Raw genomic sequence first — 84478 nt, 5'->3', positions numbered from 1 at the left:
GGCGATGTTCCCGCAACGGGCGTGAAGTGCGCCGACGGCGTGTGGCAGAGACCCGTCTTACAGGTTGTGGACGGCGTTGTGCTGAGGTGTTCCGACAAGAGCGCGGCGAGCGTGGAAATCCCTGCGGGCGTTACGAAAATCGGCGACCAGGCGTTCAGCGGCTGCAAGGCACTTGCGTCCGTGGTCATTCCCGACAGCGTTACGAAAATCGGCTGGTATGCGTTCCGTGACTGCACGTCGCTTGCGTCCGTGGTCATTCCCGACAGCGTTACGGAAATCGGCGGCTGGGCGTTCAGCGGCTGCAAGGCACTTGCGTCCGTGGTCATTCCCGACAGCGTTACGAAAATCGGCGAGGCGGCGTTCAGCGGCTGCGAGTCGCTTGCTTCAATCAAAATCGGTACGGGTGTTACGAAAATCGGCGAGGCGGCGTTCCAAGGCTGCACGGTGCTTGCCTCCATGGTCATTGGCGCGGGCGTTACGGAAATCGACGTCGGGGAGTTCAGTGGCTGCAAGGTGCTTGCGTCCGTGGAGTTCGGCGGCACTGTGGCGCAGTGGGAAGCCGTGAAGAAATGGGTCGACTGGCACGGGGACGTTCCCGCAAAAAGCGTGAAGTGTTCTGACGGCGAGGCGGAGCTGTAGGGGCGGCGCTGCAGAAGGCGCACTGGAAAAAGGCAAAGGCAGGGCGTATGCCCGGCATATAAATAAAACGACGTGCAGGTTTGCACGAAGGAGATTCAAATGGAAAAAATCGAAATCAACGGAAAACCGTTCGAGCTTTATGCGAAGGGTGAGCTCGGCAAGGACTCGAACCCGATTCTTGCGGTCGGCAATCAGAAGGACTTGCTGCGCGACTATTTCAACGAGCAGGGCAAGCCCTTCGACAATGACTGGACGACGCACCAGTTCATCGCCCACGCCATAAAGGTGGCTCGCGGCGAGGAATAGGGAACGCGGACAGCACGGCGTACTGGCGGAAGCTGGTGCGCTTTTCTTGTGGGTAAAGGGCTTTTCCGAATGTACGGTACAGTGCCTTATGAACGAAGGACTTGCGGGCGGCAACACGCTCCGCATTTTTGAGATTGAAAAATAGCGCGGGAAAACCGCGCAAGGAGTTTTATATGGGATTTAGATGTGCACGGTGCGGCACCTATGTGGGTGACAACGAGCGGTATTGGTACGGAGAAACATTATGAAAATCAGACGATTATGTATCGCGCTTTTGCTTGTCGCGGCGGTGGCGGACAACGCGATTGCCGTTACTGCGCCGAAAGCGGTGAACATCGGCTCGGACGGCGAGAGGCAGAAGCCCGTGGTGCTGGTGGAGGACGGCGTTGCGGTGGGATGCCGCGACAAGAGCGTTACCAGCGTGGAAATCCCTGCTGGCGTTACGAAAATCGGCAATGGGGCGTTCTATGGCTGCAAGGCACTTGCGTCGGTGGTCATTCCCGAGAGCGTTACGGAAATCGACTGGTATGCGTTCTATGGCTGCAAGGCGCTTGCGTCGGTGGTCATTCCCGCAGGCGTTACGGAAATCGGCGAGAGTGCGTTCTTGGAATGCTGGGCGCTTACGTCGGTGGAGTTCGGCGGCACTGTGGCGCAGTGGGAAGCGGTTAAGGGCAAAGACAATCTCTTTAACGTCTATGTTCACGCAACGAGCGTGAAGTGCGCCGACGGCGTGTGGCAGAAGCCCGTGGTGCTGGTGGAGGGCGGCGTTGCGGTGAAGTGCCTCGACAAGAGCGCGGCGAGCGTGGAAATCCCTGCTGGCGTTACGGAAATCGACGGGACGTTCGATGGCTGCACGTCGCTTGCGTCCGTCGTCATTCCAGACAGCGTTACGAGAATCGGCGGCTGGACGTTCAAGGACTGCACGGCGCTTGCGTCGGTGGTCATTCCCGACAGCGTTACGAAAATCGGCTGGGAGGCGTTCAAAAACTGCAAGGCGCTTGCGTCGGTGGCGTTCGGCGGGACTGTGGCGCAGTGGAAAGCCGTGGAGAAGGAGCCCAGCTGGCACAAGGGCGTTCCCGCAAAGAGCGTGAAGTGCGCGGACGGCGAGGCGCGGCTGTAGGGGAAAATGATAATGAACCTTCCGTCCGTGCTTACTGCATGGGCGGGGGAAAGGAGGTAGCGGAATGGGAGAATGGAGCAGGGAGCTTACGGAGCGCAATGAAATCAAGGCTGTTGTTACTGCGATAAAAAATGCCGAGAAGGAGGCTCAAAATGGCAAAAAATAAAGCATTCACGAGCATCATGGCAGGTCTCAACGAGAGTCTCTCCTATGCGAAAGGCGACGAATCCTCTGCGAGGAAAGTGTCTGTCACTGTTTCGGAACTTCCTTCCTATAAGGATGTGGAGATAAAGGAAATCAGGGAAGAGCTGAATCTCACTCAGAAAAATTTCGCATTTGTGCTGGGAGTCTCTCCAAAAACTGTTGAGGCGTGGGAATCGGGACGAAATGTTCCGCAGGGGATAGCGCAGAGGTTTTTGCAGATGCTCCGCATTGGCGGAAAGAAGATGTTGCAGGATTTCAATGTCATTTCTGTCGCGTACTAGATTTTGACAACCTTCCTTCGATTAAAAAAAACGCCCTCTGAGAAAATCTTCAAGGGGCGTTCGCGCGCTTCTATGTGCGCCGCTTATTAAGCGAGTTTTTCATTCTGCGGATTCAACTTTTTCTACAACACCGTCTTTTATGTAGGCAACAAGTGAAACACCCTTGTCTTTTCTGCGGCTTTCAAATCCTTTCGCATTATAAGATTTTTCATTTGTAAAAGCATCAGACTCGTCTATAGAATTGCCTTTTTCATCTGTATATTTGTTCTCACGGTCGTTATAAATATATGCGATGTGAGTTTCAGTAGATGATTTTGAATCCTCATAGACGGAGACAGATTGAAGCGAATATTCATATTCAACAGCACCACTCACAGCATTATCTGAATATTGGAATCGATTAGTTTGAATATCATATATGTAATAAACCTCATTTATATTTGTTCTTTCAAACATCGCACTGTCATTTGATTTTTTAACAGCTCTGTATTGTTGAACAGCGTAATTAAATGAGTTTATAGTTGAGCTAATCTCACTATTATTATTTCTATGAGTCCTTGTACCAAGCTCCATTATACCTTGAGCACGTCCCTGAGATTTTGAGACATCTTGATTGACAGTTCTATAGAGTTTTCCACCGTCTAGAACATCTTGAATATGAATTGTTTCTGGATAAACATAGCAACCATCATCTAATTTATAGAAACTAAAACTGGAAACAGTAGAATATCGTCTATTCTTGAATTTTTTAGTTGTAGTTTTATCTACATACACAGTTGTCACGAGATTTGAAAAGCGAAGAACTTTATCATAATCGCCAGTTGCCTTGACTGGCTCACCGTCATACTTAAAATACTTCACCAAGTCAGTTTCTTTCTTGCCATTAAAATATTTTGCTCCGCTTGTTGCTACTCCTAAACTTGAGCAGCCTAAAAGGGCGTTAGGCAATAAAACTGAACAAAAAACAATGGCAAAAAAATTTATTTTCTTTTTCATTGTTTTGCCTCCGTTTGGTTGTCAGCTTTTTCTTCAGATTTTCCACATCCGTTTCCAATACACGGCAAATCTTTATCGTTAGATTTATTAATTCGTTTTAGCTCTTTATTAGTGCAGATTTCATGTTTAATTCCATCTACAACTTCATTTTTTGAAAACTTGCAATTATTCATAAAAAATATTCCTCCAAATTTCTCCATCATTCGTTATTGCCGCAAAACGAGCGAAGCGATGTTTTGCGGCAATGGAATCTGTCAATTCCATTGCCATGGTATACCATGGCAGCCCGCTTGCGCGGGCTATTGTTTGTTGGAAAAAAACTGGAGATGATTGTGAGAACCAAGTAGAGCTAGCGGTCGTGTGTATTGATTTCGTTTACATGAATTTTTGCATTTTTTTAAGGACAGTTTGCTTTGCTTGTTCTTTTTCTACATAAAATACTCCACAGATTTTTTTCTGTGCTCTTGTATTTTTGCGTGTACTGAAGAAACTCCAAGAGTGCTATACTATGGCTATGACAAAGGAAGGAAAATGTAGAGCACAGACAAAATCGCTGTCAAAAATCGACCCGAAAATGATGGAGAGGATACAGTCGCTTCGTCTTATGGACGATGACTTTATGACAATCGTGTTTTCTGGCGACAACAAGCTTACGGAATTCCTTTTGCGGATACTGCTTGATAGGACTGATTTGACCGTGAAAAGTTGTCTGACGCAGAAATAAGCACAACATTTTCTGTCGCGCATTAGCCTTTGCGAAATTCACTGAATCAACAAAAACGCCCCCGCAAGGGAAAACCCTTCGCGGGGGCGTGTTGCTTTTATGCACGCGTCCTGTGCGCGGTCTATTTTACAAATTCTTTCTTCAAGAACTCGAGGTCAAGCTCTGGGTACAGGACGAATTTTGAGAGGAGAGCCTGCACTCTCTTTGAGGCGGCTTCCTTCACTGACTCGTCGAGGACAATCTTGAGCTTCGCCGGTTTTCCGTCCTTTGTGACGCCAGGTTTCGTTCCCTTGAGCACCATGTCGATGATTGCGGCGACTTCCTTCATCTCCTCTTCCTTCATGCCGAGCGTGGTGAGGGCTGGGGTTCCGAGGCGGAGTCCTGAAGTGTACCATGCGCCGTTCTTGTCGTACGGCAGCGCGTTTGCGTTCACGGTCACGCCGGCTTGGAACAACGCCGCCTCAGCCTGCTTTCCGGTGAGTCCGTAGGCTTCGAAGACGTTCGCGAGCATGAGGTGGTTGTCGGTTCCGTTCGTCTGGAGAGGGACGTTCAGGTCGGCGAGGTTCTTCGCCAAAGCCTGCGCGTTCTTGACGACCTGGTGCGCGTAGTCCTGGTACTCCTTCGTGTTGGCTTCCTTGAACGCCAAAGCCTTCGCGGCCATGACGTGCGGGAGCGGTCCGCCCAAGACCATCGGGCAGCCCTTGTTCACGTAGTCGGCGAATTCTTTCTTGCAGAGAATCATTGCGCCGCGTGGACCGCGCAAAGTCTTGTGCGTCGTCGTCGTTACGATGTCCGCCCATTTGACCGGGTCCTCGTCGCCCGTGAAGACTTTTCCTGCGACGAGTCCTGCGAAGTGCGACATATCCACCATCAACACGGCTCCGCACTTGTCCGCGATTTCCCTGAATCTCTTGAAGTTGATTGCGCGCGGGTATGCTGAATATCCTGTGAGGAGAATGAGCGGCTTCACTTCCATCGCCTGCTTTTCGATTGCGTCGTAGTCCAAGAGGCCTGTCTTCTCGTCGACGCCGTACGGATGCGACTCGAACATGCGGGCGGAGACGTTCATCTTGTAGCCGTGTGTGAGGTGGCCGCCGCAAGAGTAGTCGAGGCCCATGAGCTTCTGGTTTCCGAATCTCTTCCGGAGTTCGGCGAACTGCTCGTCCGTGAGGTCGTTCAATGATTTCACGCCGAGTTCCTCAAGCGTCGGTGTCTCCACCTTTGCCGAAAGAATTGCCCAATAGGCGACGAGGTTCGTGTCCGCGCCGGAATGCGGCTGCACGTATGCGTAGTCCGCCCCGAAAAGTGCCTCCGCCTCGCGCGCCGCAGTCGATTCGACGGCATCTACGTTCACACAGCCGCCGTAGTAGCGGTGCTCGGGATATCCTTCTGCGTACTTGTCGGTGAGAAGGTTTCCCATCGCCGCCTGAACAGCCAGAGAGCAGTAGTTCTCCGATGCGATGAGCTTGAGGTGGCTCCTCTGGTTCTCGATTTCGTTCACCACGTCAGCGGCAATCGATGGGTTCACAGTTGCGACCTGCTGGAGGTTCGCGACATACGCGCACATCGCGGCAGTCGGTTTTCCGCCGCAAGAAGAAAGATAGTTTTCCAAGGGTGTTGGCATCTTTTACTCCATTTTTTTGAGATTGTGGAACAGTTTACAGAAAACGGCGCTTGCTGTCCATTTTCCCGTTCTTAGATTGGCTTTCTCGGAGCAAGCGCACGCAGCACGTGCGAGGCACGTGTGCGCCCGGGTGGGGTTGTGCGCGTGTGTGGGAATTTTGTCGTTCTCAGTTTGGTTTGTGGCGTTTCTGCGTTCTCAGTTTGGTTTGCGACATTCCCTCGTTCTAAGTTCGGCTTGGTTGGAGCAAGCGCACGCAGCACGTGCTGGGGGCACGTGTGCGCCTTGGTGGGGGTGTGCGCGTGTGTGGGGATTTTTGCATTCTGAGATTTTGTTTGCGTGGATTTTCCCGTTCTTTTGCTTGCTGTCCATTTTCCCCGTTCTAAGTTCGGCTTTGGTTGGAGCAAGCGCACGCAGCACGTGCCGGGGGCACGTGTGCGCCCGGGTGGGGTTGCGCGTGTGTGGGAATTTTGTCGTTCTCAGTTTGGTTTGCGACATTCCCTCGTTCTAAGTTCGGCTTGGTTGGAGCAAGCGCACGCAGCACGTGCCGGGGGGCACGTGTGCGCCCGGATGGAATTGGCGTGCGTGGATGCGTTTTTTTTCGTTCCAAGTTCGGCTTGCGGAGTATTTTCGTTCCAAGTTCGGCTTGCTGTCCATTTTCCCGTTCTGAGTTCGGCTTGGTTGGAGCAAGCGCGCGCAGCACGTGCCGGGGGCACGTGTGCGCCCAGATGGGGATTGCGCGTGTGGGGGGATTTTTGCGTTCTGAGATTTTGTTTGCGTGGATTTTCCCGTTCTGAGTTCGGCTTGCGGGGTATTCCCGCTCTAATGGGAACGTCGTTCCTGCTCTAATGGAAGTGGCATTCCTGCTCTAATGGGAACGATGTTCCTGCTCTAATGGGAACGATGTTCCTGCTCTAATGGGAGCGTCGTTCCTGCTCTAATGGGAGTGGCATTCCTGCTCTAATGGGAACGATGTTCCTGCTCTAATGGGAACGGCATTCCAGTTCTAATGGAAGTGGCGTTCCCGAAGTCGTTTTTTCATTACTTCGACTATGGAAATTGTATAATGCGGTTGCACTAGGGATGATATGGACAGGTGCTTGGGAAGGTGTGGTAAAATGAGAATGTTCTTAAAATTGTGGGCGAAGGGTGTAGCGGAGTGTTTTTATGGAAAGAAGATGCGGGATTTTTTTTGCGGTTGTGCTCGCGGTTGCGGTTTGTTTTGCGCCTTCGTCGTGCGCGCTTTTTGGGGATGATGAAAGCGTTGAGAAATCGGCGGGGGCGCTGACGGCATCCGTTCGGGGGAGCGTGGCGGTTTCGGGTGCGGCGCCGGGCGTTTTCCGGAAAAGCAGCGCGCGGACTGCGCTTCCGTCGCTGGGCGAGGAACTCTCGTATTCCGTGGAGGCCTCGGACGGGGGGAGAAAGTACACCGCCGATGTCGATGCGGAAAATCTCTCGTTCTCGTTCGGCGACCTTGCGGTTGTTGAGGGCGGGACTGAGTACACGATTACGGCGACGGGGAAAATCGGGGATGAGACAGTGCTTTTCGGAGAGGTGAAAAAAACGCTGAAGCCCGGCGACGCGTTTTTCTGCGAGGTTCCCGTAAAGCCCTATATGGAAAGCGGGAAAGGTACCGTCAGCCTCGAAATAGACGTCAGCGAAACTGAAATAAAGTCGTGCGCGGTAAATATTCCGGGTGAAGATTCGGTCATACCCCCCCCGTATGTTCCGGCGGGAAAATAACATGGAGCGCGGAACTCGATTCGGGGTGCTACGGGGCGGTGTTCAGCTTCTACAACACGGAAAGCGCGTCCGACGGAAACAGGATTCTCCTCTACGAATTCCGCGAGTCAGTCCACGTCTGCAAATCGCTTGTGACCGATTCGTGGTTCGGCTCGTCGGCGTACATCACGGACGGGAAATGCGTCGTCACGGATGACCTCGTCAAGAAATTCGCGCTTTCGAGGATTTATGTGTCGTCGAGGAAAGAGGACAGCAGGGAGACGGGGACGCGCGCGGAGCCGTACAAATCGATTGCGAGGGCGATGGGCGCGCTCATGGATTCCGAGACCGATTACACAATACTCGTCGACGGGGAGCTTGCGGGCGCGCAGGAAATCCCCGCGTCGCTCAAAAAGGACGGGAGCGGAGCGTATAAGGCGAAAAAGCTTTCGATAAAAGGCGCGGGCGCGGGCGCGAAAATCGACGGGAACAAAGAAGGGACGGCGCTCACGATTGAGACGGATGTTCCCGTCACCATCGAGAACATCACAATCACCGGCGGAGAAACGGCCGGAAACGGAGGCGGAATCTATCTTGCAAGCGCCTCTTCCGTCACCATCTCAGAAAATACCGAAATCATTTCCAATGATGCGAAAGACGGCGGCGGCATTTTTAATGCTGGAACGCTGTATCTTTGCGGCGGCGTGATTTCAAAAAACACTGCCTCGAATTGTGGCGGCGGCGTGTACAGCACGGGCACGATGTTCATGTACGGCTCTGCCGTCATCGGCGACTCGTCAAAAACTACAGCCGCAACAAAAGATGAATCATGTTACTCAAACAAGGCAACAGTTAAAGGCGGCGGTATTTGTTCTACAGGAAATCTTTATTTAGGATTTTCTTCAGCGGATACAGAAGCAGTTCTTACAGGCGGTGTTTATTATAATTACGCAAAGAATTCTGGTGGCATTCATCAACAAGATACTTCTCATTCTAATAAAGTGTTTAAGTTTAGTTCCGGCTCTGTCTCGTATAACGCTGAACGGGGAATGTATGTCGGCTATGGCAAATTTACAATGACCGGCGGAACTGTCAGCGGAAATACAGCTTTGCAGCCGGAGGAAGAGAATGAAGATTCATTTAGAGGGGGCGGTATTTATGTAGGAGCTGACTGTACTGCTTTAATCAGCGGGGGCAAAATTACTTCTAATGAGGCTGCTGTAAAAGGTGGCGGCATTTTTATTGCACAATCAAGCAGTATAGTTACCATAGAAGGCGGAACAATCAGCGGAAATACTGCAGGCAGTTACGGAAGCGGAATTTCAATGGACAATGGTTCATTGAAAATGCAGGGCGGTGCAAAAATCGATTCAAGCAACGACGTCTACCTTCCAAGCGGGAAAGTTATCACAATCACGGGCGAACTGACCGGAGAAGCCCCAATCGCGACGATAACGCCGGCAGCGTGGAAGCGGGGAACGACAATAGTTCAGGTGGACGGCGAGACCGTTACTGACGCGACAGATTTCGCGGGCTGTTTTGCCATTACTCAGGACGGATGGGATAAATGTATTTCCGGGGACAAGAAAAGCATTTACATAACTGCGCCGATTTACGTCGCGCCGAACGGTGACGACGGGGAAAGCACGCCCGGAACGAGGGCGAATCCGTTCAAGACTATAAAGCGGGGCGTAAAAGAGCTTTTGAATGCTGTCGGCGGTGAGTACACGATTCTTGTTGACGGAAAACTTGTCGAAGTTCAGGAAATTCCGTCTGACTTAACAAAATCGATGGCAGATTCCCTTACAATCAAGGGAACGAGCGGCACGTCGATGATTGATGCGAACAATAACGGTTCGGCTCTTACCATAAGTACGGAAGTTCCGGTAAAGATTGTCAATTTCACGATTAAAAACGGAAAAACCGATTCTAAGGGCGGCGGAATCTATATTGATGAGAAAAAAGCTGACGTCACGCTCGGAGACGGAACGGTTTCCGGCGGTGTCCTGATTACGGCAAACGAGGCTCAGGAAGGCGGCGGAATCTACAACAAAGGAAAGTTGACCATAAAATACGGTGTAAATATTACAAGCAACTCAGCGAAGGACGGTTCGCACTCACAGGGAGGAGGAGTCTGCAATGAGGGAACTTTTGTCATGGAAGACGGCGCGATTTCCTCTAACAGCACGGAAGTAACTACTGACGGCTACGGCGGAGGCGGAATTGCAAATATCAGCGCGGCATCTTCGGTCTATATTTTGGGTGGTGCGATTGCAAGAAACTCCACGACAAAATACGGCGGAGGACTTCTCAATTATCAGGGAAAAATATTTGTCTCAGGAAACGCTACAATTGGCGGAAGCGGAACTGACAAAAATACGGCGGACGACCGTGGCGGCGGTATCTATTCGGAGGGAGGCTACTGTTATCTGGGGTATGATGGGGCAAATTCCGAAAAAGAATGGACGGGAAAAATAGCCGGAAATACGGCGGTAAAAGGCGGCGGCATTTATAGTTCATCCGCAGTTATTACAATGAACAGTGGCTCCATCGAATCAAACACGGCTGATGAAAAAGGCGGGGCTGTTTATGGCGGTGATGCAACCAATCTTAAAATGAGTGGAAGTGCAGTGATTCTTCCAGACAACGAACAAAAGAACGACGTGTATCTTGAGCATGAAAAGACAATCACCGTTTCTGGTTCACTAGAAAGCGAGAATCTTGCCGCACTGATTACAATTCCAGAAGCTGATTATACAGCCGGAACGCAAGTTCTGGATGGCGATGCCATAGCAGATGAATGTTACAAATTCCGCGTAAGAAAGCCTGATTCCAAGCCGGAAATGCTTTTCGTCGGAAGTGATGGAAAACTTGTTCCTATCATAGGATTTTCGAACGGAGCAAACTACGGCACTGTGACAAACACGGGCACTGAGGAAAATCCTGGAGACGGGCTTGAGTACGATGTTTATAAATACAGCTATATTGATTATCGCAATATCAAGATGAGCATCGTAAATCCGTATGAAAATGTCGGATATTCAATGGAAGTAACGATTGATGACGAAACTCCTTCTCTAAACACGAACATCAACGACGAAGTTTTGGAAGACGGCTTCCACACGATTCAAGTAAAACTTGAAAAAAGCGGTGCAGAAACGATGGAAATAACAAAGCGGGTTTATGCGGGAATAAGGAAAGTCAAAATAACTTTGTACGATGCCGAGATAAAAAACTTCTCAAAAGATTATTTTAAAGGCGGTGTTTATATTAATGGCCGCGAGGTCAGAAGGTGGAACGACTGGTCGGACTTTAGCGACACTCATTTTAACACATATAGTTTTTCTGAAACTTTGGATAAAAAAGACTCTGATTTTATTTGTAGTACCGCTGACGCATATATGGCAAGCAGTAGTGGAGGTAGAAGTTCTACTCCTCTCCGCGATGCTTACAGAGAGTATAAATTATCTGATTTAATTGGAATAGGTTATATTGAAATGAACAGCGGCACTTACAACAACGGTGGTCACGCAAGTGATACTCTTACTTTGGCAATGTGGTACACAAAGGCTAACGCTGAGTAATCGACTGCGCTTAGGAGCGGGATTAGTCCATGGAGGACGTTTTTTCCGCTCCTCAGCCGCGTATCCGCCTTTATGGTATAATGCCCGCATGGGAAACAGATATCTGCCGATTGGCATTCAGGATTTTGAGGATTTACGCAGGCGCGGTTTTATTTACGTGGACAAGACGGCTTTTATTGACAAACTTGTGCGCGAGGGAAAACCGTATTTTTTGAGCAGGCCGCGGCGATTCGGAAAGAGCCTGCTACTTTCCACGATGGAATACTATTTTCTTGGCAAGAAGGAGCTTTTTGACGGTCTTTACATTTCCAAAACTGAAAAAGAATGGACCCAATATCCGGTCATAAAAATCAGCTTCGGGGCGGACAACTACCCGGATTTGGATTGTCTGAAGTCCCAGATGAACTCAATCCTTTCTGAATATGAAGAAAAATACAACATAGAAGTTTCTGACGAGCGTTTTGCGCCTCGGTTAAAAAATATCATCCGACACACTTCTGAAAAGACCGGAAAGCAGGTCGTAATATTAATCGACGAGTACGACAAGCCGATTCTTGATGCGCTCTACACTGAATACGAGGAACAGAACCGGCAGGAACTCAGGAGTTTTTACAGCCCTCTTAAGGACTGCGACAAGTACATCCGTTTTCTGTTCATCACAGGAATCACGAAAGTGAGCCACGTAAACATCTTCAGCGGATTGAACCAGCTTGACGACATCAGTCTTTACGAAGATTTTTCTTCGATTTGCGGTATTTCTGAATCTGAACTTACGGAATATTTTACGCCGGAAATCGAAGCACTTGCAAAAAGCCAGGAACTGACTGTTGAGGAAACAAAGGCAAAACTTGCCGAAATGTATGACGGCTACCATTTTACGCATGATGTCGAAGGCGTTTACAATCCGTTCTGTCTTTTAAAATGCCTAAAGCAAAAGGATTTCGGCTCGTATTGGTTTGAGAGCGGAACGCCGTCATTTTTGGTAAAAACGCTTCAGAACCAGCCGTTGATTCTTGAGCATCTCGTAAACGGGCGGCAGGCAAAAGAGGATCACTTCAAGAACTATGACCCGGACAGCAAAAACATGCTCCCCGTCGTTTATCAGAGCGGCTACCTTACGATAAAAGGTTTTGAAAAAGAAGAAAGGCTTTTTACGCTGGACTTTCCGAACCGCGAGGTTGAGGAAGGTTTTTTGACTATCCTTCTTGATAAATTTGTAACGGTCCCTTACGACGATTTGGGGCTTGAAATAACTAACCTTCGAAAGGCGTTGCGCGCGCACAACATCGACAAAGCCCTTTCCATCATAAAATCGGCGATAGCGGACTTGCCTACAATCGTAAAAAAGGACATGTGCGAGAACTATTACGAGTCCGTAGTGCATCTCATGTTCCGTCTTACCGGAATGCGCGTCGTGTCGGAGCTTCAGAGCGTTGCCGGACGGAGCGACGTTGTTGCGGCAACAAAAGATGCCGTATTCATTTTTGAGCTTAAGATGGACAGGGGGCAGGATTTTGAATCCGTTGCGGACGCCGCCCTGAACCAGATTGACGAAAACGGCTACGCGGACCGCTTCGCCGTGAACGGAAAGACGATGTTCAAAATAGGCATGGTATTTTCAAGCGAAGGCAAGGGACTCGTCGGCTGGAAAACCCGCTAAAAAATTCGGAACGCGCCTGTTGCAAGCGGCTGGAATTCCCGCTATCTTCCTTTTCCCAAGGAGTTTTTTATGCAATTGTGTGGCGTTGATATGGAATGCGCGATTTTCGACATGGACGGGACGATTCTCGATTCGATGGGCTACTGGCACACCGTGTCGAATCATTATCTTGCCGCGCACGGGAAGAAGCCGTCAGAAACGCTGTGGGACGACGTGAAACGGCTCACGCTTGAGGAGACCGCCGTTTTCATCGCGAAGACGTTCGGAATCGGGGATGCAATCGAGGACATCTGCGCCGAATTCCGCAAGATGATTTTCGAGGCGTACTCGAAATCGCTTGAACTCAAGGAGGGCGCGCGCGAATTCCTCGAAAATCTGAAGGCCCGCGGGATTCCCTGCGTGCTCGCCACCGCCACCGACAGGACGTGCGTCGATGCCTGCCTGAGCCGACTCGGAATCATGAACCTTTTTTCCGGAATATTCACCTGCGCCGAGCTCGGGACGAACAAGCGCGTCCCCCTTATTTTCGAGCGTGCCGCCCAAAGCGTCGGCGCGGATATTTCCCGCTCCGTCGTCTTCGAGGACGCGCTCCACTGCATCCGCTCCGCAAAAAATGGCGGATTCCGCGTCTGCGCCATCCACGACGACAGCTCCGACGAAATCACCGAGCCGCCTGAATCCGACTGGGCGCGCATCATCCGCCTTGCCGACAAAACGATACTCGCCTGGAACGAGCTCCTGTAGCCCATAATTCCGCACCGCACCCATTTTTCATCCCGAACCCGATTCGGAATCTCGGAATGGCGCCCGGCATATTTGAATCACTCGCCGCGGGAAGAAAAATACGCGGCGGCAAAACCGGCGACGAGCGTCGCGGCAGAAACTAGGATGACGGGGAACGGCGCGAAGCCCGGATAGATTAAGACGACGGAACCCGCGACGAGGCCGAGAATCGCCGCATAGGTGTGCGCCGGGGCTTTTTTCATGAGGAACCTGACGAGCGCGGCTCCGAACACGAGGCCTACGAGCACGCCGAGCGCGAACGGGATGAGAAAAATCACGTCGAGCCTTGAGATGGCCGCCATGACCGTCCCGTACATTCCGAGCGCGAGCAGGAGGAACGAGCCTGAAATGCCCGGGATTATCATCGCGACTGCCGCCGCCGCTCCCGAGATGAAGATGAGCGCAGCCTTTCCTGCCGTCATCGTCTGCTCCGAGTCAATTGCCGCCGCCTTTGCGGCTTCCTTCGCGCCGTCAACGTCGCCCGAGCCGAGGATAATCATCGAAAGAACGAGCGCAAGCCCGAAAAGAAAGCTCAGCACCAGAAGCAGGTCGGGCTTTTTCTTTCCCGATGAGGTGAGCTTCCTGATTATGAGCGGGATGCTTCCGATAATCAGCCCGATGAAGAAATACGTCGTCGGGATTGGGAAGCGCGAGAGAAGCTCCGTTATTATTTTCGAGAACGCGAGGATTCCCGCCGCCATGCCGATTCCGAGCGGAAGCCAGAATTTCCACGCGGCAAGTATTTTCCGCACGTCCGGCGTTATCAGCTCGATTATTTTGTCGTAGACGTTGAACACAACCGCCATCGTTCCGCCGGAAACGCCGGGAATGACGTTCGCGATTCCGAGGACGATGCCTTTCAAGACAAGTTTCACAATTTGTTTCAAATTTTCCATGCGGCGAGTATAATAGATTGCATGGATTTAAAAAATATCTGCGAGCGTATCCGCGAAATTTCCGAGAAGGCTGCCGGCGGCGCAAGCGCTCCTGTCGCGTACATAAACGTCCGCGTCGGCAGAAAGTTCGCTTTCTCGGAGGCGGAATTTTCCGAGGCGTTCAGGCGCGCGAAATGGGACACGGCGATATCGTCCGCCGACATCGTCATTTCCCGCGACGATTCCTTGGACTGCCTTGTGAGAATCGACGAGATAACTGATTTTTTTGACGAGGACGGAAACTGCGACACGTTCGTCGTTCCCGAGTCCGAGGCGACAATCGGCTGATGGATTTCCCCGCGGCTTTTCGGCGCGAAAGCCGGACCCCGTGAAGGTTCGGGAAGAGCGTGATATATTAGTGGTATGAAAAGCCGCTTCCGTAAACCGCGATTTTCTCTTCCCGTGTTTTCCGCATTCCGAGCATCTGCCGCCGGGCGGAATGCTTTTTTCCTTTCATTTGTTTTCCTTCTCAATGTGGCGGGCATCCTCCACGCCGCAACGTTCTACTGGGTCGGAGGCGACAGCGGCGCGTGGCGTAATTCCGCCAGCTGGACGGACGAGAACGGGAACACAGTTTCTTCTTTTCCTAAGCGATATGACACGGCGATTTTTTCTTCCATAGATTCCGTGACGATTACGGATGCAATTACGGCTTCCGATGTCGGTGACATTCAGGCGGAAAATACCGATTTGACGTTCAAGGAGAATGTTTATTTTCGCGGAACAACCGTCGCCGCCAAGTCACTGACGATGGAAAAAGAGGCGCAGTTCCTTGGTTCGTTGGAATCAATCACGACCACGGGTGAGCAGGTTTACGCCGGAAACTGCGTTACAAACAGGGATGTTGTCCTGACAGGAACGAAAGTTTCTTTTGAAGGCCCTATAAACAGCTGGAGTGCCGATTCAAGAAAAATCGAAATTGTTGGGGATGCAAGTCTTGGGGGCGCTGTCGGAGGCACGCAAAAACTTTCTTCCTTTAAAGTTTCCGGTGCGCTCACTCTTGCGGGAGACGTTTCGATTACTGCCGACAGCGTTTCTTTTGGAAGCACCGTGGACAGCGACAGCGACACGACGGCAAGGTCACTTGCAATAACCGGAAATGCTGAATTTTCCGGCGCGGTTGGCGGAACGAATCTTCTTTCTTCACTTTCGGTGACAGGCACGACGACGACATCCACTGATGTTTCTTTTAATGCTGGTAGCGGAACTCTCACTTTTACAGGGGCTTTTTCGGGAAGCGCAACGATAAATTCTCCGGCTGTGTTCAGCGCGGGAAATACCTTTACAAACTTGACTGTCGGTAGCGGAACGCAGACTTTCGACATAACAATTACCTTTGCCGGCGGAACGACGCAGACGGTAAGCGGCACGCTTTCCTGCAATGGAACTTCCGCACATTACGTGACGCTCACTTCGGGCGGAACGTGGACGTATTCAGGAGCGGCGAGCGCGGGCAATTTTGACTACACATATATAGAAAAATCCGCCGCTTCCACGGCTTTGAGCATTACGCCGTCAACAAAACATCTTTCAGAAAAAACGGCTGATTCCACAACGAACTGGTTCGCTTTCAAATATTATTGGATTGGTGCGGCAAGCACTTCCTGGAGCGAGCCGACGAACTGGGCGATTGACGAAGACGGGACGATTCCTTTGGAGAGCGACGAGAACGCCCCGAGCAGCACCGACGGAACGAGCGAGATTACGATTCTAAAAGGCGGCTCGAAAACGGCAATCCCGTACATGCTGACTTTTTCGGCGGACGCGAGCATAAAATCCCTTACCGTGAACGAGAATGCGACCGTTGATTTTGCGGACAACGATTTTACCTGCAGCGATGATTTTAAGAACGCGGGAACAGTCCGCATCGGGGATTCGATATCATTGTCCTTCGGCACCGTTATTCCGGCGTCTGGCTCGACTGTCGAATACTACGGCGATTTTTCCGCTTCGTTCGCACCTCTGAGCGGGGTGGACGGATATGACAATTTGATAATTGACGGCACGGAAATAACAGCCTCCGCGATTGATATTACGGTGCGGAATTCCCTCGTCATCCGGAACGGCGGAAAACTCGTCTGCAAGTCGCTGGCCGTGGCTGAGGAAACGTCGCTTTCCGACAACTCGAAAATAACGAGCACGGGAAATTTCAGCTCGGACGGAGACTTGACTATTGCCGACGGCGGCGAGATTTCCTGCGCGTATCTGAACGCAAAATCAGGGGCGGCGATTTCTGGGACGGCGGTTGCAAAACTGAGCGGAACGTACGGTCAGGAATACGGAGATGCGTTTGTGTTTGATTCCGGAACCGTAACGCTTTCCACCGGCGACGGCTCGGGCACGGTGCAGCCCGTAAAATTCGGCGGCGACGTTTCCGGCGCGGGCGAGCTGCATATAAAAGGCGCTGTCGGGCCTGTTGCGGGCGGTGCCGCGCTCTCGTTCTCGACATCATCGTCTGCTTCTTCGGCGGCGGAGGTCGATTTTGAGCAGGGCTTTGCGAGCGGCGTGGACGTGGCGCTTGAATGCTCGGCGACAATAAAATCCTCAAACACGTTCGCTTCGCTTTCGGTGGGAGACGGAAGCCAGAATTTTCCGATAGAAGTCCAGTTCGAGGCGGGCAAGACGCAGACGATTGGCACGATTTCCTCAAGAGGAGCCAGCTCGACGAACACCGTTCAGCTCAAATCCACTACGGACGGCTCTGAATGGAACGCCTGCTTTTCTTCGATTCCGTCTGATTCTGATTTTTCATACACGATTGTGCGCGACTCCCATTCCGTCGATTCAAGCGGCTCTGACAATGATTTGAATCTGATTCCCTCGGCGGCGACCGTGCTCGACTGGCAGCCGAGCAATTTGACGTGCGCATGCTGGTTCACGTACACATATTATTGGACCGGCGCGGAGGACTCGAACTGGAAGAACGCGAAAAACTGGTCCTGCAGCCCGGCTGACGGAGCCGCGGCGGCTCCGGGCTATCCTGCGTTCACCGGCGGAACGAGCGAGATTACGGTTCTGAAGGGCAGCTCAACGACGGCAAGCCCGTACATCCTTACGCTTACGGACAATGTGAACATAAAATCTTTTACGGTGAACGAGAATGCGACCGTGGATTTTGCGACCTATGATTTTACGGCGACTTCCACGGACCCGGCACTTGCACCGTTGACGAATAACGGACTTGTCCGTATCGGCGGTAATGTGACCGTAACTGCGGCTTCCGTAGAAAACGGGGATGATTCTGCGGTCGAATATTACGGCTCTTCCTTGACGCAGCTTGGCTGGGGAAGTTCTTACCGGAATCTTGAATTTAGCGACGGCGCGAGTTGCGCTTCTTCTGCGGCAATGACAGTTTCCGGCACGCTGAAAATTTATAACGGCGACGGAAACGAGATTTCCCTTACCGGCGCGAACGTCTTTTCGAATCCTGTGGAGATTGGCTCTTCGGTAGATTCGCTCGTACAAGCCGGAAACGTCACTTTGAACGCGGCTTCGGGCTTGGAAATCGCTTCCGGGGCAAATTGCACTTCGCTTGACGTAAAATGCGGCGCCGTTCTGAAAGGCGCCGTCACTACGGAAGGCGCGCAGGAATACGAGGGCGACGCCTCGTTCTCCGGGAACGTCATCGCGGCGTCGGTCGATGTCGGCGGCGATTGCGTTTTCGGCGCGGGCGGGACGGACATCATGATTTCGACGGGCGGAACGCAGCGGTACGGCGGAAAAACGACGCTTTCCTCAAAGACGACGGTGAACGCGGGAAGCGCGGCGGTGTCGTTCGTCGGCGATGTTGACGGCGCATATCCGCTTGAAATCGGGAACGGCACCGATTCGACTTCATCCGTTTTCTCCGGCAATGTCGGCTCGGCGTCTCCTCTCGAATCGCTCGTCGCGTACGGGGACGCGGAATTTGCGAGGACGGCCTCGACGACGGGATGCCAGACTTACAACGGGTCTCTTTCGTTTTCGGCTTCTTCCGGCTGTTCGGCGGTTGCGGGCGGCGAGATTTTCATTCGCGGCGATGTCGTCGCGGCGGGAAGCGCGGCAATCGGCTCGTCGAAGGCTGTCGTCGCGGACGGAAGCGCTGACCGGACTTGGTCGGGAACGCTCTCGTTCTGCCCGTCGGGAAGCGGCGCGTTCATCGACGTTTCGGGCGGGGGAAGCCTTTCCGTGACGGGAAGCGTCTCGTTCGGCGGGGGGCTGTACGTCTACGCGGGGGACGTTGCGCTCTCGTCCGCTTCTGTCGCGGGCGATTTCGCCGTGTTCGGGAATTCGTATTCTGCTGACGACCCGCGCTATTCCGGGGCGGACACGCGCTTCTCGTTCTTCGGAATAGGCTCGCTCGAATACCAGCCGTCGTCGTTCTCGGCTTCTCTTTCGTTCGCCTCTTCCGCGTCGTTGTCTGTCGGCGGGAACATGTACGTGAACGGCGCGGACATTTCCGGCGTCTCTGTTTCTGTCCCGGACAATTCGTCTTCCCATCCGGTTTTCAATTCCGGGGATTCCGCGACCCAAAACCAGTGGGGAATTCCCTATGCCGTTTTCCTCAATTCGGCAGTTTCCGGCGTGGCGGTTTCCGGCGGATGGATTTCGGCCTCGGCCGGCGCGCAGGGATGCTCGGACGGCGGCGGGAATTCGAATGTTGCGTTCACGACGCCGTACATCGAGCGCGCGTATTCCGTCTACGACGACGTGCTCTGCATCGAATTCTCCGAGGACATCGAGAATTCGCACGGGGAGATTCGCGCGTTGGTCGAGTCGTCCCCGTCGTCGCTTTCGGGCGGGGGCATCTGGTACGACGGCGGCGCGATTGCCTTCTCGGGCGCCTTTTCCGATTCCGACTGCGCCACTCCGCTTCCGTCGGGCGATGTCAGGCGGATTTTCCTCAAGACGACCGGCGAAAAATGGAACACCGACGCCGACGGCCTGCATTCGCAGTCGCTTTCCGCTTCCGAGAATTCCACCGACAGGAGCGGGACGCACCGCGAGACAAAAATCGACATTTCGATGGTCGAGGGAGTCGTCTACGGCGCGAATGGCCACGTTATGGGGACGAATTACGGCGCGCATCTTGAGGGCGGAAGTTCCGCACCGTCATTTACCGCGACGGAGGACTGCGCGTCCCCTGTGCTCGTCGCCGTCAGCACGGGGCAGGAGAACCACGTCGGCGCGTCTGACGGGCAGAAAATGTACGACGCTCACAATTTCATCGAATTCCGCTATTCGGAGCCTGTCGATATCGGAACAATGCTGCATTCTTCCTCCTGGGTGAACGTCCCCGCGACGGTGCTGTCGTCTTCCGTCTCCTCGTCATTCGGCGGCGCGATTTCGGAAAACGCGTCGGGCGGAATCAGCATTTCCGGGTTCGCGGACATCGCGGAGGGAAGCGTCGTGGCGGGCGTGAAGTCGTATTCCGGCGGCGGGTGGAGCGGGACGGTGGACAGCGCGCTTCCGCATTCGCTCTACCGCTCGTTTGCGACCTCATCGTCCGGCGCGGAGGAAAATCATACGCACCGGTTCAGGATTTGCGTCGCGGGAATCGTCGACGAGGCGAATCCGGTCGTTGTCGGCGGCACGGAATTCTTCAATTATCTCGGGTACATCGAGTCCGCGGAAACGCCGTCGGGTTCCGTGACGCCCCGTTCTAACGCCTATGTCGTCGATTCGTCGCCCAACAAAAACGAAATCGACCCGTCGGGAAGCGCGAACCATCCGCTTCCTTCCATAACGGTGAACGGTTCGTCCTCGCTCGACAGCTCCCTGTACGGTTCGTGGGACGTCTCGCACCCGACGTTCGCGCCTTACAGCACGACTGTTTCGGGCGGCTCGGCAAGCTGGGACGCCGGGGATTCTTCGGAACGGAAGTACGAGCTCATCGGCTCCGTGAATTCGAGCACGAACCCGTATCTTGAGAACATCGAAATCCATCTTTTCGACGACACGCACGACTATTCGGGCGCGTCGGCCTACAAATGGCTTTCGAGGACGGGCTGGGTTACGGGAAGCGACCGCTCAAGCGTCGAATTCAAGGCGCCGGACGAGACGGGCGGCTCTCGCGCGTTCACGCCGTCGGGAAAGGGCGGCATCAGGCGGTCGAGCCTCCACGGCGCGGAAAGCGCGTTCACCTACGCCGTTTTCGGGACTGGCGCGCAGAAGGAGTTCGGAAGCGGGATAAAGCAGGTGGTCAAGAGCAGCCTTTTCTCGTACGTCGATACGGAGGATTTCTCGAACAACATCGCGGCGGAAACGTCCGACGACGGGCTGTACATCAGCATTCCGCTCAATCCGTCGGACACCGAGCTTCCTCGCCGGACGACGTTTGTCGTGACGTACACGCCCGGAACGATGTCGTCGCCGAATTCGTTCATAACCGACCTCGCGGGAAACAGGCTTGTGCAGACGGACGGCGGCGGAACGAAGACGCTCTGCTCCGTCGATGTGACGCCGCCTGATTTCTCGCTTTCCCTCGCGCCGATAGGGACGGACAAGCTGTGCGTTTTCTTCACGAAGCCGCTTGCCTACAATTCCGTCCGGTTCTCGCTCCTTCCCGAATCGGTGCGGCGCGACTGCCTTGCCGGAATCGCGCGGAATTTCGAGATTGCCGATTCGGGGACGGGGGCGACCGAGGATGATTCGCCGTTCACCTCCGCGGAAATCGCGCTCGATACGGAGGGCTGCACCGCAATCGTCCTGACGTTTGCCGAACGGATGACGGCGCTTTCCGATGTCGAGCGGCTGTGGATTCGCGTGAACGACGTCGTGAGCGACGTCATCGACTGGAGCGGCGGGGCTTCCGCGTTCATACAGGACGAGAGCGGCAACGGAATCGTCGCGGGCTCCTGCCATGCCATAAGCGATTTCGCCGTGAATGCCGTCAACGTCCTCTACGCGCACACGGAAAAAAGCGACGACGACGACGGATGGCGCGACCGCGGAATTTACGGTGTGACCGCGGATTCCACTACCGACTACACGGCGCACGATTTCAGCGCGGATGCCGGAAATTACGGCACGGTCCTCGCGCACCGGGACGTCACGATGCAGGTTCAGCTCGTCGGCGGAAAAAGCGACGGCGTGTTCTTCGCGCCCGAGAACGGGGAGTCTCCGTGTCTTGTCCCGGATGTGGCGCGGGAGATAAAGAGCGAATGGGTCTGCGACAAGTTGAACAAGCTTTCCGGGGCAGACTGGCGGGTCTGGCTTCCGTTTCCCCTCGATTCGGTGGCGTCATCGTACAACAGCTCGCCGCTTCCGTCCCCGTCATGCACTGCGGCGGGGGATTCGGCGGGGCTTTTGTGGAATTTCGTCTTCCCCGATTCCGATTATTCGTTCTCGTCCGGCGACGCGTGCCAGTTCGTTTTCAAAATACAGAAGGGCGGCTCCGACGTGACGATTGACCACGACGGCGACCCGACTACGGATGAGATTCCGCTGTGCGCGCTGTGGATGCCGGAAGACAGGATTTCCGCGGGTGAATTCACGTTCCTCGATTTGTGGTCGTTTTCGTTGAAGGACATAAAGAAGCAGCGCGGCGGAGTCACCATCCTCAACAACGCGATAAACGCATCGAATGGGGAGAACACCGTCATCGAGGTCGATGTCCCGGAGGAGGGAAACCTCAACGTCTACGTCCTGACGCTCGACGGGAACGTCGTCCGCCGGCTATCGAAAGGACGCGCCCAGCCGGGAACTCGCTTCTTCCAGTGGGACGGAAAAAATTCCTCGGGAAAGGAAGTCGCCCGCGGCATGTATTTCGTCCGCGTCACCGGATGCGGAATCGACGAGACGCGCAAAGTCCTCGTCGTCAAATAGCCCGTGCGGAAGGCGCGTTTTCCTTACGCGGGGGAAACTGTGTCTTTCCGTGCGGTTTGTTTTGCTCTATAATCGGTTTCATATGGACGAGTTGAGAAAAGACATCCGGTTCGCCGATTTCGGGCGCGTCGACTGCCCTGCGCTGAGTCCGATTCCTGGCGTGCTCAGCGACGTAAGCGAAGGCGGGCTGAAGGCGACGTTTCCTGTTCCCGTCGAAATCGACATGAGCGACATGAAAAAGGACGAATTCGAGCTTTCCGTGCGGCTTTCGAGTTTCGGCAGCGTTTCGCTCGATTTGCTCGCGATTCCGGTATGGGTGTTCAACAACAACTCCGGCGGGAATTCGTCGACGCAGATAGGGTTCTCGCTGCTTCCCGCAAAAGATTTCGGGACGTATTCCGAATACATAAAAAAAATGGACGAATCGGCCGCAATCGACGACGAGCAGGCGCAGCGCCTCCTTAATGACGTCGTGAACGAGATTCTTCCCGAAGAGACATCATGCCAGATACTTTGAAAATTCCCGGCCGCGCGTTCCTCGCTTTTCCGGATATGCGCGGCCTGCTCGTCTCAGAGCTTGTGGGCCGGTTCGGATACGGCTCTTTTTCCGATTCCGCGACAATTGAAGGGCGGACGTTCGTGAAGGAAGGCGCCGTGTGGTACGGCGATTTGCTCTACTGCCCCGATTTCGACGATGCCGTCGATGAAAGCCTCCGCGACGAGAATCCGTATTTTTCACGCGCGACGATGCTTGAGCCGTGCGAGATTTCGTTCGGCTCGATAGGCGAGGGTGCCGCTTCTCTCCGCGCAATTCAGCGGAACTGGGCGCCATACCAGTACCAGCTTTTCCGCCGCGCCTCCCTTCTGCAGGACAAGCTTCCGCACATAAACCTCAAGGTCAGGAAATTCCCGTGCGAGATTCCCTCGTCGCAGATGGGGCTTTACACGCTGATTGGCGAGGGGCGGATGATTGCCTCCGCGAAGACGACGAGCTTCCTTCCCGCGGGGAGAATCGAATTCGAGGAGGACCATGAGAACCCGCCGAGCCGCGCGTACCTGAAAATCCAGGAATCGCTCACGCTGTTCCGGACGATTTTCGGGCGTTTTCCCGCACCGGGGGAGAAATGCTTCGAGGCGGGTGCCTGCCCCGGCGGGTGGACGTACGTCCTGCGCCTTCTCGACACCGATGTTTTTGCCGTTGACCGCGCGCCTCTCGCCGAAAAGCTCATGAACGACAGCCACGTGAAATTCCTCGCGCACGACGCCTTCACGCTCACGCCCGAGTACATCGAGGAAAATTTCGGCAGGCTCGACTGGCTTTTCTCCGACGTAATCTGCTACCCTGAGCGCCTTCTAGAATGGATAAAGATGTGGGTCGCTTCCGGCAAGGTGCGGAACATCATCTGCACGATAAAGATGCAGGGCGAAATCGACTGGACGCTGATGAAGGAATTCCGCGCGCTCCCGTCGTCGAAAATCGTCCACCTGAACTACAACAAGCACGAGCTTACCGTAATGCTCGCGCTCTAGTTCTTCCGCGCGATTCCGAAAACAGAATGTATTTACAGAAAAAAAGTCTTCAAATATGCAGCTATAAATAGACCTGTTCAGAAACTGAAGTTTCCGAACAGGCTTAATGAACTTAAGCTTGGAATAATCGAAAATTGCCCGCCTTCGTGCGGGACGGGGCGGGCATTTGTTTTTCAGGCTCAGCCTTTTGTCGTGTAGTCGTACGGTGTTTCCTGATAGACGTAGTAGTTCAGCCAGTTCGAGAAGAAGAGGTGGGCGGTGCTCCGCCACGTGTTCTTCGGGGCGGACGAGCTGTCGTCGCCCGGGAAATAGTTGAGCGGGATGTCTATCGGCAGGTTCTTCGATTTGTCGCGCCAGTATTCGTTCGCGAGCGTTTCCGTGTCGTACTCGAGGTGCCCCGTCATGAAAATCGAGCGGTTGTCGAGCGACTTGCATATCGTCGGGTCGCCGAATTCGTTTTCCGCGAGGATTTTGAGGTCGGCGATTTTCCGTATCGACGCCGACGAGACGGTCGTGTGCCGCGACGTGGGGACGGGGAACGTATCGTCGAATCCGCGAAGCAGCGGGTCGTTCATCTCCGTGGCGCGCGTCCGGTAAATGCCGAACATCTTTTTGTCGAGCGGGATTTTCTTTATGCCGTAGTTGTGGTACAGCCCCGCCTGCGCGCCCCAGCATATGAACAGCGTGGAGAACACGTTCCCGCGCGCGTAGTCCATTATGTCGCACAGCTCGTTCCAGTAATCGACGTCCTCGAACGGCATCTGCTCCACGGGCGCGCCCGTTATTATCATCCCGTCGTATTTGTTGTTGAAAAGCTCGCTCGACGGGATGTAGAATTTTTCGAGATGCTCGCCGCTCGTGTGCGTCGACTCATGGTTCTCCATGCGGACGAGCGATATGTTTATCTGCAGCGGGGTGTTCCCCAACAGGCGCAGGAGCTGCGTCTCCGTTGTTTCCTTCGTCGGCATGAGGTTGACGATGGCGATTTTGAGCGGGCGGATATCCTGCGTCGACGCGCGCTTTTCCGTCATAACGAAAATATTTTCTTTTTCGAGAATGCTTCTCGCCGGCAAATCTGACTGAATTCTTATAGGCATATGACATAAATATAGTAAATGGGGACGAATTTTGCTATATTTAGCCGTTATGAGCTTACAGAAAGAAAGACAAAACGCTATAAAACGGCTCAGGACATTTCTTTTCACATCAAAGACCGACATCCAGCAGTACAGGAGAAGAATAGACGAGGCTTTTTCGGAAACGTTCCTGCCGAACCGCGTGGAGCTTGAGGAGCGGACGTTCGACGGCGTTGCATGCGACGTGATACGGCCGGAGATGTATTCGACAGACAGGCTGATGATTTACGTTCACGGCGGCTCGTTCATTGCCGGCTCGCGCCTTGCGTACCGTTCGTTCGTGTCGTCGCTCGCGAACGCGTGCTCCTGCGTCGCAATCGTCCCGGAATTCCGCCTTGCCCCGGCGTTCCCGTTCCCGTTCTCCGTGAACGACATTCAGTCGGTTTTCCGGTGCGTGTACACCGAGCGGATGCAGAAGGCGTTTGCCGTGGAGGAGGAAGGCGGGGATGCTCGTATGCCAGAGATACTGATTGCGGCGGACACGAGCGGTGCGTCGATAGCGCTGGGGTTCCTGCTCAACCTGAAGGCGAAATTCAGGAAGGCGATAAAGCGCGTCATACTGTTCAGTCCGTGGCTCGACATTTCGGAGGACAACTCGAAGATAATGACAAGGAGGGGCGGAGACGATGTTTTCACGTCGGAGTCCGTCAGGCTGTGCGCGGAGAACTACGCTACCCCGGAAAAACGGAACACGCCGCTAGTCTCTCCGCTTCTTGCGACGGAGGAGCAGTTCGAGGCGTTCCCCGAAGTGTACATGCAGATGGGCGGGCGGGAGATGTTCCTCGACGAGGCGCGCGAATTCGAGGGAAAGCTTTCCTCGATGGGAATTGGCTGCACGCTCGACGTGTGGAAGGACATGATGCCGCTTTTCCAGATGGCGGACGACTCCCTCGCCGAATCGCATCTTGCCGTCGAGAAAATCGGGCGGATGGTCACTGCCCGTGACGACGAGTGATTTTCTGGTGCCGCGCGGCATCCGGTTTTTTACGTTTTTTAGGAGATGAATTGAATGGAATTGGTTTGCCCTGCAGGAAATGTTGACAAGCTCTCGTATGCTTACCAGTACGGAGCCGATACCGCATACATCGGATTGAAGCGTTTTTCGCTCAGGATAAAGGCGGACAATTTTTACGATGACGAATACGAGCGCGTCGCCGCGCTAAAAAAGCAGTTTCCCGGAAAAAGGCTCTTCTGCGCGCTGAACATCGCGTTCCACGAGGGCGACCTCGAGCAGCTCTACAAGAACATCGATTATTTCCACAAATACCCGATTGACGCGTTCATCGTGCAGGATTTGGGGCTTGTCCGCTTCCTCCAGCGCGAATTCCCCGGCGTCCACCTGCACCTTTCGACGCAGGCGTCGTGCATGAACGCAGAGGCGGTGAAGATGTACCGCGACCTCGGGTTCAGGCGCGTCGTGCTCGGGCGGGAAGTCACGCTCGACGAAATCAGGAAGATAAAGGACGCCGTGCCCGAGATGGAGCTTGAGTGCTTCGCGCACGGGGCAATGTGCATAGCGTATTCCGGGCGCTGCCTTATGAGCGCGTACCTCACGGGACGTTCGGCGCAGTCTGGGTTCTGCTCGCAGACGTGCCGCTGGGATTTCGACGTGTCGACGCTCCCGCTCGTGGACAAGCTCAACCGCGAGGGCGGGACTATTTCGGCGGAGGCCGCGAAGCAAATCGCGTCGTCGGGAATCCTTTCCGTTGAGGAACACCAGCGCCGTGGGGAGCATTTCCCCGTTTTTGAGGGCGACGATTTTACGGCAATCCTCTCGTCGAAGGATTTGTGCATGATAGACAACCTCAAGGACATGAAGGACGCCGGGGTCGATGCGATAAAAGTCGAGGGGCGCATGAAATCCGTCTACTACGTCGCGATGGTCGCCCGCGCATACCGGCACGCGCTCGACGCGCTCGACGGGAAAATCAGCGCGGCGGAGGCGGAGCCGTTCGTCCGCTCGCTTTCCGAGGTCGCGCACCGTGAAAGCACGACGGGCTTCTACTACAACAGGGGCGACGCGGACAAGACGACCGTCGGCGCGAGCGATTCCCCGTACGTGCTTGCCGCGACGATAGGCGAAAAGCTCGATGCGGAGGCGGTGATAGGCGAGGGCGAGCGGAGGTTCGCCGCGCGCGAGGCGGAGCTTTCCGCGATGCACCCCGCCGCACGGGACGCGATTGTGCGCGACGTTGAGCTGCACCCCGAGAAAGGAATACGCACCGTCGCGCGGAGGGAGGGCTGGAACATGTACCGGCTCGGCGCGCTCAACAAAATCGACGCGGGAACGGACATCGAGCTGATTTCCCCGACCGTCCTTTCGCGCACGATTCCGGGGACGCAGTACGAATTCGTCAATCCCGAGACGGGAACGAAGCTCGACTGGGTGAACGCCGACCACGACTGCGCGCTCTACACGCCGTTTGAAATCGAGGACGGCGCGCTGATACGGATGAAGGATGCCGGATTCGTTCCCGGGGTCATCCGGACGACGGGGCGCTGACGCTTTTTGTTCCGGCTCGGTTTCGGAACGCGCTTTTTCCGGTGGGTGTGATGAAAAGAATCCTTTCCGTTTTCGCGCTCGCAGCATTCGTCTCCGCCGCAGAAGGGGAGAGCTTCAAGAGCCGCTTTCTTCAGGCTGATTTCTCGTATGCGACGGAGCGTGGCATCGAGCGCAGCTCTCCCGCGTTCTCGGCAGAATTCGGGATGGCGCTCGGGAAAGGCGAATTCGCGCTCGGCTCGCAGTTCTCGCAGGATTTCCTCGACTTTACAGCGCGCGGCTTCTATTTTCCGCGGATGAAAGATTCGTTCGAGGGCGGATGGAAAAGCGCGTTCGGTTTCGGCGGGACGCTCCACCGGCAGATGCAGTTCGGGATTGCGCGCGAGGACGATTTCATCCTCGATTTTGTGTACCGCATCCAAAGCGAGCGCGGGTTCGTGCTGTCGCTCATGCTCGGCGGCGGGCTGAAAAGCGCGGACGTCTACGCCGTCTCGGACGACGTCGGGAACCTGCTCGACGGGTCGCTGGAGCTTGCGCTCGATGCGGGAAAAAAATTCGCCTGCGGCGCGGAGGCGTATTTTTCGTGGGGATGCCATTCGTTCTACCGGTACCGGCTGTTCTTCTCGCCGATATACGTTTTCGGAATCGGCTACAACTTTCCGGGGGCGCTCCGCGTTTCCTGGGAGACGGAAGTCCGCATCACAGACCAGATAATAACGGCGCCGTATGTCGGCTCCGTCATATTCCGCGCGGCTGCGAGGTATTCGTTTTGAAATTCCGCTTTTCCGCGATTTTCCGGCTCGTTTTCCTTTTTTTTCTCTTTCCGTCGTGCAATTTCGGGGCGTTCTGGCTTGAATTCGGCGAGGAATCCGTGGAAAGCCGCGCGCGCGTCCTCGTCGATTTGGGCGACCTGAAGCAGAACCCGTCCGTATCCGGCAGCGTTTTCAGCTTCGTCGCGTTCACCGACTGCCATTTCGGCTCGTCGCGTGTCGGGCGCCGCGACGATGAATTTCTGTCGGCGTTCGGGGAGCTTTTCTCTTGTGCCGACGAGTCAATGCGCCCGTCTTTTGCGGTCTGCCTCGGGGACATCGCGGACGGGGGGCGGCAGGGCGAGTACGACGACTACAATGCGTTCGCGGAAAAAATCAGCGCGGCGGGAAAAAAATCGCTCGGCACGGACGAATTCTTCGTCTACGGGATTCCGGGTAACCACGACACGTACCACGGCGGCATTTCCCGCTTCATGGATTCCGTCTTTCCGCACGCCACCTATTACCGTTTTTCTGCGGGCGGCGTCTCGTTCTACTGCCTCGACACCGCGAACGGGACTCTCGGATACAACCAGCTTTCGGATTTGACGCGGCAGATGGAGAATGACGGCAGGCAGAAAATCGTCATGACGCATTATCCGATATACGCCGGCGGGAATTTCCTCATGACGATGCAGGATTCGTCGGAGAGGAACCTGCTCGTGACGCTTTTCAGGAAGAATGGCGTCCGGCAGGTGTACGAGGGGCACGCGCACAGACCGTACGGCTTCGATTACAAATCGTTCCGCGAGGATGTCCTTTCCGCGTACCTGTACGACAGCGTCTTCTATCTCGTCACCGTCGACTGCCGTTCCGGCGGGCGCGCCTCGGTCACGACAAGGGCGGTCGAATTTTAGAAGGCGCGCTTGTTAGTTGAACAGCTTCTTGAGCGAGTCCGCCGTCTTTCCGGCAGCCTTCGACGCGCTTTCCTCTGCTTCCTTGGCGGCGTCCTTCGTCTTCTCCGTCGCGTCCTTCGCCTTCTCGGAGAGCGTGTCCAGCCCATCCTCTGCGGCGTCCTTCGTTTTCTCCGCCGTCTCCTTGACTTTCTCGGTTATGGAGCCGAGGTCTATTGAGAGCGGCTGCTTTGCCTTTTCGCTTTCCTTGTCGTTGCACGAGACGAGCGCGAACGCGAGCGCGAGCGCGATGATGGCGATTTTCTTCATTTTGATTCTCCTTATTTTCTTGTCCTGAAAAACGGCTGGTATTGTCTTTTGTCATGACGAATCAAGCTCGGAATGACAAAGTGCTTGTCGACACGATTTCAGGGCAGCGTTTTGTATTGTATCCCTCTCAGTTTTCAGGCAGCCGTATCGTCCCGCCCCACGGAATCGAGCAGCACCTGCAGAGCGCGCGGTATTCCTTCTCCTCTTCCTCCGTCGCGGCGGTGACGAAGAACGCGCAGTCGGACGGAAGGTGCTCCTCGTCGGAATCGCGTTCCGTTATGGTGAGCGCGCGGTTCGACACGCCGTTCCGCGAATCGACGATGCTGATTTCGTTTCCGGCGACGCGCCTGAACGTGTCCGCAAGGTGCGTGAAATGCGTGCAGCCGAGAATTATCGTGTCGCAGCCCTTCTCGCGGAAGAAATCGACCGATTTGCGCACGGCGTCTTCCCGCTCCTTTTCCGTCGCCGAGATGAGCCGGCGCTCGACAAAATGGACAAGCTCGGGGTCGGCGCGGAGGAAGACGTCGCAGTCCGCGGCGAATTCTTCGATGAGCTTTCTCGTGTATCCGTTGCTGACCGTCGCGCTCGTGGCGACAAGCCCGATTTTTCCGTTCCTCGTCACTTTTGCCCCGAGCTTTATCGCCGGAACCGTCCCGACGATTTTGAGCGCGGGAAAACGTTCCCGCAGGACGGGGAGCGCCTCGACGGAGATTGTGTTGCATGCGATGACGAGCGTGCGCGGGTTCCATTCCCGTATGATGAGCGAAATCGCGCCCGTAGCGCATTCGACGACCTCGCCCGGGCTTTTCTCGCCGTACGGAAAATGCGCCGTGTCCCCCAAATAGACGCACGTCGCGTCCGGCTGCTTTTCCTTGAGGTCGAGCATGTACGGGATTCCGCCCGTTCCTGAATCCAAAAATGCGAAATCTGTCTGTTCCATAAAACAAAAAATCCGTTCGACAACTATATCATTTATCATCTAAAATGGCTTCATGTATCTGATGAATATATGCAAGCGTCCGGAATGCAGGCGTTCTGTGCTTTCGGATTTTGACGATAACGGAAATATCAGGGAAAACGGCGACTTCTGCTTTATGCACCATCCCGACCAGGAGGGCATAACGAAAAAGCTCATCCGATATATCGAGTCGCACGACAAAATAGTGGGGCTCAACGCCAGCGGGGTGACGTTCTCCAACGTCGATTTCACGGACAAGAAATTCTACGGCTGCAACTTCTGCCGGTGCTTCTTCCTCGGCGTCAATGCCATGAACATGCGGAGCCGCATGAGCATATTCGATTACGCGGTTTTCACCGACTGCAATTTCCTCAGCAGCAACATAAAATTCACGAGCCTCGGCGCGGCGAAATTCATCCACGTGCTTTTTACGGGAAGCGACCTCGTCCAGGACAATTTTTCCGGAATATCGGCGTTCCAGTCCTCGTTCGACGACTCCGATTTGTACAACTCGCGTTTTATCCGCGCGAACCTCGCCGACACGTCGTTCAGGAACTGCAACCTCAAGAAGACGATTTTCTACGACGTCCAGCAGACGAACGTCTCGTTCAAGCAGTCGAACACGAAAGAGGCGTTCTTCGACCAGAAGGGAAGCGAGGCTTTCAAGGGAATAATCGAATTCGGCGGGGTGATTTGAATGAAAATCTATCTTCACATGAACCTGGAGTCGTTCTCGAACTGCTATTTCGTGGTGAACGAGCTTTCGAAGGAAGCCCTTATAATCGACCCGGGAAAGATAAACGGGCGCATGATAAACCAGCTTGAGGACGGCGGGCTGACGCTGCGGGCCGTGCTGATTACGCACCATCACAAAGGCCACACGATGGGGCTTTCGACGCTCGGCAAAATTTACAATGTGAATGTGTTCGCCGCCGACAGCGGTGTCGCGTCGTCTTCCGGCTGCGTCATAAAAGGCGACGGCACGCTCGCGCTCGCGGGCATGATTGTCTCGTACTATTCGATTCCCGGCCACAGCTCCGACTCGATGGTCTTCAAAATCGGAAACGTCATCTTCACCGGCGACACGCTCCAGGCGGGAATCATCGGCTCCACGAACAACATCTACGCCAAAAAGACCCTCCGCAACGGAATCCGCTCGAAGCTCCTCATAATGTCGAACGACACCGTAATAATGCCCGGACATGGACCGCTTTCCACAATAGGCGTGGAGAAAGTATTCAACCTGGATTTGAAGTAGGCGCTTGCGGCATTCCCGCGTTCTAAGTTCGGCTTGGTTGGAGCAAGCGCACGCAGCACGTGCGAAGCACGTGTGCGCCTTTGTGGGATTAGGGCGCGTGTGTGGGGATTTTGTCGTTCTAAGTTTGGTTTGCGGCGTTTCTGCGTTCTAAGTTTGGTTTGCGACATTCCCGCGTTCTAAGTTCGGCTTTGTTGGAGCAAGCGCGCTTGCAAAGTCTTTTTCTTGTTTTAAGATTGGCTTGGTTGTAGCAAGCGTACGCAACTCCCCGCGGAAGCGGGGAGTGCGCCTGTGTGAGGGGGCGCGCGTGGTTTTGGGAATGTGCGGTTGAAAATGGGGGTGTGTTACGAAAGGTATGCTCATAATGTGGCTGAGCGTAGCCGAAGCCCGTTCGTTGCCATGCAAAATTCGCTCAATGACCGTTTTATTTCAGCATATGTATCGTACCATCGTACTGTCTCCAAAAAAAATGCTTTCTAATAAAATTCGATATTGAGGCTGAAGAGATTCCGTCAGGAATCTCGAATTCGTGTGCCAATATCTAAAAATAACGCTAGAAATCATGTATCCACCGAAATAAATTTTTAGTGAAAGTGTATTGATTTGTTCATTTCGGCTCCGCTCAATGAACGGCATTCCAGTTCTAATGGGAGCGTCGTTCCTGCTCTAATGGGAGCGTCGTTCCCGCTCTAATGGAAGTGGCGTTCCTGCTCTAATGGAAACGGCATTCCCGCTCTAATGGGAGCGTCGTTCCCGCTCTAATTGGAGCGTCGTTCCTGCTCTAATGGGAGCGTCGTTCCTGCTCTAATGGGAACGGCATTCCCGCTCTAATGGGAACGGCATTCCTGCTTAATGAACGGCGTTCCCGCATAAAAAGGGATGCTGTTAGTGCATTAAACGGGACACTCTTAATGCATTAAGAGGGGCTGCGTGTTAGAATATGGCGGATTTTGTATTGGCTTCCATAAAAAACGGAGAATCGATTATGAAAACGTTCCGGAAATTTTTCGGCATTTTGGCTGCCGTCCTTTCATTTTTTGCGGTGTCGTGCTCGCTTTTTGGGGATGAGGAACCTTCTGAGGAGAGAAACTTCGTCGAGCCGGCGCTGACGGCATCCGTTCGGGGGAGCGTGGCGGTTTCGGGTGCGGCGCCGGGCGTTTTCCGGAAAAGCAGCGCGCGGACGGCGCTTCCATCTCTGAACGGCGTCTCGTATTCCGTGGAGGCCTCGGACGGCGGGAGGACGTACGTTGCGGAAGTCGATGCGGAAAATCTCTCGTTCTCGTTCGGAGAGCTTGCGGTTGTTGAGGGCGGGACTGAGTACACGATTAAGGCGACGGGGACGGTGTCTGGAATCGAGGTCGTTTCCGGGAGCTGTACCGTAACGCTTCGTCCGGGCGACGCGTTTTTCTGCGAGGTTCCCGTAAAGCCCGATATGAAAAGCGGGACGGGGAGCGTCAGCCTCGAAATAGACGTCGGCGGGACTGAAATAAAGTCGTGCGCGATAGAACTTGACGGCGGCTCCGTTTCATCTTGCCCCGTAGATTCCGGCGGGAAAATTCTTTTTGAGAAGACGCTTGATTCGGGATGCTACGATGCGGTTTTCAGCTTCTACAGCACGGCGGATTCATCATCCGCGGATGGTGTTCTCCTCTACGAATTCCGCGAGTCCGTCCACGTCTGCAAATCGCTTGTGACGGATTCGTGGTTCGGCTCTTCGGCGTACATTGCGGACGGAAAATGCGAGATAACAAAAGCTCTCGTCGATAAGTTCGCGCTTTCGAGGATTTACGTGTCGTCGAGGAAAGAGGACAGCAAGGAGACGGGGACGCGCGCGGAGCCGTACAAATCGGTTGCCCGTGCGATGAATGCGCTCCTGGATAAAGATACCGACTACACGATACTCGTTGACGGGGAGCTTGCTGGCGCGCAGGAAATCCCCTCGGCCATCACCACGGCAAAAGCGCGCTCGATTACGATTCAGGGCGCGAACGGGCTCGACGCGGGCGGAATGCCGAAGGACAGTTTGAACGGAAAAAATGAAGGAACAACCCTCAAAATTTCCTCGAGCGTTCCCGTGACAATCAAGAACCTCAAAATCACCGGCGGAAAAAACGCAAGCGGAACCGGCGGCGGAATCTACAATAACGGAACTTTAATTCTCAAAGGCAAGAACATCATTTACGATAATAAAGATTCAAATGGTAAGCAGAGCAATGTTTACCTTCCTTACGGAAAGAAAATTAAGATTGACGGTGATATTTCAGGAAGCAAGATTTGCGTTTCAATGGCATTTACAGATACAAATAAACCTACGGTAGCCGCTCCTGCCACATTCACAGAAGATTACGGATACGGCACGACGAATGCAAGCAGGCCAGGAGCTGTATTTATTTCTGATAATGAGTATGCAATAGGAACGACAGATTCCAATGAAGCGGCATTTATGATTTCGGGTGGTTCATTCTATACTCCGCGAGATTATGATTTCACGCTTTCCTGCACAGATTCGCTTGGAAACTCTGCGGCATGCTTATATACCGGCGTGGCAGCTACATTCACCGTTACGCCGACTGTCACAAGAAAGGAAACAAGCGGTACCCCGACGCCACTTTACTATAATCATGCAGATAAAAAGCTTTATACAAATACAGGTCTTACGCTTACGGATTGTGATGAGACCGTTTCTTGGGCTGCTTCTCTTTACTGTGCCGGAACAAAAGTTACGGACATTACGCCTTCAGATGTTACGGGCGGAATCGGCATAACAATTCCTGCCATAGCTTATGAGTACACATACACGCTTAAAGTAAATGCAAGCTATCTTGGAGAAACTTACGATGCGGAATGGGATTTGGTTTGTGCTAATATTATAGGAACTAAGCCAAAACCTACTGCAGTTGGTGATATTGTATTTACCGATGGCTCAGCAATGGCATATAGCGAAATTTCAACGATAACAAACGACCAGAAAGCTGCCGCAATTGCAGTTATTTTCTATGTGGGAACAGATTGCTCAAATGACGGTAGCAGCCAAACGCTTGGCGTAGGTCTTGTTCACAACAAAAGCGGACTTGCATGGTGTACAAGCAGTGCAAATGCACATTCCAAGGATATCACAACAATTCAGTGCACTCCAAGCGGTAGCACAGGACCATACACTTTTACCGGAGACAAAAACGGTAGCGACAATTTTGAGCAACTTGCAGCCTTTAGCGGAGTGAGCGACACCGCAACTGAATCAAAATATCCTGCCTTTTATTTTACAAAGAACTACAAAGACCAGACAGGCAGCAATGTAAGTGGAACAGATTATGAAAGCGACTGGTACCTTCCTACGATTTGTGAGCTTTTCTACATTTGGAAAAACAAATCTACTGTAGACGCAGTTAGCGAATTGTGCGGAGGCTCCAAATTTGGTAACAGCGGCTGGTACTGGTCATCGTCTCAGTTGGTATCCACTGCTAGTCACGCCTACTTATTCAATCTCTCTGGTTTCTGGCAATACGGTGACAAGACAACCACTAGTAACGCCCAAGGTATTATCAGTTCTGTTTGTGCAATTCGGGCTTTCGATTAGTCTGGAGCGCGACTTCAACAATTTGTAATAACGGAGGATAATTTATGAAAAAACTGAACTTTATTTTTTTGATTTCTGGATTTTTATTCTTTTCTTGTACAAATTTTTTGAGCGAAAACAGCGATTCTTCGGAAAGTTCGAATAATCTTTCTTCGTCAACCGTGGCTTTTAATGGAACGGTTTATTATAGCGGGGCTTTTCCTTATGAGCTTTTAGAAATCAATGATTCAGAATCTGCTTACCGCTCGGCTTCCTATAAGATTGACTCTGACTGGACATATTTTGCAACTGCCACATCTGGAAGCGACACTGTTTCAGGCACATTCGGAAGCGGAACGGAGGCAAGAACTTTTGAGATTCCTCTTGCAACAGGAAAAACATGGACAATTACCTGCGGAATAAAAGATGAAGAGTCTACCCTCCTTTCTGACACTTTTTCTGTTACAACCTCTGTTGATGAGCCTGCCATATCCCATACTTTTTTTGTAAAACCAGGAACGAGCGGAATCGGTGTAATTAGTCTTGCTATGAAAGTTCCTTCGACATTTAAGAGCATAAAAGCTAAATGTTCTGATTCTGCCTGGCCGTCCACGCTTGCTTCGGCTACACCTTCCGGAACAAGTGCAACATTTTCAGCCTCGAATGTAAAAAGCGGTACTTACGAAGTCACATTCAATTTTTATGATTCAAGCAATATCCTTCAGTACACAACAACACAATCAATAAATGTTTTTGACAATCTTACGACAAACAGATGGTATTCTACATCATCTGAAAATTCTCCAATAAAAAGCGACGGCACATTTGAAGTCACCACGGCTTTGATTAACGCGCAAAAAAGAACAGTTTTTTATGTCGGCAATATTACTGAAGGAACGGCAAGTGACACGACCGGAACGGGAAGCCCTTACGCACCGTTTGCAACGCTTGCAAAAGCCTGTTCCTTTATGACGGATTCAAGCACAAATTACAAAATCTTTATCTCTGGAACAATAACAGGAATACAAAATATTCCTGCAACGCTTAACGGCAAGGCTGCTTCTCTTACAATTCAGGGCTGCAAGGGGCTGGATGAAAACGGACTGCCCCAGGATGTCCTTGACGGAAACAATGCGGGAAGCGTGCTTACGATTGCTACAGCCGTGCCGGTTACGATTAAGAATCTGAAGATTACCAGGGGGAGCTCGACTAGCAGCGGTGGCGGCATCAAAATGGAAAACGGAAGCTCAGTAACGCTTGAAAGCGGGGCTCTGATTGGGGATGAAACACAGAGCCTTGCAACTTCTAGCAGCTACGGCAATAAAGCGAGAAGTGGCGGTGGCGGAATTTATAATGAGGGCGGTTCACTTGTATTAAAGGCTGGTTCCAAAATTTGTCATAATCATGAAGGCTCCAGCGATTATAATGGTGGACAAGGCGGCGGCGGAATAAAATGCTCCGGCGGAACTGTCATAATTTACGACGGTGCTGTTATTTCCTATAACAAAAGCAGAACGCGCGGAGGCGGAATCAATATTGCAAAAGGTTCATCTTCCGCTAGTCTTATTATGAACGGCGGCGAAATAAGTCATAACGACGCAACCGGTTGGGGTGGCGCTGTTATGCAGGCTTCGGACAATACCAGCTTTGAAATGAAAGGCGGAAAACTTAGTTATAACATTTGCTCAGGCACAGCGACTAACTGGGCGCCAAACGGCGGAGCGCTCTTTATGGATGGCGGAACCTTTACTATGAGTGGCAACGCCGAGATTTCTTATAATACAGCTAACCTTTATAATGGCGGTATAAAGTTTGTCGGTTCAACTTGCGAAGTACATTTGAATGGTGGCGTAATAAAAAATAATAAAGCCTTAGGAGGCGGCTCGGGGGCTGTCAGTATGGACGGGAATCCTACTGTATTTACAATGAGTGGTTCAATTTCAATTCCTTATGGTGTAGAAACCGATTCTGGCATAGAAAAAGGCAAAGGAAAAAATGATATTGAACTTCCAAGCGGAAAAGTTATCACCATAACAGGTTCTCTTACCGGCACTGTCCCCGTCGCGACGATAACGCCAAAAAGCTACGAAGTCGGAACTACCGTGCTTGCGGCTGAAACTGGGGTTACTCTTGCAGATGAAGTTGGAAAATTCACGCTGTCTAGTGCACAATGGGGCATAAATTCCAGCGGCTCTTTGTTTCAGTATGTGACCGCGGCAAATGTTGCGGCTTCTCTTGCAAGCCTTTCCGCTAATACGGTTGATACTCCGCATGAAATTGCGGTTTATGCATCTTCTGACGAGGACATAGCCACAATTAAAGCTGCTTTACAATCTAACAGCAGCAAGTATGTAAAAATTACGCTAAGCTGTTCGGGAATTACGACACTGCCTGAAAGTGCCTTCAGTGCTTGTACATCTATAGTCGGAATTACATTGCCCTATGGAATAACAGGGTATGGGGATTACGCCTTTGGAGGTTGTTCTAATCTTTCTGAATTGATATTTCCAGAAAGTCTTACATCTACTTCTTATAGGGCGTTAAATGGTTGTACTTCTTTAAAAAGCATTACATTGCCAGAATCTTTGGAAACGATTGGCCTCCAGTCCTTTTCTGAAACTGGACTTACCAGCATAACAATACCGAAAAATGTAAAGTCAATTCCAAATGACCCATTTACCGGTTCAACTTCTCTTGAAAGGGTAACTGTTGATCCTGACAATCAAAATTATAAAGACATTGACGGAGTCCTCTACAACAAGAGTGGAAGTCAACTTGTATATTATCCTGCCGTCAGAACAGGAAGTTATGATATTCCAAGTTCAGTTACTCAGATAGGCGGCTATGCCTTCTATAAATCAAAAATCAGCGGCGTGACAATTCCCAATACCGTAACAAGCATTGGACGCAGAGCCTTCGAGAACTGTGATGAACTTAGTGCTATTGACCTTCCAAGCAACTTGAGAACCATAGAAGATGAAGCATTTGCCCTCTGTGACAATCTCACTTCTGTTACTATACCAAAAAGCGTGACAAGCATAGGTAACAATCCGTTCTCTGGCTGTAGCAAAGTAACAGAAATAATAGTGGAGGATGGAAGTTCAAATTTTGTAGCTGTTGGTGGGGTTTTGTTTAATAAAGATAAAACCCTGTTAAAATGCTACCCGGCAGGTAAAAATGGAGCATCATATAGCATACCAGATACCGTTACAACCATAGGATCTTGGGTGTTCAGAGGGTGCAGTCTTACATCTATTACGATTCCGGATTCCGTTGATTTTATATACGACTATGCCTTCTATGATTGCAGTTCTCTTACTTCTCTTGTATTCACCGATACAAGTACTTGGTATCAAACGAGAAGTACTTCAAGAATAGGTGGTACAGAATTTGATGTTACAAACACTGTGACAAATGCCTCAAATTTTAAAAGCGGCGATAATTCTTATAAGTACTACTACAAGGAGTAAGAGAAATGTAGTAGATTTATAAGGCGGTGTAAATAGAAGGAGAGGAAGAAAAAGCCCGACCTGCCGCAAGGCAGGTCAAATGTATTTTTACTTCTGTCACCCCTCAATGGCGCGTTTTTATTGCGGGCGGTTTCCCGTGCGCTGCTCCCACTCGACTTCGACCTTGCGGTTCTCGATGTTCGGGATGCGGAGGAACGTCAGGCAGTCGGCGCGGTGAATCATGATTCCCTTGTTCTTGCTCGAATACCCGACAATCGCGTCGCCGACTTTCGGGCAGCAGCATCCGGCGAGCGTGTAGAGGACGTTTTTCGTGTTGTCGATTTTCACGTTTCCGGTGTACGCTTCGAGGAGCGCCTTTGACGCGTCCATTCCCGCGCCTTTCCGGTGCGAGCGCTTCTCCTCCTGGATTCTCCGCGACTTCCCGTTGTTCGCCGCAATCGCGGCTTCTCTCTGCGCCTCCGCCGCCTTGTCCACGAACGTCGGGTCGTTCGCCACGAGCCACGAATGGATTTTCTGCCGCGCCTTTCCGGTCTTCACGCTCTTGAGCTGGTTTTCCGTCGGGTGCGCCTGCGGGTTCGTGAGAATTTCGATTATCTGCGTGTTCTTGAGAGGCGTGTTTATCGGAATTATCTTTCCGTCCGCCTTCGCCCCCACGATTTTCTCGCCGACCGCGGAATGGACGTGGTACGCGAAGTCGATGGCGCAGCTTCCGGCGGGCAGCTGCACTACGTCGCCCTGCGGTGTGAAGACGAAAATCTCGTCGCCCAGAAGCTCTCCCTTGAGCCGCGTGAAGAACGACTCGTCCGTGAGGTTTTCCTCCTTGAGGTTCTGGAGCTGGTTGAAGATTCCGAGCGAATTCACGTCAACCTTGTCGTGGTTCATTCCCTTCTTGTAGAGCCAGTGCGAGGCGATTCCGTGCTCCGCCATGTTGTGCATGTCGGCGGTGCGGATTTGGATTTCGAGCGGCTTTCCCTCGCAGACTACGGTCGTGTGGAGCGACTGGTAGCCGTTCGATTTCGGCATCGCGATGTAATCCTTGAAGCGCCCGTCCATCGGTTTCCAAAGCCCGTGCACGATTCCGATGAGCGTGTAGCATTCCGTCGTCGTCGTGCAGATGATGCGGAGCGCGAGGAGGTCGTAAAGCTCGTCCGCGCCCTTGTTGCGCTTGCGCATTTTCTGGTAAATCGAATAGAAATGCTTTGCGCGGCTCGTAATCTGCACTTTTATGCCGATTTTCTCCGCCCGTTTGTAGATTTCGTTCACGGCCTTCTCCAGGTACGCGGCGCGCTCGTCCTTTTTCTGCGCGACAATCCGCTTTATCTGCTGGAAGACGTCCGGGTTCGCGTATTTGAGCGAAAGGTCCTCCATCTCGCTCTTCACGTTCTGCATTCCGAGCCTGTCGGCGAGCGGCGCCCAGATGTCGAGTACCTCCGCCGCGACGAGCCGCTGCTTTTTCGGCGCGATTGCCTTGAGGTTCCGCATCCTGTCGAGCCTGTCGGCGAGCTTGACGAGTATGACGCGCACGTCGTCAATCATCGCGAACAGCATTTTCCTGATTGAGTCCGCCTGCTGTATCGTCTTCGAATTTATTTTGAGCGATGTGATTTTTGACGTGTCGCGCACAATCGACGCGATTGTCTTGCCGAAACGCGACTCGACTTCATCGGTCGTTATCCCGTCAATCTCGAAAATCGAGTGGAGGAAGCCGCACGCGATGCACTGCGCGTCCATTCCCTTCTCCGCGAGCAGCGCGCCGACGCGCATCGGGTGGAGGATGTAGGGTTTGCCGCAGCTGCGCATGATGTTCCCCGTTTTCTCAACGAGGAATTTCCACGCGTCTGAAAGAAGCGTCTTTTCGTCCCCGCTGAAATTTCCGAACGTCCGGAAAAAAGCCTCCTCAAGTACGTCCGGGTCGAATTCCGTATTGTTTGTCCTGATATCGAAAGCCGTCGATTCCATTCAATCATCCCTCCGTGGGAAAAAACAAGAAAGAATCCCGTCTGCCCGGGCACTGCTGGGGAATTTCCCATTCTCAGGCAGAGCCGTTTTTCGGGATTCAAAACAAAAAACCGTCGTTGGCTGAAAGCTGCCGTTCTTCGGCGTATCATAGCAGAAAACTCGGGAATGTTCGCCCCAAATTCCGAAAATACGCGGCAGAAAAAAATGCCGCCCGCAAGAGCGGACGGCATTGCGCTCGGTGCGACGGCGCAACGCTAGACTTTGAATTTGTTGACTTCCTTCCCGAGGTCGTCGATTGATGCGGCATTTTGGTGCGTCAAATCGTTGCACGAATTCATCGACTCGTTGATGCTTTCGATTCCGAGCGCCATTTCCTGCATCGATGAGGTAATCTCGTCGGTCAGCCGGTTGAGGTTCGACATCTTCTCGTTCACGATGTCTGTCGCGCGCCTCATGCCGTCGCCGCCGCTCCTGACGTTCTCCGTTATCTCGTTAATCTGCTTCATCGCCTCAAGGACCTGCCCGCCGCCCTCGCTCTGCTCCTCCATCGCGCTCTTTATCGTAAGCTCCTGCCGCGAGACGTCCTGCGTGAGCGTGTAAATCTCGTTGAACTTGCTCTGAACCTGCGACGTTTCCTCCGCGACTGTCTTTATCGAATTCATGACGAGCTTGAGGTTGCTCGTTATCGCCTTGCCCTGCTTGTTCGAGTCCTCCGCGAGTTTCCTGATTTCGTCGGAGACGACGCTGAATCCCTTGCCGGCTTCTCCCGCGTGCGCCGCCTCGATTGCCGCGTTCATCGCAAGGAGGTTCGTCTGGCTCGCGATGTTCTGTATGACCTTGCTTGCCTCAAGGAGCGTCTTCGACTGCTCGAGTACGCCGTTCGTCGCCTCGACCGATTTCACGATTACTCTGTTTCCCTCGTCGGCGGCTTTTCCGAGGCGCTCAATCGACTCGTTGTTTTTCAGGAGGATGTTCGTCACGGAGCGGATGTTCGCGACCATCTCCTCGATTGCCGACGACGATTCGATGACGCTCGACGACTGCAGGTGGATGTCCTCGATGAGCGCGTCGACGGTCTTGTTAATTTCTTCGACCGATGACGACGACTCGCGCACGTTCTCCCCCTGCTGCTGGACCTGCCTGTTCACGGAGTCGATGTTCGCCGTAATCTCGTTCGCCGCCGCCGCCGTGTCGTTCATGTTGTTGGCGAGCGTCTCCCCGATTTGCGTCATCGTCTCGGAGCTTGATTTGACGTGCGAGATTGATGTCTGGATTTTTTCCATCGTCTTGTTGAAATAGTTGAACATCTGCCCGATTTCGTTCCCGCTTTTCGCCTCAAGGCGCACGGTCAAGTCCCCGTCGCCCTGCGCAATGTTCCTCATCGCCTCGACGCCCTTGTTGAGCTGCTTCGTTATCGACTTGACGACGACGATGATGAATCCGACGACGACTGCCGCGAGAATCGAGAAGATAATCGCAATCGCGTTCGTCAGGAATCTCTGGTCAGCCTGGATTTCCTTTATCGGAGCGTTTACGCCGAGGAACCAAATCTCGTCCGCGCCCTCGACTTTCAGCGGGACGTAATACGTCATCATCATCGCGCCGCCCTTCTTTTCCGTGACGGAGAACGGCTTCATGCTCGCGCGCGATGTCTTGAACAGTTCCGATTTTTTCGCGTCCTTGAAATCGTCGCTGATTTTTCCCGTCGCCGATTCGTCCTTGTCGCTCGCAATCGTTCCGTTCGCCGAAATGAGCGTCAGGTAGCCCGTTTCGTATACCTTTGCCCCGCTCAGTATGTCCATGATTTTCTGGAGCGACATGTCGATTCCGACCGTGCCGACGGCATCTCCCCGCTTGTCGTGTATGGGGAATGCGACGCCGCAGACGTAAATCATCTTGCCGCCGACTTCGTACGGGTTGGGGTCGATGAGGATTCCCTTGAGGCTTTTCTTCGGGTTCTCGTACCAGAACGAGCCGTCGTAGTCGGTAAGCTCCGTCACGCTGATGTTTCCGTTGTCGTTCGTCCAGTACGGGATGAAACGCCCGCTCGCGTCGTGGTGCGGTGCGTTCGCGTACTGCCGGTCAAGCCCGTCTAACGCGTCTGGCTCCCAGCACGTGTACGCGTCGACGAGGTTCGGGTTCGCTATGAGCGTTTTTTTCAGGAGGTCGTCGTAATACGCGCGCCTGTCTTCGTGCGGAAGCTCGTCGAAAAGCTCGAACGAGACTTTGAGCGACGTGCATGTCGCGAATTCGCTCGCGAGGATTTTTTCGGTGCTCGCCGCGTACTGCATCGCCACGGAGTGTATGTAGTTTTCGTTTACTTTCTGGAAGCCCTTGTCCAATTCTTTGTGCACGAAGAATTGCGCGGCTCCAAGCAGAATTACCGAAATAAGTCCGATGTTCCACGAAAGCTGCCTTGTCACCGTTCCGCGCAGAATATGCCTGATTTTCAGGCTCGTTTTGCTGCCCATTTTTATTGCTCCTGTTTTTGAAATATCCGGCACGGCGGAAAACTGCATCAACGAGACTACGCGGTCCCGTTTTTTCCGAAAAATGCCGATTCTGATAATTTCAATTTTAAGAGCGTAATCATTGAAAATCAAACTGAACGTAAAGAATTTTTTCGTTCAGCCTGATTTTAGTGGTGTATGCGAAAAGGACCTCGCCTGCGCGCCGCCGCTTTGTGGGCATACGTTTCGTTGCGTTGTGGAGGAATGTCAGCCCCGCGCGAATCGCTCGACTTCGGCGAGGGTGGGGAGCGCCGGTATCGCGCCGCGTTTTGTGACGCACAGTCCCGCGACCGTGTTCGCGAAGGCGAGGTCGGACTCGATTCCTTCTTTTGTGAGGAGGAGCGGCTCGGCCACGCGTGAAAGGCGGTACAAAAGCCCCCCGTTGAAGCTGTCTCCCGCGCCTGTGGTGTCAACGACGGACACTTTTTTTGCCGCGACTATTCCGCTGATGCGTTCCCCGTTTTTTGTTTTTCCGGCATAGAAAACGCCTTTCGAGCCGAGCGTCACGAGAACGAGGGTGCATCCCGACGAAAGAATGTGCGCCGCGCCGTCCTCATATGCCGTGTTCTTTCCATATAACAGGGCGAGTTCATCCTCCGAGACTTTGACGATGTCGGCTTTCGGAATCATGCTTTTTATCGTCTCGACGGCATCTGTTCTTTTTCCCCACAGCGTTTCCCTGTAGTTCGGGTCGTAGGAAATGAGTCCGCCCGCTTTTTTCACGATGGTGACCGCTTCTTCCGTTGCGGATTTTGCCGGTTCGTCCGTGAGCGAAAGCGAGCCGATGTGGAGGAATTTCGTGCTTTCAAGAATTTCCCTGTTCAAATCGGAGACGGAAAGCTGCGTGTCTGCGCCCGGATTCCTGCAGAATGAGAAATGCCGCTCTCCGCTCTCGTCGAGTGTGACGAACGCGAGCGTCGTGTGCTGTTTTTCAGTCGTGCACATTCCCTGCGTGCTGACGCCGAGCTCCTCAAGTACGTTCTTCAGGTCTTTCCCGAACGAGTCCTCGCCCGTCATCCCGATGAATGCCGATTTTCCGCCGAGCTTTGAGACGGCGCACGCGCAGTTTGCCGGCGCTCCGCCCGGATTTTCCTCAAAAATGTTTTTTCCTGCCTCGGATTTTCCTGCGAAGGTGAAATCAATCAGAATCTCGCCCAGCGCCACAACGTCGAATTTCTTTTCCATATTTTTCTTGTCCTGTCAGTTTTCTGTCGATTCGCGGTAAACGATGTTGCTTTCGATATAGATAGTGCGGAATGGCGCGGACGGATTTTTTATCCGTGAGAAAAGAAGGTCAATCGCCGCCCGCCCCATCGACTTTCCGTTGATGTGGATTGTCGTGAGGTTCGGGGTGATTATCCTCGATTCCGGCGAGTCGTCGAACCCGCATAGATAAATTCCGTTCGGAACGGAAATCCCCATTTTCTTGAGGACCTGAATCACATCCATCGCGACGAAATCATTCGCGCAGAGAATGACGGAGGGAAGGGTCTTGCAGCTGGTCATGTTCTCCTCCAGATAATTGAGGTAACTGTCATGCGGAGGATAATCAAGCCCGCGCGATGAGCCGGTGAGGCACCATTCCGGATTGAATTCCAGATTGAAGAGCCTGAGCGCGCCCATGTACGCTTCGTACCGCTCGTAGAATGACATGCAGTGCAGTTTCTCTCCGATGAAGCCGATTTCCGTTTTTCCGCGCGCGACCATTTCCTTTACGAGCGCGTATATCCCGCTTCTGTTTTCCATCAGAAGTACGTCTGCGGCGAGCGGTTTTTCCTCGAACATGACCGCCGTGTCGATGAAGACAATCGGAAGCCCCAGCGAGCAGAGCATGTGGCTGTATGCGGTGTCGAACATCTCCACGCAGAAAATTCCCGCCACTCGCTTCGTGTCGAAATTCGCGGGAAGCTTCAGCTCCTCCCTTTCTTTCGTCATGACGCGGTACATCGTAAAACCGTAGCCGAGGTGCGAGGCTTCGCCCTGCATCTCGTCGAGCATGCTTGCGGAAAAATGCGAGCCGCCCAAAGCAGAGCCGGTGATGATGACAAGCTCCTTTTTCTCCGGGTCGGAGTTTTCCGTTTCCGCCGCCTGCTGAATCGCAAAGAGCTTGTAGCCCATTTCCGCGGCTTTTTTGAGTATCGCGCTCCTCGTCGACTCGGCAATTATGCCCGTGCTGTTGATGGCTTTTGATACCGTGTTGCGCGAAAGCCCCATTTCATCTGCTATATCTTGAATCGTTACTCGTCTTGGCATATTGTCAAATGTAACATACATCAAAAAATGCGTCAAATGCACAATTTTTTGATGCACACAGGATTGCCCTCGGCGGGCAGTCCTGCGCTTTCTCTTTTTTTTTAGCGGGTTGTTTTTATGCTGATGTTCTCAAATGTCGCGTCTGCCTCCGTTGTGTACAGCGCCATGTGCGCTCCGTTCACAGAATTGTAGATTCTGCTGCTCAGAACTTTCGCGTCGTCGATGTACACGATGAAAATTTCGTTTTCCGCCACGACTGTGACGTGGTGCTTTTCGCCCGGTTTGAAGCTGAAGCGTGTCTGCGCGAGCGGATCGGACGAGACGATGCTCTCGAATCCTCCGATTTTGTAGCCCTCGTAGTGGATGCAGTTCCTCTTCGCGTCAAGCGCGAGCGCGTACCAGTTCTTGAAATTCTTCTGCGGGTTTCCGAACGCGAATCCGGCGATTCCGTCCTTTCCGATTGTCACGTCGCATTCAAGGAGCATTGTTGCCGCTCTCTCTCCCAAATCGACTGCTGTTTTTTCGCCTTTCTTCGCGCGAAGCGTGAACGATGCGCCGTTCTTTTCCACCGTTCCGTCGCTCGCGCCGGCGGAAATCTCCTTGTTCTCCGGGAAATGCTCCGCGATTGTCTCGGGCATTTTGACTCCGAGCGAGCCGTCCTCGTGCTGCACGAGCTGATGGATGAGCATGTTTCCTGCCCAGCGGTATTTTCCCGTGTCGTATCCTTTGTCCTCGGAGCGTCCGAGCCATCCGCACAGGTATCTCTTTCCTTTCAGCTCTGCCGTCTTTGCCGCGTAGAAGATGAAATTCGTTCCGTCAAGAACGTTGTCTTTGGGAGCGGTGAACGGTCCGTTCATCGTTTTTCCGACGGCATAGTATGTCACGCAGTCCCAGCTGAAGAAGAGATAGTATTTGTCGCCCATCTTGAACAAATCCGGGCATTCGAGCATGTACTGCTTGTGCGGCGCATAAAGCGGCCCCTTGAACGTCCAGTTCGTGAGGTCCGTCGAGGTGAATTTCGCGACGATTCCTCCGTTCGCCTCTTCCCGTGTCGCGACAAGCATCCAGTAGCATTTGTCGTCTTCGTTCCAGAATACCTGCGGGTCGCGGAAGTCGCTGTTCGAGTATCCCTCGGGAGCGTAAAGCACCTCGCCGAATTTTTTCTCCCAGCTGATTCCGTCTTTGCTCACCGCGTGAAGGACGCATTCCTTCGGTTTCCCCTGCGCGGCGAAGCTGTCGTTGTGCCCCGTGTAGAAGCAGTGGAAAAGTCCGTCCTGCGCCTTGAACACGCTTCCCGTCCCGATTGCGACGTCTGGCTCTTTTGCGGTTCCGCACGGCACTGCGAGCCCTAAATCCTCGTATTGATAGAAATCCTCCGTGGAGAATTTGTGAATAGGGTGGTACGCCTGTATGTTGTGGTCTGTTTCGTAAAGGTAGTAGAGTTCCAGCTTCCCCTCGTTCTCGATCGGCATCACGTCGGCGACGAACGCGTCGTCGGGCGTTGGGTAGAGCGCGTAGTCCACGGCGGTGTAAGACGAAGCGTCTCCGCTTCCTTCTGTCGTGGCGCAGGCGGAGAGGAGCGCGAGCGCGCAGGCGCATCCAATCCCTGAAAGATTCCTTTTCATAATTCCCCCTTTTTTGGTTCTTTTTTGATTTGTTGTTGCATGACTTTTTTATGCAATTGTCACATGATTTTTGTTATAAATGCGACAACGTAATTTGTCAACAAAAAAGATATTTTTTTATTTGCCGACTTTTTTTGCCCTGAAAAATGCGTTTTTTGATGCATAATTAAAAATTTTTGCTTGACAAATGAAAAATTCAGTTTACATTTTGAAATATATAGCATTTTTAAGTGTTACAAATGCACTAAAAAAAGGAGGAGCTATGAAAAAATGTGTGGCTGGGCTTCTGCTCGCGGCGGGAGCTTTTTCGGCACAGAACGCGGTTGCCGAGACGAAGTTTATGATGGACATGGGGCTCAAACTTCCGTTTGCGGCCGCTGACATCGTGTCGAGGAATTCCGGGACGAGCACCGAGCTCGGCAAGGTCGTCAAATGGGGAGACGCTTCGGAGGATTTCCGCTTCAAGCTTGAGCGCGACAACCGCGCGGGGCTGGAGCTGAACTTCAAGCCGAAGTTTTCGCAGGAAGGCGGCGTCATCCATTCCATGGATTTGGACACTTATTTCGGCTGGTTCAAGCCCACGGAATCCACGAAAATCGTCGCGGGAACGGCTGACGAGCGGCACTGGTTCAGGGGCGGGGAGGAGCGCCTCGTCGATAAATTCGGCGAGATTGCGGTTGTCGACTGCCATGCCGACAACGAGCTTGGCGTCTATTACGGCCTCGTTACTGACCCCGTGAAAATTCTTTCGTTCACAAAAAGCGATTTGGGCCACGAGGCTGGCTCGGTCCGCTGGGACCGCTCGTACGGCTGGTCCTCGTCTCAGCTCGGCAACGGTGTCGAGGGGCAGGGCACGAACGTTCAGTTCCAGTATTCGCAAGGCGACACCGGGCTTTTTGCGACGGCTGTCCTCGTCGGGAACTACAAGCCTGGCAGCGACAAGACGAAGACCATCGAATGGACGAACAGCAGCTGGGGCAAGGATGATGCCGACAACTCTGTTTCCTGGGTTCCCGAGCCGCAGTTCCGCGTTGGATACGGATTCAGAAGCGGAAGCGTTGAGCTTGTCTACAAGTCCCCGCACTTCGGAAACAATGTCGTCGCGGCGTTCTACCAGCCGCGCCTTCTTCGCGACAGGCTTTTGGGAACGGTCGGCGTGACGTTCGCGAACGATTTTGCCGACGGCTCCGCGAAATTCGGCGGCCGCGCGAACGAATTCACCGCGCTTGCGTTCGATGCCCGCGTTCAGTACAAAATCAGCGAGAAGCTCCGCGCTAAGCTGTTCCTCAACTACTCGCAGGTCCTTCCCGGAGATAAGAACGAGACGAACGACAAGAGCAAGCAGTTCGGCGAAAGCGTCTATCACTACAAGAACTACAAGGGCGAGACTGTCGGCAACAAGGTCGAGAACGGCTTCTACGCTGTCAGCTCAATCGGCTACACGCTTCCCGTCGGAACGGTGAACCTTGACGGCGGTCTTTACTGGCGCGATTTGGACAACAACGACGGGTTTGAGCTTGGCGAGAATTTCCTGTCCGTGAAGGGAAGCTGGACGTGGTGGATTATGAACGGGGTCGGCCTGTCTGTCGGCGGCGCCTGGTACCACAGAATCAACACGGGCGACTACGGAAAGAAAATCAACGGCACGGCGTACGACGGAATCAAGGACGAAATCACGCTCGGCTCGTACTTCATCATCAAGCTCGGTCTGTAAGGAGAAATCAAATGAAAAAGTCAAAGAAAGCATTGTTCGGCGCGCTTGCTGTTGCGGCGGCGGTAGGTTTCGTTTCCTGCTATACGGGTTCCGAGTACGAGGAGCCGAGTTCCAACCAATCGCAGGAAAATTCTCCTGACGAAAACGGCGCGGCGGATTCCGACCTGTTCAAGAACATCACGATGAAGAAGATTGAGTCCGGCTCGTTCAAGTTCGGCGACGACACAGAGACGGTCGGCGCGTTCTACATGGCGGCAACGGAGACGACCCAGAAGTTGTACAAGGAAATCATGGGAAGCCACGAATGTTCTGTGGAAGGCGACAATCTGCCTGTAGACAAGGTGAGGTTCTACGAAGCTCTCGTGTTCTGCAACGAGCTGAGCAAAAAAGAGGGGCTTGAGCCTGTGTACAAGAAGGGAGGTGAGCCGGACGCGAGCAAGTGGGGCGATGTCCCGACTTCAAACGATGCGGACTGGAACGCGATAACCGAGGATTCGGACGCAAACGGCTTCAGGCTCCCGCACAAGGACGAATGGGTGTTTGCGGCGCTGGGAACAAATGCGAGCCAGGACAGCGGAGACTACGGCAATTACTACTCGGGCTGCATCGGAAGCGACAGCTTGAGCGAATATGCTTGGGCGGGCGAGAGTTCGGCCCAAATCCACGAGGTCGCGCAGAAAAAGCCGAACTCGAACGGTCTTTACGACATGAGCGGAAACGCTTGGGAGCTGTGCTGGGATACGGCGGGCGACGGCAAGCGCGTCCGCATCGGCGGCGACTCTAAAGACTGCATCCCGCTTTCCGCGGCTTGGGACTATCCTAACGACGGGGACTGGGGGCAGGTCGGCTTCCGTGTCGTGTGTGCGGCTCCTGCGAACTGAAATCGTGAAGGATAGGATGCCGGGGAATTTTGCCTGCGTTTTTCAAATGGCAAAGCCGTCGTGTCGGTAATTGTCAAATTTTGCGAAAAATGTAATAAAGCGCACTGAAAAATGCACAAATTTTCTTGACAAATGCAAAAACTGGTTTTACACTATTTTCAAGTTTGTAAAACCAGTTTTGCAAACGCACAAAAGGAGGCACATATGAAATCAAAGACGCTGTCTTATGTACGGGACCATTGGCAGCTTTATATTATCTTTCTTCTGCCGGCTCTCGCGCTGACAATCGTCTTCCGCTACGTTCCGATGGGCGGAATTTTGATTGCCTTTCAGGATTACAATCCGATTCGCGGGCTTCTGGCGAGCCGCTGGGTCGGCATGAAGCATTTTGCGCGTTTTCTTTCGTCGCCGGATTTCCTTTCATACCTTGCGAACACGCTGAAGCTGAGCGTCTACGGGCTTCTCTGGGGATTTCCCGTTCCGATTATCCTCGCGCTCCTTCTCAACCGCGTGCAGAGCCCGTCAATAAAGCGGAACGTGCAGCTTGTGCTTTACCTTCCGAATTTCATTTCGGTCATCGTTGTCTGCGGTATCGTTCGGATAATGCTTTCCGTTACGGGACCGGTGAACAACTTCTTCGGAAGCCAAGTCAACTTCATGGCGGCTCCGGAGGCGTTCCGCTCCATCTACATTGCCAGCGGAATCTGGCAGGGCGCCGGCTGGGCTTCGATTATGTACACTGCGGCGCTCGCGAACGTGAACCAGGAGACGCGCGAGGCGGCAATCCTCGACGGCGCGAACATTTTGCAGGAAATCCGCGTCGTCGAGTGGCCGGCGATAAAGAGCATCGCGTTGATTCAGTTCATCCTTCAGGCGGGAAACATAATGAGCATCGGCTTCGAGAAGGCGTATGCCCTCCAGACCGACCTGAACCTTCCCGCCGCGGAAATCATCGCGACATACGTGTACAAGAAGGGTCTTCTTGACGGCGACTACAGCTTCTCGACGGCTGTCGGCCTTTTCAACACGGTCGTGAACGTAATCATGCTTCTCGTCGTGAACAAGACTGTCTCGAAGATGAACGAGGGACAGGGATTGTAAGGAGGCTGAGAAATGAAAAAGAATCATCTTATAAAACTGACTGTTTTTGACAGGGCGATAATCAGATGCGGATATGGCGTCCTCGCGCTTTTCGTTGTCGCGATTATCGTGCCGGTCCTTTACATAATCGTGGCATCGTTCATCGATCCCGTCACGCTTCAGAACAAGGGCGTGTCCTTCGATTTCAGCAAGTGGACGCTCACCGCGTATGAGCGCGTCCTCTCCAACAAGGCGATTTGGACGGGATTCTGGAACGCCATCCTCTATTCGGTCGTGTTCACGCTCATTTCGGTGTTCATCACGCTTCTCGCCGCATATCCGATGTCGCGCCCGGATTTCAAGGGACGCAAATTCTTCAACGTGCTTTTCGTGATTACGATGTTTTTCGGCGGCGGTCTTATCCCGACATACCTGCTCATCAGCAATATGGGGATGATAAACACAATCTGGGCGGTCGTCCTTCCGGGCGCGTTCAGCGTGTGGAACATGATAATAGCGCGCACCTATTACAAGGGCGTTCCCAAGGAATTGCAGGAGGCGGCGTTCGTTGACGGGGCGAGCGAGGTGACGTACTACTTCCGGATTCTGCTTCCCGTCTGCACTCCGCTGATTATGGTGCTCGCGTTGTGGCAGTTCGTCGGAATGTGGAACAGCTACTTTGACGCGATGATTTACCTGAACGACGCGGCGAAGCAGCCTCTTCAGCTCGTTCTCCGCTCAATCCTGATTCAGAACCAGCCCGAGTCCGGCATGATTTCCGACATGCAGAGCACGGCGGCTCGCGCTCAGCTTGCGGAGCTTCTGAAGTACGCGACAATCATCGTTTCGAGCTTCCCGCTCCTGGCGATGTATCCGTTCTTCCAGAAGTATTTCAACAAAGGAATCCTGATCGGCTCTATAAAGGGCTGATTGCAAGATAAAAAAGGGGGAAAAATGAAAAAAAATCAGAAAATCGCTTTCGCCGCATTGGCGATTGCTCTCGGCGGCAGCCTTTTTGTGGGGTGCAAGGACAAGAACGTGTCCTTGAACAGCGGTGAGGTTCAGAAAGTCGACATCGCGTCGCTTTCGTTCCCGCTCAAGGAAAAGGCTGTCATCTCGGGACTGACGAGCTTCCCGGCGAATACGGAGTCCGACCCGAACAACAGGACGATTTTCCGCCGCCTGCAGGAAAAGACGAACGTGGAGGTCAAATGGACCGCAATCCAGAGCGACCAGTGGAACGACAAAATCACGCTGGCGATGGCGAATCCGAAAACGCTCGCCGATTTTGTCTTCAACGCGAGCTTCAACGATTCGAGCCTCCTGAAGTACGCCGACCAGGGAATCATCATCCCGCTTGAGGGGTACATCGACTCGTACATGCCCAACCTGAAGAAAGTGTTCGACAAATATCCCGAATACCGCGCGATGTGCACCGACACGAACGGCCACATCTGGGGCTTGCCGTGGATTGAGCAGCTCGGAAGCGGCAAGGAGGCGATTCAGGTAATCGACAACATGAGCTTCATCAACAAGAAATGGCTCGACTTCCTCGGACTTGATGTCCCGAAAACGGTGGAGGAATTCGAGAACGTCCTCCTTGCGTTCAAGGCGAACGCGGAAAAGATTCAGCGGAAATTCAGCATCGACGGAAGCATAATCCCGATGTCGTTCATCATGAACGACGGCGGCCAGGATCCTTACGTTCTTATAAACGGCTTCGGCGAGGGATACGGGGACGCCGACAAGGGGCGCCACATCGCGGTCACTGACGAGCGCAAGGTCATCTGCAGCGCGACGCAGGAAGGATTCAAGAAAGGAACGCAGTGGCTCCACAAGCTGTACGAGCAGGGGCTGATTGACCCCGAGGCCTTCACGCAGGAGTGGTCAACATATGTGTCGAAAGGAAAATCAGGACGATACGGCGTGTGCTTCAGCTGGGATGTCGCGAACATCGCGAACCTCGCCGACTGGGTTCCGCTTCCCGTTCTCAAGGCGGACGTAAAGAACCTTACCGCGCAGAACGGTTCGTTCACGAGCGGATTCGATCGCGGCCGCTGCGTTGTCACTGCCGTCGCGAAGAATCCGGCGCTCGTCTGCGCCTGGCTGGACCAGATGTACGATCCCTTCCAGTCTCCGCAGAACAACTGGGGAACGTACGGAGAGGACGACGAATTCGACATCTTCGTTATGGGTACGAACAAGGATGGGAAGGCGATGCTCAAGCACGCGCCGCTCGGAACTGCGTCTCCCGTCGAGGTGCGCGAGGCTGAGAGCGTGAACGGTCCGCTTGCGATTCTCGACGAGTACTACGGCGTTTACGTGACATGCCCGGACGACGCGAAATACCGCCTCGACTGGATAAAGGATTACTTCACGCCCGACGTGAACGAGAAATATGTCTATCCGAACGTGTTCATGACGCGCGAGGACACCGAGGAGGTCTCCAATATCCAGGCGGACGTATCCAAGGCAATCAACACGGCAAAATCCGACTGGGTGATGAACGGATTCACCGAGCAGGATTGGGACAATTTCAACAAGAAGCTTGAGTCTTACAAACTCGAAAAGCTTATTTCGATTTTCCAGAAATATCTGGACTCATACTATGCAAGTATGGGCAACTAAGGTTTTGTTATAGAGGAATTTTATGAGCGATTTGTTGCAGAAGGCACGGAATCACGAGGCAAGGGCGGCTGCTTCTATCGATGCAGGCGCAAGACCTGCGTTCCACCTCACTCCGTATTGTGGCTGGATGAATGACCCGAACGGATTTTCATACTACGGCGGAAAGTACCATCTGTTCTACCAGTACAATCCGTACGACATTCACTGGAACACAATGCACTGGGGGCACGCGGTCAGCTCCAACCTCCTGCATTGGAAGTACCTCCCTGCTGCTCTTGCTCCTGACGAAGCGTATGACTGCAACGGTTGCTTTTCCGGGAACGCGATTGAGCTTGATGACGGGCGCCATCTTCTTGTTTATACCGGCGTGAAACAGGAAAAAATGGAGGATGGCAAAATCCGTGACATTCAGGTTCAGTGCGTTGCCGTTGGCGACGGGGAAAACTACGAGAAATACGAGAAGAACCCCGTCATTGGCTCTTCGAAACTTCCCGAAGGCGCGAGCCGCTCTGATTTTCGCGATCCGAAAATCTGGCGGCTTTCCGACGGAAGGTTTTGCTGCGCCCTTGCGAACAGGGCGCCGGACGGAAGCGGGCAGATCCTCCTTTATACAAGCGGGGACGGATTTGACTGGGATTTCTGGAGCGTTTTGGATGCAAACGAAAACCGCTTCGGAAAAATGTGGGAATGCCCGGACTTTTTCAGGCTCGGGGACAAATTCGTTCTCCTTGTAAGCCCGCAGGACATGGTTTGCGGGGGCGAGTACAAAAACGGAAACGGAACGGTCTGCCTTATCGGGGATTTCGACGAGAAGACGGGAAAATTCGTCGAATGCTCGGATCAGACGGTCGATTCCGGAATCGATTTTTACGCCCCTCAAACAGTCCTTTCTCCGGACGGCAGGCGGATAATGATTGGATGGATGCAGAACTGGGACACATGCCCGATTCGCGAGGAAGGCTCCCCCTGGGCGGGGCAGATGAGCGTTCCTCGCGAGCTTTTCATCAGAAACGGGCGTCTCTTTCAGAAACCCGCAAAGGAATTCGATGAGCTGCGCGGAAAATCCGTCTCCTACAAGGACGTGAGCTTGTCTTCTGTGCCGACGACGCTTGCGGATGTGTCAGGCCGCGTCCTCGATATGGAAGTCACGCTCCGCCCCGGCGCGGACTGCAACGTGTGCTCCGTAAAAGTCGCCGAAAGCGGGGATTTTTACACTGAAATCATCTACCGCGTGCGGGAGCGCACCCTCACTGTTGACCGCCGCCATTCGGGAAGCCGCAGGGCTTTGCTCCACGCGATGGAATGCAAGATTCTTTGCGCGTCGAGCGAGCTTCCCCTGAGAATCGTGCTCGACAAAAACAGCGTTGAGGTTTTCATGAACGGCGGAGAGCAGGCGATGACGACGGCAATCTATACTCCGCTGGACGCTGACGGAATCTCGTTCAGTGCCGACGGAAGCGCATCCGCCGATGTGGAGAAATTCTCGCTGAAAATGTGACGTGCCGGTTTCATCCGGTGCTTTTGCCGCAAGGGTTGTCCAATACGTTCGGGCAGCCCTTTTTTTCGTTTCCCGCAAATTTTTCTCGCGAATCACTTCGGCTTCTCCTTGTGCGGCGGGGTCTTTGTGCGTTTTTTTTCTTCGCCGCCACAGGAATTTTATGACGGCCTTGCGCGCTCTTATTGTTGAATAGAGGTTTTCAATTATGTATAATTATTGAAAAACGTCGATAATGTTTTGCATATTTATGCATATTTTGCATAAATCGGGTGTGCGTTACGTGTTGCCCTTTTGCGGAACAGAGAGAAACCGGAGGTACTAAAAATGTCTGACAACGAGAGTTTATTCATCGGGCGGCTGTCAATGCTTGCTGAGCGCAACGACCCAATCGACCAAAACCTTTACCAGAAATTCGACGTCAAGCGCGGTCTCCGAAATTCGAACGGAACCGGAGTTCTCGTCGGGTTGACGAGCGTCGGCGATGTCGTCGGTTACGAGATGCAGGACGGTCAGAAGGTTGCCATCCCTGGAAGGCTCATTTACCGCGGATACAACGTAGAGGATTTGATTCGCGACGCAGAGAAGACTAACCAGTTCGCCTACGAGCAGTGCGTCTACCTCCTTCTTTTCGGCGAGCTTCCGACACACGAGGCTCTGGACAATTTCCGCACGCTCCTCGGCGCGAAGCGGAACCTTCCCGACAACTTCACGGAAGACATGATTATGAAGGCGCCTTCGAGCGACATCATGAACAAGCTTGCCCGCGGCGTCCTCGCGTCCTATTCATACGATGCGAACCCCGAGGACAGGAGCATTTCGAACATACTCCGCCAGTGCATCGAGCTTGTCTCCCGCTTCTCGACGCTCGCGGCATACGCATACCAGGCAAAAAGGCGGTTCTACGACGGAAAGTCGATGTACATACACAACCCGCTCCCCGAGCTTTCCACGGCGGAGAATTTCCTTCGCCTCATTCGGAACGACAAATCGTATACGGACGAGGAGGCGAAGCTTCTCGACCTCGTGCTTATCCTCCACGCGGAGCACGGCGGCGGAAACAACTCGTCTTTCACCGTGCACGTCGTTTCCTCGTCTGATACCGACACGTATTCGGCGATGGCTGCGGCTGTCGGCTCCCTCAAGGGTCGGCGTCACGGCGGCGCGAACATCCAGGTCATGGAGATGATGGACGACGTGAAGGCGAACGTGAAGGACTGGTCGAACGAGAACGAGGTCCGCGAGTATCTCCGGAAAATCGTCAACAAGGAGGCGTTCAACCGCACGGGGCTGATTTACGGCCTCGGGCACGCCGTCTACACGGTGAACGACCCGCGCGCGTCCCTCCTTCGCGACAAGGCGGCGCATCTTGCCGAGGTGAAGGGGCTGAACGAGGAATTCGAGCTGTACAAGACGATAGAGAGAATCGGCCCGGAAGTTCTTTACGAGAAGAAGGGCGACGCGAAACGCATTTGCGCCAACGTCGACTTGTATTCCGGCTTCGTGTATTCGATGCTCGGGATTCCGCGAGAGCTTTTCACGCCGCTGTTTGCGGTGAGCCGAATCGCCGGATGGAGCGCGCACCGAATCGAGGAGATTGTCGCCGGCGGAAGAATCTACCGCCCCGGATACAAAAGCATATGCCAGGAGCGCACGTACGTTCCTATTGACGAGAGATAATCCCGTCCCGCGCCCGCGAGAACAGTCCGCGGGCGTTTTTTTTGCGCGCTGATTTTTTCTGCCGCGCGCGGGACATTCCCGATTGCGGCGAATCGTGGTAATCTCGTCGCCATGGCTAACGATTGTGAAAGAATAGACAAGATACTCTCGCACCACGGCTTCGGCTCGCGGAAGGACGTCAAGAAGCTCATGCGCGGCGGCTTCGTCGTCGTCAACGGAAAGGCGGCGTTCGACCCGGGAATGCAGATTCGGATAGGCTCCGACACGGTTCTCGTTGACGGCGTGGAGATAAAATTGCAGCGCGACGTCTACATCATGATGAACAAATGCCGCGACGTCGTGTGCGCGAACAGGGACGGCGAGCACCGGACCGTTTTCGATTTGCTCGACGACTCCGTCCGCCACAAATTCCTAGGCGGCGACCTCCACTGCATGGGGCGGCTCGACATCGACACGGAGGGGCTTCTCATAATCACCACCGACGGCGCGCTGACCCACCGGCTTCTCGCCCCGAAGACGCATGTTCCCAAAACGTACGCCGTCGCCCTCCGCGATTCCCTCGACGAAAGCGGGAAGGCCGCCTATGTTGAGAAATTCGCGCGCGGGTTTTTCGTCGACAGGGAGGGGAACGAGGACGGGTTCGACGCGCTTCCCGCCGAGCTTGAATTCGCCGATTTCGAGATGGAGAATTCGTCCGAGAAAGCCGACTGCCTTCTCACGATTTACGAGGGGAAATTCCATCAGGTGAAGCGGATGTTCGCGCAGCTCGGAAACGAGGTCGTCTACCTCAAGCGCGTCGCGATGGGCGCGCTCAAGCTCGACGCGTCGATTCCGCTCGGCTCGTACCGCGAGTTGTCCGAGCGCGAGGTTTCCGTCCTCCGCGGCGACGATTCCGACTGAAAAAACGCCCCGTCCTGATTTTTCCTTCGTCATCCCGAACCCGTTTCGGAATCTCAATCGGCGGGATGCTGAAACGAATTCTGCATGGCAAAACCCGAATCAACCGTTTTTTCAGGCTTAAGCAAAAAAAAATCCCCGCCGGAAAATCCTCCGGCGGGGAAAATCCTTCGCTATTTCTTGAGCTGCTCGCGGATTGCGCCGAGAAGCTCCGAGTATTCCGTGAACGTGGGGAGGTCGGGGTAGTCCGCCTTTATCTTGTCGGTCGTGCGGAAAAGGAAGCCGGCCTTGCTCGCCTGAATCATAGCGAGGTCGTTGTAGCTGTCGCCCGACGCGATTGTCTCGAATCCTATCGACTGGAGAGCGCGCACCGTGGTGAGCTTCGACTTCTCGCATCTCATCTTGTGGCTTGTGATGAATCCGTCCTTGTCGACTTCGAGCGAGTTGCAGAAAATCGTCGGCTGCCCGAGCTTTTTCATCAGCGGTGCGGCGAACTGCTCGAACGTGTCGGATATGATGACGGTCTGGCATTCGCTCCTCAGCGCGTCCATGAATTCCTTCGCGCCGGGAAGCGGGTCGATTTTCGCGATTGTGTTCTGGATGTCGCGGAGCGTCAGCTTGTGCTCGCGGAGGATTCCGATTCTCCACTTCATCAGCTTGTCGTAATCCGGCTCGTCGCGGGTGGTTCTCCGAAGCTCGGGAATTCCCGACTCCTCGGCGAATGCAATCCAAATCTCGGGCACAAGAACGCCCTCCAAATCCAAGCACGTTATGTACATTTTTCTCTCCATATGGATAAAAATCGCGGGAACATCAGATTCCGCCCCCGTCAGCCAGCAATTCTACCCGTTTGTTATGATTTTTTGAACAGTGTGCGCGAAAAGATGCTGTATGATTTTTTTGACAGTATTGTTTTTTATACACCTTTTTTTTGCGAAATTTATTGAAAGATGCTTAAGATGCGTTAAAATTCGACATTTTTTCTAAAAAATGGACTTCATTTTGTATGTTGGCACGGAAAATGCATGTAACTATTCATAACATATTTGATAAGAGCGAAAAAAAATGGAGTTGAAAATGAACGAAGAAATCGAAATCTACAAGTCTTATATAAAGGAAATCCAGAAGTACGCGCTTCTCGGCGTCAAGGAAGAAGAGGAGCTTTCGCGCAGAATCGAGGCGGGCGACCAGGCTGCGTTCAGGAGGCTGGTGAACTGCAACCTCCGCCTTGTCGTCAGCGTCGCGCGGAAATTCAGCGTGTCGCACAAATTCTCCGTGATGGATCTCATCCAGGAAGGCAACCTCGGGCTTATGAGCGCGGCGCGCAAGTACCATTATTCGTTCAACACGCGCTTCTCAACGTACGCGTACACGTGGATTTTCCAGTACATGCTGCGGTTCGTGCACAACAAAACTTCCATAATCGACATACCGCACCGGAAGGAGGAGATGCTCCGCCAGATTTCCTCGCTGCAGGCTGCGTTCAACCAGAAAAACGGGCGCGACGCGAACGTCGACGAGCTTGCGTCGATGCTCGGACTCGGGCGCGATGAGGTCGCCGATGCGCTTGCGTGCTCGTATTCGTTCTCCAGCCTCGACGCGGAATGCCTTGAGGACGGGCACGAGACGGTCGGCGAGCTGATTCCCGACATGACATACAATCCTGAGGAGATGTACCTCAGCAAGGAGATGCAGGGCAATGTCGCGGATATGCTGAACGTCCTCCCCGAAAAGGAGAGGCTCGTCATATACGGCAGGTACAATTTCGCGCACCGCCAGCATCCTTCGACGCTCCGCGAGCTCAGCACGAGTCTCGGCGTGTCGACTGAAACAGTAAGACAGATGGAAATGCGGGCCGTAAAGAAACTTCGCATGGCTTGCGCCGTCTGAGTTTTTTCCATTTTTTTCTTCCTCTCGGGGTTCCGCACGTGCGGAGCCCCGTTTTTTTTGCTATATCCGAAATCCGGGCAAGGACGATATGGCGAACTAAAGTTGTCGAAAGGGCGCAAAGAGACTAGAATAAAGCCGTCCGGTTTCTTTTCCGGGCGCTCACTCATGGGTGGCGCGGGGAATTCCTCGTTTTTCCGGCGTCTCAATTTTTTTCGGGAATGACGGGTTTTAGAGAAATCCGCCAAATCGTTTTTTATGGAAGAAAAGAATTCAAATCAGGACGGGCGCACTTGGTTCAGCGAGCGCAAGAAAATAGCTGTCCTCGTTGCGGCTGTCGTCGCTATTTGCGTTGCCGTCTTCGCGTTGAGCGCGTACATATCCTCGTCGGGCGGCGGCTCGAAGGATGAGGCTCCCGTTCCGAACAATACGGAAGAAATCAGGATGATGAATCCGTTCGACGAGAAAATCGGCGGCGAGGAAAAAAATCCCGGCGTCCTGCCTCCGGAAAAAGGCGAGGAGGACGTGCCGGAGAAATCTCCGTTCGACATCCCCAAGGCGGCGGATGGCGCGCGGATTTCGTTCGTGTTCGACGACGCGGGGCAGAGCACCGAGCATTTGTCGAAATACATAGAGCTTCCGTTTCCTTTTGCCGTTGCCGTCCTTCCCGGGTTGCAGAATTCAAAGGAATGCGCCGATGCCGTGCGCGCTTCGGGCAGGGAGCTGATTCTCCATCAGCCGATGCAGGCGGAGAACCTTCAGCTTGACCCCGGGCCGAAAGCTGTCACGGCTTTGATGAACACGCGCGAGATTTCCGAAATCGTCGATTCGAATGTCGATGAGCTTGGCGGCGGCGTTGTGGGAATCAACAATCACGAAGGCTCGCTCATCACGGCGAACGTGATAAAAATCGGGGCTGTCCTTGAGGTCTGCAAAAACCGCGGGATATATTTTCTCGACTCGCGGACGACGCCGCGGACGATGGCGCACGAGGCTGCGCTTGAGCTTGACGTCCGCTTCGTCGAGCGGACCGCGCCGTATCTTGACAACGAAATCGACCGCGGGAAAATCCTTTCGCGGATATACGAGGGGCTTGCGTACGCGAACAGGCACGGAAGCGCGCTTATGATAGGCCACATCGACAAGAGCGTGGGAATCCTTCCCGAGCTTCTTTCGGAGATGTATCCGTATCTCGTGGTGTCCGGATACACGTTCGTGCTTCCGAGCGCCCTGCTTCAATAGAAATGTTCGGAAATAAACGGACCGGCCCGACAACGGGATGTTCCGGGGCGGTTTAAAAAATCGGAGAGTACAATGAAAATTCTTGGAATAGAATCATCATGCGATGAGACGGCGTGCGCCATTGTCGAGGACGGAAAGAACATCATAAGCAATGTCGTGGCGACACAGATTCCGTTCCATCAGGTCTACAAGGGCGTCGTCCCGGAAATAGCTTCGAGGAAGCACGCCGAGTGGATTCTGCCGGTCGTCAGGCAGGCGCTGCGCGAGGCGGAGCTTTCCCTCGACGATATCGACGCGATTGCGGCGACGAACAGGCCGGGGCTCATGGGCTCGCTTCTCGTCGGGCTTACGTTCGGGAAGACGCTTGCGTGGGCGACGGGAAAGCCGTTCCTCGCGGTGAACCACATGCTCGGGCACATGTACGCGGCGCATCTCGTCAACGACATCCAGTACCCGTACATCGGGCTTCTCGTGTCCGGCGGGCATTCCATCATCGCGAAGGTGAATTCGTTCGACGACCTCGAGGTGCTGGGGACGACGATTGACGACAGCGTGGGCGAGGCGTTCGACAAGGTTTCGAAATTCTACGGGCTCGGATATCCGGGCGGCGCCGTAATCGACAGGATAGCGAAGGACGGAGACCCAAAATCGTTCAGTTTCCCGATAGCGAAGCTCGACAAGGGCGATGACGGGGAGCACCGCTACGACGTTTCGTTCAGCGGTCTGAAAACCGCCGTAATCCATCAGGCCGACATGTTCCTGAAAAAGGGATACGAGAAAACCGACGCGAATATATGCGCGGCGTTCCAGGAGACGGCGTGCCGGACGCTGATTACGCGGCTGTTCCGTGCCGTTGAGGATACGGGCATTAGGACGGTCGTTGCCGGCGGCGGCGTCGCGGCGAATTCGAGGCTGCGCGCGCTTCTGGCGGAGCGAACCGACATCAACTGCATTTTCCCGCCGCTCAAGCTTTGCGGCGACAACGGCGCGATGATTGCTGGCGTTGCCTACCAGTTCCTGAAGCGGGGTGACAGAAGCCCCCTCGACACGACGGCATGCGCGCGCATTCCCCAGTTCAAGCGCGGGCTTGCGAACCTCGAGCATTTCGGGCGCAGGTAGAGCGCCAAAAAAACGGCGGCAAGGATTTTCCCTCGGCCGCCGTTTTTTTTTGCGCGGCTGTTCCGCCGTCTATTTCCACAATGAAATGTCGAACGTGCTTTCGGCCCGTTTTTCGGTCGCGTCGTCGAGGAGCGGGTAGAAATCGATTCCAGTCCTGCTCTCGACTTCATCGACGGTGCAGGCAAAATCCCAGAATTTCTTTCCCTTGCACGCGTCGTTCGGAAGAAGGAAGCCGATTGCCGCCACATCCTTCGCCTCTGCCGGGTTCGCCGCGTCTTCCTTGTCCGCGTAAAGCGGCGCGAGTATGACTTTGTAGTAGAATTGGGGAATCGAGACGTTGCTTTTCCCGATTTTCTCGTACTTCGACGCGCTCTTTTCGAGGATTGGCCCCGACACGACGTAGACTTTCCCGAATTTCTTCGTCCACGTGCGGACTTCCGACTCGAGCTTCTGCCATATTCCCCTGTTGAACGCAGCTGCCTGCGGGCTCATGTTGCTCATGTAGAACGTCTCGCTCATCGCCTTCTTGTCGAACGCCATGTCTGCCGCCGGCGTCAGATGCCCGCGGTCGTATCCCGTTCCCTTGAAGTCTTCCGGCGTGGATGAGCCCGTGCTGATTTTCGGGTCCGCGCGGAAATCGTCCGTCCTGTTCGTGTTCTTGACGAGCATGTCCGCGCGGAGCTCGTATGCCGACCATTCAGCCTGCTCGTATGATTCCCTGTAGCAGATTTCGTAATGGTCGAAATTCCGTATCTGGTGGTCTTTTCCGTTCTTGCTTCCCGCGCACATCGGGAATTCGAGCTTGTCCGGCAACGCGATTTTTCCGGCAGTCCTCGGCTTCTGCGCCGTTTTTTCCGGCTGCTCCGCCGCCTTTTCCTGCTCGGCTTCCTTCTTTTCCTTATTTTCGTCGATGCGCCCGGCGTTTTCCTTCGCCGCCTTCGATGCGACGTCGATTATCTCGGAGATTTCTTCCGCCTTCTCCGAAACCCTTCCGAAAGTCGAATCGACCGACGCCTTGAAAGCCCCGTCGTCCTTGTATTTTGCGAAAAGCAGCGTTCCCGCAATGACGAGCGCGACGATTACGACAAGGCTGAGCGGCGACTTCTTCTTCCGCCCGGTTCCCTTCCTTTTTGTGCTTCTTTTCTTTGCCATAAAATCCCCCGTGAAAACGATTTCTCGCTTTGTTGTTCAGATTCCGCTATTCTACCGAAAACCCATCCACCATTTCACCCGTCCCGCACCACGTCGCCCTCTTGCTCCCGCCAATCCGGACTTGGAACGCGCAAAGGCTCAGCACTCGGGCACGGAAGGTGCGCTCCGCGCACCGGCGCCCGCTTGCTCCCACCAATCCGGACTTGGAACGCGCAAAGGCTCAGCACTCGGGCACGGAAGGTGCGCCCCGCGCACCGGCGCCCGCTTGCTCCAACCAATCCGAACTTAGAACGAGAAAAGCCCCAGCAAGCGCAAACTTAGAACAGAAAAATTTTCATTACGCGCCCCCACTCCACACCGGAAGGTGCGCCCCGCGCACCGGCGCACGCTTGCTACAACCAAGCCGAACTTAGAACGGCAAACTCCCCGCAAGCGCCCTTTCACATTGTAAAAACGTCCCAAAAGAATTAGAATCTCCGAACGGTTTATTATAAGGAAACAAAGATGAGCAAACTTTACATCCCCGATATTTACGAAAGCATCCTCGGCGAGCGGGAGACCGAGCATGCAATCATGGCAATCAAGGATTTCTTCCAGAACGAGCTTTCTTCGGAGCTGAACCTGACGCGCGTTACGGCTCCTCTTTTCGTTCCGAGCGGAACGGGTCTGAACGACAACCTGAACGGAATCGAGGTTCCGGTTTCATTTGACGTCAAGGATTTGGGCGGGCAGCGGATGGAGATTGTCCATTCGCTCGCGAAATGGAAGCGCGTCAAGGTCTCGAAGATGGGGCTTCTTCCCGATTTCGGAATCTACACGGACATGAACGCAATCCGCCCCGACGAGGAGCTGGACAACATCCACTCGCTTTACGTCGACCAGTGGGACTGGGAGATGGCAATCGACGAGAACGACCGCACCGTCATGCACCTGAAGGAAGTCGTCGAGAAGATATACCGCTGTCTCAAGCGCGTCGAATTCTTCATTTACGACAGGTGGGACAAGATAAAGCCGTTCCTTCCGCAGAAAATCACGTTCCTCTATGCGGATGACCTTCAGAGAAAGTATCCGGAACTCACGCCGAAGCAGCGCGAATACGAGGTCTGCCGTAAATACGGAGCTGTTTTCATAATCGGAATAGGCGGAAAACTTCCCGACGGGACAATCCACGACGGGCGCTCGCCTGACTACGACGACTGGATTTCCGAAACCGGCGACGGGCACCGCGGTCTTAACGGCGACCTTCTCGTCTGGAATCCAGTCCTCCAGAATTCGTTCGAGATTTCGTCGATGGGAATCCGCGTCAATGCGGAAAGCCTCCATGCGCAGCTTGCGGAACGGGAATGCCTCGACCGCGAGAACCTTCCGTTCCACAGAAGCCTGCTCGACGGCAAGCTTGAGCTTACGATGGGCGGCGGTATCGGACAGAGCCGCCTCTGCATGTTCCTCCTCAGGAAGGCGCACATCGGTGAGATTCAGGTGAGCATGTGGAGCGACGAGGACAGGGAGCTGTGCAGGAAGCACGGAATAAACCTGCTGTAGGGCTTTTTGCTGCATAACGGGATGCCTGATACGTCTGCAGCCTGCGCGCTGATGCCGGAGCGGTTCCTTTCCGAATCGCGCCCTGAGTAAAGCGCCCGGCAGGTCTGCCTATCGGTCATCCTTTTTTTTTCGCGGCGGATTTATGGGGGAATCCTGATGCAGAAGAACACCAGCACCGGCGACATCTGGCCGGAGATAGAGCGCATTGCCGGCGTCGGCGGGGAATTCACCCTCCGAGACGAGGAAATCCTGAGGCATAAAGGAAAACTCCTGAAATTCCTGCGGCAGTTTTCGCAGAAGGCGGGGGACAGCGTTTTTTTGAACATTCCCGTCAAGGCCGATGTCCTCGACATGGACGTCTGCCGGGCGGTTTCCGAGCTTTATGCGTCGCTCGACATTGAATTTGCGGGCGTTTCGCGCGGCGGAAATTATCTTTTCGACAAGAAATTCTTTTCGAGCAGGGCGAAGACGCTCAACACGCTCGGGCTCGTTTTCGGTTTCGTCATGGATTTCGCGCTCGTTCCCGGGGATTCCGTCAGGCTTTTCAGGGATAGGCTCGATTTCGCGCTCTCGCTTTACCCGAACCACGTCTCCTTTCCGCAGGTTTCCGGCGGGACGAAGCCGAAACCGACGGCGACGTTCTCGACCCAGGATATTTCGATGTGCGCGGCGGTCGCGAATGCCGTGGAGACGTTCTACAGCGCGGGGCGCGCCGTCACCTGGTTCCTTTCGTCGCTCGCGCCGCTGCGCATGACGCCGTCCGCTTTTTTCAGGGATTTTTCGGAATGGCAGGAGCTGAACAACTGCGGGCTTTCCTCCTCGTGGAGGCCGGGCGATGCGTCCCACGGCGAGATTGAGCGGATGCAGCTCGAATTCCTTTCGTTCAAATTCGAGGAGAAGGGATGCCGGGAGCTTTTCGAAGTCGTCTCGAACGTCGTGCGTCTCAACGGCGCGCTTTCGCGATGTTTCGGCGAGGGGGAGGAGTGCGAGGTGGAGCTTTCGTACAATCCCGACGAGCTTCTTGGCGCGGGGGCGTTCGACATAAAATCGTTCGCGGAGAATTCAATAGAGGAGCACAGCCGGGTGCGCGTGTTCATGGGCGATTACGGTCCGACGTACCGTTATTGCTGACGGGGCGAAAAATCGTCGATTTTTTTCTTGACGTTTTTGAGCCTTCCTTATTAAGTTCATTGTAAATAAAAGCAATCCAAAGGGATGAAGTGATGAGCAAAGAATCAACGGATATGAAAGAGAACGAGAAGCCGGAGGTCGAGCGTACCGAGGCGGAGAAAGAGGCCGCGGCGAGCGAACCTCAGGCTGCGGAAGCGGACAAGGCGGAAGAGAAGAAAGAGCCGTCCGCGGAGGAGAAGGTCGCTGCTCTTGAGGCGGAGATTGCCGAGCTCAAGCAGGAGCAGCTCTACAAGGCGGCGGAGAACGACAACTGGCGGAAACGCATGATGCAGCAGAAAGATGAGGCTATTGCCTACGCGAATTCGAGCCTTCTCGGGGATTTGCTCGACAGTCTCGACAATCTCGACAGGACGGTCGAATCGGCAAGCACCGCGAAGGAGCCGAAAGCGATTGCCGACGGCGTTGCGATGGTGAGCAAATCCCTTGTCGGGATGCTTGAGAACAAATACGGCCTTGTCGCTTACGGGGCTGTCGGCGATGTCTTCGATCCGGACATTCACGAGGCTATCGGAATGCAGGAGGGGGATGTCGAGCAGGAGACGCTCGCGGCTGTCTACCTCAAGGGGTACAAGCTCCGCGACAGGGTTATCCGCCACGCGAAAGTCATGGTCATGAAACCGAAGGCGTGAGCATCGCTCAATGCCGGATATACCTGCGCGGGAAAGGTTTTTCTGGGCAGGCAGTTTACCAAATTGTAAAACATTCAAGGAGAAAATATCATGGGAAAGATTATCGGAATTGATTTGGGAACAACAAACTCTTGCGTCGCCGTCATGGAGAACGGCGAGCCTAAGGTCATCCAGAATTCGGAAGGATTCAGGACGACTCCTTCGATTGTCGGATTCACGGCGAAGGGCGAGCGCATTGTTGGTGCTCCTGCCAAGAACCAGATGGTCACGAACCCGAAGAACTCGGTCTATTCAATCAAGCGTTTCATCGGCCACCGCTATTCCGAGCTGACCGGCGAGGCTACGCGCGTTCCGTACAAGGTCGTCGACAACGGTCAGGACGTTCGTGTCGAGGTTACGGAAGGCGGCGAGACGAAGAAATTCTCACCGCAGGAAATCAGCGCGTTCATCCTCCAGAAGATGAAGAAGACTGCTGAGGATTATCTCGGCGAGGCGGTTACTGACGCGGTCATCACCGTTCCGGCGTATTTCAACGATTCACAGCGCCAGGCGACAAAGGACGCGGGAAAAATCGCCGGACTCAACGTTCAGCGCATCATCAACGAGCCGACGGCCGCAGCGCTCGCGTTCGGTTTCGGAAAAGACCAGAGCAAGGAACGGACAATCGCGGTTTACGACCTCGGCGGCGGTACGTTCGATATTTCCATCCTTGAGCTTGCCGACGGCGTTTTCGAGGTAAAATCAACGAACGGCGACACGCACCTCGGCGGCGACGACTGGGACCGCGCTGTCGTGAACTGGCTCATCGACGGTTTCAAAGCTGACACGGGAATTGACCTTTCCGGCGATTCTATGGCTCTCCAGCGCTTGCGCGAGGCTGCCGAGAACGCGAAGATTTCCCTTTCGAACCAGACTTCCGTCGACATCAACCTTCCGTTCATCACTGCCGACGCGACCGGCCCGAAGCATCTCCAGAAGACGCTCACGCGCGCTCAGTTCGAGCAGATGACGGACGACCTTTTCGAGAGAACGAAGGCTCCGTGTATGACGGCAATGAAGGATGCGGGCGTTTCTGCCGACCAGATTGATGAGGTTCTCCTCGTCGGCGGTTCTTCAAGAATGCCGAAAGTCCAGGAAATCGTAAAGCAGATATTCGGAAAGGAAGGCTCCAAGGGCGTGAACCCGGACGAGGCTGTCGCTGTCGGAGCTGCTGTTCAGGGCGGCGTTCTCAAGGGAGACATCAAGGATGTCGTCCTTCTCGACGTCACTCCGCTTTCTCTCGGAATCGAGACGATGGGCGGTGTTTTCACGAAGCTTATCGAAAAGAACACGACAATCCCGACAAAGAAGAGCCAGATTTTCTCTACGGCTGCTGACGGACAGACTGCCGTCACCATCCACGTCCTTCAGGGCGAGCGGCAGATGGCGAAGGACAACCGCACGCTCGGCAACTTCAACCTTGAGGGAATCCCGGCGGCTCCGCGCGGCGTTCCGCAGATTGAGGTTTCTTTCAACATCGACGCGAACGGAATCGTCCACGTTTCCGCGAAAGACCTCGGAACGGGAAAAGAGCAGAACATCACGATAACGTCTTCTTCAGGGCTTTCCGAGGACGATATCAACCGCATGGTCAAGGATGCGGAGATGCACGCAGAGGAAGACAAGAAGGCGCGCGAGGCTGTCGACGTGCGCAACGAGGCTGATGCCCTCATCAACGGAACCGACAAGAGCCTCAAGGAGCTTGGCGACAAGGTCAACGGCGCTGACAAGCAGGCGATTGACGACGCGAAGGCTGCCCTTCAGAAGGCGCTCGAAGGAAACAATGTCGAGGAAATCAAGGCGAAGACGGAGGCTCTCAAGCAGGCTTCTTACAAAATCGCTGAGCAGCTCTACAAGCAGCAGGGCGCCGCTGGTGCCGGCCCCCAGCCGAATGCAGGCGCGGCTTCCGGAGACTCGGACGGTTTCAAGAGCGCGGGTTCCGGAAAATCGGATGACGCGCAGTTTGAGGTTCACAACGACTAACGGCATCCGGTTCGGCTCATAAAACGACGAACGATTCACCCCTTCCATACGGTTGGGGTGAATTTTTTCTTTACCGGCATATGAAGAAAACAGCAGGAAGTGAAGTGAATGGCGACAAAAAGGGATTATTACGAAGTTCTTGGCGTTGACAAATCGGCGTCAAAGGACGACATAAAAAGGGCATACCGTAAGCTTGCCGTAAAATATCATCCTGACCGCAATCCCGGAGACAAGGAGGCGGAGGAGAAATTCAAGGAGGCGACCGAGGCGTACGAGGTTCTCTCCGATGACAGCAAGCGTCCGGCGTACGACCAGTACGGTTTTGCGGGCGTTGACGGAATGAACGGAGGCGGAGGTGGTTACAGCCACGCATTCAACGATTTCAGCGATTTGTTCAGCAGTTTCGGGGGCGATTTCTTCGAGCGCATGTTCGGGGGGTTCGGCGGTTTCGGGGGATTCGGCGAGTCGAGAAGACGCGACCCGAATGCGCCGACGAAAGGCGACAGCCTCCGCTACGACCTTTCGATTTCATTCAAGGAATCGGTGTTCGGCTCAAAAGTCGATTTGAAGTTCAACCACGAGGAGACGTGCGAGACATGCCATGGTTCCGGGGGTGCTGACGGCTCCCGGCGCGTTACGTGTCCGACGTGCGGCGGTTCCGGGCAGATTCGCAGGAATTCCGGGTTCTTCGCCGTATCTTCCGTCTGCGGAACGTGCGGCGGTTCGGGAACGAAAATCGACAAGCCGTGCCCGAAATGCCGTGGGCGCGGCGTGAAGGACGTCCTCAAGCACATAACGCTGACGATTCCGTGCGGCGTCGAGAACGGCCAGAGGCTTTCCCTCCACGGAATGGGAAATGCGGGCGCGAACGGCGGTCCTGCCGGCGATCTCGTCGTCATCCTGCACGTCGAGCCGCACAAATTCTTCGAGCGGGACGGGTACGATTTGTATTGCGCCGTTCCCGTCACATTTGCGCAGGCGGCCATCGGTGCCGTGCTGAACATCACGGGGCTTGACGGAAGAAAAGTCGAGGTGAAAATCCCCGAGGGAATACAAAACGGCGGTTTCGTCGTCGTGAAGGGCGAGGGCGTTCCCCATGCCAATTCGACGGTACGCGGCGACCTTCACGTGAAAGTGCTCGTGCGCGTTCCGACCCGGCTGAACGGGGAGCAGCGCCGGCTTATGGAGCAGTTCGCGGCTGTCGAGAAGGCAACGACATCGCCGGAATGCGTCGCCCTTGATTCTTTGAGGTAAAAGAGGCGGATGGTTCCCGGAAAGTTCGGCGGCGAGTTCAGCGCCTATATAAAGGACGGCGTGGACAGGCTCGCTTTTCTGCGCTGGTATCTCGGCGTCAACGGCGTCCACACGTCGGTCGTCGAGGCGGGCGGGACGAGCAATCTCGTCGTCGACTTTCCGCTGTCATCCTATGACCCGACGTTCCGGATTAAGACCGTCGTCTCCCATTACGACCGTTTTCCCGGTTCCCCGGGCGCGAACGACAACAGCGCGGCGAATTTTGCAATAGCCGATTTCGCAATCGCCCTCGCGAAAAATCCCGGGAAAAACCACAACGTCAGGATTGTCTTCACCGACTGCGAGGAGCGCGGGATTGAGAGCGTTGCTCTTACCGGTTCGTACCAATTCGCGCCGGAGCTTATATCGGGCGCGTGGAAAAGCCGCGACGTTTTCGTTTTCGACGGGTGCGGGCGCGGGGATGTCGCTGTTCTCGGCGCGCCGGGAAAAATCCCGGGGTCGGCGACGCTTCAGGCGATGGTGAACAAGCTCCGCGACGTTTCCCTTTCCCTGCTCCAGTCCTCGTGCGAGCATTGGATGGAGCTTCCCATTCCGAAAAGCGACAATGCTGCTTTCATAGCGCGCGGCGTTCCTGCCGTCTGCTTCTGCGTCCTTCCGTCAGACGAGGCGGAGCTGTATGCGAAAAGCCTTTCCGCACGAAGCATAGTCCTTCCGCGAACGTGGCGCAATTTCCACAGTGCAGCCGACAATATCGGGAACGTCGACGAGGGCGCGTTCCTCATTACGGAAAAAATCCTCGCCGAAATAGCCGGTTTGAAACTGATGGCATGATGTCCCGCATTTTCAGGAACGGTCACGCAAGCGAGAACGAAAGCAGCTGACCGCCCGTCGAGAACGCGCGCTGCGTCTTCACCCCGAAAACGCTGTCGATGAATCCGCCCTCCGTGATTGTCGAGGGGCTTCCGCTTGCGGCGATGTTTCCGTCTTTCATCAATATTATGTTGTCGGCGAGTGACAGCGCCGCGTTTATGTCGTGCGCGACAAGCAGAATCGTCTTTCCCTCGTCCCTGAGCGACGAGAGCGTCCCCGAAAGCTCAAGCTGCTGCCGAATGTCGAGGAACGTCATCGGCTCGTCGAGGATGAGAATCGGGGTGTCCTGCGCGAGCGCCATCGCGATGTACGCTTTCTGCCGCTGGCCGCCGCTCAGTTTTTTCAGCTCGCGTTCGGCAAAATCCGAAATTCCCATGCGCGCCATCGCGTTCTCGGCGATTTTCGCGTCCTCCTTCGTGTATACGTGCGGGAAAGACGTGTGCGGGAACCGCCCCGCAAGGACAAGCCGACCGACAGTCACGTCGGGAATGCTCCTGCTTTGCGGGACGAATGCGATTTTGCGGGCGATTTCCCCGTCCTCGGAAAGCCCCTCGATTTCGATTGTCCCGCTCCAGGGGCGGATGAATCCGGCGATTGTGCGCAAAAGCGTCGTTTTGCCCGAGCCGTTCGGGCCGAGCACGACGGATGTTTTTCCGCGCGGAACTGTGAGCGATATGGAATGCAGTATCTCGTTTTCCGGCGAATGCTTTTCGTAGCCGGCGGAGAGTTTTTCAATTTTTATCATACGAACCCTTGTGTTTTTTCAGAAGAAGATGGAAGAAGAACAGCCCCCCGAGAACCGAGAGCATAACGCCGACAGGAAGCTCGTACGGGGAAAAAATCGTGCGCGAGAGCGTGTCGCAGAACAGGACGAGAATCGCCCCGAGAATCATCGACGTCACGAGAAGATGTCCCGTCCGCGATGACTGGGCGCTTTCGTGCGGGCAGAGCATCCGAGCGCAGTGCGGGACGATAAGCCCCACGAAACCGACGAGCCCCGCGACGCTTATTCCCGCCCCGCAGAGAATCGCCGCGAGAACGAGCGCCGCCGTCCGCGTAATCCCCACGTTGAGCCCGAGCGAGCGGGCCGTGTCGTCCCCGAGCGAGAGTATGTCGAGGCTGTTCCTCATGAGAATCGCTGCCGCGGATGCGAGAAGCGCGACTGTTGCCGCCGCCGCCATGACGTCAGCCTGAGTTTCCGCGAGGCTTCCGATTCTGAACGCGCTCCTCGCGTAGATTGTGTCCGGAAAAAGCGAATTCATCCCGTCCGTCAGCGCGGTGAGAAACGCGTTTGCGGCGATGCCTGAAAGAATCAGCGTGCCTTTTGACGTTCCGCCGGCTTTTTTTGCGATTGACGTCACGAGCACAAGCGACAGGAACGCGCCCGCGAACGCCGCGAGCGGAACGGACCACGCGGAGATGATTCCCGCCGCGGAAAATCCGACAACGGCAAGCCCCGCTCCCGCGTTCATTCCGAGAACGTTCGGGCTTCCGAGCGGGTTCTGCAACGTCGCCTGCACAAGCAGCCCCGCCGAGGCGAGCGAGCTTCCGCAGAGTACTGCCGCCGCTATTCTCGGGAGCCTGACATACGCGAGAATCCTGTATTCCGCCGATTCCCTGTCTGCGAGCGCGGAAAACAGCGATGTCGGGAAGAGGGGAACCGCGCCGACGCAGAGCGACATCACCGCGAGCGCGATGAGCAGTGCCGCGAGAAGTGCTGTCAGCCGCGCGAATTGCCCGCGCGCTTTTTTTTCGCCCATTTTTCTATTCTGAGAACGACGCGCCGATTGAATTCATCACGTCGAAGAAATGCGGGAAGCTGACGGAGCAGCATTCTGCGTTCTGCACGATGATTTTCGCGCCGTCGGGAAGGCCGAGTCCCATGCAGGCAAGGCTCATCGCCATCCGATGGTCATCGTAGCTTCTCGTTATGCCGCCGTGAAGCGCGAATGCTGGATTTTTCGAGCCGTCGGGAAGAATCGGCGAGTGGCCGCGGATGATGAGCGCGTCCTTTTTTTCCTCGATGTCAGCACCGAGCGCGGAAAGCTCCTTCGTCAGGACGGAAAGCCGGTCCGTCTCCTTCCTCCGGCAGACTTCCGCGTCCTCAAGGATGGTCGTTCCCTCCGTGAAGCATGCGGCGACCGCGAGCGCGCATATCGCGTCCGGGAACGGCGACATCTTTACGTGAAGCTCGCCGCCCGGAAGATGTTCCGTCGTGAGGCGCGATTTTTTGACGCGGAGCGTGCGCTCGTCGCGGTTCCATTCGATTTCGCCGCCTATCGATTTGAGGATTCCGACAATCGCGTCGTCGCCCTGCGTTCCGCTTCCGTCGATGTTCTCGATTGTTATCTCTGTCCCGTCGTCCGCAATCAGCGCGGCTACGAGCGGGAACGCCACGCCCTCCCAGTCGCTCGGGATTGTCGTCGAGAACGCTTTCGGATGCCTGTTTTCCTTCACTTCGATTTCCTTGAAGTCGTCGGATATCGTGCATTCGACGCCGACCGATTCGAGCCATTTCTGCGTCATCGTCAAATACGGCGTTTCCTTCGGGTTGGAGAGCGACAGCCTGATTCCGCCCTCGAGAAGCATTCCCGCTATCATCAGCCCCGATACGTACTGGCTTGAGATTTCGCCTTCCGTCTTCACCGTCCCGGATTTTATCGGCCCGCGTATGACCATCGGGCAGCCGTTCGCCCCCGGCCTCGTCACGAACGATTCCTTTTCCGAAAGCTGGTTCACTGCGTCGATTACGTGCAGAACAGGTCTTTTCCTGATTGAACTGTCGCCCGTGAAGACCGAATCGCCCGCGAACGTTGCCGCAATCGGAGAAAGGAAATAGAGGAGCGTCCCGGAATTCCCAACGTTTACGACGTCGTCGGGAAGATGGATGTCCTTTCCCGCGCCATTTACGGTCCATTCCGTTCCCGGCTCGCCTTCCGTCGACAAATTCAGGTTGACGTCCGCGCCTATAAGCGGAACGGCCGCCGCCGTCGACAGGCAATCCGCGCTCGGAAGCGGGTTCTTTATGTGCGATGTTCCGTCCGCGAGTGTCGCAAGGATAAGCGCGCGGATGGTATGCGATTTAGACCCAGGCACGACAACGGAACCTGAGAGACGTGCTTTCTTTGATATGATGTTCATGATTCGGGGATTTTACCATAATCGCGCTTGCTTGGTCATTCCTCGTTCTAAGTTCGGCCTTTGTTGTAGCAAGCGTGCGCCGGTGCGCGGGGCGCACCTTCCGTGGTTGGTGGGGCGCGTGATGGTTGTGATTCTCGCGTTCTGAGATTGCGCTTGCTGGGGCTTTTCTCGTTCTAAGTTCGGCCTTTGTTGGAGCAAGCGTGCGCCGGTGCGCGTGGCGCACCTTCCGGTGTGGAGTGGGGCGCGTGATGAAAATTTTTCCGTTCGGAGTTTGCGCTTGCTGGGCTTTTCTCGTTCTAAAATCGGCTTTGTTGTAGCAAGCGTGCGCCGGTGCGCGGAGGGCAGTTTTTGATATATTGTAAACCTTTTTGATTGTTTTATTAAGTTGACAATCTATTTTTATCTTTTTATACTTTCCGAAAAAATGTGAGGCAACTGTGTTCAGCATAAAAATGCGCTCAAGTCTGGGCGGGAAAAACGGTGTCGGCGGAAAGCATATTTCTGGAGCCGAGCGGATTGTAAAATCTTGTGATGTAGAAAAAACAGTTTCATCTCTTTTGAAGCGGGCAAGGAATCACGAGCGGGGAAAGGCAGATTTCATCAACTTAAAAATCCAGGAAGTAAACGAAAACGAGGCTGTCAGAGTTCCGCTTTTAAAAATCACTTCAAAAAAAACTTCATCAAAATCAGAGGGAAGGTCTTTTGCAAAGTCCGAGCTCTTAAGAATCGGTGTCTCAGAAAACGCCGTAAAAAATGCCTTTGAGGCCCTTGAAAGCCTTTCCGACTCCTTGCGGGGAGCAATTGTCCTTGATGCAGATTCTGGCGAACGGCTCGACAGCTTTGGAATGAGGGGTGTGCGCTGCTCAAACATGGATGTTGCCGACAAAGACGAATACGAAAAAAAACTTTCAGAACTCGGAATGGCAGGGGAACATGCGCGAGAGGCTCTTGTACTTGCTTCAAAAGTTGCACATGCAAAAGGAGCCGTGGCTGAGCTTTGCTGGTCAGACGATCCGAATTATGTTACGGGTTATGTCGCTTCTCAAAAATTCGGCTACACAAGAATTTCTGTCATGAAGGATTTGGGAGATTATGTGGGCGGCCGTGTCTTTTTTGTGCGACTTCCGATTGATTTGGATTATTACATTGACTATTTACAAAATCAAGTTGTGCTGGTGGAAGTATGAGCAAGAATTTATTCATCACGGGAACAGGAACTGACGTTGGAAAAACCTTCGTCTCAGCCTTGATTGTAAAAAAACTTTCAGAAAAGGCAAAGTCCGGCTACTTTAAGGCGGCCATGAGCGGAAACGAGCGTGCAGAAAACGGCTCTTTGATTCCGGGCGACGCAAAATTCGTAAAAGAGAGAGCAAAAATCGCACAGAGCCTTGAATCAATGTGCCCTTATGTCTACGAGAACGCCTATTCTCCCCATCTTGCATCAAGAATCGAAGGAAATCCCGTGAATTTTGAAGTAGTAAAAAAGAATTTCCTTTCGCTTCAAGATGAATTTGACTTTCTTACCGTGGAAGGAAGCGGCGGAATCCTTTGTCCGATTGATTTTGACAAGAGTGGCAGCCGAAAAGCAATTTTTCTTGAAGACGTGATTTCTTCCCTCAATCTGGATTCTGTAATCGTTGCGGATGCGGGGCTTGGAACGATAAATTCCCTTGTGCTGACAGTGCGCTACATGGAATCAAAAAATCTCGGAATCAAAGGAATGATTTTCAATCACTTTCATCCCGGAAACATCATGGAAGAAGACAACATCTTCATGTGCGAAAAACTCACTGGCCTAAAAACTTTGGCCTGCGTCAAAGACGGGGATCAAAATCTTGAAATCGACTTTGAAACTTTAAGCGGGCTTTACAAATGAAAATCTCTGAAATCAAAAATGCGCTCAATCAAATAGAAGAAAACAAAAATCTCCGCAGCGTGAAAGACTTCCGCATGCTTTCGGCGACAAAGGCTGTGGACGAAAATCAGAAAGAATTCACAGTTTTTTCATCGAACAATTATCTGGGGCTTACCCATGAAAAAAGCGTGATTGAAGCGGGAAAGTCTGCTCTTGCCTTTGGAAGTGGCTCCACCGGTTCGCGTCTTACAAGCGGCTCTTCATTTGAGCTTTCACTTCTTGAGAAAAATCTTGCGGATTTTAAAGGAACGGAAGATGCCCTTGTTTTTAACACCGGCTACATGACAAATCTGGGCGTTTTGTATGCCCTTGCTGACAAAAAAAGCGTTATTTTTTCCGATGAGCTGAACCATGCTTCGATTATCGACGGATGCAGAATCAGCGGGGCAAAAGTTCTGGTCTACAGGCACAACGACATGAAAGACCTTGAAAGACTTCTGGCGGGGCTAGGAATCCCGGATAGCTTTCAGATTTTTGTCGTCTCTGACGGAGTTTTCAGCATGGACGGTGATATTGTAAACCTTCCGGCCCTTCTTGAATTAAAAGCAAAATACAATTTTTGCCTGATTATTGACGATGCCCATGCGCTTGGAGTAATCGGCGAAAAAGGTCACGGAACTGCCGAATATTACGGACTTGACGGAAAATCGTGTGGAATCGACATTCAGATTGGAACTTTGAGCAAGGCACTGGCGGCAGAGGGAGGCTATGCGGCTTCTTCAAAACTAATCTGCGACTATCTTAGAAATAAATCCCGTCCCTTTATTTTTTCGACGGCTTTGCCTCCATGCGTGGCAGCATCCGCAAACGAAGCCCTCAACATTCTCAAAAGAGACGGAAAATCTCTGGTCGAAAAACTGAACTTCAACACAAGGCTCATGCGAAATCTTCTTGAAGATGCGGGCCTTCCGCTTGTCAAAGGCACAACGCCGATAATTCCGATTGTTCTTGGAGAAACAGAAAAAGCCCTGCTTTTTTCCAGCGAGTGCCTCAAAAACGGAATCCTTCTTTCTGCAATCAGACCGCCTTCGGTGCCGGAGGGAACTTCAAGAATCCGCCTTACAGTCACGGCTGCACATTCAGAAAAAGAAATCAGAGACTGCGCAAAAATAATTTCAGAACTTTGGAGAAAACTATGATTTGGTATCCTTACGCCCAGATGAAAACTCTCAAAACGCCTTACAAAGTCATTGATGCCCAGGGCGTTTATTTACAGACTCAGGACAAAAAACTGATTGACTCGATTTCCTCATGGTGGTGCATGATTCACGGCTACAAAAATCCTGAGCTGAACGAGGCGATGAAAGAGCAGATTGACAGGTTTTCCCACTGTATGCTTGCAGGATTAAGACACGAAAGCGTTGAAAAACTTTCCGAAAAACTGGAATCCTATCTTCCCGGCGACTTGAACTATTATTTTTTCTCTGATTCAGGAAGCGTGGGCGTGGAAGTTGCACTAAAAATGGCCTTTCAGTTCAACAAAAACCGAGGCTCAAAACGAAAAAAAATCTTCTCCCTCAAAAATGCTTATCATGGCGACACTTTCATGACCATGGCCGTTGGCGACGACGAAGACTATCACTCAGCCTTTCCAAAAAATCCTGATGTGATTCACATTCCGACCAACATCGAAGACCTTGAAAAGACTTTTTCTGCTTTCGGCGAAGACGCAATCTGCTTTATCGTGGAGCCGCTTTTGCAGGGAGCGGGCGGTTTCCGCATGTATGACATTTCATTTTTGAAAAAAGCCCGCGAACTGTGCGACAAATACGACGTGGTGCTGATTTTTGACGAAGTTGCCACAGGTTTTGGACGCACAGGAAACCGCTTCGTCTCGGATTTGGTTTTGCCGGACATCCTCGTTCTTGGAAAAGCCCTCACAGGCGGCTACATCGGCCACGCCCTCACTGCGACAAACAAAAAGATTTTCGAAGGCTTTTACGGCGACGAGCAGAGTCTTGCTTTCATGCACGGCCCGACCTTTATGGGAAACCCGGTTGCCTGTTCCCTTGCATTAAAATCAATCGAAATCTTTGAGCGGGAAAATTACATCGAAAAAATCAAAAAAATAGAAGAAATCGCAAAAAGGGAACTCCTGGGCTTTGAAGATGAGCGCATAAAAGAAATCCGCGTGATGGGCGGCTGTTTCTGCATTGAAGTAAAGGAAAGCCAGACAATCAAAGGCTTTACGGAATTCGCCTATGGGCGCGGAGTTTTTGCCCGCCCCTTCGTCCGCTACATTTACGGAATGGTTCCTTACATCATCACGGAAGAAGAGCTGGTCAAAATCACTGACACAATGAAAGCGTGGTTCAGGGAACGATAGAAAGCGACTCTGAAGGTGATTCATCAAAATAGACACGCAAAAAAAACGCGCCCGGCGTAATCCGAAAAGGACTGACCGGGCGCGTCGTTCAAACGCTCAAGGATGAGCGTCCATGAGGCTTACGCTCTCTTCAGGTGGATTGCGAATCCGCCGACCTCTTTGTCGAGGTAGACGACCTTGAGCGGAGAGGCGTTCTCTTTGCCCATCCACTTTGCGGTCTCCATGACGGGGCTGAATCCGTAGGGCTTGAGGAATGCGAGCGCGCGCTCGACGTTGTTGCAGACCATCGAGATGTGTCCGCATGTTCCGCGTCCGTTCTGCTTCATAATCTCGACCTGCTCTGAGGCGAAGATTGAAGAGTTGCCGAATTTTGAGGCGAATCCGAAAAGCTCGAACTGCTTCGCGATTTCCTTGGCCTCTTCCTCGTTCTTCGCGTTGATTCCCATGTGGTCGATGTGGAAGTTGTGCATTGCCTTCACGGCGTCCTTACAAATCTGGGTGATTTCGTCCCACTTCTCGCCCTCGATGAGCGGCTTCTTGACCATCCATGTTCCGCCCATGCAGAGGATGTTCTTGCGTTTCGCGTATTCGCCGACGTTCTCAGTCGTGACGCCGCCTGTCGGCATGAACGTGCACTGCGGGAACGGTCCGCCGAAGTCGTCGATGATTTTGTATCCGCCCTTGCGCTCAGCCGGGAAAAGCTTGAGGTGCGTGACGCCCTTGTTGATGCACGCCGTGATTTCTGACGGGTTTGAGATTCCGGGCATTGTCGGGATGTTGTTCTTGATGCACCAGTCAACGACGTCGGGGTTGTATCCCGGGCTGACGATGAATTTCGCGCCTGCTTTTACCGCGCGCTCTGCCTGCTCAACGTTGAGGACTGTTCCGGCTCCGACGAGCATGTTTGGTTCTGCCTTTATCATTGCCTCAATCGCTTCTGCCGCGCATGCTGTCCTGAACGTGACCTCCGAGGCGGGAAGACCGCCCTTGACGAGCGCGTGCGCCAAATCGGCCGCCTTTGAAGCGTCCTCGATTGCGACTACCGGGATGATTCCGATGTCGCGGAATGTGTCATAAATGTCTGCCATTCTTGGACTCCTGTATAAGATTTGCTAACTTCTTAAAATGATAGAGCAAACATTTTCTTTAGTAAATGTGCGAATTGCGGAGGAATTTGTAATAAACCTACCAATAGCCGAATTTATTTTTCGCCCATGTCCGCGATGTCCCACAGCTCGATTGTCGCGTCCTGAAAATTCGAGAAGCACAGCGTCTTCCCGTCAGCGCTTATGTCAAGCCCCGTCGGCTGGTTTCCCCCGGGAATTTCCGCGGCGATTTCCATCGTTTTCGTGTCGATTGCGACAATCTTCCCGTTTTCCGGGCTTCTTTTCGTGTAGTCTGCCGGATTGTTCCTCCCGCGGCACGAGACGAAAAGGATGTTTCCCTTTCGTGCGAGCGTGTTCGGGTTTTTGGCGACTTTTGTCTTCCGCTTGATTGCGAGCGTTTTCAGGTCGATTTCGTAGACCGAGGCGTGGAACATGTCCGTGACGAACGCATTCGAGTCCGTTCCGAGGACGATGTGGCGCATCGCGGCTTTCTCCACCGAAACTTCTGCCGTTTTCGTTCCGTCCTCCGTGCTGAATTTCTGAATTTTCCCGCCGTCGAAGCACAAAACGACAAGGGCGCCGCCGTTTTCCGTGAACGCGATTCCCCTCGGTGCCGACGACGTGCGGATTTTCCGCACAACGCGCCCGCTTTCGTAATCGATGAGCGACACGTCGTTGCTGACCCAGTTCGAGACTGCGAGAAGCGATTTTTCCGCGCTCCACGAAATGACTTTCGGCCACGTTCCGCCCGTTTTTATCGTCCGCCGGTAGCCGAAGTCGGGGAGGGCGAACTCGTGGATTTCGCCCGTCGTCATCTGCGACACGAAGAACGCGTCCTTTTCGGGGATGAAAAGCCCCTCCGCGAATCCTTTCCGTCCCGCGCGCGGCGGGCTGACCCGCTTTTCCGCGGCGCTTTTTTCGATTCGTATGATGTCGAACCCGTTGTCGTCCAGGAGCGGGACTACAATCCGTTTCCCGTCCGGCGCGAACAGGACCTGCTTCGGTTGTTTCCCGCATTCTATCGTCGCAATCCGCTCCGTTCCTGTCGCGTCCGCCGCAAATGCGATTGCCGCGCATATGATAGCCGTGATTTTTCTCATGACAATGATGATACAAGAAAACGCCCTCGCCGTCCGCGATTGCGTTTTTTGACGGAGGTTTGCCTGGCTCCGGCGATTTTTTCCCAAAAATGAAGGTTGTCAGAAGAGCTCTTCCGCGAAGTAATCGAAGGCGGACGTTTCTGTTCCGCTACTTCCGGCATGTTCGGCGCGAAAATCGATTTTTGGATTTTTTTTCCGTACAAAACTGAAGAACGATTTCATTTTGCGGGTGTGGGGATAATGGTCTATCGTGATTTTCAGGACTTCCTCCTTGTAGCCGAATTCGGGGATTCCCCTGTAGAAAATCAGGAATACATCGACGCGCTCCTTTCTGTATCTGTGCGCCGTATAGTGCACGATGCTGCTGATTTTCTCGTATGGAACGGAACCGGCGCGTTCATGCTTCACGCAAAAGGAATCGTCCCCGTATTCGATTTTCCAGAAGAGGGCGCTGAAAAACCTGTACAAGAAATACAGGAATATGACCGCCGCCATAAAAACGGGGCGGATGTCGATTTCGCGGATTCGTCTGATTTTGCCGGCATCGTTTGCGGCGGCGGCCGTTATTATCGAAGAATAATCCGTTTGCTCGGCGAAGAAAAAATCTCTTTTTAAAATCACGAGAACAGCCGCCGCAATCAAAATGATTCCCCAAAAAAATGCCTGGAGCCGCTTTTGAACGGCTGCCGGCGCGAAATTTCCGTTTTCTTTTTCCATTTCCATCAATTCCGACCGATGATTCGCGCGCGGAATCTACTTTCCGTACCGGTAATTCGCCACCGCAATCCAATTCTGGCCGTTGCCGGGAACTTCCTCGACTATGAATTCGACGATGTATGCTCCGGGCCTGATGTTCCTGTATGCGATGATGGCGCTCAGTTCCTGGCTGCGGGACGGGATGAAATCGACTTCCCGGTCGGTGGTATAAATCCGGCATTTCTTCATCAGCTCCTTGTTCTGCTCGTATTCCGACTCGGAGGTGAAAACGATGTAGCCTCTGAACGTGCTCTCTTCGGCATAGTCCTTCCCAGCCGTGTTGTAGATTTCATAAGCGCCGAGACACGTGGCCGCGGCAAAGAAAAGCAGGAGCGCTGCGATGCGTTTTTTCATATAATCTCCTTATGAAAAGGATACGCTGAAACGGTCGAAAAGGCTAAGGAAAAATCGCGAAGTTTTTGCTGGCGGCACGGCGCACGGTGTAACTGTCGGCTTTTTTCGGGTAGAATGGACGAATCGAAATGGCTACGGCACGAGAGGTTTGATGAAATGAAAAGTCTGAAATCACTTAACTACGGAATTGTCGGATTGGGAATAATGGGCGGCTCGTTCGCGAAGGCGATTCGGTTGAACATCCTGAGCCAGAACGGCTCCACCGGAAAGATTCTCGCGTGCAACAGGAGCACGGCGTGCCTGAGCCAGGCGCGGGCGGAGGGAATCGTTGACGAGACGTTCGAGAGCAGCCGCGTGCGGGAGATGCTCCCAGAATGCGATGTCCTGTTCGTGTGCCTGTATCCGCATGCGACGCTCGATTTTCTCCGGGACAACCGCGATTTCTTCAAGCCGGGGGCTATCGTCACTGACATTTCAGGCGTCAAGGGAATTTTTGAGGAGAAGCTTCCCGAAATCCTGCGCCCGGACGTCGATTTCATAATCGGGCACCCCATGGCGGGCGGCGAGAAGGAAGGATACGCGAATTCCCGCGCCGAATTCTTCGTGAACCACAACTACATCCTCTGCGCGCAGCCGTTCAACAAGGAGGATGACCTTGAGCTCATGCGCGCGCTCATACGCGACATGGGGTTCACCCGCATAACGGAGACGACGTGCGACATCCACGACTACAAAATCGGTTTCACGAGCCAGCTCTGCCACGTCATCGCGAGCGCGCTTGTGCAGAGCGCTGAAAGCCCGGACATAACCGCGTTCGGCGGCGGCAGTTTCGAGGATTTGACGCGCATCGCCATGATAAACGCGCCCCTCTGGTCCGAGCTTTTTATCTCCAACAAGGAGAAGCTCGTCGCGCACATCGAGAATTTCGAGCGCGCCATGGACGAATTCAAGCGGGCAATCCGCGACGGCGATGATGACGCGCTCAGGCGTATCCTTTCCGACACGCGCGAGAAACGGCTTGCGATGGGCGCAATCCGCACAATCGTGAAGAACTAACGCGTATTTTCTGGTATACTGCTTTTTTGTGAATCGCGGGCTTCTCTTTGCCGATAATTTAAGACGGCGCGTTTTTCCTTTTCCGCGTTTTTGTTCGGTTCCGCGCGGGGACGGGAAATTCCGTCTGGAATGAGGCATGATGTTCCGCATTCTGATAAATGGCGGGGGCTGTCCGAAAAGTATTGTCATGATGAACAGTATTTTATGGAAACGAGTTCGGAATGACATTGTGCAACGAACTTATTGGATGCCCCTTCCGAACAGGGCTGGCCGGTATTCTTCGCTATCGCTCAAGCAGGAACCGGACAGAATCAATGAAAATTATTTGCTCCGTTTATCGGTTCGGGGCGTGGAATGCCGGAAAAACCGGATTCCGTGGGAGTTTTTATGGATAACAGAATATTGGATGAATCAATCAGGCGCGTTCCCGATTTCCCCAAGAAGGGAATCCTTTTCTACGACATAACGAGCGTGCTTACGAATCCAGAGGCGTTCAAGTGGTGCCTCGACAAGATGCTTGAGATATATCGCCCGAAAAAAGAGGACGGGACGATAAACGCAATCGCGTCCGTCGAGTCTCGCGGCTTCCTGTTTGCCGCCCCGCTCGCGGAGAAACTTTCCCTTCCGCTCGTCCTCATAAGGAAGAAGGGCAAGCTTCCCGGCGAGGTTTTCCGCGCCTCGTATGATTTGGAATACGGCTCGGCGGAGATTGAGGTGCACAAGGCCGACGTTCGCGCCGGGCAGAAATTCCTCCTCATCGACGACCTTATCGCGACGGGCGGGACGCTCGATGCGGGAAAGCGGCTTATGCAGATGGCGGACGCGGAAGTCACGGAGATTTTCGGAATCATCGGTCTTCCCGACCTCAAATTCAGGGAGGCGCTCGCGCCCGTTAACGTTACGACGCTGATTGATTATCACGGGGCGTAACGTGTACTACGTTTGTATCGACCTTGAGATGGGCGAGGTCGAGCACGGGGGAGTTTCGGCGCAGTTTCCGTTGAGCCATGAGGTCATCCAGATTGGCGCCGTCATCCTCGACGACCAATTCCATTTCAACGGCGGGGACGATTCGTTTTCCATGTTCGTCCGTCCCGCCCATTCTTCGATAACGCCCGCGATTTTCGAGCTTACGGGAATTTCCGACGACATGCTCGCCGGCGCCTGCTCGTTCGAGACCGCGTTCGGGCGCTACTGCGAATGGGTGAGGGCGCGTACGGGCGGCGGAAAATTCACGACGTTCTGCTGGAGCGCGCGCGATTACGTTCAGCTCCGCGATGAGATTTCCGCGAAGGCGGGGCACCGCTCCGATTTGTCAGGGAATCTCGATACGTTCGTTGACCTTCAGCGGTCGTTCAGCGATATCCTCGGGACGCGGACTGCCGTCTCGCTTGAGAAGGCTGTCGAATTCTGCCACGAGAAATTCGAGGGGCGCGCCCATTCCGCCGTCGTCGATGCGTTCAACACCGCGGTCGTCCTCAACAAAATCGCGCGCGCGCCGGGGCTGGGCGTTTCGTTCCCGCTGATACGCGGCATGGAGCGCGGAAAAATCGAGGAGGAACGGATGCGCGAGGCGAGGGAGTCCACCGAACTTGAAAGCAGCCTCCGCTCGACGTTCGGCGCGTATCTCCCGAAGGAGCTTCTCGACAGCTTCGGGCTTTCCGACGAGAACAGCAAGGTTCAGGCGGAGAAGGAAAAATCGCTAGCTGTCGACTATTCGACTTACATTCCGATGAACAAGCTCGACCGGAAACTCCTCCGCCGTCAGGAAAAGCTCCTCAAGATGACTAAGAAGCTCCCGCTCGAAATCCAGCACCAGATTGCGAACCACCATCCGTCGCTCAAATATTCGATACCACCCTCAAAATGGATGGGCTTCTTCGTAAAAATGCTGTACCTGAAATCGGATATGTATCAGCGCTTGCGCTTGCCCGGGGATTTTCCGTTCTGAAGCTCGCCTTCGGTGCGGCACGTGCGCCGGCTCTTTCCCCTGAAAAATCCCGAAAAACAGCTCCTCATTTCCGGGCGGAATTCCGCTCCGCATCCGCCCGTTCCGAAAAACGAATAGCCCGTGTACAAAAATCGCGCACCTTCCCTTAAAAAAATCCCGTAAGCCAAACAACCCTTGCAGGTCGGCACGCCAGCTCCGCATCCGCACGTTCCGAGAAACGAATGACCCGCGTGAAAAAATCGCGCACCTTCCCTTAAAAAAAATTCCCGTAAGCCAAACAACCCTTGCAGGTCGGCACGCCAGCTCCGCACCCGCACGTTCCGACGAATGAATGACCCGCATGAACAAAATCGCGCACCTTCCTATGGAAAAAAAATTTCCCGTA

The 84478-nt window shown here is 53.8% G+C and carries 66 protein-coding genes; 45 read left to right on the top strand and 21 right to left on the bottom strand.

Going from position 1 to position 84478, the window contains the following annotated elements; all coding sequences use genetic code 11:
- The 4 genes from TRESADRAFT_RS04115 to TRESADRAFT_RS04100 all read left to right on the top strand — a co-directional run.
- Positions 1–639 (top strand): leucine-rich repeat domain-containing protein (locus TRESADRAFT_RS04115; protein WP_004266637.1); only part of this gene is annotated, 639 nt, incomplete at its 5' end.
- 99 nt (positions 640–738) lie between these two features.
- Positions 739–945 carry a hypothetical protein gene (locus TRESADRAFT_RS04110; protein WP_002703658.1) on the top strand — a complete coding sequence of 69 codons (207 nt, stop codon included), beginning with the start codon at positions 739–741 and terminating at the stop codon, positions 943–945.
- A gap of 244 nt (positions 946–1189) precedes the next feature.
- Positions 1190–2065, top strand: a complete 876-nt coding sequence (locus tag TRESADRAFT_RS04105) for a leucine-rich repeat domain-containing protein (RefSeq protein ID WP_004266635.1) — start codon at positions 1190–1192, stop codon at positions 2063–2065.
- A 152-nt stretch (positions 2066–2217) separates the two neighbouring features.
- Positions 2218–2550, top strand: a complete 333-nt coding sequence (locus TRESADRAFT_RS04100; protein WP_004266634.1) for a helix-turn-helix domain-containing protein — start codon at positions 2218–2220, stop codon at positions 2548–2550.
- Between the two features lie 99 nt (positions 2551–2649).
- On the opposite strand, the gene TRESADRAFT_RS04095 is transcribed toward TRESADRAFT_RS04100, so the two are convergent.
- Both TRESADRAFT_RS04095 and TRESADRAFT_RS04090 read right to left on the bottom strand, forming a co-directional pair.
- Positions 2650–3546, bottom strand: coding sequence for a hypothetical protein (locus tag TRESADRAFT_RS04095; RefSeq protein WP_004266633.1), 897 nt, complete (start codon positions 3544–3546; stop codon positions 2650–2652).
- A complete protein-coding gene (locus TRESADRAFT_RS04090) occupies positions 3543–3749 on the bottom strand; it encodes a hypothetical protein (protein ID WP_040842257.1) in 207 nt (68 codons plus the stop codon). Before TRESADRAFT_RS04090 ends, TRESADRAFT_RS04095 begins: the two co-directional genes overlap by 4 nt.
- A gap of 311 nt (positions 3750–4060) precedes the next feature.
- Here TRESADRAFT_RS04090 and TRESADRAFT_RS04085 point away from each other — a divergent pair, with 311 nt between their 5' ends.
- Complete coding sequence (locus TRESADRAFT_RS04085) at positions 4061–4270, top strand: hypothetical protein (protein WP_141607107.1); 210 nt, start codon at positions 4061–4063, stop codon at positions 4268–4270.
- Positions 4271–4391: 121 nt separating this feature from the next.
- On the opposite strand, the gene TRESADRAFT_RS04080 is transcribed toward TRESADRAFT_RS04085, so the two are convergent.
- Positions 4392–5894, bottom strand: coding sequence for a glycine hydroxymethyltransferase (locus TRESADRAFT_RS04080; RefSeq protein WP_004266631.1), 1503 nt, complete (start codon positions 5892–5894; stop codon positions 4392–4394).
- A gap of 1164 nt (positions 5895–7058) precedes the next feature.
- Here TRESADRAFT_RS04080 and TRESADRAFT_RS04075 point away from each other — a divergent pair.
- The 4 genes from TRESADRAFT_RS04075 to TRESADRAFT_RS04060 all read left to right on the top strand — a co-directional run bounded on the left by TRESADRAFT_RS04075 (position 7059) and on the right by TRESADRAFT_RS04060 (position 13601).
- Entirely contained in the window at positions 7059–7634 is a 576-nt protein-coding gene (locus tag TRESADRAFT_RS04075; protein WP_004266630.1) for a hypothetical protein, read from the top strand.
- 314 nt (positions 7635–7948) lie between these two features.
- Positions 7949–11197: an autotransporter outer membrane beta-barrel domain-containing protein gene (locus tag TRESADRAFT_RS04070; RefSeq protein WP_141607105.1), complete on the top strand. Its 3249-nt coding sequence runs from the start codon at positions 7949–7951 to the stop codon at positions 11195–11197.
- Positions 11198–11285: 88 nt separating this feature from the next.
- Positions 11286–12857 (top strand): ATP-binding protein, encoded by a 1572-nt coding sequence (locus TRESADRAFT_RS04065; RefSeq protein ID WP_004266628.1) that lies wholly within the window; start codon positions 11286–11288, stop codon positions 12855–12857.
- Between the two features lie 69 nt (positions 12858–12926).
- Positions 12927–13601, top strand: a complete 675-nt coding sequence (locus TRESADRAFT_RS04060) for an HAD family hydrolase (RefSeq protein ID WP_004266627.1) — start codon at positions 12927–12929, stop codon at positions 13599–13601.
- A 77-nt stretch (positions 13602–13678) separates the two neighbouring features.
- Here TRESADRAFT_RS04060 and TRESADRAFT_RS04055 read toward each other — a convergent pair whose 3' ends face one another.
- On the bottom strand, positions 13679–14536 hold the full coding sequence (locus TRESADRAFT_RS04055; protein ID WP_004266626.1) for a DUF368 domain-containing protein: 858 nt from the start codon (positions 14534–14536) through the stop codon (positions 13679–13681).
- A gap of 21 nt (positions 14537–14557) precedes the next feature.
- Here TRESADRAFT_RS04055 and TRESADRAFT_RS04050 point away from each other — a divergent pair, with 21 nt between their 5' ends.
- The 4 genes from TRESADRAFT_RS04050 to TRESADRAFT_RS04035 all read left to right on the top strand — a co-directional run bounded on the left by TRESADRAFT_RS04050 (position 14558) and on the right by TRESADRAFT_RS04035 (position 23911).
- The gene (locus TRESADRAFT_RS04050) at positions 14558–14863 is read left to right on the top strand and encodes a hypothetical protein (protein WP_004266625.1); all 306 of its coding nucleotides are present in this window, start codon (positions 14558–14560) and stop codon (positions 14861–14863) included.
- A gap of 186 nt (positions 14864–15049) precedes the next feature.
- Complete coding sequence (locus tag TRESADRAFT_RS04045) at positions 15050–22381, top strand: FlgD immunoglobulin-like domain containing protein (RefSeq protein WP_004266624.1); 7332 nt, start codon at positions 15050–15052, stop codon at positions 22379–22381.
- Positions 22382–22463: 82 nt separating this feature from the next.
- A complete protein-coding gene (locus TRESADRAFT_RS04040; RefSeq protein WP_004266623.1) occupies positions 22464–22898 on the top strand; it encodes a hypothetical protein in 435 nt (144 codons plus the stop codon).
- The gene (locus tag TRESADRAFT_RS04035) at positions 22883–23911 is read left to right on the top strand and encodes an SAM-dependent methyltransferase (RefSeq protein ID WP_004266622.1); all 1029 of its coding nucleotides are present in this window, start codon (positions 22883–22885) and stop codon (positions 23909–23911) included. Before TRESADRAFT_RS04040 ends, TRESADRAFT_RS04035 begins: the two co-directional genes overlap by 16 nt.
- A gap of 179 nt (positions 23912–24090) precedes the next feature.
- Here the strand turns inward: TRESADRAFT_RS04035 and metA are convergent, their stop codons facing one another.
- Positions 24091–25008 carry a homoserine O-acetyltransferase MetA gene (gene metA / locus TRESADRAFT_RS04030; RefSeq protein WP_004266621.1) on the bottom strand — a complete coding sequence of 306 codons (918 nt, stop codon included), beginning with the start codon at positions 25006–25008 and terminating at the stop codon, positions 24091–24093.
- A gap of 49 nt (positions 25009–25057) precedes the next feature.
- Here metA and TRESADRAFT_RS04025 point away from each other — a divergent pair, with 49 nt between their 5' ends.
- From TRESADRAFT_RS04025 to TRESADRAFT_RS04010, 4 genes are read left to right on the top strand one after another with little or no spacing between them, the layout of a single operon-like run.
- On the top strand, positions 25058–26002 hold the full coding sequence (locus tag TRESADRAFT_RS04025; protein ID WP_004266620.1) for an alpha/beta hydrolase fold domain-containing protein: 945 nt from the start codon (positions 25058–25060) through the stop codon (positions 26000–26002).
- Between the two features lie 54 nt (positions 26003–26056).
- Entirely contained in the window at positions 26057–27550 is a 1494-nt protein-coding gene (locus TRESADRAFT_RS04020) for a peptidase U32 family protein (RefSeq protein ID WP_004266619.1), read from the top strand.
- A 50-nt stretch (positions 27551–27600) separates the two neighbouring features.
- A complete protein-coding gene (locus TRESADRAFT_RS16195; protein WP_004266618.1) occupies positions 27601–28320 on the top strand; it encodes a hypothetical protein in 720 nt (239 codons plus the stop codon).
- Positions 28317–29213 carry a metallophosphoesterase family protein gene (locus TRESADRAFT_RS04010; RefSeq protein ID WP_004266617.1) on the top strand — a complete coding sequence of 299 codons (897 nt, stop codon included), beginning with the start codon at positions 28317–28319 and terminating at the stop codon, positions 29211–29213. The genes TRESADRAFT_RS16195 and TRESADRAFT_RS04010 overlap by 4 nt, the downstream gene beginning before the upstream one ends.
- 12 nt (positions 29214–29225) lie before the next feature.
- Here TRESADRAFT_RS04010 and TRESADRAFT_RS04005 read toward each other — a convergent pair whose 3' ends face one another.
- Both TRESADRAFT_RS04005 and murI read right to left on the bottom strand, forming a co-directional pair.
- Complete coding sequence (locus tag TRESADRAFT_RS04005) at positions 29226–29519, bottom strand: hypothetical protein (RefSeq protein ID WP_004266616.1); 294 nt, start codon at positions 29517–29519, stop codon at positions 29226–29228.
- Positions 29520–29646: 127 nt separating this feature from the next.
- Positions 29647–30459, bottom strand: a complete 813-nt coding sequence (gene murI, locus TRESADRAFT_RS04000) for a glutamate racemase (RefSeq protein ID WP_004266615.1) — start codon at positions 30457–30459, stop codon at positions 29647–29649.
- Between the two features lie 52 nt (positions 30460–30511).
- On the opposite strand from murI, the gene TRESADRAFT_RS03995 reads away from it, so the two are divergent.
- From TRESADRAFT_RS03995 to TRESADRAFT_RS14940, 4 genes are all read left to right on the top strand, one after another.
- Entirely contained in the window at positions 30512–31174 is a 663-nt protein-coding gene (locus TRESADRAFT_RS03995) for a pentapeptide repeat-containing protein (RefSeq protein WP_002703138.1), read from the top strand.
- Positions 31175–31735, top strand: coding sequence for an MBL fold metallo-hydrolase (locus TRESADRAFT_RS03990; protein WP_002703137.1), 561 nt, complete (start codon positions 31175–31177; stop codon positions 31733–31735).
- A 982-nt stretch (positions 31736–32717) separates the two neighbouring features.
- Positions 32718–35309 carry an Lcl C-terminal domain-containing protein gene (locus TRESADRAFT_RS14945; RefSeq protein WP_002703135.1) on the top strand — a complete coding sequence of 864 codons (2592 nt, stop codon included), beginning with the start codon at positions 32718–32720 and terminating at the stop codon, positions 35307–35309.
- Between the two features lie 44 nt (positions 35310–35353).
- On the top strand, positions 35354–38758 hold the full coding sequence (locus TRESADRAFT_RS14940) for a leucine-rich repeat domain-containing protein (protein ID WP_002703133.1): 3405 nt from the start codon (positions 35354–35356) through the stop codon (positions 38756–38758).
- A 117-nt stretch (positions 38759–38875) separates the two neighbouring features.
- Here the strand turns inward: TRESADRAFT_RS14940 and TRESADRAFT_RS03975 are convergent, their stop codons facing one another.
- From TRESADRAFT_RS03975 to TRESADRAFT_RS14935, 5 genes are all read right to left on the bottom strand, one after another.
- On the bottom strand, positions 38876–40717 hold the full coding sequence (locus TRESADRAFT_RS03975; protein ID WP_002703131.1) for a RelA/SpoT family protein: 1842 nt from the start codon (positions 40715–40717) through the stop codon (positions 38876–38878).
- A 254-nt stretch (positions 40718–40971) separates the two neighbouring features.
- Positions 40972–43188: a methyl-accepting chemotaxis protein gene (locus TRESADRAFT_RS03970; RefSeq protein ID WP_002703129.1), complete on the bottom strand. Its 2217-nt coding sequence runs from the start codon at positions 43186–43188 to the stop codon at positions 40972–40974.
- A gap of 246 nt (positions 43189–43434) precedes the next feature.
- A complete protein-coding gene (locus tag TRESADRAFT_RS03965; protein WP_002703127.1) occupies positions 43435–44412 on the bottom strand; it encodes a PfkB family carbohydrate kinase in 978 nt (325 codons plus the stop codon).
- A gap of 15 nt (positions 44413–44427) precedes the next feature.
- On the bottom strand, positions 44428–45480 hold the full coding sequence (locus TRESADRAFT_RS03960) for a LacI family DNA-binding transcriptional regulator (protein WP_040842255.1): 1053 nt from the start codon (positions 45478–45480) through the stop codon (positions 44428–44430).
- 101 nt (positions 45481–45581) lie between these two features.
- A complete protein-coding gene (locus TRESADRAFT_RS14935; protein WP_002703123.1) occupies positions 45582–47105 on the bottom strand; it encodes a family 43 glycosylhydrolase in 1524 nt (507 codons plus the stop codon).
- 262 nt (positions 47106–47367) lie between these two features.
- Between TRESADRAFT_RS14935 and TRESADRAFT_RS03950 the strand changes: the two genes are divergently transcribed.
- The 8 genes from TRESADRAFT_RS03950 to TRESADRAFT_RS03915 all read left to right on the top strand — a co-directional run bounded on the left by TRESADRAFT_RS03950 (position 47368) and on the right by TRESADRAFT_RS03915 (position 57483).
- A complete protein-coding gene (locus tag TRESADRAFT_RS03950; RefSeq protein WP_002703122.1) occupies positions 47368–48819 on the top strand; it encodes a hypothetical protein in 1452 nt (483 codons plus the stop codon).
- Between the two features lie 11 nt (positions 48820–48830).
- Positions 48831–49700 carry a formylglycine-generating enzyme family protein gene (locus TRESADRAFT_RS03945; protein WP_002703120.1) on the top strand — a complete coding sequence of 290 codons (870 nt, stop codon included), beginning with the start codon at positions 48831–48833 and terminating at the stop codon, positions 49698–49700.
- Between the two features lie 204 nt (positions 49701–49904).
- A complete protein-coding gene (locus TRESADRAFT_RS03940; protein WP_002703118.1) occupies positions 49905–50801 on the top strand; it encodes an ABC transporter permease in 897 nt (298 codons plus the stop codon).
- A 12-nt stretch (positions 50802–50813) separates the two neighbouring features.
- Positions 50814–51710, top strand: a complete 897-nt coding sequence (locus TRESADRAFT_RS03935; protein WP_002703116.1) for a carbohydrate ABC transporter permease — start codon at positions 50814–50816, stop codon at positions 51708–51710.
- Positions 51711–51734: 24 nt separating this feature from the next.
- Positions 51735–53408: an extracellular solute-binding protein gene (locus TRESADRAFT_RS03930; RefSeq protein ID WP_002703114.1), complete on the top strand. Its 1674-nt coding sequence runs from the start codon at positions 51735–51737 to the stop codon at positions 53406–53408.
- Between the two features lie 22 nt (positions 53409–53430).
- Positions 53431–54906 carry a glycoside hydrolase family 32 protein gene (locus TRESADRAFT_RS03925; RefSeq protein ID WP_002703112.1) on the top strand — a complete coding sequence of 492 codons (1476 nt, stop codon included), beginning with the start codon at positions 53431–53433 and terminating at the stop codon, positions 54904–54906.
- A gap of 324 nt (positions 54907–55230) precedes the next feature.
- Positions 55231–56583, top strand: a complete 1353-nt coding sequence (locus TRESADRAFT_RS03920; protein ID WP_002703110.1) for a citrate/2-methylcitrate synthase — start codon at positions 55231–55233, stop codon at positions 56581–56583.
- Positions 56584–56694: 111 nt separating this feature from the next.
- Positions 56695–57483 (top strand): pseudouridine synthase, encoded by a 789-nt coding sequence (locus tag TRESADRAFT_RS03915; RefSeq protein WP_002703108.1) that lies wholly within the window; start codon positions 56695–56697, stop codon positions 57481–57483.
- A 170-nt stretch (positions 57484–57653) separates the two neighbouring features.
- Here the strand turns inward: TRESADRAFT_RS03915 and thrH are convergent, their stop codons facing one another.
- Positions 57654–58259, bottom strand: a complete 606-nt coding sequence (gene thrH, locus TRESADRAFT_RS03910) for a bifunctional phosphoserine phosphatase/homoserine phosphotransferase ThrH (protein WP_002703106.1) — start codon at positions 58257–58259, stop codon at positions 57654–57656.
- A 298-nt stretch (positions 58260–58557) separates the two neighbouring features.
- On the opposite strand from thrH, the gene TRESADRAFT_RS03905 reads away from it, so the two are divergent.
- The 3 genes from TRESADRAFT_RS03905 to tsaD all read left to right on the top strand — a co-directional run bounded on the left by TRESADRAFT_RS03905 (position 58558) and on the right by tsaD (position 61728).
- Positions 58558–59370 (top strand): sigma-70 family RNA polymerase sigma factor, encoded by an 813-nt coding sequence (locus TRESADRAFT_RS03905; protein ID WP_002703104.1) that lies wholly within the window; start codon positions 58558–58560, stop codon positions 59368–59370.
- Between the two features lie 255 nt (positions 59371–59625).
- A complete protein-coding gene (locus tag TRESADRAFT_RS03900) occupies positions 59626–60609 on the top strand; it encodes a divergent polysaccharide deacetylase family protein (RefSeq protein ID WP_002703102.1) in 984 nt (327 codons plus the stop codon).
- A gap of 72 nt (positions 60610–60681) precedes the next feature.
- Entirely contained in the window at positions 60682–61728 is a 1047-nt protein-coding gene (tsaD, locus tag TRESADRAFT_RS03895) for a tRNA (adenosine(37)-N6)-threonylcarbamoyltransferase complex transferase subunit TsaD (RefSeq protein WP_002703100.1), read from the top strand.
- 69 nt (positions 61729–61797) lie between these two features.
- Here the strand turns inward: tsaD and TRESADRAFT_RS14930 are convergent, their stop codons facing one another.
- Entirely contained in the window at positions 61798–62880 is a 1083-nt protein-coding gene (locus tag TRESADRAFT_RS14930; protein WP_002703098.1) for a DNA/RNA non-specific endonuclease, read from the bottom strand.
- A 504-nt stretch (positions 62881–63384) separates the two neighbouring features.
- On the opposite strand from TRESADRAFT_RS14930, the gene asnA reads away from it, so the two are divergent.
- From asnA to TRESADRAFT_RS03860, 6 genes are all read left to right on the top strand, one after another.
- Entirely contained in the window at positions 63385–64422 is a 1038-nt protein-coding gene (gene asnA, locus TRESADRAFT_RS03885; RefSeq protein ID WP_002703096.1) for an aspartate--ammonia ligase, read from the top strand.
- A 156-nt stretch (positions 64423–64578) separates the two neighbouring features.
- Positions 64579–65553: a hypothetical protein gene (locus tag TRESADRAFT_RS03880; protein WP_002703094.1), complete on the top strand. Its 975-nt coding sequence runs from the start codon at positions 64579–64581 to the stop codon at positions 65551–65553.
- 92 nt (positions 65554–65645) lie between these two features.
- Positions 65646–66242 carry a nucleotide exchange factor GrpE gene (locus tag TRESADRAFT_RS03875; RefSeq protein WP_002703093.1) on the top strand — a complete coding sequence of 199 codons (597 nt, stop codon included), beginning with the start codon at positions 65646–65648 and terminating at the stop codon, positions 66240–66242.
- Positions 66243–66332: 90 nt separating this feature from the next.
- Entirely contained in the window at positions 66333–68264 is a 1932-nt protein-coding gene (gene dnaK / locus TRESADRAFT_RS03870; RefSeq protein ID WP_002703092.1) for a molecular chaperone DnaK, read from the top strand.
- A 108-nt stretch (positions 68265–68372) separates the two neighbouring features.
- The gene (dnaJ, locus tag TRESADRAFT_RS03865) at positions 68373–69518 is read left to right on the top strand and encodes a molecular chaperone DnaJ (RefSeq protein ID WP_002703091.1); all 1146 of its coding nucleotides are present in this window, start codon (positions 68373–68375) and stop codon (positions 69516–69518) included.
- Positions 69519–69527: 9 nt separating this feature from the next.
- Positions 69528–70349: a M28 family peptidase gene (locus TRESADRAFT_RS03860; RefSeq protein WP_002703090.1), complete on the top strand. Its 822-nt coding sequence runs from the start codon at positions 69528–69530 to the stop codon at positions 70347–70349.
- A 22-nt stretch (positions 70350–70371) separates the two neighbouring features.
- Here the strand turns inward: TRESADRAFT_RS03860 and TRESADRAFT_RS03855 are convergent, their stop codons facing one another.
- From TRESADRAFT_RS03855 to aroA, 3 genes are read right to left on the bottom strand one after another with little or no spacing between them, the layout of a single operon-like run.
- A complete protein-coding gene (locus TRESADRAFT_RS03855; protein ID WP_002703089.1) occupies positions 70372–71133 on the bottom strand; it encodes an ABC transporter ATP-binding protein in 762 nt (253 codons plus the stop codon).
- The gene (locus tag TRESADRAFT_RS03850; RefSeq protein ID WP_002703088.1) at positions 71120–72148 is read right to left on the bottom strand and encodes a FecCD family ABC transporter permease; all 1029 of its coding nucleotides are present in this window, start codon (positions 72146–72148) and stop codon (positions 71120–71122) included. The genes TRESADRAFT_RS03855 and TRESADRAFT_RS03850 overlap by 14 nt, the downstream gene beginning before the upstream one ends.
- 4 nt (positions 72149–72152) lie before the next feature.
- Positions 72153–73529, bottom strand: coding sequence for a 3-phosphoshikimate 1-carboxyvinyltransferase (gene aroA, locus TRESADRAFT_RS03845; protein WP_002703087.1), 1377 nt, complete (start codon positions 73527–73529; stop codon positions 72153–72155).
- A 437-nt stretch (positions 73530–73966) separates the two neighbouring features.
- Here aroA and TRESADRAFT_RS03840 point away from each other — a divergent pair, with 437 nt between their 5' ends.
- The 4 genes from TRESADRAFT_RS03840 (at position 73967) to bioA (ending at position 77770) form a co-directional block, all read left to right on the top strand.
- On the top strand, positions 73967–74716 hold the full coding sequence (locus TRESADRAFT_RS03840; RefSeq protein ID WP_217169659.1) for a 6-carboxyhexanoate--CoA ligase: 750 nt from the start codon (positions 73967–73969) through the stop codon (positions 74714–74716).
- A complete protein-coding gene (gene bioD, locus TRESADRAFT_RS03835; RefSeq protein ID WP_002703082.1) occupies positions 74713–75405 on the top strand; it encodes a dethiobiotin synthase in 693 nt (230 codons plus the stop codon). The genes TRESADRAFT_RS03840 and bioD overlap by 4 nt, the downstream gene beginning before the upstream one ends.
- Positions 75406–75500: 95 nt before the next feature.
- Entirely contained in the window at positions 75501–76583 is a 1083-nt protein-coding gene (locus tag TRESADRAFT_RS03830) for an aminotransferase class I/II-fold pyridoxal phosphate-dependent enzyme (protein ID WP_217169657.1), read from the top strand.
- Entirely contained in the window at positions 76580–77770 is a 1191-nt protein-coding gene (gene bioA, locus TRESADRAFT_RS03825) for an adenosylmethionine--8-amino-7-oxononanoate transaminase (RefSeq protein ID WP_002703078.1), read from the top strand. Before TRESADRAFT_RS03830 ends, bioA begins: the two co-directional genes overlap by 4 nt.
- A gap of 119 nt (positions 77771–77889) precedes the next feature.
- Here the strand turns inward: bioA and eda are convergent, their stop codons facing one another.
- From eda to TRESADRAFT_RS03805, 4 genes are all read right to left on the bottom strand, one after another.
- Entirely contained in the window at positions 77890–78858 is a 969-nt protein-coding gene (eda, locus tag TRESADRAFT_RS03820; RefSeq protein WP_002703076.1) for a bifunctional 4-hydroxy-2-oxoglutarate aldolase/2-dehydro-3-deoxy-phosphogluconate aldolase, read from the bottom strand.
- Positions 78859–78971: 113 nt separating this feature from the next.
- Positions 78972–79976, bottom strand: a complete 1005-nt coding sequence (locus tag TRESADRAFT_RS03815; RefSeq protein ID WP_002703074.1) for a YncE family protein — start codon at positions 79974–79976, stop codon at positions 78972–78974.
- A 99-nt stretch (positions 79977–80075) separates the two neighbouring features.
- Positions 80076–80693 carry a hypothetical protein gene (locus TRESADRAFT_RS03810; protein ID WP_002703073.1) on the bottom strand — a complete coding sequence of 206 codons (618 nt, stop codon included), beginning with the start codon at positions 80691–80693 and terminating at the stop codon, positions 80076–80078.
- 36 nt (positions 80694–80729) lie between these two features.
- Positions 80730–81086, bottom strand: a complete 357-nt coding sequence (locus tag TRESADRAFT_RS03805; RefSeq protein WP_002703071.1) for a hypothetical protein — start codon at positions 81084–81086, stop codon at positions 80730–80732.
- Between the two features lie 156 nt (positions 81087–81242).
- On the opposite strand from TRESADRAFT_RS03805, the gene TRESADRAFT_RS03800 reads away from it, so the two are divergent.
- From TRESADRAFT_RS03800 to TRESADRAFT_RS03790, 3 genes are all read left to right on the top strand, one after another.
- A complete protein-coding gene (locus TRESADRAFT_RS03800) occupies positions 81243–82142 on the top strand; it encodes a prephenate dehydrogenase (RefSeq protein ID WP_002703069.1) in 900 nt (299 codons plus the stop codon).
- Between the two features lie 387 nt (positions 82143–82529).
- Complete coding sequence (locus tag TRESADRAFT_RS03795) at positions 82530–83072, top strand: adenine phosphoribosyltransferase (protein ID WP_002703067.1); 543 nt, start codon at positions 82530–82532, stop codon at positions 83070–83072.
- Position 83073: 1 nt separating this feature from the next.
- Complete coding sequence (locus TRESADRAFT_RS03790) at positions 83074–84093, top strand: 3'-5' exonuclease (RefSeq protein ID WP_002703065.1); 1020 nt, start codon at positions 83074–83076, stop codon at positions 84091–84093.
- The last annotated feature ends 385 nt before the right edge of the window (positions 84094–84478 follow it).

The sequence above is a fragment of the Treponema saccharophilum DSM 2985 genome (assembly GCF_000255555.1).
Taxonomy (GTDB): Bacteria; Spirochaetota; Spirochaetia; order Treponematales; family Treponemataceae; genus Treponema_D; species Treponema_D saccharophilum.
Note: the sequence above shows the minus strand (reverse complement) of the source record. Positions and strands in the feature narration are given on the sequence as shown.

Coding starts and splice junctions, on each gene's coding strand:
- metA (WP_004266621.1), bottom strand. CDS start 25,008: ATGCCTATAAGAATTCAGTCAGATTTGCCGGCGAGAAGCATTCTCGAA.
- TRESADRAFT_RS03810 (WP_002703073.1), bottom strand. CDS start 80,693: ATGGAAAAAGAAAACGGAAATTTCGCGCCGGCAGCCGTTCAAAAGCGG.
- dnaJ (WP_002703091.1), top strand. CDS start 68,373: ATGGCGACAAAAAGGGATTATTACGAAGTTCTTGGCGTTGACAAATCG.
- TRESADRAFT_RS04025 (WP_004266620.1), top strand. CDS start 25,058: ATGAGCTTACAGAAAGAAAGACAAAACGCTATAAAACGGCTCAGGACA.
- TRESADRAFT_RS04020 (WP_004266619.1), top strand. CDS start 26,057: ATGGAATTGGTTTGCCCTGCAGGAAATGTTGACAAGCTCTCGTATGCT.
- TRESADRAFT_RS14940 (WP_002703133.1), top strand. CDS start 35,354: ATGAAAAAACTGAACTTTATTTTTTTGATTTCTGGATTTTTATTCTTT.
- TRESADRAFT_RS03875 (WP_002703093.1), top strand. CDS start 65,646: ATGAGCAAAGAATCAACGGATATGAAAGAGAACGAGAAGCCGGAGGTC.
- TRESADRAFT_RS04055 (WP_004266626.1), bottom strand. CDS start 14,536: ATGGAAAATTTGAAACAAATTGTGAAACTTGTCTTGAAAGGCATCGTC.
- TRESADRAFT_RS03920 (WP_002703110.1), top strand. CDS start 55,231: ATGTCTGACAACGAGAGTTTATTCATCGGGCGGCTGTCAATGCTTGCT.
- TRESADRAFT_RS04095 (WP_004266633.1), bottom strand. CDS start 3,546: ATGAAAAAGAAAATAAATTTTTTTGCCATTGTTTTTTGTTCAGTTTTA.
- dnaK (WP_002703092.1), top strand. CDS start 66,333: ATGGGAAAGATTATCGGAATTGATTTGGGAACAACAAACTCTTGCGTC.
- TRESADRAFT_RS14945 (WP_002703135.1), top strand. CDS start 32,718: ATGAAAACGTTCCGGAAATTTTTCGGCATTTTGGCTGCCGTCCTTTCA.
- TRESADRAFT_RS03940 (WP_002703118.1), top strand. CDS start 49,905: ATGAAATCAAAGACGCTGTCTTATGTACGGGACCATTGGCAGCTTTAT.
- aroA (WP_002703087.1), bottom strand. CDS start 73,529: ATGAACATCATATCAAAGAAAGCACGTCTCTCAGGTTCCGTTGTCGTG.
- TRESADRAFT_RS04005 (WP_004266616.1), bottom strand. CDS start 29,519: ATGAAGAAAATCGCCATCATCGCGCTCGCGCTCGCGTTCGCGCTCGTC.
- TRESADRAFT_RS03800 (WP_002703069.1), top strand. CDS start 81,243: ATGAAAAGTCTGAAATCACTTAACTACGGAATTGTCGGATTGGGAATA.
- TRESADRAFT_RS04065 (WP_004266628.1), top strand. CDS start 11,286: ATGGGAAACAGATATCTGCCGATTGGCATTCAGGATTTTGAGGATTTA.
- bioD (WP_002703082.1), top strand. CDS start 74,713: ATGAGCAAGAATTTATTCATCACGGGAACAGGAACTGACGTTGGAAAA.
- TRESADRAFT_RS03960 (WP_040842255.1), bottom strand. CDS start 45,480: ATGCCAAGACGAGTAACGATTCAAGATATAGCAGATGAAATGGGGCTT.
- TRESADRAFT_RS03990 (WP_002703137.1), top strand. CDS start 31,175: ATGAAAATCTATCTTCACATGAACCTGGAGTCGTTCTCGAACTGCTAT.
- eda (WP_002703076.1), bottom strand. CDS start 78,858: ATGGCAGACATTTATGACACATTCCGCGACATCGGAATCATCCCGGTA.
- TRESADRAFT_RS03850 (WP_002703088.1), bottom strand. CDS start 72,148: ATGGGCGAAAAAAAAGCGCGCGGGCAATTCGCGCGGCTGACAGCACTT.
- tsaD (WP_002703100.1), top strand. CDS start 60,682: ATGAAAATTCTTGGAATAGAATCATCATGCGATGAGACGGCGTGCGCC.
- TRESADRAFT_RS04080 (WP_004266631.1), bottom strand. CDS start 5,894: ATGCCAACACCCTTGGAAAACTATCTTTCTTCTTGCGGCGGAAAACCG.
- TRESADRAFT_RS03815 (WP_002703074.1), bottom strand. CDS start 79,976: ATGAGAAAAATCACGGCTATCATATGCGCGGCAATCGCATTTGCGGCG.
- TRESADRAFT_RS03925 (WP_002703112.1), top strand. CDS start 53,431: ATGAGCGATTTGTTGCAGAAGGCACGGAATCACGAGGCAAGGGCGGCT.
- TRESADRAFT_RS04100 (WP_004266634.1), top strand. CDS start 2,218: ATGGCAAAAAATAAAGCATTCACGAGCATCATGGCAGGTCTCAACGAG.
- TRESADRAFT_RS03805 (WP_002703071.1), bottom strand. CDS start 81,086: ATGAAAAAACGCATCGCAGCGCTCCTGCTTTTCTTTGCCGCGGCCACG.
- TRESADRAFT_RS03945 (WP_002703120.1), top strand. CDS start 48,831: ATGAAAAAGTCAAAGAAAGCATTGTTCGGCGCGCTTGCTGTTGCGGCG.
- TRESADRAFT_RS03915 (WP_002703108.1), top strand. CDS start 56,695: ATGGCTAACGATTGTGAAAGAATAGACAAGATACTCTCGCACCACGGC.
- TRESADRAFT_RS03860 (WP_002703090.1), top strand. CDS start 69,528: ATGGTTCCCGGAAAGTTCGGCGGCGAGTTCAGCGCCTATATAAAGGAC.
- TRESADRAFT_RS04085 (WP_141607107.1), top strand. CDS start 4,061: ATGACAAAGGAAGGAAAATGTAGAGCACAGACAAAATCGCTGTCAAAA.
- bioA (WP_002703078.1), top strand. CDS start 76,580: ATGATTTGGTATCCTTACGCCCAGATGAAAACTCTCAAAACGCCTTAC.
- TRESADRAFT_RS04035 (WP_004266622.1), top strand. CDS start 22,883: ATGCCAGATACTTTGAAAATTCCCGGCCGCGCGTTCCTCGCTTTTCCG.
- TRESADRAFT_RS04105 (WP_004266635.1), top strand. CDS start 1,190: ATGAAAATCAGACGATTATGTATCGCGCTTTTGCTTGTCGCGGCGGTG.
- TRESADRAFT_RS03950 (WP_002703122.1), top strand. CDS start 47,368: ATGAAAAAATGTGTGGCTGGGCTTCTGCTCGCGGCGGGAGCTTTTTCG.
- TRESADRAFT_RS04075 (WP_004266630.1), top strand. CDS start 7,059: ATGGAAAGAAGATGCGGGATTTTTTTTGCGGTTGTGCTCGCGGTTGCG.
- TRESADRAFT_RS04090 (WP_040842257.1), bottom strand. CDS start 3,749: ATGATGGAGAAATTTGGAGGAATATTTTTTATGAATAATTGCAAGTTT.
- TRESADRAFT_RS03880 (WP_002703094.1), top strand. CDS start 64,579: ATGCAGAAGAACACCAGCACCGGCGACATCTGGCCGGAGATAGAGCGC.
- thrH (WP_002703106.1), bottom strand. CDS start 58,259: ATGTACATAACGTGCTTGGATTTGGAGGGCGTTCTTGTGCCCGAGATT.
- TRESADRAFT_RS04060 (WP_004266627.1), top strand. CDS start 12,927: ATGCAATTGTGTGGCGTTGATATGGAATGCGCGATTTTCGACATGGAC.
- murI (WP_004266615.1), bottom strand. CDS start 30,459: ATGGAACAGACAGATTTCGCATTTTTGGATTCAGGAACGGGCGGAATC.
- TRESADRAFT_RS03905 (WP_002703104.1), top strand. CDS start 58,558: ATGAACGAAGAAATCGAAATCTACAAGTCTTATATAAAGGAAATCCAG.
- TRESADRAFT_RS03935 (WP_002703116.1), top strand. CDS start 50,814: ATGAAAAAGAATCATCTTATAAAACTGACTGTTTTTGACAGGGCGATA.
- TRESADRAFT_RS03965 (WP_002703127.1), bottom strand. CDS start 44,412: ATGGAAAAGAAATTCGACGTTGTGGCGCTGGGCGAGATTCTGATTGAT.
- TRESADRAFT_RS03970 (WP_002703129.1), bottom strand. CDS start 43,188: ATGGGCAGCAAAACGAGCCTGAAAATCAGGCATATTCTGCGCGGAACG.
- TRESADRAFT_RS04110 (WP_002703658.1), top strand. CDS start 739: ATGGAAAAAATCGAAATCAACGGAAAACCGTTCGAGCTTTATGCGAAG.
- TRESADRAFT_RS03900 (WP_002703102.1), top strand. CDS start 59,626: ATGGAAGAAAAGAATTCAAATCAGGACGGGCGCACTTGGTTCAGCGAG.
- asnA (WP_002703096.1), top strand. CDS start 63,385: ATGAGCAAACTTTACATCCCCGATATTTACGAAAGCATCCTCGGCGAG.
- TRESADRAFT_RS16195 (WP_004266618.1), top strand. CDS start 27,601: ATGAAAAGAATCCTTTCCGTTTTCGCGCTCGCAGCATTCGTCTCCGCC.
- TRESADRAFT_RS04040 (WP_004266623.1), top strand. CDS start 22,464: ATGGACGAGTTGAGAAAAGACATCCGGTTCGCCGATTTCGGGCGCGTC.
- TRESADRAFT_RS04050 (WP_004266625.1), top strand. CDS start 14,558: ATGGATTTAAAAAATATCTGCGAGCGTATCCGCGAAATTTCCGAGAAG.
- TRESADRAFT_RS03795 (WP_002703067.1), top strand. CDS start 82,530: ATGGATAACAGAATATTGGATGAATCAATCAGGCGCGTTCCCGATTTC.
- TRESADRAFT_RS03975 (WP_002703131.1), bottom strand. CDS start 40,717: ATGGAATCGACGGCTTTCGATATCAGGACAAACAATACGGAATTCGAC.
- TRESADRAFT_RS03930 (WP_002703114.1), top strand. CDS start 51,735: ATGAAAAAAAATCAGAAAATCGCTTTCGCCGCATTGGCGATTGCTCTC.
- TRESADRAFT_RS03995 (WP_002703138.1), top strand. CDS start 30,512: ATGTATCTGATGAATATATGCAAGCGTCCGGAATGCAGGCGTTCTGTG.
- TRESADRAFT_RS03855 (WP_002703089.1), bottom strand. CDS start 71,133: ATGATAAAAATTGAAAAACTCTCCGCCGGCTACGAAAAGCATTCGCCG.
- TRESADRAFT_RS14930 (WP_002703098.1), bottom strand. CDS start 62,880: ATGGCAAAGAAAAGAAGCACAAAAAGGAAGGGAACCGGGCGGAAGAAG.
- TRESADRAFT_RS04070 (WP_141607105.1), top strand. CDS start 7,949: ATGGATTCCGAGACCGATTACACAATACTCGTCGACGGGGAGCTTGCG.
- TRESADRAFT_RS14935 (WP_002703123.1), bottom strand. CDS start 47,105: ATGAAAAGGAATCTTTCAGGGATTGGATGCGCCTGCGCGCTCGCGCTC.